Source organism: Streptomyces sp. NPDC001617, assembly GCF_053596855.1.
The window spans coordinates 1-81,415 of record NZ_JBSFHA010000052.1 but is presented as its reverse complement, the minus strand read 5'-3'; the positions used below and the strand labels follow the sequence as shown (position 1 = coordinate 81,415).

The 81,415-nt window shown below is 69.8% G+C and carries 74 protein-coding genes and 6 pseudogenes; 49 read left to right on the top strand and 31 right to left on the bottom strand.

The features are described 5' to 3' along the window. Together ACWC09_RS32705 and ACWC09_RS32700 are read left to right on the top strand one after the other, a co-directional pair. Nucleotides 1-553: DUF389 domain-containing protein (locus ACWC09_RS32705; protein WP_450854533.1), on the top strand; the 553-nt coding region annotated here is incomplete at its 5' end. Between the two features lie 114 nt (nucleotides 554-667). Further along, nucleotides 668-948 (top strand): annotated as a pseudogene (locus ACWC09_RS32700) (LacI family DNA-binding transcriptional regulator); the annotation flags it as partial. 170 nt (nucleotides 949-1,118) lie between these two features. Here the strand turns inward: ACWC09_RS32700 and ACWC09_RS32695 are convergent. From ACWC09_RS32695 to fabG, 7 genes are all read right to left on the bottom strand, one after another. After that, a complete protein-coding gene (locus tag ACWC09_RS32695; RefSeq protein ID WP_450854532.1) occupies nucleotides 1,119-2,675 on the bottom strand; it encodes an APC family permease in 1,557 nt (518 codons plus the stop codon). A gap of 1,206 nt (nucleotides 2,676-3,881) precedes the next feature. Continuing rightward, complete coding sequence (locus ACWC09_RS32690) at nucleotides 3,882-4,421, bottom strand: RNA polymerase sigma factor (protein WP_450854531.1); 540 nt, start codon at nucleotides 4,419-4,421, stop codon at nucleotides 3,882-3,884. 45 nt (nucleotides 4,422-4,466) lie between these two features. Then, on the bottom strand, nucleotides 4,467-5,609 hold the full coding sequence (locus ACWC09_RS32685; protein WP_450854530.1) for a beta-ketoacyl synthase N-terminal-like domain-containing protein: 1,143 nt from the start codon (nucleotides 5,607-5,609) through the stop codon (nucleotides 4,467-4,469). After that, a complete protein-coding gene (locus tag ACWC09_RS32680; RefSeq protein ID WP_450854529.1) occupies nucleotides 5,606-6,829 on the bottom strand; it encodes a beta-ketoacyl-[acyl-carrier-protein] synthase family protein in 1,224 nt (407 codons plus the stop codon). Before ACWC09_RS32680 ends, ACWC09_RS32685 begins: the two co-directional genes overlap by 4 nt. Then, complete coding sequence (locus ACWC09_RS32675) at nucleotides 6,822-7,103, bottom strand: acyl carrier protein (protein ID WP_358917852.1); 282 nt, start codon at nucleotides 7,101-7,103, stop codon at nucleotides 6,822-6,824. The genes ACWC09_RS32680 and ACWC09_RS32675 overlap by 8 nt, the downstream gene beginning before the upstream one ends. Before the next feature lie 50 nt (nucleotides 7,104-7,153). Continuing rightward, a complete protein-coding gene (locus tag ACWC09_RS32670; RefSeq protein ID WP_450854528.1) occupies nucleotides 7,154-8,413 on the bottom strand; it encodes an NAD(P)/FAD-dependent oxidoreductase in 1,260 nt (419 codons plus the stop codon). Between the two features lie 1,012 nt (nucleotides 8,414-9,425). After that, nucleotides 9,426-10,397, bottom strand: a complete 972-nt coding sequence (fabG, locus tag ACWC09_RS32665; RefSeq protein WP_450854527.1) for a 3-oxoacyl-[acyl-carrier-protein] reductase — start codon at nucleotides 10,395-10,397, stop codon at nucleotides 9,426-9,428. A 12-nt stretch (nucleotides 10,398-10,409) separates the two neighbouring features. On the opposite strand from fabG, the gene ACWC09_RS32660 reads away from it, so the two are divergent. Next, a complete protein-coding gene (locus ACWC09_RS32660; protein WP_450854526.1) occupies nucleotides 10,410-10,907 on the top strand; it encodes a PaaI family thioesterase in 498 nt (165 codons plus the stop codon). A 205-nt stretch (nucleotides 10,908-11,112) separates the two neighbouring features. Then, entirely contained in the window at nucleotides 11,113-11,811 is a 699-nt protein-coding gene (locus tag ACWC09_RS32655; RefSeq protein WP_450854525.1) for a 4'-phosphopantetheinyl transferase family protein, read from the top strand. A 419-nt stretch (nucleotides 11,812-12,230) separates the two neighbouring features. Here ACWC09_RS32655 and ACWC09_RS32650 read toward each other — a convergent pair whose 3' ends face one another. Next, on the bottom strand, nucleotides 12,231-12,806 hold the full coding sequence (locus ACWC09_RS32650; RefSeq protein WP_450854524.1) for a TetR/AcrR family transcriptional regulator: 576 nt from the start codon (nucleotides 12,804-12,806) through the stop codon (nucleotides 12,231-12,233). Between the two features lie 614 nt (nucleotides 12,807-13,420). Between ACWC09_RS32650 and ACWC09_RS32645 the strand changes: the two genes are divergently transcribed. The 12 genes and pseudogenes from ACWC09_RS32645 to ACWC09_RS32590 all read left to right on the top strand — a co-directional run bounded on the left by ACWC09_RS32645 (nucleotide 13,421) and on the right by ACWC09_RS32590 (nucleotide 27,089). After that, entirely contained in the window at nucleotides 13,421-13,906 is a 486-nt protein-coding gene (locus ACWC09_RS32645) for an ester cyclase (RefSeq protein WP_450854523.1), read from the top strand. A 45-nt stretch (nucleotides 13,907-13,951) separates the two neighbouring features. Continuing rightward, the gene (locus ACWC09_RS32640; RefSeq protein WP_450854522.1) at nucleotides 13,952-15,013 is read left to right on the top strand and encodes a 3-oxoacyl-[acyl-carrier-protein] synthase III C-terminal domain-containing protein; all 1,062 of its coding nucleotides are present in this window, start codon (nucleotides 13,952-13,954) and stop codon (nucleotides 15,011-15,013) included. A gap of 52 nt (nucleotides 15,014-15,065) precedes the next feature. Continuing rightward, nucleotides 15,066-16,181 carry an AMP-binding protein gene (locus ACWC09_RS32635; RefSeq protein WP_450854521.1) on the top strand — a complete coding sequence of 372 codons (1,116 nt, stop codon included), beginning with the start codon at nucleotides 15,066-15,068 and terminating at the stop codon, nucleotides 16,179-16,181. A 2-nt stretch (nucleotides 16,182-16,183) separates the two neighbouring features. Next, nucleotides 16,184-17,557 (top strand): aldehyde dehydrogenase family protein, encoded by a 1,374-nt coding sequence (locus ACWC09_RS32630; protein ID WP_450854520.1) that lies wholly within the window; start codon nucleotides 16,184-16,186, stop codon nucleotides 17,555-17,557. A 46-nt stretch (nucleotides 17,558-17,603) separates the two neighbouring features. Continuing rightward, on the top strand, nucleotides 17,604-19,052 hold the full coding sequence (locus tag ACWC09_RS32625) for an MFS transporter (RefSeq protein WP_450854519.1): 1,449 nt from the start codon (nucleotides 17,604-17,606) through the stop codon (nucleotides 19,050-19,052). Nucleotides 19,053-19,066: 14 nt separating this feature from the next. Beyond that, nucleotides 19,067-19,498 carry a hypothetical protein gene (locus ACWC09_RS32620; RefSeq protein WP_450854518.1) on the top strand — a complete coding sequence of 144 codons (432 nt, stop codon included), beginning with the start codon at nucleotides 19,067-19,069 and terminating at the stop codon, nucleotides 19,496-19,498. A gap of 41 nt (nucleotides 19,499-19,539) precedes the next feature. Next, nucleotides 19,540-20,601, top strand: coding sequence for a ketoacyl-ACP synthase III family protein (locus ACWC09_RS32615; protein WP_450854517.1), 1,062 nt, complete (start codon nucleotides 19,540-19,542; stop codon nucleotides 20,599-20,601). Then, nucleotides 20,598-21,809 (top strand): beta-ketoacyl-[acyl-carrier-protein] synthase family protein, encoded by a 1,212-nt coding sequence (locus ACWC09_RS32610; RefSeq protein WP_450854516.1) that lies wholly within the window; start codon nucleotides 20,598-20,600, stop codon nucleotides 21,807-21,809. Before ACWC09_RS32615 ends, ACWC09_RS32610 begins: the two co-directional genes overlap by 4 nt. Nucleotides 21,810-21,829: 20 nt before the next feature. Next, complete coding sequence (locus ACWC09_RS32605; protein WP_450854515.1) at nucleotides 21,830-22,726, top strand: alpha/beta hydrolase fold domain-containing protein; 897 nt, start codon at nucleotides 21,830-21,832, stop codon at nucleotides 22,724-22,726. Continuing rightward, nucleotides 22,723-23,097 carry a hypothetical protein gene (locus ACWC09_RS32600; protein ID WP_450854514.1) on the top strand — a complete coding sequence of 125 codons (375 nt, stop codon included), beginning with the start codon at nucleotides 22,723-22,725 and terminating at the stop codon, nucleotides 23,095-23,097. Before ACWC09_RS32605 ends, ACWC09_RS32600 begins: the two co-directional genes overlap by 4 nt. 464 nt (nucleotides 23,098-23,561) lie before the next feature. Beyond that, nucleotides 23,562-24,569: pseudogene (locus ACWC09_RS32595) on the top strand (IS110 family transposase); the annotation flags it as partial. A gap of 234 nt (nucleotides 24,570-24,803) precedes the next feature. Further along, complete coding sequence (locus ACWC09_RS32590; protein WP_450854513.1) at nucleotides 24,804-27,089, top strand: 2OG-Fe(II) oxygenase; 2,286 nt, start codon at nucleotides 24,804-24,806, stop codon at nucleotides 27,087-27,089. Between the two features lie 205 nt (nucleotides 27,090-27,294). On the opposite strand, the gene ACWC09_RS32585 is transcribed toward ACWC09_RS32590, so the two are convergent. Both ACWC09_RS32585 and ACWC09_RS32580 read right to left on the bottom strand, forming a co-directional pair. After that, nucleotides 27,295-27,714, bottom strand: a complete 420-nt coding sequence (locus ACWC09_RS32585; RefSeq protein ID WP_450854512.1) for a PIN domain-containing protein — start codon at nucleotides 27,712-27,714, stop codon at nucleotides 27,295-27,297. Further along, complete coding sequence (locus tag ACWC09_RS32580) at nucleotides 27,714-27,968, bottom strand: type II toxin-antitoxin system VapB family antitoxin (RefSeq protein WP_450854511.1); 255 nt, start codon at nucleotides 27,966-27,968, stop codon at nucleotides 27,714-27,716. Before ACWC09_RS32580 ends, ACWC09_RS32585 begins: the two co-directional genes overlap by 1 nt. 428 nt (nucleotides 27,969-28,396) lie before the next feature. On the opposite strand from ACWC09_RS32580, the gene ACWC09_RS32575 reads away from it, so the two are divergent. After that, entirely contained in the window at nucleotides 28,397-29,188 is a 792-nt protein-coding gene (locus ACWC09_RS32575; RefSeq protein ID WP_450854510.1) for an IS5 family transposase, read from the top strand. On the opposite strand, the gene ACWC09_RS32570 is transcribed toward ACWC09_RS32575, so the two are convergent. Further along, nucleotides 29,145-29,672: a hypothetical protein gene (locus ACWC09_RS32570; protein WP_450854509.1), complete on the bottom strand. Its 528-nt coding sequence runs from the start codon at nucleotides 29,670-29,672 to the stop codon at nucleotides 29,145-29,147. The two genes, ACWC09_RS32575 and ACWC09_RS32570, sit on opposite strands and share 44 nt — an antisense overlap. Before the next feature lie 359 nt (nucleotides 29,673-30,031). Here ACWC09_RS32570 and ACWC09_RS32565 point away from each other — a divergent pair, with 359 nt between their 5' ends. Together ACWC09_RS32565 and ACWC09_RS32560 are read left to right on the top strand one after the other, a co-directional pair. After that, nucleotides 30,032-31,996, top strand: coding sequence for a nitrate- and nitrite sensing domain-containing protein (locus tag ACWC09_RS32565; RefSeq protein WP_450854508.1), 1,965 nt, complete (start codon nucleotides 30,032-30,034; stop codon nucleotides 31,994-31,996). Next, nucleotides 31,993-32,403 carry a roadblock/LC7 domain-containing protein gene (locus tag ACWC09_RS32560; RefSeq protein ID WP_450854507.1) on the top strand — a complete coding sequence of 137 codons (411 nt, stop codon included), beginning with the start codon at nucleotides 31,993-31,995 and terminating at the stop codon, nucleotides 32,401-32,403. The genes ACWC09_RS32565 and ACWC09_RS32560 overlap by 4 nt, the downstream gene beginning before the upstream one ends. Before the next feature lie 253 nt (nucleotides 32,404-32,656). On the opposite strand, the gene ACWC09_RS32555 is transcribed toward ACWC09_RS32560, so the two are convergent. From ACWC09_RS32555 to ACWC09_RS32545, 3 genes and pseudogenes are all read right to left on the bottom strand, one after another. After that, nucleotides 32,657-33,019 (bottom strand): hypothetical protein, encoded by a 363-nt coding sequence (locus ACWC09_RS32555; protein ID WP_450854506.1) that lies wholly within the window; start codon nucleotides 33,017-33,019, stop codon nucleotides 32,657-32,659. Between the two features lie 13 nt (nucleotides 33,020-33,032). Then, nucleotides 33,033-33,209, bottom strand: a pseudogene (locus ACWC09_RS32550) (DUF2267 domain-containing protein); the annotation flags it as partial. Between the two features lie 100 nt (nucleotides 33,210-33,309). After that, entirely contained in the window at nucleotides 33,310-33,741 is a 432-nt protein-coding gene (locus ACWC09_RS32545; RefSeq protein ID WP_450854505.1) for an Hsp20/alpha crystallin family protein, read from the bottom strand. Between the two features lie 126 nt (nucleotides 33,742-33,867). Between ACWC09_RS32545 and ACWC09_RS32540 the strand changes: the two genes are divergently transcribed. Continuing rightward, nucleotides 33,868-34,527: a type III effector protein gene (locus ACWC09_RS32540; RefSeq protein ID WP_450854504.1), complete on the top strand. Its 660-nt coding sequence runs from the start codon at nucleotides 33,868-33,870 to the stop codon at nucleotides 34,525-34,527. A 1,040-nt stretch (nucleotides 34,528-35,567) separates the two neighbouring features. Next, nucleotides 35,568-35,912: a MerR family transcriptional regulator gene (locus ACWC09_RS32535; RefSeq protein ID WP_450854503.1), complete on the top strand. Its 345-nt coding sequence runs from the start codon at nucleotides 35,568-35,570 to the stop codon at nucleotides 35,910-35,912. An 83-nt stretch (nucleotides 35,913-35,995) separates the two neighbouring features. Here ACWC09_RS32535 and ACWC09_RS32530 read toward each other — a convergent pair whose 3' ends face one another. Both ACWC09_RS32530 and ACWC09_RS32525 read right to left on the bottom strand, forming a co-directional pair. After that, nucleotides 35,996-36,322 carry a type II toxin-antitoxin system VapC family toxin gene (locus tag ACWC09_RS32530; RefSeq protein WP_450854502.1) on the bottom strand — a complete coding sequence of 109 codons (327 nt, stop codon included), beginning with the start codon at nucleotides 36,320-36,322 and terminating at the stop codon, nucleotides 35,996-35,998. Then, nucleotides 36,285-36,737, bottom strand: a pseudogene (locus ACWC09_RS32525) (zinc-binding dehydrogenase); the annotation flags it as partial. The gene ACWC09_RS32530 and the pseudogene ACWC09_RS32525, both read right to left, overlap by 38 nt. A gap of 220 nt (nucleotides 36,738-36,957) precedes the next feature. Between ACWC09_RS32525 and ACWC09_RS32520 the strand changes: the two are divergent. Next, nucleotides 36,958-37,242, top strand: coding sequence for a hypothetical protein (locus ACWC09_RS32520; protein WP_450854501.1), 285 nt, complete (start codon nucleotides 36,958-36,960; stop codon nucleotides 37,240-37,242). A gap of 308 nt (nucleotides 37,243-37,550) precedes the next feature. After that, a complete protein-coding gene (locus ACWC09_RS32515) occupies nucleotides 37,551-38,696 on the top strand; it encodes a glycoside hydrolase family 53 protein (RefSeq protein ID WP_450854500.1) in 1,146 nt (381 codons plus the stop codon). A gap of 545 nt (nucleotides 38,697-39,241) precedes the next feature. On the opposite strand, the gene ACWC09_RS32510 is transcribed toward ACWC09_RS32515, so the two are convergent. Further along, complete coding sequence (locus ACWC09_RS32510; RefSeq protein WP_450854499.1) at nucleotides 39,242-41,632, bottom strand: FtsX-like permease family protein; 2,391 nt, start codon at nucleotides 41,630-41,632, stop codon at nucleotides 39,242-39,244. After that, on the bottom strand, nucleotides 41,629-42,321 hold the full coding sequence (locus ACWC09_RS32505) for an ABC transporter ATP-binding protein (RefSeq protein ID WP_450854498.1): 693 nt from the start codon (nucleotides 42,319-42,321) through the stop codon (nucleotides 41,629-41,631). The genes ACWC09_RS32510 and ACWC09_RS32505 overlap by 4 nt, the downstream gene beginning before the upstream one ends. Before the next feature lie 218 nt (nucleotides 42,322-42,539). On the opposite strand from ACWC09_RS32505, the gene ACWC09_RS32500 reads away from it, so the two are divergent. The 4 genes from ACWC09_RS32500 (at nucleotide 42,540) to ACWC09_RS32485 (ending at nucleotide 45,387) form a co-directional block, all read left to right on the top strand. Next, nucleotides 42,540-43,859, top strand: coding sequence for a sensor histidine kinase (locus tag ACWC09_RS32500; protein WP_450854497.1), 1,320 nt, complete (start codon nucleotides 42,540-42,542; stop codon nucleotides 43,857-43,859). Then, a complete protein-coding gene (locus tag ACWC09_RS32495; protein WP_450854496.1) occupies nucleotides 43,844-44,539 on the top strand; it encodes a response regulator in 696 nt (231 codons plus the stop codon). Before ACWC09_RS32500 ends, ACWC09_RS32495 begins: the two co-directional genes overlap by 16 nt. A 149-nt stretch (nucleotides 44,540-44,688) precedes the next feature. Then, complete coding sequence (locus ACWC09_RS32490; RefSeq protein ID WP_450854495.1) at nucleotides 44,689-44,964, top strand: hypothetical protein; 276 nt, start codon at nucleotides 44,689-44,691, stop codon at nucleotides 44,962-44,964. A 135-nt stretch (nucleotides 44,965-45,099) separates the two neighbouring features. Beyond that, a complete protein-coding gene (locus tag ACWC09_RS32485; RefSeq protein ID WP_450854494.1) occupies nucleotides 45,100-45,387 on the top strand; it encodes a hypothetical protein in 288 nt (95 codons plus the stop codon). 102 nt (nucleotides 45,388-45,489) lie between these two features. On the opposite strand, the gene ACWC09_RS32480 is transcribed toward ACWC09_RS32485, so the two are convergent. Further along, nucleotides 45,490-45,984 carry an Asp23/Gls24 family envelope stress response protein gene (locus ACWC09_RS32480; protein ID WP_450854493.1) on the bottom strand — a complete coding sequence of 165 codons (495 nt, stop codon included), beginning with the start codon at nucleotides 45,982-45,984 and terminating at the stop codon, nucleotides 45,490-45,492. A 464-nt stretch (nucleotides 45,985-46,448) separates the two neighbouring features. Here ACWC09_RS32480 and ACWC09_RS32475 point away from each other — a divergent pair, with 464 nt between their 5' ends. The 5 genes from ACWC09_RS32475 to ACWC09_RS32455 all read left to right on the top strand — a co-directional run bounded on the left by ACWC09_RS32475 (nucleotide 46,449) and on the right by ACWC09_RS32455 (nucleotide 49,702). Next, nucleotides 46,449-46,898 carry an STAS domain-containing protein gene (locus ACWC09_RS32475; protein ID WP_450854492.1) on the top strand — a complete coding sequence of 150 codons (450 nt, stop codon included), beginning with the start codon at nucleotides 46,449-46,451 and terminating at the stop codon, nucleotides 46,896-46,898. Continuing rightward, nucleotides 46,895-47,239 carry a hypothetical protein gene (locus ACWC09_RS32470; protein ID WP_450854491.1) on the top strand — a complete coding sequence of 115 codons (345 nt, stop codon included), beginning with the start codon at nucleotides 46,895-46,897 and terminating at the stop codon, nucleotides 47,237-47,239. Before ACWC09_RS32475 ends, ACWC09_RS32470 begins: the two co-directional genes overlap by 4 nt. After that, nucleotides 47,229-47,975, top strand: a complete 747-nt coding sequence (locus ACWC09_RS32465) for an ANTAR domain-containing protein (protein WP_450854490.1) — start codon at nucleotides 47,229-47,231, stop codon at nucleotides 47,973-47,975. The genes ACWC09_RS32470 and ACWC09_RS32465 overlap by 11 nt, the downstream gene beginning before the upstream one ends. A gap of 76 nt (nucleotides 47,976-48,051) precedes the next feature. After that, complete coding sequence (locus ACWC09_RS32460; RefSeq protein WP_450854489.1) at nucleotides 48,052-48,768, top strand: ANTAR domain-containing protein; 717 nt, start codon at nucleotides 48,052-48,054, stop codon at nucleotides 48,766-48,768. A gap of 340 nt (nucleotides 48,769-49,108) precedes the next feature. Beyond that, the gene (locus ACWC09_RS32455) at nucleotides 49,109-49,702 is read left to right on the top strand and encodes a hypothetical protein (RefSeq protein ID WP_450854488.1); all 594 of its coding nucleotides are present in this window, start codon (nucleotides 49,109-49,111) and stop codon (nucleotides 49,700-49,702) included. 75 nt (nucleotides 49,703-49,777) lie between these two features. On the opposite strand, the gene ACWC09_RS32450 is transcribed toward ACWC09_RS32455, so the two are convergent. Together ACWC09_RS32450 and ACWC09_RS32445 are read right to left on the bottom strand one after the other, a co-directional pair. Beyond that, complete coding sequence (locus ACWC09_RS32450) at nucleotides 49,778-50,029, bottom strand: hypothetical protein (protein WP_450854487.1); 252 nt, start codon at nucleotides 50,027-50,029, stop codon at nucleotides 49,778-49,780. 165 nt (nucleotides 50,030-50,194) lie between these two features. Then, nucleotides 50,195-51,673 carry an oxidoreductase gene (locus ACWC09_RS32445; RefSeq protein WP_450854486.1) on the bottom strand — a complete coding sequence of 493 codons (1,479 nt, stop codon included), beginning with the start codon at nucleotides 51,671-51,673 and terminating at the stop codon, nucleotides 50,195-50,197. Between the two features lie 131 nt (nucleotides 51,674-51,804). Between ACWC09_RS32445 and ACWC09_RS32440 the strand changes: the two genes are divergently transcribed. The 3 genes from ACWC09_RS32440 (at nucleotide 51,805) to ACWC09_RS32430 (ending at nucleotide 57,343) form a co-directional block, all read left to right on the top strand. Beyond that, nucleotides 51,805-52,260: a DUF3052 domain-containing protein gene (locus ACWC09_RS32440; RefSeq protein ID WP_450854485.1), complete on the top strand. Its 456-nt coding sequence runs from the start codon at nucleotides 51,805-51,807 to the stop codon at nucleotides 52,258-52,260. 135 nt (nucleotides 52,261-52,395) lie between these two features. Next, on the top strand, nucleotides 52,396-53,298 hold the full coding sequence (locus ACWC09_RS32435; protein ID WP_450854484.1) for a glycosyltransferase family 2 protein: 903 nt from the start codon (nucleotides 52,396-52,398) through the stop codon (nucleotides 53,296-53,298). 358 nt (nucleotides 53,299-53,656) lie between these two features. Then, entirely contained in the window at nucleotides 53,657-57,343 is a 3,687-nt protein-coding gene (locus ACWC09_RS32430; RefSeq protein WP_450854483.1) for a BTAD domain-containing putative transcriptional regulator, read from the top strand. A gap of 42 nt (nucleotides 57,344-57,385) precedes the next feature. Here ACWC09_RS32430 and ACWC09_RS32425 read toward each other — a convergent pair whose 3' ends face one another. Further along, entirely contained in the window at nucleotides 57,386-59,089 is a 1,704-nt protein-coding gene (locus tag ACWC09_RS32425) for a bifunctional 3'-5' exonuclease/DNA polymerase (RefSeq protein WP_450854482.1), read from the bottom strand. A gap of 169 nt (nucleotides 59,090-59,258) precedes the next feature. Further along, nucleotides 59,259-59,669, bottom strand: a pseudogene (locus tag ACWC09_RS32420) (Clp protease N-terminal domain-containing protein); the annotation flags it as partial. Between the two features lie 138 nt (nucleotides 59,670-59,807). Here ACWC09_RS32420 and ACWC09_RS32415 point away from each other — a divergent pair. Both ACWC09_RS32415 and ACWC09_RS32410 read left to right on the top strand, forming a co-directional pair. Next, nucleotides 59,808-60,746 carry a S41 family peptidase gene (locus ACWC09_RS32415; RefSeq protein WP_450854481.1) on the top strand — a complete coding sequence of 313 codons (939 nt, stop codon included), beginning with the start codon at nucleotides 59,808-59,810 and terminating at the stop codon, nucleotides 60,744-60,746. Nucleotides 60,747-60,953: 207 nt separating this feature from the next. Then, nucleotides 60,954-62,105: a DUF2786 domain-containing protein gene (locus tag ACWC09_RS32410; protein ID WP_450854480.1), complete on the top strand. Its 1,152-nt coding sequence runs from the start codon at nucleotides 60,954-60,956 to the stop codon at nucleotides 62,103-62,105. 7 nt (nucleotides 62,106-62,112) lie between these two features. On the opposite strand, the gene ACWC09_RS32405 is transcribed toward ACWC09_RS32410, so the two are convergent. Together ACWC09_RS32405 and ACWC09_RS32400 are read right to left on the bottom strand one after the other, a co-directional pair. Continuing rightward, complete coding sequence (locus tag ACWC09_RS32405) at nucleotides 62,113-62,628, bottom strand: DUF4232 domain-containing protein (RefSeq protein ID WP_450854479.1); 516 nt, start codon at nucleotides 62,626-62,628, stop codon at nucleotides 62,113-62,115. Between the two features lie 120 nt (nucleotides 62,629-62,748). Further along, nucleotides 62,749-63,279 (bottom strand): hypothetical protein, encoded by a 531-nt coding sequence (locus ACWC09_RS32400; RefSeq protein WP_450854478.1) that lies wholly within the window; start codon nucleotides 63,277-63,279, stop codon nucleotides 62,749-62,751. 441 nt (nucleotides 63,280-63,720) lie between these two features. Between ACWC09_RS32400 and ACWC09_RS32395 the strand changes: the two genes are divergently transcribed. Beyond that, a complete protein-coding gene (locus ACWC09_RS32395; RefSeq protein ID WP_356351317.1) occupies nucleotides 63,721-63,972 on the top strand; it encodes a DUF397 domain-containing protein in 252 nt (83 codons plus the stop codon). 77 nt (nucleotides 63,973-64,049) lie between these two features. Here ACWC09_RS32395 and ACWC09_RS32390 read toward each other — a convergent pair whose 3' ends face one another. Further along, nucleotides 64,050-64,571, bottom strand: coding sequence for an ATP-binding protein (locus tag ACWC09_RS32390; RefSeq protein WP_450854477.1), 522 nt, complete (start codon nucleotides 64,569-64,571; stop codon nucleotides 64,050-64,052). A 339-nt stretch (nucleotides 64,572-64,910) separates the two neighbouring features. Between ACWC09_RS32390 and ACWC09_RS32385 the strand changes: the two genes are divergently transcribed. From ACWC09_RS32385 to ACWC09_RS32370, 4 genes are all read left to right on the top strand, one after another. Next, entirely contained in the window at nucleotides 64,911-65,735 is an 825-nt protein-coding gene (locus tag ACWC09_RS32385; RefSeq protein ID WP_450854535.1) for a helix-turn-helix domain-containing protein, read from the top strand. 112 nt (nucleotides 65,736-65,847) lie between these two features. Beyond that, nucleotides 65,848-67,308, top strand: a complete 1,461-nt coding sequence (locus ACWC09_RS32380) for an aldehyde dehydrogenase family protein (protein WP_450854476.1) — start codon at nucleotides 65,848-65,850, stop codon at nucleotides 67,306-67,308. 121 nt (nucleotides 67,309-67,429) lie between these two features. Further along, nucleotides 67,430-67,978 carry a DinB family protein gene (locus tag ACWC09_RS32375; RefSeq protein WP_450854475.1) on the top strand — a complete coding sequence of 183 codons (549 nt, stop codon included), beginning with the start codon at nucleotides 67,430-67,432 and terminating at the stop codon, nucleotides 67,976-67,978. Between the two features lie 24 nt (nucleotides 67,979-68,002). Next, nucleotides 68,003-68,644, top strand: coding sequence for a PadR family transcriptional regulator (locus tag ACWC09_RS32370; RefSeq protein ID WP_450854474.1), 642 nt, complete (start codon nucleotides 68,003-68,005; stop codon nucleotides 68,642-68,644). A gap of 12 nt (nucleotides 68,645-68,656) precedes the next feature. Here ACWC09_RS32370 and ACWC09_RS32365 read toward each other — a convergent pair whose 3' ends face one another. Together ACWC09_RS32365 and ACWC09_RS32360 are read right to left on the bottom strand one after the other, a co-directional pair. Further along, nucleotides 68,657-70,057: a glutamate decarboxylase gene (locus tag ACWC09_RS32365; RefSeq protein ID WP_450854473.1), complete on the bottom strand. Its 1,401-nt coding sequence runs from the start codon at nucleotides 70,055-70,057 to the stop codon at nucleotides 68,657-68,659. 38 nt (nucleotides 70,058-70,095) lie between these two features. Next, a pseudogene (locus tag ACWC09_RS32360) lies at nucleotides 70,096-70,695 on the bottom strand (ion channel protein); the annotation flags it as partial. Nucleotides 70,696-70,907: 212 nt separating this feature from the next. Here ACWC09_RS32360 and ACWC09_RS32355 point away from each other — a divergent pair. Then, nucleotides 70,908-71,690 (top strand): MerR family transcriptional regulator, encoded by a 783-nt coding sequence (locus ACWC09_RS32355; protein ID WP_450854472.1) that lies wholly within the window; start codon nucleotides 70,908-70,910, stop codon nucleotides 71,688-71,690. A gap of 18 nt (nucleotides 71,691-71,708) precedes the next feature. Here the strand turns inward: ACWC09_RS32355 and ACWC09_RS32350 are convergent, their stop codons facing one another. Next, on the bottom strand, nucleotides 71,709-72,074 hold the full coding sequence (locus ACWC09_RS32350; protein WP_450854471.1) for a YbjQ family protein: 366 nt from the start codon (nucleotides 72,072-72,074) through the stop codon (nucleotides 71,709-71,711). 138 nt (nucleotides 72,075-72,212) lie between these two features. Here ACWC09_RS32350 and ACWC09_RS32345 point away from each other — a divergent pair, with 138 nt between their 5' ends. Beyond that, entirely contained in the window at nucleotides 72,213-73,082 is an 870-nt protein-coding gene (locus ACWC09_RS32345) for a DedA family protein (RefSeq protein WP_450854470.1), read from the top strand. Here ACWC09_RS32345 and ACWC09_RS32340 read toward each other — a convergent pair. Both ACWC09_RS32340 and ACWC09_RS32335 read right to left on the bottom strand, forming a co-directional pair. Continuing rightward, complete coding sequence (locus ACWC09_RS32340; RefSeq protein ID WP_450854469.1) at nucleotides 73,079-74,746, bottom strand: threonine/serine ThrE exporter family protein; 1,668 nt, start codon at nucleotides 74,744-74,746, stop codon at nucleotides 73,079-73,081. The genes ACWC09_RS32345 and ACWC09_RS32340 overlap by 4 nt on opposite strands. A 105-nt stretch (nucleotides 74,747-74,851) precedes the next feature. Further along, a complete protein-coding gene (locus ACWC09_RS32335; protein ID WP_194078292.1) occupies nucleotides 74,852-75,343 on the bottom strand; it encodes an inorganic diphosphatase in 492 nt (163 codons plus the stop codon). Between the two features lie 85 nt (nucleotides 75,344-75,428). Between ACWC09_RS32335 and dacB the strand changes: the two genes are divergently transcribed. The 5 genes from dacB to ACWC09_RS32310 form a co-directional block, all read left to right on the top strand. Further along, nucleotides 75,429-77,108, top strand: a complete 1,680-nt coding sequence (gene dacB, locus ACWC09_RS32330; protein ID WP_450854468.1) for a D-alanyl-D-alanine carboxypeptidase/D-alanyl-D-alanine endopeptidase — start codon at nucleotides 75,429-75,431, stop codon at nucleotides 77,106-77,108. Between the two features lie 71 nt (nucleotides 77,109-77,179). After that, nucleotides 77,180-78,304 carry a zinc-dependent metalloprotease gene (locus tag ACWC09_RS32325; RefSeq protein ID WP_450854467.1) on the top strand — a complete coding sequence of 375 codons (1,125 nt, stop codon included), beginning with the start codon at nucleotides 77,180-77,182 and terminating at the stop codon, nucleotides 78,302-78,304. A gap of 192 nt (nucleotides 78,305-78,496) precedes the next feature. Next, entirely contained in the window at nucleotides 78,497-79,612 is a 1,116-nt protein-coding gene (tilS, locus tag ACWC09_RS32320) for a tRNA lysidine(34) synthetase TilS (RefSeq protein WP_450854466.1), read from the top strand. Between the two features lie 93 nt (nucleotides 79,613-79,705). Then, the gene (gene hpt / locus ACWC09_RS32315) at nucleotides 79,706-80,245 is read left to right on the top strand and encodes a hypoxanthine phosphoribosyltransferase (protein ID WP_450854534.1); all 540 of its coding nucleotides are present in this window, start codon (nucleotides 79,706-79,708) and stop codon (nucleotides 80,243-80,245) included. A gap of 217 nt (nucleotides 80,246-80,462) precedes the next feature. Then, on the top strand, nucleotides 80,463-81,415 hold a 953-nt coding region (locus ACWC09_RS32310; RefSeq protein WP_450854465.1), incomplete at its 3' end, for an ATP-dependent metallopeptidase FtsH/Yme1/Tma family protein.

The window sequence follows — 81,415 nt, the reverse complement described above, 5'->3', positions numbered from 1 at the left end:
CGGTCTGCGCGAGCTGGAACTCGACCGCCGCGGATCCATCGTCATCGAACCGGTCGAGATGGCGTTCTCCGGTACAGCGGCCGAAGCCGAGCAGCGGGAGCTCGGGGCGCTCGCGCACGCGCCGGTCTGGGAGGAGGTCGAAGCGCGGATTCGCGCCGAGGGCACCTATCTGCCGAGTTTCTACGTCTACCTGGTCATCGCAGGCGTCATCGGGGCGGTGGGAATCGTCACCAACTCCCAGATCCTGATCGTCGCGGCGATGGTCGTAGGACCGGAATACGGCGCCATCACCAGCGTCGCGCTGGGCATCGACCGCGGCAACGGCACCAGGATCCGCCAGGGCTTGTCCGCCCTGACCGTGGGATTCCTGCTGGCCATCCTCGTGACCTTCCTGTTCTCCTGGGCGGTGCGGGGCCTCGACCTCCAGCCCAAGGCATTCGAGCTGGGCTTCAGGCCCGTCTCCACGCTGATCGACGCTCCACCGCTGCCCGGGCCGGGGGACACCGTCGTCCTGCTGGCCCCCGGCGGGCGGAGAGGCCGACCCGAGGTCTGAACCTGACCGGACAGCCAGGACGGGCTCGGCGCCGGCGAGGCTTCTCCTCGGAGTGGATGGCGAGGGGCCCCTGCGTGAGCCAAGGGGAACGCAGGGGGAACATGGCGTACATCGGTGCGTGCGGTGACGGACGGCGTGGCGCGGCTGGCCGGTGTCTCGAAGCAGACCGACTCGCGGGTGCTCCACGACCATCCGGCCGTCCGTCCCGAAACGCGGGAGGCAGCGGCGGGAGCCATGCGCACGCTCGGCCCCTGCCGGAGCCGGGCACACGGTCCCTGGCCGGCGGCTGAACCAGGATGCTCGGCGGCATCACCTTCGACGCGGCACGCTACGGTCCCGCCTCCGTTCTGACCGCCGTCAACACCGCAGCCCAGGAAGCCGGCTACCTGGTGAGTCGGCGATGGGAGCGCCGACTCCGGATATGTGCGGGGCCGACAGCCGACGGGGCGCCCGGACGGCACCGGGGTGTTCGTCTCCAACGACCGGATGACGTTGTCGTCGGCTACGACGGCATCCCCGAGACCGCCCATCTGCTGCCCCTGCCGGCCGACTCACCGAGGCTCCCTCACCGCCCGTCAGGTTCGTGCGCCGAGACGGGGATGGTCTCCTTGCGGAAGAAGTTGGGACGGATCCCCTGGTACACCAGCATCAGGACGGCGCCGAGCAGCAGCGCGCCGATACCGGTGATGAAGACGCCGCCGAGCTGCCAGTGCGGCGGGAACGGCAGCGTCCACGAGGTGCTTCCGTAGTCCGAGGCGGAGTACACGACGCAGGCGTTGATGAAGAAGTAGAGGAGCAGGACGCCGCCGAGCCCGGGCATGATGCCCTTCGTCCACAGGTCGCGCGGGCTGCGGGTGAGGACCTTGCGGTAGTACCAGACGCAGGCGAACCCGGTGAGCCCGTAGTAGAAGGCGATCATCAGGCCGACCGAGCCGATCGAGTCGGCCAGGACGTTCTCGCTCACCCGGGTCAGCATGACGTAGAAGGCGATGGAGGCCAGGCCCATACCCACCGTGGACCAGGTCGGGGTGAGGAAGCGCGGGTGGATGCGGGCGAAGCGGTCCGGGATGGCCTTGAAGGCGGCCATGGAGAGCGTGGTGCGCGCCGTCGGCAGGATGGTGGTCTGGGTGGAGGCGGCGGCCGAGGTGAGCACCATCAGGATCAGCAGTTTGGTGGCGGTCTCGCCCCAGCCCCCGGTGCCGAAGACCTCGGCGCCGAGGCTGGAGAGGACGTCTCCGGAGTTGTCCGGGTTGGCGAGGCCGATGCCGTGCTCTCCGGCTCCGGCGAAGGCCTGCGCGGATGTGGTGACGAGCACGTAGACGAGCAGCAGGATGACTGTGGAGATGACGGCGGCGCGGCCCGGGGTGCGATCGCGCTCGACGGTCTCCTCGTTGACCGATACGGCGGTGTCCCAGCCCCAGTAGATGAACACACCGGCGAGCACGCTCTTGGTGAGGTCGTCGAGCGAGTTGATCTGGGCGGGGTTGAACCACGACCACCGGAGCTCCGACGAGACGCTCGGTGCAGTTCCCCCGTACACCTTGACCAGCGCGGTGATCGCCAGCAGGAAGAGCACCACGATCTCGATGGTGAGCAGCACTTTCTGGAGGTTCGCCGAGATCTCGATGCCGATGTAGCAGATCAGCGTCATCACGGCGATCCACATCACGCCGACCACGGTGACCCAGAAGGTGTCCTGCGCCAGTCCGTCCGCGCCCACCAGCTGGAAGCCGTACGCTCCGGCGATCTGGGCCAGATTGGCCATCACGATGATGTCGGCCGCGACGATGCCCCATCCGCCGAGCCAGCCGGTACGGGGACCGAACGCCCGGGAGGCCCAGGTGAAGGTGGTCCCGCAGTCGGGGTCCGTCCGGTTGAGCTCCTTGTAGCCGTAGGCGATCAGGAACATCGGGACGAAGGCGAGGACGACCACGATCGGTGACTGGAAGCCCACGATCCCGACGATGACTCCGAGGGTCGCCGCGAGGCTGTAGGCGGGGGCGGTGGAGGCCAGGCCGATCACCGTGCTGGAGAACAGCCCCAGCGCGCCGCCCTTGAGCCCCTTGTCCGTCGCTCCCGGGCCCGGCAAGGGGTGCACGGGCGGGACAGAAGGCAGGCTCATGGTGCCCTCCGAGAACGTATGGAGTACTCCGGTCGAAGAACGCGGAGCTGCTGTTCCCAGCATGAACCCGCTCACCGGCAACCGAAAGCGCGGGGCCGGCGGGGGAGCGGGGCCCCAGAGGGCCTGTGCTGAACGTGCAGGCCCGGCTCCGGGTGCCGTCGGCCCGGGGGGGGCTTCTTTGCCTCGCAAGGTCGGTGCGCTGGACGCTCCTTTGCCACCCAGCCCTGAGCTGGAGGCCCGCCCGGCTGGGGCCCGGCCAGCCGGCCGACGGGGCTTCCCTGGGGCCCGGATGGGGCCGGAAGGACAGTGAAACCCCGTGAACGATCATCAAGCCCCGGACACCCCCGTGCCCTCTGACCTGCACAGACGGTGAAGACGGGGAACGTCAGGGACGGGGCAATGATCTTGCGAGCTCGTAATGCGTAGGTCTCGGGTTCGAATCCCGAAGGCGGCTCCATGGTGAACCCCAGGTCAGACCCTTTGACCTGGGGTTTCTTGTTTTCGTTGACCTTGGAATTCGGGCCAATCGGGCACGTGTGCTCTGTGCATCGCAATGCGTAGGTCTGAGGTTCGCAGACGGTGGCGGTTCTGTCCTGCAGGGCTGTGATCTGGCCTTCAGCCTCGTGCGGCTGCTTTTCTTCGGACTGTTCGGATTGGCGTGGTGGCCATGTGGTGGCCGAGCGTGCAGACCAGCTCCCGGTCGACCGCGAAATGGGCGGTTAACGGGGCGAACGAAACGTGTGGAAGACCGACAATCGCGCGTTCAACCTGCGTCCCGGTTCGGGCGGTCGCCGGGCCCTGACGTGTTGTTGTCCTGCTTGGCTACACGCGGCTGCGTGCGGAAGAAGCCGTCGATGCGGACCAGGGCGGCACCAGTCGGTCACCTTCGGGGTCACAGCCCGGGTGGCTGGCGGCACCTGCACCTGCCCGAGCGCGGTGGCGATGCTGCAAGCCTGGACGGCCACGCTTTCGGCGTTCGGGGTTGGGGCGCTGGAGGAGTTCGGTGACGGCCGCTTGGTGGGTGGCGGTGCGGGGGTGGTCAGGGGGAAAGGCCGCCTGGTCGGTGACCTGGCGGCGGGTGATGCGCACCGGCACCTTCTCCCGCACCCGGTCGGCGATATGGATCCTCTCGTTCTGTGTCAGGTACAGAGATGACGAAATGAGCCTGCTCAGCCGACACCTTGCGGGCCGGCTGAGCAGGCTCATTCACTGGACGGGCTGGGCGAGCAGCCCCCGCAGTCGGCCTAGGGCGCGCTGCCGCAGCGGGCCAAGTGACCCGCGCGGCAGCCCGAGCAGCCGGCTGGCCTGGTCATAGCTCGGTGGCGGATCGGCCATCAGGACGCCCAGCAGTTCTTGGTCACGACTGGGCAACCGGCGGAAAGCGGCCAGGACTTCGGAGGCATCGGCACGTCGCAGCGCCTGCTCGTCGGGATGTTCCACCTCTCGTGCATAGGTTTCGAACAGAGAACTGTCGCCGACCGGAATGAGACGCTGATGGCGCTCGATGTGCTTGAGACACTCCCGACGGGCTGTCGTCGCGAGCCAGGCCGCCACGTGCTTGCGCTCGCGCAGCTGCGGAAGGTACTGAACGGCCCGCAGCCACGTTAGTTGGTACACGTCCTGGCAATCGGCGGGGGAGAGGCGATGCGAGCGGGCGATCGTCCACACCAGCGGTGTGAAGTGGTCGACGAGCCGGACCCAAGCCTGCTGATCCCCTCGCAGGCAAGTGGTCACCAGTTCGGCCACGTCGGCGTCGGCAGGAGCAGTATGTGCCACGTCCGACTCCCCGGATCAGCCGGACAGACGGGCGGATGGGCTGCGTACGATCAGGCAGCCGACGTTGCCATCCATGCCGACCGAGGTCACCAGGGCAACCTCGCCGTCCCCCGGCCCCTCCTGCCAGGCCGCAAGCAGCGCGGCGAGCTGGAGCGAACCGCTGGCGCTGAAGGTCTCGCCCAGCCGCTGGGTGATGCGCAACGTGCGGTCCGGCAGTGCTCCCAGAGCCCCGGCCACTCCCCGTTCCTCGATGCGCTCGAGACCGACATGGCCGCTGCATCCCAATGACACGGCGCTCACCTGGTCGGCGGACACCTCACTGCGCCGTAGGGCACGTTCGATGCAGTGTGACAACGCCGCAGCGAGGCTGCCCTGTTGCACACCGACCCCCGCTGACGAGACTTCACAGGCCAGCACCTGTGCCAACGCCGGGCGGCCGGCGGCGGCCGCATCCTCGGGCCGTTCGACCATGAACACGGCACAGCCCTCGCCCACGGCGGCTCCGCCCGACAGCGCCTTGGACAAGTGCCATCCCCAGGCGGACTGCGGGCAGAGTTCCTCCACGGCGCCCACCAGCGCTCGGTCGACGTGGCCGCCTGCGATGGCGTTGCGGGCGTAACGGATCGCGTTGAGGCTCGACAACCGGCCTCCGGCGATCGTCGCGTTGACCCCGCGCAGCTTGGAGCGTATGGCGATCTGCCCGGCGCAGCAGTTCATGACCGAGTTGGGGAAGAGGTTGGCCCGCACCAGGTACGGTTTGTCCTGGACGAGCGTGTCCCGGGAGAACTCACTGGAACTGCGGATGCTGCCCGTGCTCGTGCCGATCACCACGCCGGTGCGCGGCTTGTCGTCTTCGGCCAGTGGTACGGGCAGCCCGGCCAGCGCCCTGGCACACGCCACGAGAGCGAGCTTGGTCGTGCGGTCCAGGTGGCGGATGCCCTTGCCGCCGAGGTACTCCTCGGCGTTGAGATCGGCTACGGCGTGCAGCGCGATCGGCGGCAGATCGTCGGAGATCTGTGAAAGGTCCGCCCGCGGCGCATCGCCTGAGGGCAGGGACGGCTGCAGGGTGCGAAGCCCCTGCCCGGCCGCGGACAGCACGCCGGTACCGGTGATGACCAGGGGCGCCACGGTGGTCACTGGTGCAGTCAGGGTGCTCATGCCGCCCTTCCCAGGATGGCGATGGCGTTGTTCCCGCCGAAGGCGAATCCGTGGTTCTGCACGATGCGGGGGGCAGCCGGCCGCGCCGTGCCCGGCACCGGATCCACCCCCGGACCCAGGGCAGGGTCGGTCTCCGTGACGTTCGCTGTCGGCGGCAGGAACCCCTCGTGCAGCGCGAGGCAGCACATCAGCGCACCGAAGCCACTGGCCGCACCCATGGTGTGACCGATCGCCGACTTGATCGAACTGATCGGCGGCAGACGGTCCCCGAACACCTCCCGCACGGCCTTGACCTCGGTGGCATCGTTGGTGGGCGTCCCCGTGCCGTGTGCGCAGATGTAGTCGATCTGTTCCGGCTCCACGTTCGCGTTGCGGTGCGCGGCGCGGATGCACTCGGCGATGCTGCTCGGATCGGGGGACACCGGATGCTGCGCATCGCAGTTGACGCCGTACCCCAGCACTTCGGCGTAGATCCTGGCGCCCCGGGCCACCGCATGGTCGTAAGGCTCGAGGAAGAGGGCGACGCCTCCCTCGGCGGTCAGGATTCCGCTGCGGTGCGCATCGAACGGACGGCAGACCGACTCGGCGAGTGCGCCGAGCCGGAAGAACCCGGCGTGCGCCCACCGGTTGATGGAGTCCGCACCGCCGCTGAACATGAAGTCGGCTTCACCGCTGCGCACCATGTCATAGGCGTACCCGAGTGCGTAGTTGCTCGCGGAGCAGGCCGTGGCAATGGTCTGGGCCTCCCCGGACAGCCCCAGCTCGGCGTTGACCGCGGTGGCGATCTGGCTTGCCGGCACTTTACGAATGGCAGTGGGGTCCAGCCGTTTGAAGCTGTCCTTGACCCACTGCTCGGTGAGCTGCTCGATGACGGCGGACTCACCGCTGGTCGTGCCGATGGCCGAGCCGGTGTGCGCCTTGGCCACCAGGGCGGGGTCGAGGTCCGCGTCCTCGAGGGCCAGCCGGGCGGCGGATGCGGCGAACAGACCGCTACGGCCCCACTGTTCGGGGTCCAGGCCGCGCAGCACGCTGCGAGGCTCGAAGTCGTGGACCTCGCCGGCCATGGTGTGGGGGAAGCCGCTCGCGTCGAATCCACGGATGGGCGACACACCGCTGCGGCCTTCACGAATCCCGGCGGCAAACGTATGAGCACCGATACCCAGACTGCTGACGGCGCCGAGCCCGGTCACCACGACCCGGCGTGCGGTGGTGTCACGCATTCGGTATCTCCCAGCCGGCGTTGCGGGCAACGACGTCGTAGACGGCGGTCAGAGTGACCATCTCCGGCAGTTCCTCCTGCGGGATCGCGACTCCGAGGTCGAGTTCGATCCGCGCGAGGATCTCCAGCGCCAGCAGAGAATCCGCGTCGTGGTCGTTGACGAAGTGGCTGGTCTCCGTGAGCTCGTCCGGTCCGAGCTCGAGCACCTGGACGACGATGGTCCGCAGGGCCTCCAGCCGCTCTGTCTGGATCAGGTTCTCGCTGGTCTGAGGCATGACGTTTCCCTTCGCTGATAGGTGGGGGTCTAACGTGCGCAGGCGAGGCATCACGCGCCGCCGGCGTGCAGCCCTGAGGCGGGCCGCAGCCGGTGGCGGAGGTTCACCAGGGTCGCCTTGGCGATCGAGGACGGTGAGAGGAACGCTCCGGTTCCGATGAGGCGTGAGCCGAAGCTGTGGAAGTGCCGGGCCATCTTCGGGTCGCGCGCAGCCGCCGAGAACATCAGCTTCTCGACGGGGTTGAACGGCCGGCTCGATGCGTAGTCGGAGATCAGGAACTGATAGCCCTTGAGCTTCGAGCGGCGGCTGCGGTAAGCGGCCAAGGACCGGTCAAGGTCCCCGGACCCTTGCGCAGCGGCCGATGTCGAGGCAACCAGCCACTGCGCGCTCTGCAGTGCCCAGCCGCAGCCGACCCCCCACAGGGGGTCACTGGTGAGCGCGGCATCGCCGATCAGCGCCCAGCCCGGACCGACGGGTTCACGAACGATCAGAGGGTAGTTGACAGTTCCCACGATCTTGCCGACGAGCTCGCCCTGGTCCAGGTCGGGTGCCTCGGGAAGAGACTTCACGAAGGCGCGGTAGGAGCCCTCCAGATCGGCCTTGAACTGCGGGAGCTTCGCCTTGGACGGGATGCACGCGACGAGCGTGATGTCTCCGTCGTTCGGCATCGCGTAGGCGACGTCGGGCTCGCGGAACCACGACAGCGTCATGTCGCCCGCAGGGCGCGGAAGTCCTTTGAAATGGGCGAAATAGCTGAAGCGCTCGTTGTCGACGGTCTTGGTGGCGGCCCCGGCGAACTTGCCGATCGCTGAGTCCTTCCCGTCGGCACCGACGACCAGCCGGGCGCGGAACTCCCGTCGCTCGCCGCTCACCGACGCGGTGACCCCGGCCACCTTGTCGCTCTCGGTGAGCAGGCCGTCGACGGTGTGCCCCAGGAACAGGTCGACTCCGGCGGTGCCCTGTGCAAGTCGTCGCAGGATCGGGTCCAGGGTCTGGCGCCGGACGTTGTACCCGTAGGGCAGACTCCGCTGCCGAGGATCACGCTCGGGCCGTATCCAGCCCCAACGGGTCCAGTAACGAGCCGAATTGGGGACCGCGCCCGCAGCTTCCAGCTCTTCGGTCACTCCGAGTTCCGCCAGCACGGGGTACCCGCAGGCCTGGATGTAGTGCGTGCACAGCACCTTGTAGGCGGACATGTCGGAGCGGCGTTCCAGGAGGGCTACTCTGGCCCCGCGCCGGGCGTACAGGACTGCTGCCGTGCACCCCGCGATGCTCGCTCCGTTCACGATGACGTCGTACGACTCGCTCATGATTCCCCTCTGTGGGACATGCGTGAGAAGGCCATGGCTGACACAGGCCGTGCGAGGCCTTGGCTGATGTCAGCCACCGGGCGGGCAGACAGCCGCTCGCAATCGGCGGGCGCATCCGGCTGCGCGAAGCAGCCGAGTCGGGCGGTTGGGCACAGCGTTGGGCACACTGAAATGCGTGCCGGTCCATATCCGCGATGGCCACGCCGATAGGCGTTCAGCGGTGCTGGTGGAATACTGATCGTCCAGCTTGACTACATTGTCAAGTAATGGAGTCGGTCGACGGGGCGTGTAACACAAAATTATTGCGTGAACTGGCCCCGGTGAATGGAATGAGGAGTTCCGCTCAGTGCCGGCCGGGGTACTGTCGGGCGTTCCTGCAGGCCTGGGCCCACGGTGCATGAGGCGTGTTCAGGGGCCTTGTGGCCGCGCTGGCGCCTGCGTCCGAGATGAAAACTTCGGCGGGTGTTCTGTGCGGATATCCGCGCATTGTGCTATGCCCCCGTGCCGTGAAATTTAGTAGGTGTTAACTACTTCCCTAGCTGAGCCTAGCTAGTCGCCTTCTCGGGTGTCAAGGCGAATTTGAGGTACCTACCTGCTTGTCAAGGGTTAGTCATGAGCGAGTATTACCGAGTGAAAGAACAGCCGGTTTTCGTGCCGCGCTTGGTGCACTGCGCCAAGCAAGCGGACTGCGGCATGCCGCAGTCCGCGTCGGCCGGCGGCGCCGCGGCGAGTGGCAGTGTCGGCGGTGACACCGCCTCGTGAGTGAGGGACACGAGGCGGCGCACAAACTGCTGAACACGCGGGGGCGTCAGTGCGCGACCTCTGCGACGTCGCCCTCTGCCTGGTCGAACAGTCTGACGGCGTCGTAGGCGGATTGCCTCAGGGCTTCGGGAACTGTTCCCGATGCCCGCACCAACGCCGCCAACAGGTCCTCGTCCGCCGGGCCGGCAGGCTGATCAGGAGACATCAGTACCCCCGGCTTCATCGGTGCCGAGCCGACGTGGGGCCGTGCTCACAAAGCGATCCCCCCATCGACCTGGAACGTCTGCCCGGTGATGTAGTCGGCCCGGTCGGAGAGCAGGAAGGCGGTGATCTCCGCAACCGACTCGGGCGTACCGAACCGGCCCAACGGAACGCTGCTGAGCGCCTCCTGGCGGGCCTTGTCCGTGAGGCCGGCTGTCATGTCGGTCTCGATGAACCCCGGAGCAACGACGTTGACACGGATGCCACTTCGCGCGACCTCCTTCGCCAGCGCCTTGCTCATGCCGATCACGCCGGCCTTCGCTGCCGAGTAGTTGGTCTGCCTGGCGTGGCCGAACACACCCGCCACGGAGGACATGTTGACGATCACTCCCGACCTGCGCTTCATCATGGTGAACGCGGCAGGCTTGCAGAAGTTGAAGGTGCCGCTGAGGTTCGTGTCGATCACCGACCGCCAGTCCGACGACGGCATGAGCACCATCGGGTTGTCCCGGACGATGCCCGCCGAGTTGACCAGTGCGCTCACCGGGCCGAGTTCGGCCTCCGTTTTCGCCAGAAACGCCGCAGCCGCTTCGGTGTCGGTGACATCGCACGCGTCGTGATAGACGCCGGCTCCTTGCTGTCGCAGCTGCTCGGCGACGTGCTCGCCCGCCTCGCGGTTCGAGTGGTAGCAGAACGCCACGTCATAGCCGTCCGCGGCCAGACGCAGAGCCACGGCGGCACCAATGCCGCGTGACCCACCCGTGACCACGGCTACTTTTCGCTGAGGCATCGCGACTCTCCCAGTCCTGTGGATGACAGTTGCAGGACGATGCGCAAGCACGCCCACCTTCACAGAGCGCCGACCTCCGCCGGGAGATACGTTGCCGCCGCGGCGCGGTGCGGTCAGCCGTGCGGGGCGCGATTCAGCCCGCCTGCCGAGAAACAGACCCACAGCTGCTGTATCCACGTCAGCCATCTGCGGATCTGTGCTCATGAACGCGCCTGCTGCGCCCTGCTGCAAGGAGACTCCGCGATGACACAGCCCATCGGGATCGAAGAATTCAAACTCAGGGCCGAGGTCCTGCCGGACGACCTGCCGGACGACCTCGGCACGCTCATGCGCGAGGCCGGGCTCGGGGCCGGCGGCCTGTACTGGAAGCTGGGCATCCGGCTGGAGGAGGCCTCCGCTCAACTGGTCGTCGGCACGATGCCGGTAGAGGGCAACACACAGCCGCAGGGACTGCTGCACGGCGGCGCGTCGATCGCCTTCGCCGAGACGCTGGCGTCCACAGCCGCGGCCATGTACGCGGGCACCCGCCGCATCGCCGTGGGCGTGGAGGTCAGTGCGACGCACCACCGCTCGGCCCGCAACGGAACGGTGCGCGGCAGTGCTCAGGCCGTCCACCTCGGCTCCTCCATGGCCACCTACAACGTCGAGCTCACTGATGAGAAAGGACGGCTCCTGTGCTCATGCAGGGTCAGCTGCATGCTCAAACCGCGCCCCGGCCCGAGGCGAACTGAACTGAGATGACCACGAGCCATGAAATCGGACCGCACCTGTGATCCCGCCGGCTGGACATGCCGAGCAAGGACCTCTGATCGCCTCTGAGATCATCGCGAGCTGGGCCGCGGAGTTCTCCGGCAGACTCCAAGCGCTGTCCCGTGCAAAGGGCTTCGGCCAGGGTGGGCCGGCCGAGCGGTATCTCGGGCAAGCGGAGGGGGACGGAGACCGAGGAATGATCTCTGAAGTGCTGCCGGCCGGTGCCAGGGGCGCGGAATCCTTCGGAGAGCAGGACGAGGTCGCCCTCGAGGCCTTGCTGCCACAGGAGTCGGAAGTCATCTCGCACGCCGGCGTGCGGCGCCGACAGGAGTTCGCGGCGGTCCGGCACGGCGCGCGGCAGGCACTCGCGGCGCTCGGCCTTCCCCCTGCCGCACTTCTCCCGGACCAGACAGGCGCACCCCTCTGGCCTGCTGGTGTGGTGGGAAGCATGACCCACTGCACCGGCTACCGGGCAAGCGCCGTGGCACTCAGGCAGGACATTGCTTCCCTCGGCATCGATGCCGAGCCCAACGCACCGCTTCCCGCCGGGACCCGGCGATTGGTGCTCCTGCCTCCCGAGGTCGAGCGTGCAAGGGAGTTGGACACGGTGCGACCCTCCGTCGCCTGGACCCGACTCCTCTTCTGCGCCAAGGAAGCGGCGTACAAAGCCTGGTACACCCTGACCGGACAGCCACTCAACAGCGGCGACGTGGAGATTGTGGTCAACCCGGAGGGCACACTGGTTGCAGCGATCTCGCTGACGCCGGGGGGCCGAACGGTCCCGACACTCCGAGGCCGCTGGCTGGTGCGGGAGGACCTTCTCCTTGTCGCGCTCGCCGTCCCGCGGCCGCGCCGGCCGTCCTCCGAGCCTCAACGGCACTGGGGCCATCCGTAGTCGGCCTCAGGGGCAGGTCCTGGCCCTCGCGTAGATCCTGGGTCGATTGCGCATGCGAAGCCGTCGCAGGTGCTTCCCGGTAACTTCGACCGGCGCGAGCGCAGGCTCTACTCCTGCGGCGGCAGAGGAATTCTCATTTACTTCGGCAACGGCTTCGTCATCGCGACATCCGTTTTTGCGCCGGGTTCGTTTACGCGCGACCCTCGCTGGGCGCCCGGCGCATTCGCACTGTCGCTGCTGCCGACCTCGAATCGAACTCCAGGCCATGGCGGCGACGTCTAATTCTCGAAGAATGCGGGGCGAATTCGGATGGGAGGTCAGCCAGTCCGGCGGGTACACAGTCGGTTCATGGCATATTCCTGGCCCACGCACAGGTCGAGGCGAAACGGCTGCTGGCAACCCTGCGCGCGGTTGTGCGGTTATATGCCGGTGCTGTTCAGCGTCCCCAAAGCGGAATAGACAGAGGCGTCGATGACGGTGTAGGCATCGTGCACCCACTGCTCGTCGATGCTCGCCGACGTCCTGGCGTCGATCATCGTCAGGTCGTTCAGCAGCAGGCCCAGTGCCATGTAGATCTTCATTTGCACGGGGGTCACGCCAGCCTGCTCGGCCAGTTGGCGCCACTGATCGCCGTAAGCCTCTCGGACGGCCTCGCGCACCTCGTCGTGGGCGCATGCGGCGAAAGCCTGGGTCTGGATCAGCACATCGGGATTGTTCTCCAGGTTCGATCGGTACTGATTACCCATCGCGATGAGCGCGTTGACCCCGGACAGGCCCTCGGCCGCATCCAGCATTCGTGCCGTCGATTGCGCAAATGAAATGCGAACGCATTCGGTGAACAATTTGGTCTTGCTGCCGAACAGCCGGAAAATGTACGGCTGTGTAACACCCGCTGCCCTGGCGATCACTTCGGCAGAGGTGCCGAAGAGCCCGGTTCGGGAGAACTCCAACATGGCGATATCGAGAATCTGTGCTCGTCGCTGTGCTGCTGACATGCGGATTTTTTGCATGGTTCATTATGTCACACGGAGGGTTTCTCATTCCAGGAGTTCGTAACGGATCACGGGCGTTGTGGAGTTCGCGTTGTCGTTCCCGGTGCACGGTGGGGCGTTTGGACTGGTGGAGCGGGGCAACTGCTCGACCCGCGCGCCTTCCTGTACCCGCCTGTGATGCCTTCACTGCCAGGGCGCTTCCCTCGTGGCGATGGCGTCACCAGTCGGAAGCTACCACTAACTACTCCGGCCTGGCGAGGATTCCAAAACTTCGTGGAAGGTCAAGTTTTAGCAGGTCAAAGCGATGTAGGTGACGCCTAGGCAGTGGTATGTGTCTACTTACTTAAGGGTTGTGGAGGGTGTCGGGCGGGGCTATAGTCAGTCCTGCTGGGCGGCGAGTCGTCGTCCCGCCTGGGTCCCGATGGCCCGGCGTCTGTGCGATCGGATACGGCCGCGACCAACTGGGCCGCGGCAAGGATGACTTCACGCTCGTAAACGGCACGGCGATGAGGCGCCGCACCAGCTCATGCGGGCCAACTGCGCCATTTTCACCTCGATCGAGTCCGACGGCGGCGCGCGGCGATGATTCTGGCCGCCGACACCGAAGGAGAAGGACGATGCGAACAACATCTTTGGCAGGCAACCCGTCAACCGACGTCGGGCAGGAGATCTGGGATTCCTGGACCGGTCTGTGGAACGGCACCGGCGGGCAGGACCCGGCCGAGTTCATCGCCGACGACGTGACCGTGCACCTGCCGACCTTCGGGATGCCGCCCTCGGCGTCGTTGACGACCCGCGACGACGTCACGCGTTGGATCGAGGGATTCCGGAGCTGCTATCGCCCCGGCGCGCGGTTCGCCGCCGAACTCGGGCCGTGGCTCGTCGGTGACGAACTCGTCGTGGCGCGCTGGCGTTTCACCGGGACGTGGCAGGGCGGTGTTCCCGCGACGGCCACGGCGGCCGCGGGCACCGAGGTCTCGATCTGCGGCGTCGACATCCTGCGGCTCGAGAACCGGCGCATCGCCGAGTACTGGCTCACCGACGACCAACTCGACCTGTACGGCCAGCTCGGCGCGATGATCCCGGCGGGAGCTCGGTCCTGATGAGGAGGACGACCATCGTCGCCGACACACGACAGGAGCCGTTACATGCGGTCGCCGGCTGAGTCGAGCGCTTTCGTGATCGGCAGTGCCGTCGTGCTGCCACCCGCGGTGGAGTCCGCCGCCGAGGCTGTGCGCTCGGGGCGGATCACCGAGCAGGAGCGTGAACAGCTGGGAGTGACGAGCGTGCACGTCGGTGGCGGACCGGCGCCGGTACTCGCCGCGGCCGCCGCTCGTGCCGCTGCTGCCGAGGCGGGTATCGAGCCCGACCGCGTCGGTCACCTGCTGCACGGCCACACCTACTACCAGGGGCACGACTTCTGGTCACCCGCGCATTTCATCGCCAACGAAGCCGGATTCGACAGTTGCGTTCCGATGTCCATCGAGCAGATGTGCAACGGCGGCGCTGCGGCGCTGGGCATCGGCGTCGAGCGGGTTCGGTACGCGGTCTCCGGCGAGCCGGTCCTGAGCGTGGCCACCACGGCGGACGCGTTCGGTGGCAACGGCTTCGACCGGTGGGGCAGCGACTACGACACCGTGTACGGCGACGGCGCCACCTGCGTGATCCTGTCCCCGGAGCTCGGCGACACGAGTGTGCCCGCCCTGCGGGTCGTCGCACTGGACTCGCGTGCCCGGCCGCAGTTCGAAGCCATGTACCGCGAGGGCGACGCCTTTGGCACCACCCCCCACGAGTTGCGGGAGGCCATCGACGTGAAGGCCACCAAACGCGCCTTCTTCGAGCGTTCCGGCGGGACCGCCGAATTCCGCGACGCCGCGCTCAAGACGATCGGCGAACTCGTCGCAGGCGTCATCGACCTGGCCGGTGTCGGCACCGCCGACGTGGCGGCGACGATGCTCCCCCGGCTGAGCCCCAAGGTGCTCGACCTCATGTACTCCGAGGCGATCGATCCTCGGCTGGTGCCGACGCTGCACTGTGAGCGCGACATGACCGGACATCTGGGTGCGGGCGACTTCCTCGCGAACCTGGATCACCTGCGGCGCACCGACCTCGTCGCCGACGGACAGTACGCGCTCGTCATCGGTGGTGGAGGCGGGTTCACCTGGTCGGCGGCGCTCGTGCAGAAAGTGGGCTCCGCCCCACGGACCTGACCGCTCACCCTTCCTGTCCAGCAATGCATCTTCACCTCGAAAGGACCCACCGATGTCTGACCCCGGCGCGCGCGACTGGTCGATTCTGGATGTCGATCCGCTGCAGCGGACCGTCACTGATGCCGACGCATACGTGCGCACGCTCATGCAGTGGCACTTCGGGCCCGAGACGGGGTCGCCGTTCTGGCTGAAGCGCAAGGCCGCCCTGGCCTTCGACCCCCTCACCGACGTGAAGTCCGTCGATGATCTCGCGCTCTTCCCCAACCTCATCGACGAGTTCCGCGACGTTGCCGCCGAGGAACTGGTTCCGCGCGGCCTCGGCGACTCGCCGAAGATCGCGGCCATCTTCGAGAGCGGCGGCACGACGGGCCGGCCCAAGCGGTTCATCATGTTCGAGGACTGGTTCACCCGGTACCTTGCCTGGGCGGGCCGCAAGGCCGCGTCGGGCCTCGGCGGCTCGGGCATCAACCTGCTGGCCACGACGCCGTCCGGCCCGCACATGATCGGCGAGGTCACGGTCCGGCAGTCGCATGCGCTGGGTGGCAAGCGGTTCACGATCGACATCGACCCGCGGTGGGTCAAGAAGCTCATCGAGCGCGGTCAGACCGACGAACTGCGCGCCTATGTCGACCACCTCGTCGACCAGACGGCCGACATCCTGGCGACCCAGGACATCGGCATGATCCAGACCATCCCGATCCTGCTGACGAAGATCGCCGAACGCCCCGAGCTCGTCGAGCTCGTCCGCTCAAAGGTCAAGCGCATCGCCTGGGGCGGGGCGCACATGGATCCGGACACCCGCGCCATCCTGCGCGAGGAGGTGTTCCCCGGCATCCCGATCGTCGGCGGCTACGGCAGCACGACGATCCTCAGCGTCTCGGTGGAGCGGAAGGAGGAGCAGCCCTCCGGCCTGGCGACCTTCGACCCGTTCTCCCCGTACGTGTTCTTCCGGGTCGTCGACCCGGAAACCGGCCGCCCGGTGCCCTATGGCGAGCGCGGGCAGATCGTGATGAACCACATCACCAAGTTCGCGCTCATCCCCAACAACCTGGAACGCGACACCGCGGTACGGGTAGAGGCCGAGGAGGGCCACATCGGCGACGCGGTCGCCGATGTCGCGCCGGTGCAGACCTTCGACGGCACGGCCATCACCGAAGGGGTCTACTGACGATGAGCGCCCCCGAAGACGCGCTGGTGTTCGCCCACGTCGACGCCATCACCGACGCGGGCGAGTACCGGGCCCGGGCGAGCAAGCCGCTCCGCCTGCCGGACGGACGTGAGATCGGTGCCCTGTCCGAGGTTCCCCGGCTCTATGTCGCCCGCGCGTTCGCCCGGCTGTCCCAGGCCCCGGTGCTGCCGTACGCGACACGGCTGGAGATGCTCGCCAAAGCGGCGGATCTATTCGAGAACGCCGTGGTCGAGGGGCAGTCGATCGACGACTACCTCGATCTGGTGAGCCTTTGCGCCGGTGTGCCGCGCGCGATCGCGCACGCCTCGATCGCCGCCATCGCCCGGACCCTGCGCGCGTTGCCGGACACGCTGGCTCAGGAGATACCGCGGGGCGCGGTCACCGACATCGACGACCCCCGGGTGCGGGAGGGCGCGGCGTACTGGGCCCGCCAGGGCAGGACGCTCGCGGTCCACGCCTCCGGCAACACCCCGGGCGTACACGCTCTGTGGCCCAGCGCGCTGGCGCTCGGCTACTCGGTGGCGGTCCGGCCGTCGAGCCGCGAGCCGTTCACTCCGCAGCGGCTCGTGCGCGCGTTCCGGGAAGCGGGATTCACCTCGCACGTGGCCCTGCTGCCCACCGACCACGACGTCGCCGACGTGCTCATCGAGCACGCCGACCGGGCGCTGGTCTACGGCGGACAGGCCGTCGTGGACAAGTACGCCGCGAACCCGGCGGTGCTCACCCAGGGGCCGGGGCGCTCGAAGACGGTCGTCACCGATGACGTCGACTGGCGTGACCACCTGGACACCGTCGCCGCCTCGGTCGCGAGCCTCGGCGGCGCCGCCTGCACTTGCACCACCGCGGTGCTCGTCGAAGGCGATGCGGCGGAGGCGAACGCCTTCGCCTCCGCCCTGGCCGACCGGCTCGCCGAACTGGAGGCCGGCAAGCACCGCACCGAGCTGCCGCAGGCGACGGCCCGACAGCTTGCCGACCACGTCGAGCGGGTCGGCGCGGGCACGACCAGCTTCGGTCGGGACGACATCGTGGAGACGGTCCGGCCGGGAACCGCGGTACTGCACCCGGTCGTCCGGGTCGCGCCCGACGCCAAGTCCCCGGTGCTGGGCGTGGAACTGCCCTTCGCGTGCGTCTGGATCGCGCCGTTCAGCCGTGCCGACGGGATCGCGCCGCTGACCTCCTCGCTGGTCGTCGCCGCGATCACCGAGGACATGGAGTTCGCGCAGCAACTGCTCGACGAGCCGAGCATCACCAACGTCTACATCGGCGCCCACACCACGACGTGGATGAAACCGGGGGTGCCGCACGACGGCTACCTGTCCGAGCACCTGATGAGAACCAAGGGCGTCATCCGATGACCTGGCCGCGCTAGAAGAACCACCCCCACAACCGAAAGAACCGATCATGAGCGCCGACACGCCCGTCCTCGCCACTACCGCCCCGGTGGACAAGGCGGCCGACCGCCGCCGAGCGATTGTCTTCGCCGTTCTGTGCTGCGGATTCGTGCTGACAAGCCTCGACATGATGATCGTGAACGTCGCTTTCCCGGCGATCGAGCACGAGTTCCCCGGCTACAGCAATGCCGTCCTCAGCTGGACGCTGAACGCATACACGATTCTCTACGCCGCCGCGCTGATCCCGGCCGGCCGGCTGGCCGATCATCTCGGCCGCAAGCAGACGTTCCTCGGCGGGCTGATGCTCTTCACCCTGGCCAGCGCATTGTGCGCGTTCGCGCCGAGCCTGCCGGTACTGATCGCGGCGCGGGCCCTGCAGGCGCTCGGTGCCGCCGCCCTCACTCCGACGTCCATGGGCCTGCTGCTGCAGGTGAACCCACCTGAGCTGCAGCAGCGTGCGATCCGCAGCTGGACGGCGGCCGGCGGGATCGCCGCGGCCATGGCACCGATCGTCGGCGGCCTGCTCGTCCAGTACGACTGGCGGCTGATCTTCCTGATCAACGTGCCGATCGGCGCCCTGGCCACGGTCGTCGGGTTGCGCGTGCTGCCCGCCTCGGCACAGCGTTCCTCGGCGCCGAGCCCGGACCTGCTCGGTGCGCTGGCCGTCGCTCTCTTCGTCGGTGCGCTCGTCTTCGCCCTGGTCGAGGCGCCGGATGCCGGATGGGGCTCGGCGACCACGCTCTCGGCGTTCGCCTGCGCGGTGGTGCTGCTCGTCGTCGCCATCGTCCGGAACCTGCGGCACGTGTCGCCGGTAGTCCCGCGCGAACTGCTCGCGCTGCCCGTCTACGTCCGGACGAACATCGCGGCGTTCGTCTACAGCGCGGCCTTCGCGGTGATGCTGCTCTCGGTCGTTCTCTGGACCCAGAACGTACGCGGCTACTCCGCGATCGAGACCGGTCTGGCCATCGCGCCGGGGACCGTGCTGATGCCGATCTTCGCCATCCTCACGGGGCGGATGGCGAAGAGCATCGGCCTGGCCCGCACCGCGGCGCTCGGCTGCGTCGTCCTCGGCCTGGGCATGGCCTGGTGGACGGTCACGGCCCCGACGGACCTGCCCTACGTGCTGGCGGTCATGCCCGGTTCCATGCTCACCTCCATCGGCACGATCGTGGCGATGGCGGCATTCGCCGGACAGGTGTCCACAGCCATCCCGCAGGCCTTCTACGCCTCTGGCTCGGCCGTGCACACGATGGCCAAGCAGATGGGCATCGCGATCGGTGTCGCCCTGCTGCTCGTCATCCACGACAGCGCCAACAGCGACGGGACGTCGCCGGTGCCGGCCCTGCGCGACGCGTGGATCGCCGCCGCCGTACTCACCGTCGTCGCGGCCGGCATCGCCCTGGCCGCTCCACGTAAGACGGCTACCACTTCTGCTGAACAAACCACTCCTGCCGAATAAAAGGGAATCGTCACATGCTCACGTTGGACACGTCTGCCGCGCGCAAGATCTGGGAAAACTGGCTGCGCATGTGGAACGAGGATTCTGGCGTCGCCCACGAAATCATTTCTCCGGCCGGATATGTGCTGCACTTGCCCGACATCGGCGCCACGATCGACCCGTCGAAGATCTCGGGGCCGGCGGAAATGTCGAAATGGGTTTCCGGCTTCACCGGGAAATTCGAGGGACTGCGGTACTCGACGGACTTCGGACCGTTCGTCGACGAATCCGAGCGTCGTTTCGCCTATCGCTGGATAGGCACGGGGACCTGGACCGGAGCCACCAACTGGCCGGTCGACATCCCGGGCGAGGAGGCGATCTTCGTCGGAGTCGACATCTTCCAGGTCGACGAGTCGCTGCAGATCACCGAGTGCTGGTCCCAGGGCGCCGTCACCAGGACGACGTGAACGCCCACCCGCAGGCATCCCAGACCGACGAGGAGTAGCCCATGGCACTGCATACAGGGACGGCCGAGCCGATTCTCGGTATCCGGGCGGCGCGCTGCTGGTTCCCGGAGAAGACGCGTACACCCGCGGACGAGGTCCGGACCGGGAACCTCACCGCCGAACAGGCGGCCCGGCACGGTGATGTGACGCTGCACATCAGCCGCTGGTGGGACACCGAGTCCGCGCCGGCGATGGCCGTGGCCGCCGGCCGCGCGGCGCTGTCGGCGTCGGGGGTGCCCGGCGACGCCATCGGGTTGCTGGCCTACGCGTGGACGAACTACCAGGGCAATCCCTTCTTCACCGCGGCACACTGCGTCGCGGAGGGGCTGGATCTCCCGCGCTCGTGCGCGCCGGTCGGCATCCAGCAGGCCTGCAACGGCGCAGCGATGGCCTTCTCCCTCGCGGCCGGTCAGCTGCGGCTGGGCGAGCACTCCCACGCGCTGATCGTGGCGGCGGACCGGTTCGAGGCGCCCGCCGTCGACCACTGGCGCAGCCACATCATGCTCGCCTACGGCGACGGCGCGTCGGCCGCGGTCGTCGGGCAGCCTGCCCCCGGCGACGCGTTCCACCTGCTGGCCATCGAGCACGTCGCCGCACCGGAGCTGTGGCGCACCCGCGACGACTACGACGGCTTCGGCCCGCAACCAGCTTTGGCACCGCCGTACATCAACGCGATGCCGACCACGAAGTTCTCCGACGAAGGCGGGCGGCCCCGCCTGCGCGCGGTGTCGCACGAGTGCATTACCGAGGCGGTGGACAAGGCTCTGGACCGCGCCCGGTTGGCGCCGGGTGATCCGCGGATAGCCAGGGTGCTCGCCCCGCGGCTGAGCCACAAGGTGCGCGAGCTGATGATCGGGCCGATCGAGGAGAAGTACAGCGATCGGATCGTCTGCCACTACAGCGCGTCGGGCCACCTCGGCGCGGGCGACTTCCTCGCCAACATCGCCGAGGCCGAGACGGCGGGCGATCTCGCGCCGGGGGACATCGTGCTCGTCCTCGGGGCCGGCGGCGGCTACTCCTACACCTGCGCGGTGTTGCAGGTGCCGCAGGAGCGTGCGGCATGACCCGACTCGCGATCACCGGTATGGGGTTCACGCTGCCGGGCGGGGTCCGTACCGCGGACGACTTCTGGGGACGAGTACGTGCCGGGGAGTCGGCGCTCACACCGCATTCGGCGTTCAACGACCGCGGTGTGCCGACCGTGATGGCGGGACAGCTCACCCACGACCCAGTGGTCGGGGGGCTGGACCCGAAACATGCGAGCAAGTACTCGCGCGAGATTCTCGCAGCGCTCGCGAGCATCGACGAGGCGTTGGCCGACGCCGCTGTCGGTGACTTCGATCCGCACCGCGCCGGTGTCGTCGCTTCGTCATCGCGCGGCCCGCTGCAGTGGTGGGAGCGGGAGTTCGCCTCGGCGTCCGGGATCGGGCGGGTGCTGGGCGGTCTGCCGGGCGCACCGGCGAGCATTGCGGCCATCCGCACCGGCGTCCAGGGCTACGTCACCACGGTGTCGTCGGCCTGTGTCGGCGGCACTCATGCGCTGCGGTCGGCTGCGGCGGAGCTACGGTCCGACGAGGCCGACGTCATGATCGTCGTGGGGCACGAGTTCCCGCTGACCGCCGACCTGCTGAAGGTGTACACCGACCCGAAGTCACGGGTGCTGAGCCTGGGCACAACGGCGGCGGACTCGATCCGTCCCTACGACGCCAACCGTGATGGCACCGCCCTCGGCGAGGGCGCCGTCGCCCTCGTCCTCGAACGGGAAGCCGACGCGGTGGCCCGTGGTGCGCACATCTATGCGTTCGTGCTGGCGACCGGCGTCGCCAACGAAGCGGCTCACCCGACGACGATGGAGCTGTCGGGCGAGAAGACCGCGGCGCTCGCCGAGCGGGTGATCAAGAAGTCGAACCTGTCGGTCGGCGACATCGGCTATGTGTGCGGTCACGGCACGGGCACCCGGTCGAACGATGTTGCCGAGAGCAGGGCGGTCCGGCGCGTTTTCGGCGACCGCACCGATGTGCCGCTGACGTCGGTAAAGCCGATCTTCGGGCACTTGTTCGGAGCTTCTTCGCTGGTCAACATCGCCGCAACGGCCTCCATGCTCGACGCGCAGACGATCGCGCCGACGGCCAACAGCGCACAGGCCGATGCCGAGTGCGGGCTCGACTCCGTATTCGGCGGCGCACGCGCCGCCGAGCTGCCGGCCGCGCTGTCGTTCGCGTTCGCGCTGGGCAGCCAGTCCTCGGCGGTGGCCCTGGCGGCGGCGAGGTGACCGCCCCCTCCGACGAGTCCATGGCCCTGGCGACCATCGGGCACGCGTACGCGCGGGAATCAGTGCGCGCCGGTGAGCAGCTGAAGTCGAGGCTGACGACGCTGTACGACGTGCCGGCGGGCATGACCTTTGCGCAGTACCGGGCGACGATCCGGTTCGGCGACGACGCCACGGTGCCGGCCGCGCGAGATCTGACGATCGAGGGTGTGCCTGTCCGTTCGTTCACCCCCGATGCGCCCTCGCGTGGCGAGTACCTGCATCTGCACGGGGGCGGGTGGTGTCTGGGCAGTCACACGATGCACGACGAGACGCTGCAACAGCACGCCGATCGAACCGCGCTGACGGTGATTTCTGTCGGCTATCGGATGGCGCCCGAACACCGCTACCCGGCGTGTCTCGATGACGTGCTCGCCGTTGCCCGCGCGGTCAGCGAGCGTCCGGGCGTGGGATTCCTGGCGATCGGAGGCGAGTCCGCCGGTGCACACCTCGCAGCCATGACCGTGATCGAACTGCCGAAACGCCTGGGGCGGCAACCCTTCTCGGCGGTGTCGCTCAACTACGGTGCCTTCGATCTCACTGCCGGGTTCGACCGCGCGCTCGCGCTCCTGATGCCCGGTGCCAGTCCCGCGGACCGGTGGGCCGCCTCGCCGCTGCTCGCCGAGCTGAACGGTGTGCCGGCCGCACGATTCTGCGTCGGCACCGGCGACGCACTGCTCGCACAGACCCTGTCGATGGAGGCGCGGTGGCGTGAGCACGCATCGACCGAACTGGATGTCTTTGCCGGGGCGGCACATGCGTTCACCACGATTCGGTCGACGGCCGCACGGGCGGCGAAAATTCGTGAGGCAGAGTTCTTGTGCCGTCAGCGCGACAGCAAACGGTACCCATCAACACGGCAAGGCGGTATCCAGGAATGATCGAACTGAAGAAGCTGGATCTGTGGAACGACATGTGGAACGGCGCGCTCGATCTCGCGGACGAGATCTGCTCCCCGGAGTTCACGATCTACTTCGGCCGCGACGCCTCGACTCACAACGGGGACGACATCACCGATCCCACACAGCTGAAGACGTTCGTCCGCGATTTCCGGGCGTCGATGAACAACGATCTGGAATTCTCGCTCGTCCGCAATTTCGTGGATCCCAGCACAGACTTTGCCGTGTCCCTGTGGAACCTGCGCATCGGCCCGGACCGAGTCGTCGGCGGAATTGATGTCTTCGAGTTCGACGATGCCGACCGAATCCGCAAGGTGTACTCGGTGACGGGGCAACGCGGCATCGCCGAGTAACCGTTGGCTCGGACGTGCTGCCTCCGTGGCCGTCCGGGGCCATCACGTTTTCGGTATGCCGGAGGCCCGTACTACAGCCGGAGATCATGTGTCGTGGCTCCGGGTGGTCGTTGACCGGGCATGATGCTGGCCGGCCGTGCTGCCGACGGAGGAGACCTGGGCTCGTTTCGTGTCACGCTCCACGCGTAGGCGGCGCCCGACTCTGCGCGGTCCGCTGTCCGACGGCTTCCATCTCACCGCAGTCCTGCCGCGCCGCCACCGTGACAGGGCGAGCGGGTTGGTGCGGGTGGTCGAGGCGTGGCTCACCGTCGTCCTCGTCGACGGCGCACGAAGCTGTGGCGCCTGCTGACCAATCTCCTGGATGCCGACAGCCGGGCGCTGTGGGAGATCCACAACCCGGACAACCTCGCACCTTGTCGTCAGTGGTGACCCCTCCGGTGGCCAGCCGGTGGCCGGACGCCTTTGGCGGCGCCGCCCTGCTCATCGGCCTCCTGCTCAACCACCAGCAGCCGATGGTCTACATCACCGGCCTGGCCGTGCACCAGGCGTCGACGGCCTACCGCGGCCAGGGCAAGACGGACGAGAAGCACGCGTTCGTCATCGCCGACCAGGCACGCATGCGCCAGGACCTCGGTCTCCTGCGGCCCGGCGACGAGATAGCCGTCGACCTGCGCACCCTGACCGCTCGCCGCCTCGACCTGGTCAACGACCGCACGTGTCAGACCAACCGGCTGAGGGCCCAACTGCTGGAGTTTTTCCCCGCGTTGGAGCGGGCCTTGAACCTGAACAAGAAGGGTCCGGTCATGCTGCTGACCGGCTACCAGACGCCGGCCGCGTTCCGCCGCAGCGGGGCCGGGCGCATCGGAACCTGGTTGAAGAACCGCAAGGTGAAGAGTGCCGCCGCGCTTGCTGAAGCAGCCGTCGAGGCGGCCAGATCCCAGCACACCGCGCTGCCGGGAGAGACCCTCGCGGCTGCCATGGTCGCCCGCATCGCCAAAGGCGTGCAGGCTCTCGACCAGGAGATCGCCGAACTCGACGCGCTTATCGAAGCCCGCTTCAACGAACACCGACACGCGACGGTGATCCGCAGCCTGCCCGGCATGGGAAACCTCCTCGGCGCCGAGTTCATCGCCGCCACTGGTGGCAATCTGGATGCCTTCGGCACGGCCGACCGCCTGGCGTCCTTCGCCGGCCTCTCACCGGCGCCACGGGACTCCGGCCGCGTCAGCGGCAACATGCGCCGACCCCGCCGCTATCACCGCGGCCTGCTCCGGGCCTTCTACCTCTCCGCAATGGACAGCCTGCGAACCTGCTCCGCCTCCCAGGCTTACTACGGACGCAAGCGGAACGAGGGCAAGGGACACAAGCAGGCCCTACTCGCTCTGGCCCGTCGACGAGCCAACGTCTTGTGGGCCATGCTCCGCGACGGAGAGTGCTACGAAGCCCTACCAACCGTCACGACAGCGACTTGACATCGTCATTGGGAAGTCCTTCGTCAACGGTCGGTCGATGGCCTGGAACTCGTAGTACCGGTACTCGCTCACATCCGTGCAGACTGTCGACAGGCGCTGCGGCTCAACTCAAGGGACCTGGATGTGGTCCCTCGTTCGGGGCCCCGTCCACGGTTACGGTCCTGGCGGTGCCGTCGGGTTCGTAGGATCGGGCCGAGAACGACGGGCCCGCAGGGGGCTGCGGAGGGCAGGCGTGTGGTGGTGACACCGAGGGACCGGCTGGCTGGGCTGCTCGGCGGGGCGAACGCGGCGGGGGCCTTCAGCGCCCGGCTGGAGGCGCCGGTGGCAGGCCTGGGCCTTGAGGTGGCCGGGGTCGGGCCAGTGCGCCTTCCGTTGCGGGCGCCGCAGGTGAAGCGGCTGATCTCGGTGGCGCGGCCGGCGTTGTTCGGGCGGGGCGAGCAGACGCTGAGCGACACCGGTGTGCGTGACACCTGGCAGATCCTGCCGGATCAGCTCAGCCTTGCCGGATCTTCCTGGGTGTCGCTGCTGAGCGGCGCGCTGGAGCATTTCCGGGACGCTCTCGGTCTCCCGTCGGCGACCCGGCTGCGGGCTGAGCCGCACGCGATGCTGGTGTACGGCAAGGGCCAGTTCTTCCTTCCGCACCAGGATTCGGAGAAGGACGACGCGATGGTGGGCACGCTGGTGGTCTCCCTGCCGTCGGCGCACACGGGGGGAGAACTGGTCGTCGAGCATGCCGGGCAGAAGTGCGCCTACCGTGCCTCGAAGACGGATCTGACGCTTGTCGCTTTCTATGCCGACTGCCGGCACCAGGTCACTCCGGTCCGCTCCGGGTACCGGGTGACGCTCACCTTCAACCTGCTTGCTGAGCCGGGGACTTCGGGCGAAGTGTCCGGGCCGCTGGCGGAGCTGGCGCACAGTCTGGGCCGGCACTTCGGCTCGCCGGCCAAGCCGCGTTACGGCACCCGTGAGCTGGATCCGCCGAACCGGCTCGTGTATCTGCTCGATCACGAGTACACCCAGCGCGGCCTGAGCTGGGAGCGGCTCAAGGGCGCCGACGCGGGGCGTGCCGCTCTGCTGCGCGCCACCGCCGGGCAGGCCGGGTGCGAGTCGGTGCTGGCCCTGGCCGAGGTGAAGGAGACCTGGGACGCCCATCCCGAGGGGGAGGATCCCTGGGACGACTACGGGTATGACGAGGACGATGAGGAGGAGAGCGGCGATGCGGGCGAGGACGGGGACTACGTCCTGCAGGAGCTGGTCGACGACGAGATCACCCTGGGCTGGTGGACCGGTCCGGACGGCACCGGTGGCGAAGAGATCTCGTTGCGGGTTCACGACTACGAGGTGTGCGCGAGCACCGCGAACGCGGACCTGACGCCCTACGACTCCCAGTACGAGGGCTACATGGGCAACTACGGCAACACGCTGGACCGGTGGTACCGGCGGGCCGCGGTCGTCGTGTGGCCGCGTGAGCGGGCCTTCGCGGCACGCGGCGAGGCCGGATCGCGGTGGACCCTGGAGGAACTGCGCGCCTGCATCGCGCGGGGCGACCTGGGCAGGGCGCGCGGCCAGGCCCGGTCCCTGGCACCGTTCTGGAAGAGCATCCGTCCGCAACCCGACCTGCTGGACAGCGCGTTGCGGGTGGCCGTGGGCCTGGATGAGGCCGAGACCGCGGCGATGCTGCTGGAGCCGTTCCAGGCGCGTGCGCTCGGCCCGGAGCACGCGGACGGACTCGCCGCGGTGGCCGAGCGGTACGGGACCGGGTGGATGCGCCGGGTCGTCGACGCCTGGTTCTCGTCGGAGCACCACGTCCAGTCGATGCAGTACGAGTGGACCGAGCGGTTGCCGGAGCTGTGCGCGAAGCTTCGTGAGCATCGGGCGTCGGCGGTGGCACGGCTGTTGTCCGCCGGGGTCTGGGCCGCTGTGGACAGCGGTCTGCGGCTGTGGACGACGACCGGGCCTGCCGAGACCCGCAGTACGCGGCTGCGGCAGCTGGCCCTGCCGCTCGGACACGTACTCGCGGCGGCCGATGAAGAGCTGCGGGACGGGATTTTCGCAGCGCTGCGCGAGTGCGGGGACACGGTACTGGAGTGCCTGATGCCGCTGCTGCGCCACGCCGCGGAGGCGAGCACGTCCTCCGTGTGGGGCGCGGCGGGGCTCGACGCGATCGCGCGGCACTGCGCGGACCGGCTTCGCGCGGTGTGCGAGCGGGCGCCGCGCGCTGCCGACGACTGGTCGGTGGCATGGTCCGGGTGCGGTTGTGAGCTGTGCCGTGCCCTTGGCGCGTTCCTCGGCTCCCGGTCGCGACAGGTCCTCGAATGGCCGCTGGCGAAGGAGGGGCGACGGCATGTGCACACGAGGATCGACTCGGCCGAGTTGCCGGTGCGCCACCAGACCAGGCGGCAGGGGCGCCCGTACACGCTGGTGCTGACGAAGACCCAGGAGCTGTTCACCCGTGAGCAGACGGTCCGCAGTCAGGCGGCGGCGGACCTGGCATGGCTGATGTCGCTGCGGAACGGATGACCGCGGCCTCCGGCCGGGTGGCCTCGTCGCGCGGATATGCCCCATCGGAACCGGTTCGTCGACCGAGGTGACCGCCAGGGCGTTGCCACCGGCGCGGAAAGTCATCACCGGCGACCGTCTTCGCCCCCGAGCTTGACCGTCCCGGCACCGCGCTACCGCAGGAGATGTACCCGCCCTGCGGGATTGGGCGGGAGGCTCGACCTGCTCAACGGCCGGCGCTGCCGGGCGGGACGACCCATTCGGTGGGTTGGCCGGTGAGGGAGGCGATCATGTCGTAGTCGCCGTCGTAGTGGAGGACCGTCCGCTGGTGCAGTTCTGCCGTGGCGGCGATCAGCAGGTCGGGGAGGGACAGAGCACGGTGGAAACCCGCGTTGAGGGCGTGGCGCTGGACTTCCAGGGTGCGGGCGAAGGCGCGGTCGTCGGTGTGTAGGTAGTCGAAGGCGCGGAGCCAGGTACTGATCCGTGTCGCCTCCGAGCTGTCCCGTGCGGAGTGGATCATCTCGTACTCGGTGGGCTGGCATACGGCGAGGAGGTAGCGCTCGTGCAGGGGCTTGAGTACGTCCTTGACGTTCGGCTTCGTCCAGCGGGCGAGGGCGGACTTGTCGATCAGGTAGCGGTCCTGCATCAGGCGGCCCGGCCTCCGTCGCGGTCGCCGTCGCGCTTGAGGGAGCCGTCCGCGTTGCGGGGCCCGGTGTTCTCGACGATCTCACTGAAGTCGAGCTCGCCGGCCTCCATGGCGTCGAAGCCCTCTTGCCGAAGGTGCCTCTTGACGGCGTCTTCCATGGCGAGGCGGACGGCTTTGGCCTTTGTCTTGGTTCCGAAGATGCGCATGGCCTCGGCGACCATGTCTTCATCGAGGTCGATGACGGTTCTGGCCATGTGGAGATCCTCTCGGAGATGCTTCCGCTAGTGAAACGATACCATTCATCGACTGTGGTAGATATCGTTTTGATCGGGAGTCCCTCTCGTGGATGGAGGCTGCGGCGTTCATGGCGACATGCCGCGCGGTCACTCCTTGTGGAAGATGGACAGTCGTCCTAAGAAGCTGTTGTCTTTTCGATCTTGAGGGATGCGCGTCGAACGGGAGTCCCGATCGGGTGGTCGCGGGGCGCTGGGCGCATAGGAACAGGGCCTCCTGAACAGCTCGTTGGTGTCGAATCACCGAGCAGCAGGAGGCCCTGGTGCAGCAGTCTTGCGTGCCGATGGCTGGGCAGTCCAGCGCGGTCACCTGGGAGTGTGACTGCCTGGCTCACCGGTTCGGAAACGCCGCCGACAACGGGACGCGGCAGCCTCGCTATCCGACGGACATGACGGACGGGGAGTGGGCCGTCATCCGCCCGCTGCTGCCGGTGCCGGGCTGGATGCGTGGCCGGGGCGGCCGGCCGGAGGCGTACTGCCACCGGGCGATGCTCGATGCGATCCGGTATCTCGTGGACAACGGGATCAAGTGGCGAGCGATGCCCGTCGACTTTCCGCCGTGGGACCGCATTTACGCATTCTTCCGCCGCTGGCGTGACAACTTGCTGGTCAAGGAGTTCCACGACCGGTTGCACGCGAGGGTACGCGAGGAGTTGGGGCGGGATGCGGAGCCGACGGCCGCAGTGATCGATTCGCAGTCCGTCAAGGCGGACGCCGTCGTCGGCTCCGACATCCGTGGCTTCGACGGCGGCAAGCTGATCAACGGCCGCAAGCGGCACGTCGTGGTCGACACGCTCGGTCTGCTGCTGGGCGTGATGGTCACCGCCGCGGACACCGGCGACCGCATCGCCGCCCAGGTCCTGCTCGGGCAGGTCGCCGACGTGCACCACCGCCTCGAACTGGTCTGGGCCGACGGCGGCTACACCGGCAGCCTCGTCGAGTACTGCCTGGCCACGTTCACCCTGGTCCTCGCGATCGTCAAACGCAGCGACGACCAGAAGGGGTTCGTGGTGCTGCCAAAGCGGTGGATCGTCGAGCGCCTCTTCGCCCACCTGATGCGAAGCCGCCGTCTGGTGCGCGACTTCGAGCGGCGCACCACCAACGCCGAGGCGATGATCTACTGGTCGATGACCCTGCTCATGACGCGCCGCCTGGCCCGGTCACGCCTGCCGCGAGGGTGAACCGGCCCGGCTGCCGGTCGGCCAGCCAACCCCGCGCGACCAGGCGTTTCGCCTTCGACCGCAGTGCCTCCACCCGCGCCGGCACCACGTCCATGCCGAACAACGCGGCCATCTCCTGGCAGGTCAGCGGCCCTTGATGGAGCCGGTCCCGGTCTGCGAGCGCCGTGAGGATGCGCTGGTAGTCGACCGACAGCGCCGACCAGGCCAACCCCTGGCGCCACGCCGGCACCTGCGACTTCGGCTTCGCCGCGTCCGAGGCCGTCCGCAGGACCTCGATCGCCCGCTTGAGCTGGGTGTTCTCCTTGCGCAGCGCCGCGAGTTCTGCTCGCTCGTCGGTGGTCAGCCGGTCGTCGCGCTCGCCGGCATCAGCCTCGGCCTGCCGGATCCAGCCGCAGAGCCTCCGGGTGGACGCCGAGGCCGACGGCGAGTTTCTTGATCTGCGGCTTGGGGTCCGAGGTGGGGTACATCCGCACCGCAAGGTCACGCAACTCGAGCGAGTATTTCCTGGGGGCAGCCATGGTCGATGTTCCTCTCGTGAGTCCCATCTGACCCGCTGTCAACTCTCTCCGCGTCTCGGGGGAACCTCATCTGAGGTCACAATCCCTTGGCCGGCGGCGTGAGAGCGGCGCAACCGAATCTCCCACGCGGACTAACAGGTCGGAAACCGGCCGCTACGGTCGGCGTACTAGCTTCGTGACTATGAGGGTGTGGACGCCAGTATGGCCGCTGCTCGGCATGCTTGCCGTGATCGGCAAGGGCAGTTCGCGGCGCCGCCACGGTGCCCGAACGACTCCCGGCCGACGGCCGATGCCTGGCTGGCGCAGTATCAGGGGCCGGGTGGCGGTGGTCATCGCAGTCCCTCTCTGCCTGCTGCTGGCGATGACCGGTCTCGCCGTACACAGCCGTGCCGAGGCCCTCGGCGATGCCCGCACGACCCGCGCCGAGGTGGGGCTCAGCCTGCGCATCCAGGCCCTGGTACACCAGCTGCAACGCGAACGCGGCCTGACCAACGGACTGTTGGGCGGTGAGGAGCAGTTCCGCCCACCGCTCGCCGCTACGCGCAAGCGCGTTGACACAGCGTTGCGCGGAATGCGCCCCGAAAGCGCCGTCGAGGATGTCATCCAGCGGCACTTGGGGCGCCTCGCCGACATCCGCGCCGCCGCCGACAGGGACACCGCCGACCGGACCGCGACCCTCACTTTCTACACCACCGCGATCGATGCCCTGAACGCCGTCGATCCGGTAGCGGAGACCGCGACGGGCGCCGACCGTCAACTGCGTGACGGGCTGGCCGCGTTGCGGGAACTGGCTGCGGCCGAGGAGTCCGTCGCTCTCGAACGCGGACTTCTCAACGGAGTGTTCGCCCAAGGGGCCTTCCACGGCCGCGTATACATCGATTTCACCGAGGTACGCGCGACACGTGTCGTCGCTCTCGCCCGCTTCCGACAGGTTGCCACCGCACCTCAGCGCGCGGCCCTGAAGAAGGCCTTCGCTACCGAGGACGCCGAACGCGCCACCGCCTACGAGCGTCAGGCGGAAGGTGCCGCCGACGGCTCCACGCTGCGCGCCGACGCCGGCACCTGGTGGGATGTGATGACCGTACTCGTCGACGATCTGTACGCCGCTCAGCAGTCGGTCGGTGACGACGTACGGAGCCGTGCTGATCGGCTTAGCCACGACACCGAGCGGGACCTCGCCGCCGATCTCGTCGCGGCAGCGCTCATGGCCGCCCTCGTCGCGGGCCTTGCCGCCTTCGCCTCCCGGTCCCTTACGCGCCCGCTCCGTGCGCTCGCCGAGGCCGCCCACGATGTGGCGCGGCACCGGCTGCCCGCGACCGTCGCCCGTATCCAGCAGTCCCCGCAGGACCATGCGCAGCTCCTTCCGCCGGCGGACGCACCGGCAGGCCCCGATGTACGGCTGCTGGGCGGCGCGGCGGAGATCGCCGAGGTCGCGGCGTCCCTGCGGCAGGTGGAACACACCGCCCTCCACCTGGCCGCCCAGCAGGCCGGCCTGCGCCGTAACACCACCGAATCGCTCGCCAATCTCGGCCGCCGCAACCAGAACCTCGTGCGTCGCCAGCTCAGCCTCATCACCCGCCTGGAACGGCAGGAACTCGACCCGGACGCCCTCGCCGAGCTCTTCGAGCTCGACCACCTCGCCACCCGTATGCGGCGCAACGCCGAAAGCCTGTTGGTCCTGGCCGGACAGAATCCCCCGCGGCCCACGGCGGCACCCGCCGACGCCCTGGAAGTCGTCCAGTCCGCCGTCGCCGAGGTGGAGCAGTACCGTCGCGTCCTGATCGCGACAGTGGAGCCGGTGCGGGTGCGGGGGCACGCCGTCGCGGATGTCGCGCACCTCCTCGCCGAACTCATCGAGAACGGGCTGAATTTCTCGCCACCGACGGAACCGGTCGAGGTGCACGGCTGGTACGACACCCAGGACGACACATACTCCTTCGCTGTCGTCGACCACGGCATCGGCATGTCCGAAGCCGACAAAGAACGTGCGGACGCCCTCCTCTCCGACTCCGGCGAGGAGGCCCTTGCCGCACCCACCCGGTTCCTCGGCCACCTCGTCGTCGGCCGACTCGCCCACCGCCTGGGTGAAGGCACTCAAGTCCACCTCTTCGACACTCCCGGCGGCGGCCTGTCCGCACTCTTTGCCCTCCCCGGGCGCCTGCTCGCCCCCGTGGAGGGCTCCTCCGCCTCACCCCCGCCCGCCAGGCCCGCCGTTTCCTCCCTGCTCAACGGCTTCCGGGCAGGTGTCGCCCGCGCCGAAGCCAGAACCCCCCAAGGAGCGTCATCGTGACCACCGCCGTCCAGAGTTTCGGCTGGCTCGTCTCGGATTTCGTGCGCACCACCGACGGTGTCACCGACGCCGTCGCGGTCTCGTCCGACGGCCTGCTCATGGCCGCCTCGGACAGCCTCGGCCGAGATCGCGCCGACCACCTCGCCGCCGTCGTCTCCGGCATCACCAGCCTCGCCCAGAACGCGGCGACGACACACGGTTTCCACGGCATGAAGCTAGTCATGATCGAAATGCTCGGGGGCTTCCTCATGGTCGGCCGCATCCGCGACGGCAGCTGCCTCGGCGTCCTCGCCGCCGAAGGGTGCGACGTCGGCCTCGTCGGCTACGAAATGGCCGTCCTCGCCGACCGCTGCGGGGAACTGCTCACCCCGCAGTTGGTACGCGAGCTCCACGCCGCACCCGAATGAGTCGCGGTGCGGTCGCCGACGACTGGCTGAGACGGACAACGCCGAAGGGTGAGGCACAGGCGGAGGAGGGCTGAACTCATCAAGGGGTAAGGCCGTCAGCCTGCTTGCGCTTCCGAACCCCCGACAGGAACTTTCTGTCGGATGTGAAGACCGGAAGCCCCATGGCATCTGCGGTACAGAAGAGCTGAATACCTTCAACGCCGATCTTCTTGGTGACTGCGAGCGCCAGGGACCCTCCGGGGGTGCGACACCATCAGCGTCCGCGGGGGCGGCGCGAAATCACTTGGGGAAGTCTTCCCGCCTTCCAGTAGCCGTCGAGGATCTTGAGCAGGCGCTCGGGGTCACGGAAGACCTCGGCGATCCGGTCGCCGTACTGCTCAAGGAGCGGGTCGCTTTCGACCATCTTGCGGCCGGCACCCGTGAACGACGACGAGTAGGCATGACAGTTGCCGCACCACAGGTAGTTGATCCACGAGGGTTCGCTCCGGCCGTACTTCGTGTGATGGTAGAGACGCATGGTCGTGCGGCCGCAGATCGGACAGGTCCGTTCGGTCACGGGCAGGTGCAGTTGGGCGCCGAGCGCCTCACGGTGATGTTGGTCGTAGGGGCGAGCCAAGGGATTCCGGGTCTCTCCAGGGGGCTACGGGCAGCGCGAGCGGGTTCAGGAGGATCAGGGCGAAGTCTTCCGGCACGCGCGCGGCCAGCTGGGCGCGCACCACGCGGGCCGCACGTTCTGCTTCCTGCCGACTGCTGTACTCGCCGCGTTCCTTCACCTGGTCGAGGAACGCTTCCCATCGCAGGGTCACGTCGGCCGCCACCCCTCATCACTTACGCGGGCGCGGAGGACGGGGTGAGGGGGAGATCAGGTGCCCGTCCTCCGCCGCTGATCGGCCCGGATCGTCCGGCTCAGCCGGAGATCTCCTTGCGGTCGGATCCGACGCCGATGGCAATCTTGCGGGGCTTGGCGCGCTCGGCGATCGGGATGCGCAGGGTGAGCACCCCGGCGTCGTAGTCGGCCTGGATGTGCTCGGTATCCAGCGTGTCGGCCAGCACGATCTGCCGGGAGAAGACACCCAGCGGCCGCTCGGAGAGTTCCATCTGCACGTCGTCGGTCTTCGCCACCGGCCGGCGCTCGGCCTTGACGGTCAGCATGTTGCGTTCGACGTCGATGTCGATCGCCTCCGGGCTGACACCGGGGAGGTCGAAGGCCACCACGTACGCGTCGCCCTCGCGGTAGGCGTCCATCGGCATCGCCGACGGGCGGGACCAGGTCCCCGGGCCCATCAGCTGCTGGGCCAGCCGGTCGAGCTCACGGAAGGGGTCGGTGCGCATCAACATCGTGAAACACCTCCAGAAGGTTCGGGCAGTTGCTGCCAATGCGCCTCACTGACACCGTTGTAACATGTCATCCAATGGATGACAAACGATGTGTCGTCGACAGGATGACAACCCGAGGAGCTGCCCGTGACAGCAGCTGACCAGCCGGTCTCTTTCAGCGCCGACGCCCGCAGCCCGGCTTCGATCCTCGCCGCCGCGGCGGCCCTCCAGGCCATAGACGACGCCCTGCGCGCCGCCCAGCGCCAAGATCCCGGCATCCACGATGCGCCCCGACCTGGTCCGGAGCAGGCCCTGGCTTCACTCCTGCTGCTGCGGCAGGTCCGCGAGCAGCTCGCCGGTTGGGAGACCGGTCTGATCGAATCCGCCCGGGATGCGGGAGCCAGCTGGGCCGACCTCGCCGACCCCCTCGGCGTCGCCAGCCGGCAGGCCGCCGAACGCCGCTACCTGCGAGGCAGGCCCGGCCCCGCCGGAAGCACCGGCGAACAACGCGTCCAGGCCGTCCGCGAACGCCGCGCCGCCGACCGCACCGCTGCCGCCTGGGCCCGTCGTAACGCCGCCGGCCTGCGCCGCATCGCCGGCCAGATCGCCGCTCTCACCGACCTGCCCACCGCCGCCCGCATTCCGCTCAGCCAGCTGAACGCGGCGCTCGCCCATGACGACCCGGCCGCCCTTCTTCACCCCTTGAACGCCACCCGCCCCCACCTGACGGCCGCCCACCCCGACCTCGCCGCCCGAGTCGATGCCCTGACGAACTCCGCCATGACCACGGACGCTGCCCCCGACTGACCGATACACAGTCCTGTGTACGACGTCGGACCTCACGCGGCCGGCCCCGGCCAGTCAGCCGGGGCCCGCCACCCTTCAGCATCAACCACCGTCAGCCGCGGTTGATCCTCGGGGCGCTGCCACCGTGGCAGGCAGACGTGGAGGGTCTTGCCCTGCCAGGAATGATGGTCACCTCGCCGGCCAGGCGGCGGACCAGGGCCACCCGAACCCGCCGGCGCCACCGTTGAGGTCGGCGCCACGTTCCCGCGGGAGTGCGGGGCTGAGGTCGCTGACGGCGGGAGGGTGTAGCGGCCTCCGCCGTGGCGCAGGGCGTTGGTGGCGAGCTCGGAGACCACGAGAGCGAGGCTTTCCACCGTCTCGGAGGCCAGAGCCGGCTCCAGACCTTCGACGAAAGCGCGGGCCATGTCACGGGCGACGCCGGAGGGGCTGTCGTCCTCAAGCACGGTCGGGGCCGCGGGGGCCTTCGTGTCGGTCGTCACCATGTCGGTCAAGCGCTCACCCGCCCAGGATCGGTTGTGCCGCCCGGCTCAGCATGTGCCCGCCGAGCCGGGCGGCAACCCACGGCAGCACTCTTTCGGGTGTAAATGCGACAGGAGTCCACCCATCAGTCTGGAAGAAAATCTGCTGTGGCAACAGTAGACATTGGCTCGTCGCAGAGTTACTGTCTTGTCGTACCCAGGAAGTCCAAGAGGGCACGGCAGACACGAACTGCCGTGGAAGGTCAAGCAGGACGCGGCCCGCAGAGGCCGCGAGCAGTACCCGCGGTATCCAGCAGTACAACCGAGTAACCGAAGATAAGGAGCAGAACGCCATCAGGATCGCCCGGGTGAGGAAGCAGTCCGCCCGGGTACGCAGGCCCCGGATTGGAAGGTGGTCCCCGGTCACGCATCCACGATCCCCGCAGCAGCCCCGCCCTCCCAGGCGGAACCTGCGGACACAAAGGCCCGGCGCAGTCTGCCGGTAGATGGTGTTGCAAGCTCGGGGCCCGGGTGCCAGTACGGCACCCGGGCCCCCCGACGCGTCCCCGAAAGAAGAGGTTTATGCCCCCTGAAGCATCCCGTCCCGTCGACAACCTCGACGATGACGACTACCCCGCCTACACCATGGGCCGGGCCGCCGAGATGCTCGGCACCACCCCCGCCTTCCTTCGCTCCCTGGGCGAACACCGCCTGATCACCCCTCTGCGCTCCGAAGGCGGCCACCGCCGCTACTCCCGCTACCAACTGCGCATCGCCGCCCGCGCCCGCGAACTCGTCGACCAGGGCACCCCCATCGAGGCCGCCTGCCGCATCGTCATCCTCGAAGACCAACTCGAAGAAGCCCAGCGCATCAACGAGCAACTGCGCACACAAGGCCGCGAGACCCCATCGAAGACCTCAACCTGACAGGACGCCTTGCCCGAGTTGGACACCGACCGCCGGCGGACCGTTCATGGGTGGTGGAACCGTGCGCGTTGGTGCCGCTGGGGTCAGGTGCTGGATGCCCCGAAGGTCTCGATCGTGCAGCGTGCTGCTCCGCTGCGCTCGATCCTGGCGTCGCTGGTGATCAGCGGGACACCGAGGCTCTCGGCGAGGGTCACGTAATGCGCGTCGTGGGCGGAGAGGTTGTTCGACAGTTCGCGTACGCGCTGCCACAGGACCAGCGTGGGGTGCAGGTCGAGGGCGAGGGCCTGGTAGTCGGTGATCGCCTTCAGGGCCTCCTTTTCCGTGATCTTCGGCTTGCCCCCTCGCCGGCCGCGGGCCGGCCCGAAGACGGCAGCGCAGGACGTCGCCCTGATGCATCCGTGCGAAGGCATCCTCGACCTGGTCGACGGCGATGGTCTCGGTGACGAACGCGTCGAGGTCCAGGCGTCCTTGGAGATACGGGTCGATCAGCATCGGGAGGTCGCGGGCGGGCAGACAGTCGCGGTACCAGGGGGACTTCAGCGCTCCACCGCGCCCGAAGACGTCCAGCAGGGGCAGCTCCAGCTTCATGTCCGGCGTGGGGACGCCGACCAGCACGACCGCGCCGGCCAAGTCGCTGTCCTGGAAGGCCTGTTGGTAGGTCCTGGGGTGGCCGACCGCGTCGATGGCCAGGTCCGCGCCGAAGCCGCCGGTGAGGTCACGGATCGCCGTGACGGGGTCGGACCGGCGGGAGCTGACGACGTGCGTGGCGCCGAACCGCTCGGCGTTGGCGAGCTTGCGGTCGGCGATGTCCACGGCGATGACCTTCCCTTGCGGCCGTGGCGTCAGGTGAGGTGCTGAAACTGCCACTCTGGCGCAACAGCACTGCGAGACGTCGTCGCGTGCATGAGGGCGCGGGGGCTGCGCGGGATCTGTAAACGTTCACAGTGGAGATTTGTTTCGCCCTCTTGTCAATGGGGCGAATGTCGGGTTACCTACTGCTTGCTCATGGGTGTCGGTCACGACTTTTCCTGTGCACGTTCACGGAATGCCTGGCATCATCCTGTCGATCCTCCGGGAGCAAGACATGCCCTCCTCCGCCCCGTTCGACCACCTGGGAGGACGACATCCGGCTCCCGTCGTGCCCGGCGGAACCGTCGCGGTACGCCCCGAGCAGGGCGGCACGTACGAGGCGGACCTCTGGCCCGGGTTCGTCCTCCCGAACGGCGGCGACACCGTCGCCTGCTTCACCGACGGCCGCACCACCGGACACCCGCCCTCACCCGGCATGTGCTCGGCGACGGCGCCGCCCGTCACCTGGCCACCTGCCTGACCGGTCGCCCGCGGGCGCCGTGGGCCTCACGCTCGCCGACGCCGGTATCACCTCCGCCGAACCGCCCCACGACGTCGAACTCGTCGTACGGGAAGGCGAGTCGAGTGCCCTCCGCTGTGCCGTCAACGACACCGCCACGAGGCCAAGGTGCTCCGGCCGGGGACGGGCACCAGGGCCGCCGTCCCCGGCCGGAGCGGTCCAGGTCTTCCGCGCTCCGCGCTGACAGGCACCTTTCCCTCGGTGCAGGCCGAGGGGGAGCCGGCACCCGTGTCATCCCGAGTCAACTCCACTGTGAAAGGACCCTTGAGATGCGAAGACGCAGCATTCTCACCGCAGCCGGCGCCGCGATGCTTACGGTGCCCACCCTGGGTGCCATACCCGCCGTCGCGAGCACCGCGACCGGCAGCACCGCGCACCGCCGCCTCCCGATCCGCGGCATGGACATCTCCTCGCTGCCCAAGAACGAGGATCACGGCGCCGTCTACCGCCGGGCCGACGGCCGACTCGACGACCCGATCCGTATCCTCGCCGAGGCGGGAATCACCCACGCCCGGCTGAAGGTCTGGGTGAACCCGGCCGACGGCTACAACAACAAGGAGCACATCCTGCCGCTCGCCCGGCGCCTGAAGCGGGCGGGCATCGGCATCTGGGTCGACTTCCACTACTCCGACACCTGGGCCGACCCGGCCCACCAGACCAAGCCGGCCGCCTGGGCCGATCTGGACGTGGCGGGCCTGACCCAAGCCGTCTACGGTCACACCGCTGACGTGCTCGGCGCCCTCAAGCACCAGGGCACGCCCGCCGACCTGGTGCAGATCGGCAACGAACTCAACGGCGGCATGCTCTGGCCGACCGGCAACTGGGACCACTGGGACAACCTGGCCGCCTTCCTCAAGGCCGGTCTGCGCGCCGCGCGCGACACCACCCCGCGCATCCGAACCATCCTCCACCTGGCCAACGGCGGCGACAACGGCCTGTACCGGTGGTGGTTCGACAACGCGGTGTCCTACGGCGTCGACTTCGACATCATCGGCCTGTCCTACTACCCCTTCTGGCACGGCCCCCTGGACCAGGTCGCCGCCAACATGGCCGATATCACGGTCCGTTACGGCAAGCCCTGCGTGATCGCCGAGACCGCCTACCCGTTCACGCTGAGCAGCGAGGACGAGACGAACGACATCATGTACAGCACCTCGCAGCTCACCGACGGCTACCCCGCCACGCCTGAGGGGCAGGCCGCATGGCTGCGCGCGGTGGCCGACCTGTCGGCCGCCGTCCCCGACGGGCAGGGCCTGGGCTACTGCTACTGGGAAGGCGCGTGGACCTACCGCGCCGGCAACGGCTGGAACCCGGAGGACCCGACGTCGGGCAACGCGTGGGAGAACCTCGCCCTGTTCGACTTCGACGACAAGGCGCTGCCCGGCCTGCGGACCCTCGGCCGCTACCGCTCCTGACCCGGCCCCGTCGACGGTCGGCGGATTCGCGACAGTGCCGGAGGACGTGATCTGACAGGTGCGGTCGGCCCACCCGTCCTGCGTCCGGCTCGACGTGGCCGCGGTGGTCACCGCGGCATTCCGTCGGTGTCCTCGGCGCAGTTCGCCCACCCGGGTCCTGGCGGAGGATTCGACCCCGGCCTCCGGCAGTCCGCAGGGGCCGCGGGTGGTGGAGCGTCTGGTCCGGGCACGGCGCGGGCTCGGCGCCGGCCAACCGCTGCAGGGACTGCGGGCCATGCGTCCCTCCAGCCGGCCGGTTCGGACAACGGCCGCATGTCGCCGCGGGGCAGCCGGATCGCAGAGGAATCCGGTCCGGCTGCCCCGGACGATCGTGGTGCTGACGTCCGCCGGCGACGGTCGAACGCCGAGCCACGTCGTTGCCAGGGCCGCGGTGCGGCCCCGGTCTCCCGGCGGCGTTCCAGGACGGAGACGGCCATGGTGTCGGCCACTCCTGTGCCACCCGCGAGGAGGGTGACCCGGCGAGTCCCAGGGCGGGCGCTGACGGTCTACTCCGTGCGAAGCGCCGTCGCCGTACGGGCCTTGGCCGCCCAGCCGGCCGGGAGCAGCGCCCCCAGGACGGCTGTCGCGATGCCGGCCAGCCCCAGCAGCACCAGCTGAGGCGCGTCGTACACATCGAGGATCGACGGCGGCAGATCGGTGCCCGCCGCGTGCCCCATCACCGGCAGTACGAAGCCGTGCAGCGCGAACCCGAGAGGTACTCCGATCAGTCCGCCGAGCACGCCGATCCCGGCCACCGAGGCGAGTACGAGGCTCACGGTCTGCCGCGGCGACATACCGAGTGCCTTGCAGACGCCCAGGTCGTGGACGCGTTCGCGGGTGTCGAGGACGACGGAGTTGAGCACACCGAGGCCTGCCACGGAGACCAGCATGAGGGTGAGCAGCACCGCGATCGCGTCCAGGACGAGGATCATGTTCTCCTGTTGCGAGGAGGAGTTGGCCATGACGTCGCCGCCCAATGGCTCCACCGCCGCCTTGAGCTTCTCGGCGTACGCGGCGGGGGAGACGCCCGGTTTCACCTCGATCTGGAAGACCTGGGGCTTGGCCCCGGCGAAGCCGGCGAGGTCCGCGTGGATCGACAGGCCGTCGTTCGAGGTGTCGAAGGCCTCGCCGACGATCTTCAGGGTCCGCGTGTCCTTCCCGAGGGTCACCCGGACCGTGTCGCCGATCTTGGTGTCGGTCCGTTCCAGGAAACCTGTGGGTACGACGGCCTGCCCCGCGCCGGTGATCCAGTGCCCGGAGATCATCTCGTAGCTGCCGGGACGTGAATCGCCCTGGTAGAGGGTGGCCTGGACCGAGCCGGAGATCCCCGCCACGGTGACATCGGCCTTGGCCATGCCGTAGTACGAAGCGGTGCCGGCCTGCGCTTCGATGGCGGCGCGGACCTTCGCCGGGTCGGCGGACGGAGGACTGGCACTTCCTTCCTTGGGGTTCATGTGGCGAACTCCGCCTCCGGCGCCACCCGGGACGGTCGGCCCGCCGACGATGGCGGTGACCGCCGCGCGGTCCTCGGGATCCGACGCGCTGCCGACCGCGTTCAGGGACGAGGTCAGTCCCACGGCGAAGGTCGCCGCGACCGTGCCGAAGGCCACCGCGAGCAGCATCGCGGCGGTACGGACCGGATGGGCGAACGGGCTGGCCAGGCCGTAGGTCACCGCCCGCGGCAGCGGCAGCCGCCCGGCCGCCCGGTGCGCCCACTGGCCGCGCCCGGTGCGGGGTGCCCGGCCGACCGCGATGGCCTCGACCGTGCGCAGTCTCCCTGCCCGCAGCGCGGGGACCAGCGCGGCGATCCCGACGACCAGCAGCGCGACGGCCGGTACCACGACGTCCACCCACCAGGCCACCGTCAGCGAGGCGGTGCCATACGCCTGCTCGGTGTCCTTCAGCAGCGGCATGGCCAGCACATGGCCCAGCACCACCCCCAGTGCGATACCGGCGTCGGCCGGGATCAGCGCCTGGGCCACATAGGCCCGCACGATCTCGCGCGGCGTGAAGCCGATGGCCTTGAGGATGCCGATCCTGCGCAGGCTGGTGCCGACGGCGCCGCTGATCACACTGCTGATGATGATCACGGACATCAGGATGCCGAGCACGCCGAAGGCCACCATGAACGGGATGGTCGCCGCCGCGCCCTTGTCGGAGGCATGCTTCGTGTCCAGGTAGGACTGGGTGCCCACCAGGGCCCCGGACGGTACGGCGGCGGTGAGCTTCTTGCGGTCGGCGGAGATCTGCGCCTTGGTTCCCGCGGAGTCGAAGCGGTAGAGCATCTGACGCGTGAGCGGTGTGTCCTTCGAGGCCAGCGCGCCGACCTGCCCCGGGGTCGCCCAGACGTCGGCGGTCTTGCCGGCCGACACCGCGAAGCCGACGACCTTCAGGGTCGGGCTGTCGGCGGCATCCGAAGCCTTCAGGGTGGAACCGACCTTGAGGAAGGGGCCTTTGAACGACGCGGAGAGAACGATCTCGCCCGGCTTTGTGGCCCACCGGCCGGACTGCAGGTCCAGGTCGTCCACGTCGCCGTGCGGACCGGACCGCCCGACCAGACTCACCTCCGGCAGGTGCCCGCCGTTCGGATCAACCGGGCTGATGGTCGTCGACGGATACGGCCCCGCGCTCGCGGTGACGCCGTCCAGCCGCTTCGTCGCCTTCAGCTGCGCCGCACTCACCTTGGCCGGATCGAACTGCGCGGTGATGTGCGGTCCGTGCTGCTTCGCGAAGGCGTGGTCGAAAGGGGCGTTCGAGGCGACGATGAGCGACCCGGCGATCACGGCCGCGGCGACGGCCATCATGGTGGCCACGGCGATCACCACCGTCTGCACCCGGCGCCGGCCCACCCCGGAGCGTACGACCCGGCCGAGCGCGCCGGTGCCGAAGAGGCTCATCGGACGGCCTCCGCACGCGTGTCGAGGGAGAGATGGCCGTCGACCAGCTGAATGGTGCGGCTCGCGCACGCCTCCGCCAGCGCCATGTCATGCGTGACCAGCACGACGGTCTGCCCGCCGCGGTGCAGCTCCACCAGCAGCTCCCGTACGTCGTGGCCCGAGGCGGTGTCGAGCGCGCCGGTCGGCTCGTCGGCGAGCAGCAGCGCCGGCCGGTTGACCAGCGCCCGGGCGACCGCCACCCGCTGGCGCTCGCCGCCGGAGAGCCGACCCGGGTAGGCGCGGGCGTGCTTGGTCATGCCCAGCAGTTCCATGAGCTCGTCGGCGCGGGCCGCCGCCTTGCGCCGCGTGGTCCCGGTCAGCTGGGCGGGGAGCTGGATGTTGTCGGCGACGGTGAGGTCGTCGAGCAGATTGAAGAACTGGAAGACGATGCCGATCTGCTCGCGGCGGAACCGGGCCAGCGCGTGCTCGCTGAGCTGGTCGATCCGCTGCCCGGCCACGGTCACGGCGCCTTCGGTCGGCTTGTCGAGGCCGGCGACCAGGTTCAGCAGCGTGGACTTGCCGCTGCCGGAGGGACCGGTCACGGCGAGAGCCTCGCCCTGGGTGACGCTGACGTCCAGCGGTCCGAGTGCGGGCGCACCGGCGCTGTCGTAGCGCTTCGCCACGCCCGCCAGTTCGATCACGTGAGTCATGGGTGTGGTCCGTCCTTGTGGTCGAGAGGGAGATGTCTGCCTCGGCCCAGCGAAGGTAGGGCCGCGGTCTTGCGGGGCGCGTCGGCCGCGCCACCGACATCCGGGCCTCCCCACGAAGGAGGTGCCTGCGGCCTCATCCCTGCGAAGTACGCCTGAGGGACGGCGATTTGGCCGCGAAGGGGGACGCGGAAGGGGGGCGGGGACCGCACAATGAGCCGGTGGAGACGGAGGACCGGCAAGGCTGGCGTCGGCAACTGCGGGACGCGCTGCGGTCGGAGGCGGAGGACGCCCCGCGGTCGCGGCGGGCAGTGCGCGCCGATGTGGTGCTGGCGATCCTGCTGACCGTTCTCGCGCTGATCGCGGCGTCGCGCTATCCCGGCGACGGACCGGTTCGGATCAGCTCGAAGGTCGAGTCCAGGTATGCCCGGGACAGGTTGGCGATCCCGCGCCCGCCCACGCCCCCCGTAAGCCCGCGGGTCGCGGAAGGCAGAGCCTCCTCCCCGGCCTGGCCGCTGGTCGTCCTTTCCGCGCTGCCGCTGGCGGCCCGGCGCAGGCATCCGCTGGCCACGTTCGGGGTGGTACTGGGCGCGGCGCTGGTCATCGGCGACGACGCCTCCTGGATCAACGTGCTGACCTGCGTCATCGGCGCCTACAGCGCCATCATGTACAGCCGTCACCGGGCGCGGGCGACGGCCGGGCTGGTCGTCGCCGCCGTGCTGGCCGGCCTTGCCTTCCGGGACACGGATCCGGTGCTCCCGGGATGGTCGAGCCCAGCGGTCGTGCTGCTGGTCGCCGGGGTGCTGGCCAGCACCGTCCGCTTCTGGCAGCGGCGGCTGGCGGCCAGCCGGGACCGGTACACACGGCTGCAGCGGGTCCAGGAGGAGAGCATGCGCCGGGCCGTCGAGGAGGAGCGGGCCCGGATCGCCGCCGAACTGCACGACGTCGTCACTCACAATGTGAGCGTGATGGTCATCCAGGCCGGCGCGGCACGCAAGGTGATGGACGCGGCACCGGAGCGGTCGAAGCAGGCCCTGCTGGCGGTCGAGGCCGGAGGCCGGGCCGCGATGGCCGAACTGCGGCATGTGATGGGCCTGTTGGCCGCCCCGGACACCGGCCGCCCCGACAGCCCCGCCGACGGCCTCGAACCGCAGCCCGGCCTCGGGCAGCTCGACGCCCTGGTCGAGCGGGTACGTGCCGCCGGGACACCGGTCGGCGTCGCGATCTCGCTGCCGCCCGACCCGCTGCCGCCCGGCGCGGACCTCGCGGCGTACCGCGTGGTACAGGAGGCGCTGACCAACACCATCAAACACGCGCCCGGCGCCGATGCCTCCGTCACCGTCGGATACACCGGAGACTCACTGGAGATCGAGATCACCGACACCGGAGCCGCCTGCGACGCCCCTCGGGCGGACGGCAACGGCCGCGGGCTGATCGGGCTGCGCGAACGGCTGGCGGTCTACGGCGGCGAACTCACGGCCGGTCCGACCCTCGCCGGCGGCTACCGGATCAAGGCTCGAGTCCCGTGGCGGACGGTGTGAACCGGCCGGCGCTGCGCGCCGTCATCGCCGACGACCAGGCCCTCGTACGCACCGGCTTCGGAATGATCCTCGCCGCGGACGGCATCGAGGTGACGGCCGAGGCGGCCAACGGAGCCGAGGCGCTCGCCGCGGTCCGGCGCACCCGGCCCGACGTCGTGCTCATGGACATCCGGATGCCACAGATGGACGGCATCGAAGCGACCAGGCGGATCCTCGCCGACGGTGGGCCGGACGGCACCAGGGTCATCATCCTGACCACGTACGACCTCGACCACTACGTCTACGCCGCGCTCACCGCCGGCGCCAGCGGCTTCCTGCTCAAGGACGTCAGCCCCGAGCATCTCGTCGCCGCCGTACGCCTGGTGCAGTCCGGCGACGCCCTGCTCGCCCCCGCGATCACCCGCCGTCTGATCGAACGCTTCGCCCAGCGCGAGGAGGACCGGCCGGCCACGCTCCACCGCGACCTGTCCGTCCTGACCCCGCGCGAACTCGAGGTGCTCCGCCTGCTCGCGACGGGCCTGAGCAACGCCGAACTCGCGGACCGCCTGCTCCTCAGCCCGACCACGGTCAAGACCCACATCGGCCGCATCCTGTCCAAGCTGGATCTGCGCGACCGCGTCCAGGCCGTCGTCCTCGCGTACGAGACGGGACTTGTCTCCCCGGGAGGCGGGGGCTCCTAGCGGCGCCGGCCGGAGTGGACCAGTGCACCGTGCCGGGCGGGACGCCCTGACGTCGCACGGTATCCGCAACCTTTGGGCAGGACTACGCTGTGGTGTGAGGCCCCAGTCCCCGGTATCGCTGCCGAGTCCCGCTCCCGGGGAGGCCCATCGTGTTCGTCCTGCTGCTCGTTCTCATCGTGGTCCTGTTCGGCTTCGGCTTCCTTCACCCCATCTGGTGGGTGGCCGCGGCGGTGCTGATCTACGGCGCGACCCGGCGCGGCCGGGATCGCGACGGCCGGGGCCGTGACGGCGGTTCCGATCTCGGGGATTACCGGGACTACCAGGAACGCCGGGATCGTGTGGACCGCTGGGACCGCCGCTACAGCCGCCAGAACCGGGCGCGCTGGCGGCGCGAGGACCGTCGGGACCACGAACACCACAGGTGATGACGGTCCTGGCCCCTGCGGCGGTGGCGCGGCGGTCTGTGTGGACACCACCACCGACGGGCCGGCCGTGTCCGCCGCGGCCGTCCGGGCCCTTCCGGTAGGTTTCAACTCCGCTGGCAGGGCTAGTCGTTGGACATGTCCAGACGCTACGGCGGAAGTCCCGCGGGGACGGTCATCTCCATCATCGCGGACATCGCGGCACTGATTCTGATCCTGTGGATCGCCCTCTACCTGTTCGACGCCAACACCGCCAACGGCACGGTCTCCTGGGTCCACGACGCGGCGAACCGGCTCTCGGGCTGGTCGCACCACCTGTTCTCCATCCACTCGGACAACTGGCGCACCGTGGTCAACTACGGCCTGCCCGCTGCCGTCTACCTGCTGATCGGTCACGCGGTGGCCGGCCGGGTCAACCGGACCTAGCCCCCGTCCACCGCCCCGATGCCCGGGTACCTGCCGGCGACATGGCGGAGTCTCAACGGGGCGGTCCCCGCACGCCTGGACGGCGCCGTGTTCCACGAAGCCCTAATGCACCCGGTCCTCGTGGGACTCCTCGTTGTCCTCGTCCGGCAGGTGCACGTCGTTGACCGCGATGTTCACCTCGACGACTTCCAGGCCCGTCATCCGTTCCACCGCCGCGATCACGTTCTCACGGACCTCTGCGGTGACCTCGCGGATGCCGACCCCGTATTCGACGACGACCTGGAGGTCGATGGCGGTCTGTTTCTCGCCGACCTCGACCTTGACGCCGCGTCCCGCGCTCGGATGCCCGCCCGGGACCCGGTCGCGCATCGCGCCCATGGTGCGGGTGAATCCGCCGCCCAGCGCGTGGATTCCCGGGACCTCCCGTGCGGCGATGCCGGCGATCTTCTCCACCACCCCGTCGGCGATGGTCGTCCGGCCGCGGGTCTCCGGCGGCTCCTGGAGCCGGGAATGCGCGGTGTGCCGTGTGGTGCCCAGGTCGGTGCGGGGCTCCCCGGAATCGGGTTTGGGCAGGGTCGAACCATTCGGCTCCGTCATGCGAAGCCACCTCCTCGGGTGGTGCACGGATTGCCGTGCCCCGGCGGCCGTCGGCCACCGCGTTTCGTGTCGCTCTCCGGGTACCGCGGTGCGCGGCGGACATGCTCGTGTACGGCGTCGCATTGCGGCCACGGTCATTGTGGGGAACAGGCGGGCTGCCCGACCCCACCGGACCGCGCCCGGGGCTATGCTGCTGTATGGACGTCCCAGACCCTGGCGGCTAGTCGTTGTTCGACACAGATGGCGCGGGGAGCGGGCTCGTAGTCCGGTACCCGGCGCACCCCTGGAGGGAACCGGGTGGTCCTCTGTCCTGTCGCACAGGCGGTCGGACCGGCCTTTGCTCCGACTCCGACGAACGTACGCCCCCACCGGGAGCGCGTCAGGTCGGCCGGGTAACCGGCGTCACCGCGTCCGCTGCCGGACGGTCCCCGAACCGAGGCGTCATGCCCCTCCCACAGCTCGCCGTGTACCGCCATGACCGGAGAAAACGGGCGCTGATCACCCTGGCGGGTGAGATCGACCTGGAATCGGCGCCACTGGTGCGCGCGGCATTGGAACGCTGTCTGCGCGACGACGTACGCACCATCGACGTCGACCTCACCCCGGTCACCTTCTGTGACTGCAGCGGCCTCAACGCCTTCCTGTACGCCGCGCAGCAGATCACCCTGGCGGGCGGTTCGCTGCGACTGCACCATCCGCCGCCGACGCTCACTCTGATCCTCGGGCTCGCCGGCTGCGGGTTCCTGCTGCTCGGCCTTCCGCCCGGCCACCTGCCATCCCCCGTGGACGACACCGCTGCCATGCCCGGTGCAGCCCCGCCGGACCGGTCTGTCCCGCTTGAGCCTGCCCCGCTTGATCCTGTCCCGCTCGGGTTTGCCCCGCTGAGCTCTGTCCTCTCGGGTGATGCGCGATGACGGCCGGACCCGGGGGCGGACAGCCACGGAAGCCGGGGGACGCCGAATCCTCCGCCGAGTCGTGCGCAACGGCGCCGGGTGACGCGTACAGCCGTACCGGGCGCCAGAGCCTCCTGACCCGTCAACTCACGGTGTTGGGCCGCGTCTTCGCGTTTGCCGACGGCCTGATCCGCCCGGAACCGCACCCGCGGGACCGGCGCCTCGCCCGCCGGGTGCAGGAGCGGCTGCCGACCGGTCACCGGATATCACTCGGCGCCACCTCGGCCGTCGGGGAACGCGGCGTGGCGAGGCCGGAGGGTCTTGTCAGGCTGCCGGGAGGCGGTGGCCCGGGTGGGCTCTGAGAGCAGGTCGGCCCGCATCCAGGTACTGGTGGCCGAACAGGCGGCCCGACGAGGTGCCCGGGTCGGGGTGGTGGACGTGTGCACCGCGGTCGTGGCCGCGCTGCCGGTCGGCGGGGCCGGGCTGTCGGCGATGTCCACAGCCGCGCCGAGCCACCCGCTGTGCAGCACCGACGACATCAGCGAGCAACTGGAAGAGCTCCAGCTCACCCTGGGCGAGGGGCCCTGCGTGGACGCCTTCCTGCACGGCTCGGCCGTTCTGACGCCCGATCTGCTCACCCGTGACCTGCAGGACCGCTGGATGGTGTTCGCCGAGGCGGCCCTGGAAGCCGGGGCACGCGCGGTGTTCGCGCTCCCTCTGCAGATAGGGGCGATCAGCCCGGGAGTTCTGGACCTGTACGCCCACGTTCCGGTCCGGTTGGACGCGGAGGAACTGGCGGACGCGCTGGCGTTCGCCGATCTCGCGACTCTGGTACTGCTCGACGCGCGCATCGACGAGACGGGCGGGCCGCGCGGCGGCCCCTTCGAGGACCTGGGCGCGTACCGGGCGGAGATCGACCAGGCCAGCGGGATGCTCACGGTCCAGCTCGGCGTCGGCATCGAAGACGCCTTCGTCCGGCTTCGCGCCCATTCCTATGCGCAGGGACGGCGGCTCGCCGACGTGGCCGCGGACGTGGTGGCCCGTCGGCTTCGTTTCCCACCGGACGCGGAGCCGGATCAGGCCGGGGAGGACACCTGACCTCTTGGTACCGGACGAGGAACGTGCTGTATCTCCCGCCTTTTGGGCCGGGACCAGTCTCAAGAGGATGTCCACGATGGATCAACAGCTCCTGGCCAAGACCTTTGTCGAACTGGCCGACAACCTGGTCGCCGACTTCGACCTCATCGACTTCCTGCGCCTGCTGACCGACCGCTGCGTCGGCATGCTCGAGGCGAGCGCCGCCGGGGTGCTGCTCGCCGACCGGGACGGCAAACTCCGTGTCATGGCCACCTCCGACGAACAGGTTCGCCTGCTGGAACTCTTCCAGCTCCAGAACGACGAAGGCCCCTGCCTCGAGTGCTTCCGCACCGGCGCACCGGTGATCGTCCACGACCTGACCCGGGAGATCGACCGCTGGCCGCGCTTCGTCACGATGGCCCACCGCAGCGGATTCGGGGCGGTCCAGGCCCTGCCCATGCGCCTGCGGGACGAGACCGTGGGCGCCCTGAACCTCTTCCGCGCCGCGCCCGGCCCGTTCGACCCGGCCGCCACACTCGTCGCCCAGGCGCTGGCCGACGTCGCCACCATCAGCCTGCTGCAACAACGCACCGCCCAGCGCAGCACCGTACTCAACGAGCAGCTGCAGACGGCGCTGAACAGCCGGGTGCTGATCGAACAGGCCAAGGGGAAGCTCGCCGAACGCCAGGGCACCGACATGGAGCAGGCGTTCAGGGCGCTGCGCGGCTACGCCCGCGCCCACAACCGGCGCCTGGCCGACGTGGCCCGCGCCTTCGTCGACGACTCCGAACCCCTTCCCGGCCTGGTGGCCTGACCCACTCCCCGGCGGGGCCCGCCACCGCTCCGCGCCGTCCTCGATCAGACGGCGGTGCCTCGGGTCTGAAGCACACGGCACGGATCCCCGGACGGCCCGCGTCCGAACGGGGTTTTCGCCCCGACCGCGGCAGTCCGGCCCCAGCGGTCCCGTGCCCCCAACGGGCCCCGGCGCGACGCCGATTCGGGACTACACTGGTGAGCAGACGTCCCGGACCCCGGCGCCGCACCGCACATCGGTCACGATGGCACGTGAGCCCATCTGCCAATCTCCTGAAGCGAGGCGCCCCATGCGCACGCCGCGGCAACCACACGAACCCGAAGGCTCTCAGCCCTCCGCCATGGACACGGTACGGCTGCGACGGCTGAACCGCTGGCAGGCCGAGGGGCTGCGGGAGGACCTGGCGGATCTGTACGTGGAGTCCACCGTCACCCGGCCCGGCGAGGAGTTCCACGGACGGCAGGCGTTCCTGCGCCGGCTGGCGGACGCGGTGAAACTGCCGGGATTCGACATGCTGGTGGCCGAGGCCCGGTCCCTGACGGGGTGTGTCTTCGGAATCCCGGTGCCGCGCGACGGCTCCTGGTGGCAGGGGTTCGACGGGCCGTTGCCGCAGAACCTGGAGCAACTGACCGCGTCCGGACACGTCTTCGCGACCCTTGAGACCGTCGTCCATCCGCACCAGTACGCCCGCGGGCTCGCCCGCCGGCTCCAGGAGCGGCTGCTCGCCGACCACGAGGCTTCGCTCGGTGTCACGTTGGTGGACCGGTCCGATCGTTCGGCCCGTGCCGCCCTGGAGGCGTGGGGCTGGCAGGACGCGGGCCGGGTCCACCGCGCGCAGACCGTCCTGTGCGTACTGCTTCTGCCCCTCGGAGAGCGCACCACGGAGCATCCGGACGGCCTCACCCACAACGACCGGACCCAACGGCCCGGATAGCTCGCCCGCGCCGACCGGGCGCTACGCGTGCGCACACGTGGAGCGTCAGCAGTGCCGCATCCCCCGAAGCAGCCGTCATCTGCGGTGCTCGCCGTCCCGGCGGGCCTTGCGCCTCCACCGCGCCCGAAGCCGAGGCCGGTCCCAGAACTCCCGGTACCCTCCGGGATCGGAACCGCCGCCACGGTCCCAGCCCCCGCCTTCACCACGGCGGCCGTACTGGGCGGCGCCGAAGACCAGCACGGCCGAGGCCGCGGCCACCCACCAGATGGGGTGGAGGAAGCCGAAGCCGAACAGAATCACGAAGAGAACGAGAAGCAGGACGAACACGGCGGGCCTCCCCGGAGCGGAGCAGGGCGTCACTGCCGGGGGCCGGGGCCTGTTCGAACAGCGTAACCCTGCCCGGAGACCGCTGGTAACGCCCCCCATGTGACGGTCTCGTGCCCCGACCGGACGGCCACGTGCGTCTCGCAGTCCCGCATCCGAACCGCCCGGTCACTGTCGGCTCAGTGTCCGGGTGACCCCCGCAAGAACCGCGGTGGTCAGGATCCACCCCGCCGCGACCAGGGCGTACGCCAGCCAGGCGGCTGTTCCTCCTGGCCAGTACCAGGACGTGCGCTGCCCGAGCCCCCCGATGGGGATCAACAGGTCGAGGGTGTAGACGAAGGCGTTGAACGGCGGTACCTGTCCGGGCTCGGTCGCCTTGGGTGTGTGGGCGTCGAAGAACACGGTGCCGAGGACGACGAGGGCCGCGAGCCACAGTCCCGCCAGCCAGGGGCGGTAGCCGTAGCCGACCGTGGCGTCGAGGAGGTGTCCCCACAGCCGGGCGGGCAGGCCCAGGGTCTTTCTGCGGTGGCGCTGTTTGGCCAGCAGGACGCGGCGCGCGTCGTCGTCGTGGCCGATCTGCCGGTACCAGGAGGCGAGTTGCTCGTACGGCTGGGCGGCGTAGCCAGGATGCCGCCGTATCCACGTCACACGACGCTCCACGGTCCGGTCCTGGAGGCCGCCGCTCTCGTGGAGCGAGCCGTAGGTGAAGCCCTGCAGGCGTACGGTGTCCGGCCAGGCGTCGGCCCGGTCGTGGACGGTCACGACCCGGGCGTACTGCAGGTCCACCGCTCCGGACGGCGCCTGGGCCGGGGTGAAGACGAAGGTGCTGGTCTGCATGCGGGCACAGTCCAGTGCCAGGCCCGGGGCCTGCAGGACGGCGCCGTCGAAGGTCAGCTGGTCCGCTATCTCCGCGCCCCGCAGGCTGACGGTTCCCTCGGCCGTGAACCCCTCGGACAGCGCCAGGGTGCCCACCACCGCACGCTCGGCGAGGAGCGCGACGCCATCGGGACGCCGTAGCCGTGCCCCCTGCATGTGCAGACCGCCGGGCAACTGCGCGCCCGGCAGACGCAGGCCGCCGTGCACGGTGGTTCCGCTGCAGAACACCGCGCCCTCCACGGCGAGTCCGCCGGCCCAGACGGCCCAGCCGTCGGGGTGTGAGATCACCGCGTGGTCGAGCACCAGCTCGCCGGCCAGGCGCGCGTTCGTCAGCCCGAGTGTGCCGTTCAGCACCGTGTGGCGAAGGGAGACGGTGCCTTCCACCCGCGCCATGGTCAGGTTGAGCCCGGGCAGCCGGCTGCGCTTGATGTCGATCGTCCGGGTGGCGGCCCCGTACAGCCTGACGCTCCGCTCGAACCAGCATCCCTCGAACCACATCGCGTGCCCGATCTCGGCACCGTCCAGATCCAGTTTGCCGCTGATCCGGGCCCCTGCCAGCCGCAGCGCCGCCCTGCTTCCCGGCTGTCCCGGGTTCCCGCCGAGCAGCAGGGCGGCGACGACGGAGGCCCGCACGGTCCGCTCGACGCCCCAGTCGGCCCCGCTCTCCGGGTCGTCCTCCGCCCCGCCGGTACGGAAGTCCACGGGACGGCCCGTGGGGTATGCGTCCCACAACTGGCGTTCCGCCGAAGTGAGTTCCTCGTACGAGTGCACGAGCCGCAGACTAGCGGGCGGACGACCGCAGGTGCGGGCGGGCAGCCGCGGGTGATCGGATACGCGAGCGTTCGGGAGGGCGTTCGGGAGGACGCGCCCCGCCCGTTCCGTCACGATGAAGGGGTTCCTTCGTGACGGTAGTGGAGGTCGAGTTGAGCGGTACGGATGGAGCGGGCGGCGGCGGGTACTCCGGCACGCCCCTCGCCAAGAAGATCGGCATCAAACCCGGCCACAGTGTCCGCCTTCTGCACGCCCCCGACCCGTTCCCCCTCCCCGGCCTCCCCGACGGCGTCGACCTGGCGCCCACCGCTCCCCAAGACACCGACATCACCGTCGCCTTCTACCGCACCCACGCCGACCTGGCCGCCGAAGTCCCCGCCCTCGTCGCCGGACTCGCCGACCAGGCCATGCTCTGGATCGCCTGGCCGCGCAGAGCGGCGGGCCACGTCAGCGACATCGCCGAGAACGACCTGCGCGACCTCTTCCTCCCGCTCGGGGTGGTCGATGTGAAGGTGGCGGCGCTGGGGGAGGACTGGTCGGGGCTGAAGTTCGTACGGCGGAGGGAGAACCGGCGTCCGAAGGCGTGAGTGAGCGTACGAACGAGTGAGCCGCGTGGCACAGCGCGCCAAGACTTGGCATACGAAACGGCGTACTCAGGAAGTCCTCACCGTGAACGGCTAGCATCGCGGCCGACGTTTTCGACGGCCGGATGGGGTGAGGGCATGGGGGACCGGCAGGCACCGAGGATCGCCGTCGCCGTGGTGACCATGGGCAACCGCCCCGACGAGGTCGACGCGCTGCTGGAGTCGGTGGCCAAGCAGGACCTTGCCCCGACGAGGGTCGTGATCGTCGGCAACGGCTGCCCGCTGCCCGACTTCGCCGAACGACTCACCCTCCCCGGCGAGGTCACCCTCCTCGAACTCGACGAGAACCTCGGCTGTCCCGGCGGACGGAACGAGGCGCTGGCGGTGCTGCGGGACTTCGGGGACGTGGACGTCGTAGTCGAACTGGACGACGACGGGCTGCTGGTCGACGCCGATGTGCTGTCGCGTGTGGGGGAGTTGTTCACGGCCGACCCCCGCCTCGGCATCGTCGGCTTCCGTATCGCGGATGAGCACGGCGAGACCCAGCAGCGGCACGTGCCGAGGGTCGGGGCCTCCGATCCGATGCGGGGCGGATATGTGACCGGGTTCCTCGGCGGTGGCCACGCCTTCCGTAGCGCGATGCTGGACGAGATCGGCCACTGGCCGGCGGAGTTCTTCTTCGCCCACGAGGAGACGGACCTGGCCTGGCGGGCGGCGGACGCGGGCTGGCGCATCCTGTACGCCCCCGAACTCCTCCTCCGGCATCCGAAGACGTCCCCGGCCCGGCACGCCATCTACTACCGGGTCAACGCCCGGAACAGGGTATGGCTCGTCCGACGGCGCCTGCCCCTGCCGCTCATCCCGGTCCACCTGGGTGTCTGGGTGGCGCTCACCCTCGTACGGACGCGTTCGCGGGCGGGCTTGCGCGCCTGGTTCGGCGGGTTCGTGGAGGGGCTGCGGGAGCCCGCCGGTGAGCGGCGGCCCATGCGGTGGCGGACGGTGTGGCGGCTCTCGCGGCTGGGGCGCCCGCCCGTCATCTGAACGATCAGGTGGGGGAGGGGACGAGGGTCCCGGTCGATCACCTCCGCCGACCGAGACCCTCTGACGTCCCCCGGATCCGGCCGCGGCGGCGACACTCCCCCGAGCAACGCGTCGTACGCGCGCACCCCCGGGCCGGCTCCGATGAAATGATCACATCAGGTCGCGCCAACGGATCGCTAACATGTGGCCAACGGTTCTCTGCTTCGCGGTCGGCCCATGGCCGGCCGACCGGCCTGAAGTCGTCGTAGGGCATTCGCGAACGGCCGGGACAGCAGCCCCTTCCGGCGGAGACCGGTGAGGGAAAGGGTGGCGGGAAACCGTCCTGACGTGGGCGGGAATCCGCCAAGAACGGTGGGTTGTGGGCGACGTGAGTCGGCACGAGCTGCGGTTCGGGTTGCTGGGGACGCCGGTTCTGTACGACGTCCGGGGTGGGGCGGGGGAGTCCGGCGCCGGTGACGAGGGCGGCGTCACGACGATCGGCAGCCCCAAGGTCCGTACCCTGCTGGCCGCGCTGCTGCTGGAGGCCGGCCGGGTCGTCTCCGTCGAGTCCCTCAAGGACGCGCTGTGGGGCGGCGCGCCGCCGGCCTCCGCACAGGCATCCCTGCACAACCACGTGGCCCGGCTGCGCCGGCTCCTCGACGACCCCGAACGGCTGCGAACGGTGCCGCTCGGCTATGTACTGCGCGTCGAACAGGGCGAGTTGGACGTCCAGGTCTTCGAACGCCACCTCGCGACCGCGCGGGGCGCGTACGCCGCGCGCAACTGGGAGCGGGTCGTGCGCGAGTGCGCCGCCGCGCTCGCCCTGTGGCGCGGCACCCCGCTGAGCGGCCTGCCGGCCGAGCTCGGCGGATACGCGTATGTGCAGCGCCTGGCGGAGGCCCGGCTGCTCCTTCAGGAGTGGCGTTACGACGCGGAGCTCGCCGTCGGCGGCACCCGACTCGACCGCCTCGTCCCGGAGTTGGCCGCCCTCGCCGCCGAACATCCGCTCCGTGAGTCCTACCACCGCCAGCTGATGCTCGTCCTCCACCGCACGGGCCGCCGCGCCGAGGCCCTGGCCGTCCACCGCGATCTACGGACGCGGCTCGTGGAGGAGCTGGGCGTGGAGCCGGGGGAGGCGATTCGGGAGGCGCATGTGGAGGTGCTGCGGGGAGCTGCTGCCGGGAGTGGCGGGGATGCGGCCGCCGACGGTGCTGCCGCCGCCGGTGCCAGTCATGCGGCTGCTGTCGACCAGGGCGCTCGCATCGATGCCGGCGGCGAGCCTGGCGCCGACGCGCCTGTCCCGGCGCCCGACCCGGCAGCCGCTCTCACCGCCGCGTCCACCTCCACCGTCCCCCCGAACACGCCCGAGCCCCCCGATCACCACCACGTCGCTACGCGCGAAGACGCCACCACCCCACCTGCCGTGCCCCACCCACCCCGCCCCACCCAACCCTTCCCTCTCCCCGCTCAACTCCCGCCTTCCCCCGCCCACTTCACCGGGCGCACCACCACCCTCGACGACCTGCGCAACACCCTCGGCCTCTCCGGAATCCCCGCCGTGGCCGTCATCAGCGGCATGGCCGGCGTCGGCAAGAGCGCCCTCGCCCTGCACGTCGCCCATGAGCTGCGGGAACGTTTCCCCGATGGTCAGCTGTACGTCAACCTGCACGGTGCCACCCCCGGCATGACCCCCCTCACCTCCGCCCAGGCCCTCACGGCCCTGCTCCGCGACCTCGGCGCCGAACCCCGCCGTATCCCCGAACACCCGGACGCGGCCGCCGCGTTGCTCCGCTCCCTCCTCGCCCCGACCCGCACCCTGCTGGTGCTGGACGACGCCGCGAGCGCCGCGCAGGTACGGCCGCTGCTCCCGGCCGGCGCCGGCTGCGCCGTGATCGTCACCAGCCGCTCACCCCTCACCGCCCTCGACGGCGCCCGCCGCCACCCTCTCACCCCCCTGACCGACGAGGAGAGCGCGGCGCTGCTGCGGGCGGTCTCCGGCCGGGACGGCCTCGACGCGGCCCACCCCCTCGTCGAACTCACCGGCCGCCTCCCCCTCGCCCTGCGCATCGTCGCCGCCCGCCTCGCCGCCCGCCGGGCGCTCACCCCCGACGTACTGGCCGGCCAACTGGCCGCCACGGAGGGGAGGTTGCACCACCTGGAGTACGACGACCTGAGCGTCCGCCGCTCGCTGGCCGTGGCGCACGACGCCCTCGCCGCCTCGGACCGCGAGGCCGACCGGGACGCCGCCGTCGTACTGCGCGCGATGGGCGCCCTGGACCTGCCGGTGTACAGCTCCCCTCTGCTGGCCCGCCTCACCGCCACCGATGCCCACCGCGCCGAGTCCGCCCTGGACCGTCTGGTGGACGTGGCACTCCTGGAGGAGACGGCGTACGGCCGCTACGCCCCCCACGACCTGGTCCGCGACTTCGCCCGCGAACTGGCCGACGGGCCGGGGATCGATGAAGCAGAGGCCGACGCGGCAGGGATGGGCGTGGCCGCGGGTGATGCGGCAGGGGCGGGGGTGGCCGTGGGTGATGCGGTAGGGGCGGGGGTGGCCGTGGGTGATGCGGTAGGGGCGGGGGTGGCCGTGGGTGATGCGGCAGGGACGGGGGTGGGCGTGGGTGATGCGGCAGGGATGGGCGTGGCCGCGGGTGACGCGGCGGGGATGGGCGTGGCCGCGGGTGACGCGGCAGAGACGAGCGTGGCCATGGCCGACGCAGGACAGATGGACGCGGCCGCGGGCGACGAGACCGGTGCTGACAAGCCCCGTACTGCCCGGGCGGACGAGCCCCGTACTGCCCGGGCGGACAAGCCCCGTACTGCCCGGGCGGACGAGCCGCGTGGTGCCCGGGCGGACACAGCCGGACGTGATGACGCCGCCCCGGACGCCACCGACACCGCCCTGCGCTGGTACGCCGCCGTCGCCGAACTCGCCCTCACCGCGATCGTCGAACCCGGTCTCGACCGGGACGACCGCCGCCGCCCGACCGCCGCCCAGCCTTCCGACCACGCGGCGGAGGTCGAGGCCCTCCCCGGCTTCGAGTCCGCCGAACAGGCCTTCGCCTGGGGGGACATGGAGCTGGAGAACGTCCTGGCGCTGGTGGAGCGCTACGCCGGCGATGCAGGCGACGCCGACCTCGCCGACGCGGTTCCCGATTCCCTTCCCCACCGCCGAGCCGCCCACCTCTCCACCCTGATCCGCCTCCTCTTCCCCTATGTCCACCGCAGCGGCCGGGTCGCCGAGATGGAGGTGCTCGGTCGTGCCGCCCTCCGTCTGGCCCGGCGACTGGGCGACGAGGCGGCCGAGGCGTACGCGCTGGGTGACCTCGCCGGGCTGCACTTCCTGACCGGTCGGCAGAGCGAGGCGCTCGCCCTCAACGACCGTGCCCTGACGATCTGGCGCCGACTGGACCGGGTCTCCTGGATGCGCCGCTGCCTCAACAACCGCGGTCTGTTGCTGGAAGGCCTCGGCCGCTACGAGGAGTCCGGCCGTGCCCTGCGCCGCAGTCTGGAGTACTCACGGCAGCTGAACGACCCGCACGGCGAGGCCGTGACCCACAGCCACCTCGGCAACCTGTACGAGCACACCGACCCGCGCGCCGCCATCGAGCAGCACCGTCGTTCGCTCGCGATCGGCCAGGAGATCGGCGCCGTGATCGTGCAGCACTCCGCGCACTGCAACATCGGCTACGCCCACCTCACCCTCGGCGAACCGGCCGCCGCCCTCCCGCACTTCGAGGAGAGCCTGCGTGTCCTCGGCGGCCAGGGCGACTGGCACGGCGAGTCCCAGACCCGCCTCGGCCTGGTCCGCACCCTGCGCCTGCTCGGCCACACGGAACGCTCCGTCCACGAGTGCGCCGAACTCCTCCGCCGGGCCGATACCCGCGCCGACCGCTACACCGGCGGTCTGGCCCGCCACCAACACGGCCTCCTGCTACGGGAGTTGGGGCGCACCGAGGAGGCGTACACCGAGTGGCGCACGGCCCTCGACGCCCTGCACGGCACGGACGAGAAGACCGTGGTCACGGAACTGCGGGAACTGCTCGGCGAGACGGACGTACGGTGATCACCCCTTCCATCGACCAACTCCGGCCCTCCACCGCTCACTTCACTTCGCGTCCGCATAACACTCCACCACCGCCGTGGTGAACGGGAACCGCACCGGCGTCTCCCCGAACGTCAGTCGCCCGGCCAGGTCGGACGCCTCCCGGATGGCCCGGACGACCGTCTCCGCCTCCTCCTCGGGACAGTGCACGATCACCTCGTCGTGCTGGAAGAACACCAGCTCGGCCGCCATCCCCGCACACGCCTGCCGCAGCGCGGCGAGCAACAGCAGCGCCCAGTCCGCCGCGCTCCCCTGGACGACGAAGTTCCGGGCGAACCGTCCCCGCGCGCGGGCGTTGGTGGACGCATACCCCGGCACCCACTCACCCCCGGCTCCGGCCCCGCCCGCGGCCTCACCCGGTTCGTCCTGCGGGATGCCCGCCTCCTCCACCGCGTCCTCGCCCGCGCCGGCCGCCGGCGGACAGGTCCGCCCCAGCCAGGTCCGCACGAGCCGCCCCTCCTCACCGGCCCGCGCCGCGTCGTCGACGTAGGCCACCGCCCTGGGGAACCGGCGTCTGAGCGCGGCGAGGTTCTTCAGGCCGTCGCCGGAGGTCTGCCCGTACACCGCGCCCAGCACGGCGAGCTTGGCCTGGTCGCGGTTGCCGGAGAAGGCCCGGTCCGACACCGACTGGTACAGGTCGGTCTCCCGCCCGGCCACCTCCATCAGCCCCGGGTCGCGGGAGATGGCGGCCAGCACCCTCGGCTCCATCTGGTCGGCGTCCGCGACGACGAGCCGCCAGCCGGCGTCGGCGACGACGGCACGCCGGATCACCTTGGGGATCTGGAGCGCGCCGCCGCCGTTGGTGACCCACCGCCCCGTGACGGTCCCGCCCGCCATGAACTCCGGCCGGAACCGCCCCTCCCGCACCCAGTCCTGCAGCCAGGACCAGCCGTGCGCGACCCAGATGCGGTACAGCTTCTTGTACTCGACCAGCGGTTTCACGGCCGGATGGTCGAGGGACTGGATCTCCCACCGCCGGGTGGACTTCACCTTGATCCCGGCCTGCGCGAAGGCCTTGATGACATCGGCCGGGAGATCGGGCCGTACCCGCCGCCCGAAGGCCGCCGACACCTCGTCCGCGAGCTCGGCGAGCTTCCGGGGCTCACCACCGCCCGCGTAGCGCTCGCCGAGCAGTTCGTGCAGCACGTGACGGTGCACCTCGGCGCTCCAGGGCAGCCCGGCGCGGTTCATCTCGGCGGCGACCAGCGTCCCCGCCGACTCGGCCGCGGTCAGCAGCCGCATGCGGTCCGGGTGCGCGGTCGTGTCGTGCCGGCGCTGCTGTTCGGCGTACACCTCGACGAGGTCGGAGAGCGGCACCTGGGTGGCGCGGGGCTCGAAAAGGGAGGACTGCGAGCCCGGTTCGGCGGAACGCTGGGGTGGATCGGGCGGTACGGGCCCGCCACGCAGCCGCGCCAGGGCGGCAGCGGCCGACCGGGGCTCCCCGGACCGCCCCTCGTGCCCGAGCAGCAGGGTCTCGGCGTCCTCGACGTCGTAGCACCGCTCGACTCGCACCCCCGCGGCGAGCAGACGCGGATACACCTCGGCCGTGGACCGCCACACCCACCGCGCGACCTCCGGCCGCCCCCGCACGGCCTCCGCGAGATCCGCCTCCCACCGCACCGGCCCCGCGAGCACCCCGCCGGGACCGAGGGGGGCGACCTCCACGCCACCGTCCTCGGTCGGAGCGAGCGCCCACCGATCGACCATGCCGCGAGTCTCGCACCCACCACTGACAACGCCCCGGCTCAGAGCGGACCGGCCTGTCGGTGGGCGCCCGGGATTTCCCGGAAAGGCACCAACCGTCGGACCAGGCCGTCCGAGGGCCCGGGTCTTCCCGGAACACGGCGCGGATCGGTCGCAGCCCGGCTCGTCCCCGCCCGTCCGGTTCGATGGGCAGGCCCAGGACCAGGTGGGCGGGGAGGTCCTCGGTGCTGCCGGCCGGCTTGGCCGCGTCGTGGGCCGCCATCACCACGTTGCGGGCCCGCAGCGTGTACCGGCTGAAGCCTCCCTGGCTCGGGTCGAGCTCGGCCGACTCCTTCGGCACGAACCGCTTCTGCGCGGTCTGCCGGGTGACTCCCATGCTCCGCCCGATGTCGGTCCAGGACGCACCGGAGCGCCGGGCCCGGTCCACGAAGTGGCCGATCAGATGGTCGGCCACCTCGCCCAGGTGATCGGCGGCGATCACCGCGTCCTGGAGCTGTTCGAGGGGTTCCTGGTGGACCCGTTTGATCGCCGCGATGAGTTCGTCGAGACGTACGGATGACGTGCAGCTCGGGTTCGTCGACATATGTCAACCGTAGATTGACAGTGAAGGGGTTTAAACCCTGCGTTGACACCCCGCTCCTCATACGCGCGCGTGCCCAGTTCGACGAGTCCCGCGAAACCCGGTGTGGCGTGTGAAGGAACGGTGATTGACTCAGCTGCCATGACCACGACCACGCCGACGACGAACGCCACCCCCGCGCCGGCCGGGGCTCCCGCCCCCGTCGCCGACGTCCCCGCGGTCCTCGACGAGACGGTCCGCCTCCTCACCGAGCAGTACGTCTTCCCGGACGTCGCCGAGCAACTGGCCGCGCTGCTGCGCCGGCGCCTGGCGGAGGGGGCGTACGACGTGGAGAGCGCCGAGGAACTCGGCGCTCTGGTCACCGCGGACCTGCAGTCCGTCAACGGCGATCCGCATCTGCGCCTCAAGTACCACCCCGAGCAGGTGCCACAGGGCCAGGGCGAGGCCGCGCTGGCCGCGATGCGCCGCGCCTTCGACGCCTCGCTGGGAGGCGTCCCGCGCGTGCAGCGGCTGGACGGCGGCACGGCCCTCCTCGAACTGGCCCCCGCCCTCTTCCCGCTCGCCTGGTCCGCCGAGCCGCTGGCCGCCGCGCTCACCCTGATCGCCCCGGCCGAGGCCCTGATCCTGGACCTCAGGGCCAACGGCGGCGGCGACCCGGACACCGTCGCCTTCGTCTGCAGCTACCTCCTGGACGAACGCACCCACCTCAACACCATGTACACGCGCGCGGGCGAGCGGCACGAGCAGTCCTGGACCGTGCCGCACGTCCCCGGCGCCCGCTTCGGCGGCACCAAGCCGGTCTACGTCCTCACCGCTTCCCGCACCTTCTCCGGTGCCGAGGAACTCGCCTACGACCTCCAGCAGCTGGGCCGCGCGGTCGTCGTGGGGGAGGCCACCCGCGGCGGTGCCCACCCGCGCGAGGGCTGGACCGTCCATCCGAACCTGGAGGCCACCGTCCCGGTGGCCCGCGCGATCAACCCCGTCTCCGGCACCAACTGGGAGGGCACCGGCGTTCACCCCGACATCCCGTGCCCGGCGCCCGACGCCCTGGACCGGGCCCTGACCCTGCTCCACGGCTAGCTTGCTAGCGCCCACCGACACGACCGCCCCGCCCACCTAGCCCTCCCCGACCGACGAAGCGGCATCGCCCACGGCACCGTCGGCCTGCACAGGGCACCCGAGACCGCGCGACCGGCGGACCGCTCGCCCTCGCAACCGCCCCCACCCACCCAGCCAACCGGCACCGCCCCGCGCCCGGTTGTCAGTCCCGCATGTCACGATCGAAGAGTGAGCACCACGTCCAGCACCAGAACCGTCGACAAGGCGTTCCGGGCCGCCCTGTACGCCGATTCCGACTCCGCCCTCGACACCGGCGCGTCCCTGCTCGCCGCCGACCCCGCCGCCGACGCCGAACTGGCCCGCCGCGGCCGGGAGTTCATGGCCTCGGCCTGGCAGCGCGGCTGGCAGCCCGCCGACGTGATCCGCATCGTCCGGCGCGACCTGGACGACGTACACGTACGCCTGGCGTCGGCACTCGTCCGCGAGCAGGCGCCGTACGACCGCCCCCGCGGCCCCCGCTGGACCGCACAGCTGGACGAGCTCACCACGGACGCCACCGACGCCCCGGAGACCCCGCCGCGCACCGACCGCTTCTCGCACGCGACCACCCTCCTGGAGCTGTACCGCCTGCTGCTGCGCCTGCCGACCCTCGAACCCGTCGACGAGCGCGATCACGACGACAAGCCCGGCGCGGCCCGCCGCACCGGCCCCGAGTCCCGCATGCTCACCCGCATCCGCGCCCTGCTCGCCAAGGCCGAGGCGACCGGGTTCCCGGACGAGGCGGAGGCGCTCACCGCCAAGGCGCAGGAACTGACGGCGCGTTACAGCATCGACGAGGCGCTGCTCGCGGCGCGCGCGCCCGCCCCGGACGCCCCGGGCGCCTGCCGGATCGGCGTCGAGCCGCCGTACGAACAGGCCAAGGCGGTCCTCCTGGACGCGGTCGCCACCGCCAACCACTGCCGGACCGTGTGGAACGAACCCTTCGCCTTCTCCACGGTCGTCGGCTTCGAGGCCGACCTGGAGGCGGTCGAGCTGCTCTACACCTCGCTGCTCGTGCAGGCCACGCACGCGATGACGAAGGCCGAGGCGGCCCAGCGCGCGGGCGGCCGCAGACGCACCAAGACCTTCCGTCAGTCCTTCTTCGCCGCCTACGCCCACCGCATGGGCATACGCCTCGCCGCGGCCGCCGAGACCCAGGTGACCGACGACCTGCTCCCGGTCCTCGCCTCCCGTGAGGTCGCCGTCACCGCGCACGCGGACCGCATGTTCCCGAACACGACCACGACCCGGCTGCGCGGCGTGACCGACGCGGCGGGCTGGACGGAGGGCGCCGAGGCCGCGGACCGGGCGCGGATGGGCACCCGGCCCCGGCTCCCGTGAACCGACGTCAGTCGCCGGCCTGGGTGAAGGCGCTGACCGAGGCGATCACGTTGCCGACGTCGCCCTTGGCGGCCACGGACCCGTACGACCACTTGAAGCTCTGCGTCTTGGACGAGCCGGGCAGGGAGATCTGCAGCGTGTCCGCGTCGAGGCTGAGCTTGTCGCCCTTCTTGCCGCGCTGGTAGGTGATGGTGAAGGTGGCCGCCTCATTCTTGCCGAGGGTCAGCTTCTGGGCCTTGGCGCCCTTCTCGGCCGGAAGGGAGTCGTTGATCCCGCGCTGCGCCAGAGCGACGCCTGGCAAGTCGTCCAGAGTGCACTTGGTGTCCCGGTTGGTCACGGTGACCGGTACCTGACCGGTGTCGCCCACGGACGGTGCGACGCTGGCCGGGCCGACGTGCACGGCTACCCGGTCGAGCGAGCAGGCGCTGCTGTCCTTGCTGTCGGCGCTGCCGCCACCGTCGTCGCAGCCGGTCAGAAGCAGGGCCGCGGCAAGGGCGGCGACGGTGAGAGGGATGGCGCGCATATGGGTCCTTGGTTCTTCGGGTGCGTCAGGGCGTGACGCCGCTGATCGAGTCCATGGATCATCACGCACGAATCCATGAACCGGTTGCCGGCCGCGCCCCGCGAACGAACCGTTCGCCGGCTACTGCCCGAGGCTCGCCGTCGGCAGCCCCGACGGTAGCTGCCCGCCCTCCGCCTTGGTGTAGTTCTCCTTGCCGAGACTGCCCGACCAGGTGATCTTCAGTGCGTTCTTGCTGACGGACTCGACCATCCCCGTGGCCCGCTCCTTGTTGCCGTTCGTGCAGGTCAGGTGGATCATCTCCATCCCGGCCTCCTTGCCGGCGGTCCCGCTGCACACGGCCCCGCCGGTCGAGAAGAGGCCGGCCTGCTTGCCGGTGATGACCAGGGCGACCGCCTTGCCGCCGGTCGTGGCGAGCCAGTTGCCCTGCAGATCGTCGGAGGCGCTGGTCGCCGAGCCGCTGCCGCCGCCCGTGTCCGCGGTCGAGCCCGAGGAGGCCGACGTGCTCGGGGTGGACGAGGAGTCGTCCTGGGAGCCGCCGCCGCTGCACGCGGTCAGCACGAGCGCACCCGCCAGACCCGCGGCAGCCGCGGCGATGCGCACCCGCCGGCGCGACACCGTGCGAGAGGGACGCGTGAAGGTCGCCGAATTCACTGGTAGCTCCCAAGCAGTAGCGGGCCGTGGCGGGCGGCACGGCCGGCTGGCCGAAACGCCCGCAGCAAGCTACCAGGGCCGACCGTCCGTCCCATGGGGACCGGCTGTGAGATTCACGAGACCCACCAGACACACGCGGGCGCCGCATGGGCGCGAGAAACCACGACGGTGCCGCACCCGCGACACGCGGACTGGACCAATCTTCGGAATCTGGAACACGAGAGCCGCCGTACGCGTCTCTTCCTAGTGGATGCATGTCGTGCGGGTTCCGGGGCACACGCCGGAACAGATACCACCCCGTACGTCACATCTGTAACCACAGCACCACCCCCCGTGCACGTGCATCTGCTCATGCATCTGCACGTGAACAGGGCTATGATCCGGACCAGTTGACCTCTGCATCACTGGCCCCAAGGCCACCGCACCACCGGGGAGCGACCTGTGGACCACGACGTGTACAACGACGTGTACAACGGCATGGCAGCCACGGAGCTGAACGGGGTGGCCTGGCAGAAGAGCCGGCACAGCAACTCGCAGGGCTCCTGCGTGGAGTTCGCCCGGCTTCCCGGCGGCGACGTGGCCGTCCGCAACTCCCGATTCCCCGACGGCCCTGCCCTCGTCTACACACGCGCGGAGATCGAGGCGATGCTGCTCGGCGTCAAGGACGGCGAGTTCGACCACCTGGTGGGCTGACCGGCCGGCCAGGCCCATCGCACGGAACGACGCCGTAACGCGCGTAGAACCGCGGCGTCAGAAAACGCCGCGGCACCTCACTCCTCGGCCCCCGGCTGCGACAGCGGCGGCTGAGGCAGCCGGAACAGCGCCCAGACCACCTTCCCGCCGAGCGTCCCCGCCAGCGGATGCCAGCCCCAGCCGTCGGCGAACGAGTCGACGAGGAACAGCCCACGCCCCGACTCGGCCGAGAAGTCCTCCGCCTCACGCTCGACCGGGCTCTCCTGGCTGGGGTCGCGCACCGCGCACACCAGCCGCTCGGTCCACCGCATCAAATGCAGCCGTACGGCCGGGTGTTGGTCCGCGACGCACACCGCACCCGCCGGCAGCGCATGTCGCAGCGCGTTGGTCACCAGCTCGGAAACGACCAGGCACACATCGTCGAAGCGCTCGCCGATCTCCCACTGGTCCAGCGTCTTCCGCGTGAAGACTCTCGCCTCGCGCACCGCTTCGAAGCGGGCGGGAAGGGCGCAGGACGCGGCGCTGGACACGGCCGCGGGATCCAGCGGCGGAAGGCCCTGCCGTAACGGCTCGAGCATGGTCGATCCATTCGTCCCCATGCGAGGCACTCCCGGGAATTCGCGGTCCAAGCGTGCACGATGCAGCGGTTGCGCGAGACCATGGTCTTGGATGCGCGGTGCAGATGCAAGGTGCAGATGCACGTGCACGTGACCGAATTGGACCCTCCGGTACCGTTTCTTGGTCATTTTTTCCGCCATCTTCTCTCCCCCTACTTGCCAACTCCTTCCTGCTTCCTGTGCAGAATCTCTGACTTCTTTCCTTCTCTGTAATCGGACGAGTACTGCTCGGAGTGATTTAGTGGCAGACTCTGGCCCCTGAAGCGGTTGGGGAGGCTGGCGAACGTGAGCGTGGGAGAGCCCGGATCGGTGGTGCGGCGCATGCTGCTCGGGTCACAACTCAGGCGGCTGCGCGAGTCGCGCGGCATCACGCGCGAGGCGGCGGGTTACTCGATCCGCGCCTCGGAGTCGAAGATCAGCCGGATGGAGCTGGGCCGGGTGAGCTTCAAGACACGGGACGTGGAAGACCTGCTGACCCTGTACGGCATCACAGACGAGGCGGAGCGCACCCAACTCCTCTCCCTCGCCCGGGAGGCCAACGTGACGGGTTGGTGGCACAGCTACTCGGACGTCCTGCCGAGCTGGTTCCCCACTTATGTGGGTCTCGAGGGCGCCGCGTCCCTCATTCGGGCGTACGAGGTGCAGTTCGTGCACGGACTGCTGCAGACCGAGGCGTATGCACGTGCAGTCGTCCGGCGCGGAATGAAGGGCGCGAGCAGGGCCGAGATCGAGAAGCGGGTCGCCGTGCGCCTGGAGCGCCAGAAGTACCTCGTCTCCGAGAACGCCCCCGACTTCCACATCGTCCTCGACGAGGCGGCGCTGCGACGCCCGTACGGCGACCGCGAGGTGATGCGCGGTCAGCTCCAGCACCTGATCGAGGTGTCCGAGCATCCGAACGTGCGGCTGCAGGTGATGCCGTTCGGCTTCGGCGGTCACTCTGGCGAGAGCGGCGCCTTCACGATCCTCTCCTTCACGGAGTCGGACCTGACGGACGTCGTCTATCTCGAACAGCTCACCAGCGCGCTCTACTTGGACAAGCGCGAGGACGTCGCCCAGTACGAGAAGGCTCTCAAGGAACTCCAGCAGGACAGCCCCGGTCCGGACGAGAGCCGCGATCTTCTACGCGGCCTCCTCCAACTCTCCTAGGGTTCTCCCCATAACTTCGCTCACAGTCCCCAACTCACTTGCATCACAAGTACGATGACAAGTGATCAGCCCGTGATGTAGATCGCGTGTCTGCTAGTGATTTGGGGATCACATGTCGTCGTACTTCACCGACCTGGCCCAGCAGTACATCGACGGTGAGTGGCGCCCGGGGACGGGTTCCTGGGACATCATCAACTTCAACCCGTACGACGGCGAGAAGCTGGCGTCGATCACCATAGCCACGGTCGACGAGGTCGACGAGGCGTACCAGGCGGCGGCCCGCGCGCAGAAGCAGTGGGCGAAGACCAATCCGTACGCCCGCCGCGCGGTCTTCGAGAAGGCGCTGCGTCTGATCGAGGAGCGCGAGCAGGAGATCACCGAGGTGATCATCGCAGAGCTCGGCGGTACGCATCTGAAAGCCGGCTTCGAACTCCACCTGGCCAAGGAGTTCCTGCGCGAGTCGATCCAGTGGGCCCTGCGCCCCGAGGGCAAGATCCTCCCCTCCCCGGTGGACGGCAAGGAGAACCGCGTCTACCGCGTCCCGGTCGGCGTCGTGGGCGTGATCAGCCCCTTCAACTTCCCCTTCCTCCTCTCGATCAAGTCGGTGGCGCCGGCCCTGGCGCTCGGCAACGCCGTGGTCCTCAAGCCCCACCAGAACACGCCGATCACCGGCGGCTCCCTGGTCGCGAAGATCTTCGAGGACGCGGGCCTGCCGGCCGGCCTCCTGAACGTCGTCATCACGGACATCGCGGAGATCGGCGACGCCTTCATCGAGCACCCGATCCCGAAGGTCATCTCCTTCACCGGCTCCGACAAGGTCGGCCGCCATGTGGCCACCGTCTGCGCCTCGCACTTCAAGCGCTCGATCCTCGAACTCGGCGGCAACAGCGCCATCGTGGTCCTCGACGACGCCGACCTCGACTACGCGGTCGACGCGGCGGTCTTCAGCCGCTACGTCCACCAGGGCCAGGTCTGCATGGCGGCCAACCGCGTCCTGGTGGACCGCTCGATCGCCGACGAGTTCACCGAGAAGTTCGTCGCCAAGGTGAGGACCCTGAAGGTCGGCGACCCGAGCGACCCGCAGACCGTCATCGGCCCGCTGATCAACTCCTCGCAGGCGGAGGCGATTTCGGCCACCGTCGAGCAGGCGATCGCCGGGGGCGCGACGGCCCTGCTGCACGGCACGACCACCGACAACCTGGTCGAGCCCTCCGTCCTGACCGGCGTCCCCGCCGACTCGCCCCTCCTCCACCAGGAGGTCTTCGGCCCGGTCGCCTTCGTCATCCCCTTCGACGGCGAGGAGGAGGCGGTACGCATCGCGAACGACACCCCGTACGGCCTCAGCGGCGCCGTCCACACCGGCGACATCGAGCGGGGCGTCAACTTCGCCAAGCAGATCGACAGCGGTATGTTCCACGTCAACGACGGCACCGTCCACGACGAGCCGATCGTCCCCTTCGGCGGCGAGAAGAGCTCCGGCGTCGGCCGCCTGAACGGCGAAGGCACCGTTGAGTGCTTCACCACCCAGAAGTGGATCTCGGTGCAGCACGGCCGGAGCGGCTTCCCGTTCTGATTTCTTGAGTACGACCGCGTGGACCGGGCCATTGAGGACAGGATCTGACCTCGATGGCCCGTAGCTTCGTCGATGTCAGGCAGGGGGACCGACCTCCTGCCCCCGGCGAAAGGCGACGGTCATGGTCACCCACGTACCGGCAGAGGCGCAGGGCGACGAGCGCGGTGCGCTCCTCGCGTTCATCGAGGAACAGCGCGGCGGAATCCGGCGGGCGCTGCTCGGACTGACCGCGGAGCAGGCCGCGAGCAAGCCGAGTGCGAGCAAGCTCTCCCTCTCCGGCCTGCTCAAGCACGTCGTCGAGGTCGAGCAGAGCTGGATCGCGCGTGCCAAGCAGGAGCCGCCGGCGATCCAGCGCGACGAGACCAACTGGCACGAGACCTTCCAGCTCGTCGACGGCGAGACCGTCGAGTCGCAGCTCGCGTACTGGGAGAAGGTCGCCGCCGAGACCGAGGCCTACATCCGCTCGGTGCCGAGCCTGGACGACACCTTCCCGCTGCCGCCGGACCCGTGGTTCCCGCCGGAGGGCCGTGTCTCCGTGCGCTGGCTCTGTCTGCACCTGATCCGCGAGACCGCCCGGCACGCAGGACACGCCGACATCATCCGGGAGTCGCTGGACGGCGCCACCGCCTTCGAGCTGGTGGCGAAGGAACGGGGCACGTCCTGGGGCTGACCTCCCGCGGCCTACGCTGGCCCCATGTCAGCGATCCGCCTGCTCGTGCTCGGCGCGGTCCGCCAGCACGGGCGGGCCCACGGCTACCAGGTGCGGGGCGACCTGGAGTACTGGGGCGCGCACGAGTGGTCCAACGCCCGGCCGGGCTCGGTCTACCACGCGCTCAAGCAGCTGGCGAAGCAAGGGCTTCTGCACGCGCACGAGATCGCTCCGTCCACGGCCGGCGGTCCGCCGCGCACGGAGTACGAGATCACCGAGGCCGGCACCGACGAGTACCTCCGCCTGCTGCGGGAGGCGCTGGCCTCCTACGACCAGCGGACGGACCTGAAGTCGGCGGCCATCGGCTTCATGCTCGACCTGCCGCGCGCCGAGGTGGTGTCCCTCCTGGCGGAGCGCATCCGCCGCATCGAGGAGTGGCGCGGCTCCGTCACCGAGCACTACATCCCCGAGGACGGCCCCGAACAGCTCGGCCACATCGGCGAGATCATGAACCTCTGGGTCCATACGGCCGACGCCGAGGCCGGGTGGACCCGGGGCCTGATCGGCCGGATCGCGGGCGGGGCGTACACCTTCGCGGGGGAGGGCGAGCCGTTCGTCGGGGTCCTGGCCGACGGCCGGGAGAACCCGTACGCGACGGGAGAGCGGCACCCGGAGGACGAGCGCTGACCCGCTCGGGCCCTAGTGATGGAAGCCCGTCGCCGTCCCCTTGTCTCTCGTGAACGGATGCGGCTGTCGGCGCAGCTCCGGCAGGAAGCGGGTCAGCTCCTCCACGAAGAGGTCGGCGAGGTCGGCCGAGAAGCCGTTGCGGCAGACGACCCGGAGCACGGAGAGGTCCTCGCGGTTCGGCGGGAAGGTGTAGGCGGGGACCAGCCAGCCGCTCTCGCGCATCCGCCGGGAGACGTCGAAGACGTCGTACGAGTCCACGCCCTCAGCCGTGGTGAAGGCGAAGACGGGCAGTTCGTCGCCTCTCGTCAGCAGGCGGAAGTCGCCGAGCGCCTCGATGCGTTCGGCGATGCCCATGGCCACGTCCCGCGAGGTCTGCTGCACCGCCCGGTAGCCGTCGCGGCCCAGTCGCAGGAAGGTGTAGTACTGCGCGACCACCTGGGCCCCGGGGCGTGAGAAGTTGAGGGCGAAGGTGGGCATGTCGCCGCCCAAGTAGTTGACGCGGAAGACCAGTTCCTCCGGCAGCGCCTCCTTGTCGCGCCACAGCGCCCAGCCGACGCCCGGGTAGACCAGCCCGTACTTGTGCCCCGAGGTGTTGATGGACGCCACGCGCGGGAGGCGGAAGTCCCAGACCAGGTCCTCGTCGAGGAAGGGCGCGACCATGCCGCCGGACGCGCCGTCGACGTGTACCGGGATGTCCAGGCCCGTGCGCTCCTGGAGGGCGTCGAGGGCCGCGCAGAGGTCGGCGATGGGCTCGTAGGAGCCGTCGAAGGTGGAGCCGAGGACGCCGACGACCCCGATGGTGTTCTCGTCGCAGAGCTCGGCGGCGGCCTGGGGGTCGAGGTGGAAACGGTCGCCCTCCATGGGCACCTGTCGGGCCTCCACCTCCCAGAAGTTGCAGAACTTGTCCCAGCAGACCTGGACGTTGACCCCCATGACCAGGTTCGGGCGGGCGCCCGGCGACTGGTTCCGCTTGCTCCACCGGCGCTTGAGCGCCATTCCGGCGAGCATGCACGCCTCGCTCGACCCGGTCGTCGAACAGCCCACGGCCGCGGCCGGATCCGGCGCGTGCCACAGGTCGGCGAGCATCGCCACACAACGGCGCTCCAGCTCGGCGGTGCGCGGGTACTCGTCCTTGTCGATCATGTTCTTGTCCCGGCACTCCGCCATCAGGACGCCGGCCTGCGGCTCCATCCAGGTGGTGACGAAAGTGGCCAGGTTCAGCCGGGAGTTGCCGTCCAGCATCAGCTCGTCGTGCACCAGCTGGTACGCCGCCGTCGGCGCCATGGGGGAGTCCGGCAGCCGGTGCCTGGGCGGGGCCTCGGTCATGCCGCCGAGCGGATTGGCCTCGCCGTAGAAGGGGTTGACGGACAGCAGGCGCTCGTCGGGCTTGTCGGGACCTTTGTGGAGCGGCATGGACGATCTCCCTCGTGTCGTCTGAAGAACGGCTGTCGGCGGACCGGAGTTCCGTCGTCCCGCAACTGCATCGGGGGCCGGCCGGTCACCAGCAGCCAGGGGGGCAGCGGGGCCAGGCGGGTGACGGCCGGCAGCATGCCGAGCACGCCCGCGGCGACACCGAGCCCCGGATACACGGCCGCCACGAGCGCGTGCCGCCCAGCCCGAAGGCGGCCGTGCGCGCCCAGTCCGAAGGCGGCCCCCCACGAACACCGCCGGAAAGATCCGCCCGCCGCGGAAACCGCAGGCGCGGCGACCAGCAGAGCCGCGTGCTTCACCACCGCCATCCCCACGAAGCCGCGACCTCGTCCAGCCCTCTGAAGAGCGTCAGATGCCCGCCCAGGGCCCCAGCAGCCCCAGCACGACTCCGCCGACCGCAAGCGCCACCACGGGGTGCCCGAGACGCCGTCTTCCGGCGCCCAGCCGCGCTGCCCGAACGCGGGCAGATGCAGATCGAAGGTCGGACGCGCCACCAGAGTGGTCGTCAGGGCCCCTGCGCCGACCGCGGCCAACGGCCCGAAGACGTTGTCCCACGGCAGCCCCTTCAGCTGCCACCCGGCCGACATCGGATTCCTCCAGAGCACCGTGCTGCACGGACTCCGCCGCCGCGCTCACTCCGAGGAACAGCAGGCTCGCGATCACACCCACGACGAGAGCGGGGAGGATCAGCGGCAGCGGCACGCGCGTGTGGCCGACGGAACGCTGGGCGCCCGCTGGGTTCCGTCGCGGAGCCGGTCTTCGGAATCCGGCTTGCACCTCACGCGACGTGAGGGCCCACCGTGGAGCGCGTACCGAGAAGGGAGCGGACGAAGTGAGTCACTCGGCAGGACAGGACGGCTACTCCGTGGGACGGGTCGCGGGCTTCGCCGGCGTCACGGTGCGCACGCTGCACCACTACGACGCCATCGGCCTGCTCGTCCCGAGCGAGCGCAGCCACGCGGGCCACCGGCGCTACAGCGAGGCCGACCTCGACCGGCTGCAGCAGATCCTGTTCTACCGGGAACTCGGCTTCCCGCTCGAGGAGGTCGCGGCCCTGCTCGACGACCCGGAGACGGACCCGCGCGCGCATCTGCGCCGCCGGCACGAGCTGCTGACCGCCCGGATCGAGAAGCTGCAGAAGATGGCCGAGGCCGTGGAGCACGCCATGGAGGCACGCAAGATGGGCATCAACCTCACCCCCGAGGAGCGGTTCGAGGTCTTCGGCGACAAGGACCCCGAGCAGTACGCCGAGGAGGCGGAAGCGCGCTGGGGCGGCACGGAGGCGTACGCCGAGTCGCAGCGCCGGGCCGCCCGCTACACCAAGGCGGACTGGAAACGTCTGCAGGCCGAAGTGGACGACTGGAGCGAGCGTTACGCCGCCCTGGTGGCCGCCGACGAACCGCCGACCGGCGAGGCGGCGATGGACCTGGCCGAGGAGCACCGCCTGCACATCCACAGGTGGTTCTACGAGTGCCCGTACGAGATGCATCAGTGCCTCGCCGGCATGTACGTGTCCGACGAGCGCTTCAAGGCGTTCTACGACTCCATGCACCCGGGTCTGGCCGAGCACCTCAGGGACGCGATCACGGCGAACGCGTCCCGGCACACCTCGTGACCCTCCTGGTCCGGAGGATCACTCCCGGGCGATGACCACGGCCGTCCCGTACGCGCACACCTCGGTCCCCACGTCGGCCGCCTCGGTCACGTCGAACCGGAACATCAGCACGGCGTTCGCGCCACGCGCGCGTGCCTGCTCGACGAGCCGCTCCATGGCCTGGTTCCGGGTCTGCACGAGCGTCTTGGTGAGCCCCTTGAGCTCACCGCCGATCATCGACTTCAGCCCCGCGCCGATCTGGCTGCCGAGGTGCCGGGAGCGCACGGTGAGCCCGAACACCTCACCCAGCACCTCCTGAACCCGGAATCCGGGGACGTCGTTCGTGGTGACGACCAGTACGTCCGGCTGGGGCCCCTGGCCGCCGCCGTATTCATCGATGCCCATAACCTCACAGCTTTGTCCCAGGCGGCCCACAGTGCATCCTGGAGACACCGGTGGAACCTGGGGCGGACACATTGCGTTGATAGCTTTGAGCCCCCGGAAGGACGCCGTACCTTCCCCACCTCTCAGGAGCCCGGAACCGTGACGACGATTGCCCTCGGCCCGAGCTGGCTGGATCCGAACCACCTTCTGGACACGTTCGGCATCTGGGGCCTGCTCCTCATCGTCTTCGCGGAGTCGGGCCTGCTCATCGGCTTCTTCCTGCCGGGCGACTCCCTGCTCTTCACCACCGGCCTGCTGATCACGTCGAACCAGATGGACTTCCCCCTGTGGGGAGCGATCGCGCTGATCTGCCTCGCCGCGATCCTCGGTGACCAGGCGGGCTACATGTTCGGCAAGAAGGTCGGCCCGTCGCTCTTCAACCGCCCGGACTCCCGCCTCTTCAAGCAGGAGAACGTGGTCAAGGCCCACGAGTTCTTCGAGAAGTACGGCCCGAAGTCCCTGGTCCTGGCCCGCTTCGTGCCCATCGTGCGCACGTTCACGCCGATCATCGCCGGCGTCAGCGGTATGAAGTACCGCTCGTTCCTGACGTTCAACGTCGTCGGCGGCGTTCTCTGGGGAGCGGGCGTCACCCTGCTCGGCTCCTGGCTCGGCAAGATCGACTTCGTGAACAAGAACATCGAGGCGATCCTGATCCTGATCGTCTTCGTCTCGGTGATCCCGATCATCATCGAGTTCCTGAGGGCCCGCTCGAAGAACAAGAAGGGCGACCAGGAGCCGTCGGCTCCGCTCCGGCACCAGGCCCCGCCGGTGATGGACGACGCGACGACCCAACTGCGCCGCATCCCGCCGACCGAGCCCACCTACCAGCAGCCCCAGCAGCCGCCGCACAACAACCCCGACCAGCAGTACGTACAGCAGTACCCCCAGCAATACCCCCAGCAGACGTACCAGCAGCCTCAGTACGGCGACCAGCAGCAGTACCCGTACAACCAGAACCAGGGTTACTAGAAACCCCGGGTCCGCTTCGCCGCCCGGCGCCTGGCGGTGGACGCGCCCGGAACCCGCAGGAACAGCCGCGAGATCTCCGACCCCAGATTGACCCCGATGGCGATGGCCATGGCGAGAGACGCCGCCGTCGCCAACGACACCAACCCCTTGTCGATGTCGTTCTGGGCGATCGCCAACAACCCGAAGTACGTCGAGGAACCCGGCAGCAGCGGCCCGATCGCCGCCGTCGTGTACGGCAACGCGGACGCGAACCGATACCGGGACAGCAACTGCCCGAACAGCCCCACCAACCCGGCCGCCACGGCCGTAGAGGCAACCGGAGACAACCCGCCGGGGTAGTGCAGGGCGCCGTACACACACCACGCCACGCCGCCGTTCAGCGTCACCCACAGCACGGTCGACCGCTCCTGCTGCAGCAGCACCGCGAACGTCAGCGACAGCAGCATCGACGCGCCGATCTGCCACCACGGCCGCTCGGTGATCGTCACGGCCACGTCGGGATTCAGCTTGGCGTCGAGGTTCACCCCGAAGTACAGGACGACCAGCACACCCGTCACGATCCCGACGAACAGGTAGACGACCTCCAGCAGCCGCGCCGACGCGGTGATGTAGAACCCGGTCAGCCCGTCCTGTACGCCCGCCACCAGCGCCCGCCCCGGCAGCAGCGCGAACAGCCCGCCGGTGATGACGGCGGAGGCCTTCACGTCGACGTGGGCGACCGTCAGCGCGACCCCTATGGTCGCCGGCGGCATCGCGGCGATCGTGAACTGGTAGAACTCCGGCAGCCCGCGCCCCGCGCACAGCCACGCCAGCCGGTCGCCGAGCATCGCGCCCAGCATGGCCGCGAAGAAGACCATCACGTCACCGCCGACGAGCACGGAGGCGGCGCCCGCGAGCAGCCCGCTGGCGCCCGTCAGGACCCAGGTGGGGTACGGGTGCCGGTTGCGGCGGATCTCGGCGAGACGGCGGTACGCCTCCTCCAGGGAGATGTGGCTCTCCGGGTCGCTGAGGTCGTCCACCAGCCGGAACACGGCCGCGAGCCGCGTGTAGTCGGTGGCCCGGCGCCGCACGGTCCGGGAGGCCGTCACCGGGTCGTCGACCAGGGACGGCTGGTAGGAGATCGACAGCAGGGTGAAGGTGACGTTCGGCTCGCAGCGGTCGAGGCCGTACGAGCGGCAGACCGCGAACATCGCGGCCTCCACGTCCTCCGCGCCCTCGCCGCCCGCCAGCAGCAACTCCCCGATACGCAGCGTGAGATCGAGCACGCGCGGGACGGCGGGGCCGCCCTCCTCAGCCTTGGGCCCCGGCTCCGGTGCGGGCCGCTCGGCCACCGGCATGCGCAGCATCGTGCGCATCCGGTCCTGCCAGGGCACGTCCTTGGTGAGGCTGACGACCGGTACGCCGGTCGCCGGGGTGAAGGCGACGGGGGCCTGTTTGGAGCTGTAGGTGCTCGGCAGCGTGAACGCCGAGCCCTCGGACTCGGCCGTCGACGGCTGAGGGACGTCCAGCCCGTCCGGGACGGCGAACTCGGAGGTGGTCTCCGGTTCGACGACGACCCTGGGGGCGGCGAACCCCGCCGGAATGGCGAACTCCGAGGTGATCTCGGGATCGAACGTGCTCCTGGCCTCGTCCGACTGAGGCTTGCGGTATTCCGCCTCCGTCACTTGAGTAACGCTCCCTGTACGACGCGTGCAGCTACGCCAGTATGCGCACAGATACGCAAACGGGCCGCACGCGTACGCGTGCGGCCCGGGAACACTCGTGGGGGCTCAGTGGCCGCCGGACTCCTTGAAGCGCTTGTACGACCGCTCGATCTCGACCTCGGCGTCGACCCGGCCCACCCAGTTGGCGCCCTCGACGGACTTGCCGGGCTCCAGGTCCTTGTAGACCTCGAAGAAGTGCTGGATCTCCAGGCGGTCGAACTCGGAGACGTGGTGGATGTCACGCAGGTGCTCCACCCGCGGGTCCGTCGCCGGCACGCACAGCAGCTTGTCGTCGCCGCCGGCCTCGTCCGTCATCCGGAACATGCCGATCGCACGGCACTTGATGAGGCAGCCCGGGAAGGTCGGCTCGTCCAGGATGACGAGCGCGTCCAGCGGGTCGCCGTCCTCGCCGAGGGTGTTCTCGACGAAGCCGTAGTCGGTCGGGTAGGCGGTCGAGGTGAAGAGTCGACGGTCCAGGCGGATCCGACCGGTCTCGTGGTCCACCTCGTACTTGTTCCGCGAACCCTTCGGGATCTCGATCGTGACGTCGAACTCCACCGGTGGCTCCTCCATGATCAGCACATAGTTCTGGTGGTTAAGTGTCCCTCACGCACGTGTGTGATCGCGAAAGGGGCTGGTCGTCGTGCCTGAACTGAGGCCTTGGCGGGCCGCGAGACCGCATGTGGCGCGGGCCGCGAACGCCGTACGACCGCATCTGGCACGGGCCGCCGGGACCGTACGCCCGCATCTCGAACGAGCCACGAACGCGGTGCGCCCCCAGCTCCAACGAGCGGCGAACGCCACGCGACCGCGTCTCGAACAGGCTGCGGCCGCCGCGAAACCGCACCTTGCGCGGGTACGGATCACCGGGCCGAAGACCGTCCGGACCTGGCAGTACACCGCGGGCGCCGCCACCGCCGGAGTGGCGCTGGCCGTCACCGTGGCGACCGCTGCCGGCCCCTGGGACTCCACCGGTCAGCGTACGGCCGAGGCGGACCGCGCGGTCGCCCTGGAACGCACGGGTGGCGCAGATCACGGCCGTAATTCCGATACATCCGGATCGCCCGATACGGCGGCGGGGGCGCCCAAGCCCGCCCCGAGCGCCGCATCCGTCCTGGTCGGCCTCGGAGGCTCCACGAACACCGTGAAGTCGGCCCCGACCGGCCCGGCCCTCTCCGACGTCCTCGGCCCCCTTCTCGGCGAGGCGGCGCTCGGTACCCGCCACACCGCCGCGGTCGTCGACGTGGCCACCGGAAAGCGCCTCTACGGCACCGGAGCCGACGACGCCCTCACTCCCGCCTCCACCACGAAGATCGCCACCGCGGTCGCCGCCCTCTCCGCGATGGGCGCCGACCACCGCCTCACCACCCGCACGGCCCTGGAACCCGACACCAGGGAACTCGTCCTGGTCGGCGGCGGCGACCCGACCCTCACCGCGCACAAGGAGTCCGACGGCTGGGCGAGCCTGCGCGACCTGGCGAACAGCACGGCGGCCGCTCTGAAGAAGCGCGGCATCAGCCAGGTCACGCTCTCCTACGACACCACCCTCTACGCCGGTCCCGTACTGCACCCGATCGGTCTCAACGACAACCTCGCGCCCGTCAGCGCCCTGATGGCCGACGAGGGCCGCACGGACGATTCCATGAGCGGCACGGCCACGCGCGTGACGGACCCGTCGGCGGACGCGGCCCGCAAGTTCGCCGAATTCCTGGCCGGCGACGGCATCAGGACCACCTCCCCGGGCCCCTCCAAGGCGACGACCCGCGCGGAGTCCCTGGCCTCGGTCTCCTCGCCCCCGCTGTCGGCCCTGGTCGAGCGCATGCTGACCAACTCCGACAACGACATCGCCGAGGCCCTGGCCCGTCAGACGGCACTGGCGACGGGGGAGCGGGCGAGCTTCGACGGCGGAGCGTCGGCGATCGCGAAGCAACTGAGGAAACTTCAACTGCCTCTGAACGGCGCCCGGTTCCACGACGGCAGCGGCCTGAACCGCGACGACCGGCTCACGGCCGACCTGCTCACGGCCCTGCTGGTGAAGGCGGGCGACACGGCCCACCCCGAACTTCGCCCGGTCCTGACCGGCCTTCCGGTGGCGGGCTTCACCGGCACGCTGACCAGCCGTTACACGGACGGCGCGGCAGGCGTCGTACGCGCGAAGACGGGCACCCTCACGGGCGTGAACACCTTGGCGGGAACGGTCGTCGACCAGGACGGCCGGCTGCTGGCGTTCGCGTTCCTGGCGTCCGACACGAGCAGCCCCATGGCGGCGCAGTCGGCGCTCGACCGTACGGCGACGGCGCTGGCGGCCTGCGGCTGCCGTTGACAACCGCACCGCGCACCTCACGCACCCCGCACGGCCTGCCCCAAGTGCGAACGCTCACGTACGGTTGACGCATGACGAGCATCGGTGGTGCCGAGATGGTCGACTGGAATCTCGCGGTGGCGACCGCGACCCGGCTCGTGCGTCCGGGCCCGGACGTGAGCCGCGACGAGGCCCGAGAGGTCGTCGCGGAACTGCGCCGACATGCCAAGGCCTCGGAGGAACACGTCCGGGGCTTCACTCGTATGGGGACCGAGGAGACCCACGACACCCCGATCCTGGTCGTCGACCGCCCCGGCTGGGTCCGGGCGAACGTCGCCGGCTTCCGGGAGATCCTCAAGCCCCTCCTCGACAAGATGCAGGAGCGGCGCGGCAGCACCCCCGGCGGTGCGGTCCTCGGCGCGGTCGGCGGCAAGGTCACCGGCGTCGAGCTGGGCATGCTGCTGTCGTTCCTGTCCTCCCGGGTTCTCGGCCAGTACGAGACCTTCGCCCCGGCGACCCGCGAGCTGCCGGCCGGCGAGAACGGCGGCGGCCGCCTGCTCCTCGTGGCGCCGAACATCGTGCACGTGGAGCGCGAACTCGACGTGCAGCCCCACGACTTCCGCCTCTGGGTCTGCCTGCACGAGGAGACGCACCGCACGCAGTTCAGCGCGGTGCCCTGGCTGCGTGACCACCTCGAGGGTGAAATCCAGTCGTTCTTGGGAGAGACCGACGTCGACCCCATGACCGTCCTGGAGCGCATCCGCGAGGCGGCGCAATCGCTTGCCGGCGGGCGGCCCGAGGGCGAGGAGGACGACGGCGGACGGTCCTTCGTCGAGATCGTGCAGACGCCGGCCCAGCGGGAGATCCTCGGGCGGCTCACCGCGGTCATGTCACTCCTGGAAGGCCACGCCGACTTCGTGATGGACGGGGTCGGTCCGGCCGTCGTGCCGTCCGTCTCCGAGATCCGGGAGAAGTTCCAGCAGCGCCGCGCGAAGGGCGCCTCGCGGCTGGACATGGCCCTGCGCAAGCTGCTGGGTCTGGACGCCAAGCTCAGGCAGTACCGGGACGGCGAACGGTTCGTACGGGCCGTCGTCGACCAGGTCGGCATGGACGGCTTCAACCGGGTGTGGACCTCACCCAACACCCTCCCCACCAAGACGGAGATCGCCAAACCGGCGGACTGGGTCGCGCGGGTGCACCGCAAGAGTGAGTCATGAACGCCGTGGGAAGGTCGTGAACCGAATCCGGCCGACGGCAGGCAAACGCCCCTCGAATCACCCGTCCGAGGGACCGTGAGCGATGGGTAGGCGTGCGATGCTCGGGGAACGCCCCGGTTCTGTCACCATCTACACACTCTGAGTGACCGGCCTCGGGTTCACCCCCCGAAAACTTCATGAAGGGAACCGGACATGGGTCCCCATCCTGCGGTCGCGGCGATACGCCTGGCGGTCCGCCGCGCCCTCCACGACATCCTCAACGAAGCGGGCCGTGCGGCCGCCTACCGCGACACCGCCGCGGACGGTCCCACGGCGCCCGACAGCCGTACGCCCGCGCACGACCCCGCGACCGGAGCGCCCCCCGCCTCCGGCGACACCCCGCACGAGCACCGGCGCGCGCCGCTCGTGCTCGTGGCGTGCTCCGGCGGCGCCGACTCCATGGCCCTCGCCTCCGCCCTCGCGTTCGAGGCCCCCAAGCTCGGCGTCCGCGCCGGCGGCGTCACCGTCGACCACGGCCTGCAGCCCGGCTCCGACCTGCGCGCCGAAGAGGTCGCCCTGAGACTGCGCGAACTCGGCCTCGACCCCGTCGACTCCGTCGCCGTGACCGTCGGCCGCGAAGGCGGCCCCGAGGCCGCCGCCCGCGACGCCCGCTACGCCGCCCTGGACGCCGCCGCCGACCGCCACGGCGCCACCGCTATCCTCCTCGGCCACACCCGCGACGACCAGGCCGAAACCGTCCTGCTCGGCCTCGCCCGCGGCTCCGGCATCCGCTCCCTGTCCGGGATGGCCGCGGTCTCGGGGGCCGACGGCCGTTACCGCCGCCCCTTCCTCCAGCTCGACCGGCAGACCGCCCGCAAGGCCTGCATGGTCCAGTCGCTGCCCGTCTGGGACGACCCGCACAACGCCGATCCGGCGTACACCCGCTCCCGGCTGCGCCACGAGGGCCTGCCCGCCCTGGAGAAGGCCCTCGGCAAGGGCGTCGTCGAGGCTCTCGCCCGCACCGCCCAGCTCTCCCGCGACGACGCCGACGCCCTGGACGCCTGGGCCCGCCAGGCCGCGGCCTCCGTACGCGACACCGAAGGCCTCCTGGAGTGCGCCAAGCTCTACGCCCTGCCGCCCGCCGTGCGCCGCCGCATCCTGCGCCGCGCCGCCATCGAGGCAGGGGCGCCCGCCGGGTCGCTGTTCGCCCGCCATATCGAGGAAGTCGACCGGCTGATCACCGGCTGGCGCGGCCAGGGAGCCATCAATCTCCCGGGCAAGGTCGTCGCCCAGCGTCAGGGTGGCAGACTGGTGATTCGGCAAGGCTGAATCTCATCCCCCTCTGCGGGGATCCGGGCTCCCTTCTCAGGGCCCGAGCGGCCGGTGGGACGACCGAAAGTGACGTGGGTGGACGCGAAAGACATGGGTGCCGACCTCAAAGAGGTGCTCATCACCAAGGAAGAGATCGACGCGAGGCTGGTCCAGCTGGCCGCGAAGATCGACGCGGAGTACGCGGGCAAGGACCTGCTCATCGTCGGTGTCCTCAAGGGCGCGGTGATGGTCATGGCCGACCTCGCGCGGGCGCTGTCCACCCCCGTCACCATGGACTGGATGGCCGTGTCGTCGTACGGCGCGGGCACCCAGTCCTCCGGCGTGGTGCGGATCCTCAAGGACCTCGACACCGACATCAAGGGCAAGCACGTCCTGATCGTCGAGGACATCATCGACTCGGGACTGACCCTGTCCTGGCTGATCAACAACCTCGGCTCGCGCGAGCCCGAGTCCCTGAAGATCTGCACCCTGCTGCGCAAGCCGGACGCCGCGAAGGTCGCCATCGACGTCGAGTGGGTCGGTTTCGACATCCCGAACGAGTTCGTGGTGGGCTACGGCCTCGACTACAGCGAGAAGTACCGCAACCTCCCGTTCGTCGGTACGCTCGCGCCCCACGTCTACGGCGGCTGAGCGGCCGCCGGCACGGCGGCTCGGCCAAGAGAGCCGTCTTTGTAGGACGATCGGGAACCCCGGCGGGTTTCGCGCCGTTGGAGCAAGCAGAGACGGATCCGACAGCCGTCCGAGCCGCTTCGTGCGACTTCGGGCAACAAAGCTGGGGTACCGTCGGAAGAACTGTCTTATCAAACTCACTATGGCAGGAGGGACGGGGCGACATCGCTCCGTATGGATGGACGTGAAGCGATACTTCCGTGGGCCGGTCATGTGGATCGTGCTGGCCGTCCTTGCCGTGGTCGTGTTGATGCAGGTCGTCGGCTCGTCCGGCGGCTACAAGACGGTGGACACTGGCCAGGTCGTCGCAGCGATCAACGACAACAAGGTGGAATCGGCCAAGCTGACCACCGGCGACGAGCAGACCGTCAAGGTCCAGCTCAAGGACGGCGTAAAGGTCGAGGGCAGCTCGAAGATCCAGGCGAGCTACATCGGCGACCAGGGCGTGACCATCGCCAACACGCTGCAGACCAAGTACCAGGACAAGCAGATCCCGGACGGCTACACCGTTTCGCCGTCCAAGCAGAACCCGTTCCTCGGCATCCTGCTCTCCCTGCTCCCCTTCGTCCTGATCGTGGTCGTCTTCCTGTTCCTGATGAATCAGATGCAGGGCGGCGGCTCCCGGGTCATGAACTTCGGGAAGTCCAAGGCCAAGCTCATCACCAAGGACACCCCCAAGACGACCTTCTCCGACGTCGCGGGCTGTGACGAGGCCGTCGAGGAACTCCACGAGATCAAGGAGTTCCTGCAGGAGCCGGCGAAGTTCCAGGCCGTCGGCGCCAAGATCCCCAAGGGCGTGCTCCTCTACGGCCGCCCCGGTACCGGCAAGACGCTGCTCGCGCGTGCCGTCGCCGGTGAGGCCGGGGTCCCCTTCTACTCGATCTCCGGTTCCGACTTCGTCGAGATGTTCGTCGGTGTCGGTGCCTCCCGGGTCCGTGACCTCTTCGAGCAGGCCAAGGCGAACGCCCCGGCGATCGTCTTCGTCGACGAGATCGACGCGGTCGGCCGCCATCGCGGCGCCGGCCTCGGCGGCGGTCACGACGAGCGCGCCCCGAGGGCCACCGCCCGCTCGGCCAGCCCCACCGTCACCCGCAGAATGTCGTCCATGACGTCGTCGTATGTCACCCGATG

Bases quoted from the DNA above. Each gene is read 5' to 3' on its own strand.
- ACWC09_RS32695 (WP_450854532.1), bottom strand. From the start codon at position 2,675: ATGAGCCTGCCTTCTGTCCCGCCCGTGCACCCCTTGCCGGGCCCGGGA.
- ACWC09_RS32685 (WP_450854530.1), bottom strand. From the start codon at position 5,609: ATGAGCACCCTGACTGCACCAGTGACCACCGTGGCGCCCCTGGTCATC.
- ACWC09_RS32680 (WP_450854529.1), bottom strand. From the start codon at position 6,829: ATGCGTGACACCACCGCACGCCGGGTCGTGGTGACCGGGCTCGGCGCC.
- ACWC09_RS32675 (WP_358917852.1), bottom strand. From the start codon at position 7,103: ATGCCTCAGACCAGCGAGAACCTGATCCAGACAGAGCGGCTGGAGGCC.
- ACWC09_RS32670 (WP_450854528.1), bottom strand. From the start codon at position 8,413: ATGAGCGAGTCGTACGACGTCATCGTGAACGGAGCGAGCATCGCGGGG.
- ACWC09_RS32660 (WP_450854526.1), top strand. From the start codon at position 10,410: ATGACACAGCCCATCGGGATCGAAGAATTCAAACTCAGGGCCGAGGTC.
- ACWC09_RS32655 (WP_450854525.1), top strand. From the start codon at position 11,113: ATGATCTCTGAAGTGCTGCCGGCCGGTGCCAGGGGCGCGGAATCCTTC.
- ACWC09_RS32650 (WP_450854524.1), bottom strand. From the start codon at position 12,806: ATGTCAGCAGCACAGCGACGAGCACAGATTCTCGATATCGCCATGTTG.
- ACWC09_RS32645 (WP_450854523.1), top strand. From the start codon at position 13,421: ATGCGAACAACATCTTTGGCAGGCAACCCGTCAACCGACGTCGGGCAG.
- ACWC09_RS32640 (WP_450854522.1), top strand. From the start codon at position 13,952: ATGCGGTCGCCGGCTGAGTCGAGCGCTTTCGTGATCGGCAGTGCCGTC.
- ACWC09_RS32635 (WP_450854521.1), top strand. From the start codon at position 15,066: ATGTCTGACCCCGGCGCGCGCGACTGGTCGATTCTGGATGTCGATCCG.
- ACWC09_RS32630 (WP_450854520.1), top strand. From the start codon at position 16,184: ATGAGCGCCCCCGAAGACGCGCTGGTGTTCGCCCACGTCGACGCCATC.
- ACWC09_RS32625 (WP_450854519.1), top strand. From the start codon at position 17,604: ATGAGCGCCGACACGCCCGTCCTCGCCACTACCGCCCCGGTGGACAAG.
- ACWC09_RS32620 (WP_450854518.1), top strand. From the start codon at position 19,067: ATGCTCACGTTGGACACGTCTGCCGCGCGCAAGATCTGGGAAAACTGG.
- ACWC09_RS32615 (WP_450854517.1), top strand. From the start codon at position 19,540: ATGGCACTGCATACAGGGACGGCCGAGCCGATTCTCGGTATCCGGGCG.
- ACWC09_RS32610 (WP_450854516.1), top strand. From the start codon at position 20,598: ATGACCCGACTCGCGATCACCGGTATGGGGTTCACGCTGCCGGGCGGG.
- ACWC09_RS32605 (WP_450854515.1), top strand. From the start codon at position 21,830: ATGGCCCTGGCGACCATCGGGCACGCGTACGCGCGGGAATCAGTGCGC.
- ACWC09_RS32600 (WP_450854514.1), top strand. From the start codon at position 22,723: ATGATCGAACTGAAGAAGCTGGATCTGTGGAACGACATGTGGAACGGC.
- ACWC09_RS32585 (WP_450854512.1), bottom strand. From the start codon at position 27,714: ATGCAGGACCGCTACCTGATCGACAAGTCCGCCCTCGCCCGCTGGACG.
- ACWC09_RS32580 (WP_450854511.1), bottom strand. From the start codon at position 27,968: ATGGCCAGAACCGTCATCGACCTCGATGAAGACATGGTCGCCGAGGCC.
- ACWC09_RS32575 (WP_450854510.1), top strand. From the start codon at position 28,397: ATGACGGACGGGGAGTGGGCCGTCATCCGCCCGCTGCTGCCGGTGCCG.
- ACWC09_RS32545 (WP_450854505.1), bottom strand. From the start codon at position 33,741: ATGTTGATGCGCACCGACCCCTTCCGTGAGCTCGACCGGCTGGCCCAG.
- ACWC09_RS32535 (WP_450854503.1), top strand. From the start codon at position 35,568: ATGCCCCCTGAAGCATCCCGTCCCGTCGACAACCTCGACGATGACGAC.
- ACWC09_RS32530 (WP_450854502.1), bottom strand. From the start codon at position 36,322: ATGCCTTCGCACGGATGCATCAGGGCGACGTCCTGCGCTGCCGTCTTC.
- ACWC09_RS32520 (WP_450854501.1), top strand. From the start codon at position 36,958: ATGCCTGGCATCATCCTGTCGATCCTCCGGGAGCAAGACATGCCCTCC.
- ACWC09_RS32515 (WP_450854500.1), top strand. From the start codon at position 37,551: ATGCGAAGACGCAGCATTCTCACCGCAGCCGGCGCCGCGATGCTTACG.
- ACWC09_RS32510 (WP_450854499.1), bottom strand. From the start codon at position 41,632: ATGAGCCTCTTCGGCACCGGCGCGCTCGGCCGGGTCGTACGCTCCGGG.
- ACWC09_RS32505 (WP_450854498.1), bottom strand. From the start codon at position 42,321: ATGACTCACGTGATCGAACTGGCGGGCGTGGCGAAGCGCTACGACAGC.
- ACWC09_RS32485 (WP_450854494.1), top strand. From the start codon at position 45,100: ATGTCCAGACGCTACGGCGGAAGTCCCGCGGGGACGGTCATCTCCATC.
- ACWC09_RS32480 (WP_450854493.1), bottom strand. From the start codon at position 45,984: ATGACGGAGCCGAATGGTTCGACCCTGCCCAAACCCGATTCCGGGGAG.
- ACWC09_RS32470 (WP_450854491.1), top strand. From the start codon at position 46,895: ATGACGGCCGGACCCGGGGGCGGACAGCCACGGAAGCCGGGGGACGCC.
- ACWC09_RS32460 (WP_450854489.1), top strand. From the start codon at position 48,052: ATGGATCAACAGCTCCTGGCCAAGACCTTTGTCGAACTGGCCGACAAC.
- ACWC09_RS32455 (WP_450854488.1), top strand. From the start codon at position 49,109: ATGGACACGGTACGGCTGCGACGGCTGAACCGCTGGCAGGCCGAGGGG.
- ACWC09_RS32435 (WP_450854484.1), top strand. From the start codon at position 52,396: ATGGGGGACCGGCAGGCACCGAGGATCGCCGTCGCCGTGGTGACCATG.
- ACWC09_RS32425 (WP_450854482.1), bottom strand. From the start codon at position 59,089: ATGGTCGATCGGTGGGCGCTCGCTCCGACCGAGGACGGTGGCGTGGAG.
- ACWC09_RS32415 (WP_450854481.1), top strand. From the start codon at position 59,808: ATGACCACGACCACGCCGACGACGAACGCCACCCCCGCGCCGGCCGGG.
- ACWC09_RS32405 (WP_450854479.1), bottom strand. From the start codon at position 62,628: ATGCGCGCCATCCCTCTCACCGTCGCCGCCCTTGCCGCGGCCCTGCTT.
- ACWC09_RS32390 (WP_450854477.1), bottom strand. From the start codon at position 64,571: ATGGGGACGAATGGATCGACCATGCTCGAGCCGTTACGGCAGGGCCTT.
- ACWC09_RS32385 (WP_450854535.1), top strand. From the start codon at position 64,911: ATGCTGCTCGGGTCACAACTCAGGCGGCTGCGCGAGTCGCGCGGCATC.
- ACWC09_RS32380 (WP_450854476.1), top strand. From the start codon at position 65,848: ATGTCGTCGTACTTCACCGACCTGGCCCAGCAGTACATCGACGGTGAG.
- ACWC09_RS32375 (WP_450854475.1), top strand. From the start codon at position 67,430: ATGGTCACCCACGTACCGGCAGAGGCGCAGGGCGACGAGCGCGGTGCG.
- ACWC09_RS32370 (WP_450854474.1), top strand. From the start codon at position 68,003: ATGTCAGCGATCCGCCTGCTCGTGCTCGGCGCGGTCCGCCAGCACGGG.
- ACWC09_RS32365 (WP_450854473.1), bottom strand. From the start codon at position 70,057: ATGCCGCTCCACAAAGGTCCCGACAAGCCCGACGAGCGCCTGCTGTCC.
- ACWC09_RS32350 (WP_450854471.1), bottom strand. From the start codon at position 72,074: ATGGGCATCGATGAATACGGCGGCGGCCAGGGGCCCCAGCCGGACGTA.
- ACWC09_RS32325 (WP_450854467.1), top strand. From the start codon at position 77,180: ATGACGAGCATCGGTGGTGCCGAGATGGTCGACTGGAATCTCGCGGTG.
- tilS (WP_450854466.1), top strand. From the start codon at position 78,497: ATGGGTCCCCATCCTGCGGTCGCGGCGATACGCCTGGCGGTCCGCCGC.
- hpt (WP_450854534.1), top strand. From the start codon at position 79,706: ATGGGTGCCGACCTCAAAGAGGTGCTCATCACCAAGGAAGAGATCGAC.